We start from the raw sequence: 114,206 nt of genomic DNA on the forward strand, positions 1-114,206 counted from the left end.
CGCCGCCATCGACGGCCCGCAGGACGAGGTGGAGAAGATGATGCGCGCCTTCGACCGCCGCCGCAAACTCGTTGTCGACGGCCTGAACGAGATCGACGGCATTTCCTGTATCGTGCCGAAAGGCGCCTTCTACGCCTATCCGAACATCGGCGGGACCGGCTGGAAGGCGAAGAAGCTCGCCTCGGCATTGCTCGAGGAAGCCGGGGTCGCCCTCATCGGCGGGCCGGATTTCGGCACGCTCGGCGAAGGTTATATCCGCCTGTCCTATGCCAATTCCGAAGAGAACATTTTGCGCGCGCTGGAGCGGATCGGCGAGTTCCTCGCGACTTCCGCTCACAGCCCGTAATAGAGATAGATCGCGTAGCAGCTCGCCAGCCCCACGATGATGTTCATCGGCAGGCCGATCTTGACGAAATCGGAAAAGCGGTAATTGCCCGCACCATAGACGAGCGTATTCGTCTGGTATCCGATCGGCGTGGCAAAGCTGGCGCTGGCGCCGAACATGACCGCAACGATCAGCGCGCGCGGATCGACGCCCAATTGCTGCCCCAGCCCGATGACGATCGGCGTGACGATGACGGCCACCGCATTGTTCGTCACCGTTTCGGTCAGGACCGAGGCGAGCGCATAGATGATCAGCAGCATGACGAAGGGCGTGACCGACGTCATGAGAGGCGTGATCGTCTCGACGATCAGCGCCACCGCGCCGGTATTCTGCAATCCTTGTCCGACCATCAGCATGGCGAAGATCAGGATCAGTATGGAACCGTCGATCGATCCCCACGCCTCGTCCGCGTCGATGCAGCGCAGGATCAGGATCGCCGCCACGGCGATCATCGCCAGAAGGCCGATGTCCATGACGTTGAATGCCGCGAGCAGGACGACGAGCCCGAGCGCCAGAAGCGCCAGCGGCGCCTTGGTGCGGCGGAACGCCCGCGCCGTCGAGCGGGTGACCGAGACGAGGTCGCTCTGTTCCGAAAGTTCGTCGAGGCCCTCGGCCGTGCCCTGCAACAGCAACTTGTCGGCCGGGCGAAGAACGACCGCGCCCAGATCGGGGCCGGCAATATGATTGTGCCGGTGCGCGCCCAGGATGCGCACGCCGAAACGACGCCCCAGCGACAGGCTCGACAGTCGTGTTCCCTGGCTGAACCGTCCCGGCGCGACGACGGCCTCGACGGCGATCTGTTCGCCTTCGCGAACGACGCCGCGCCGCTGGCCGACCCGCAGCCCTTCCTTTTCCGCCAGCGTCAGAAGTTCGGACGACTTCGCAAGCACGATCAGCACATCGCCCTTCTTGAGCTGGACGTCGTCGAGGTCCTTGCGGACGACCTTGTTCTCGGACTTGATGCCGATGATCCGCAATCCCGGTTGATTGAATGTCGCGATGTCCTTGACCGGCTTTTCCGTAAAGGTCTCGTCCGTCAGGATGGCCACTTCGGACAGATATTCCGTTTCGTCCTCCGCGACCGAGTCGCCGCCCTCCTCGCGGCGATCCGGCAGAAGAAAGCGCCCCATCGCCAGCATGAGCAATATGCCCGTCGCCGCCGCCACAAGCCCGATCGGGGTGATCTCGAAGATCGAGAACGGTTCGATCCCCTGCTCGCGTGCCACGCCGTCGACAAGCAGGTTGGTCGAGGTCCCGATCAGCGTCAGCGTGCCGCCGAGAACGGCGGCATAGGAGAGCGGGATCAGTAGCTTGGTCGATGCGATGTTCAGCGCGGCCGCCAACCGGATCACGATGGGGATCAGCACCAGCACGACCGGCGTGTTGTTCATGAAGGCCGAGCCGATCAGCGCTGCAAACAGGAAGAAGCCGAGCGCCAGCATCGGATGCTTCTTGGCGCGGTCGAGAACCATGCCCGCGACGCTTTCGAGGACGCCGGTGCGCACGAGCGCGCCGGTCAGCACGAACATGGCACCGATCGTCAGCGGCGCGGAATTGGAGAACACGCCCATCGCCTGATCGGTCGGAACGAAGCCGAGCAGGACGAACAATGCGGCACCGGCGGCCGCCGTCACGTCGGCCGGGTATTTCTCCCAGACGAACATCGCAAACAGCAGAACCACCAGTCCCAGCGCAACCAGCGCCTCGTAGCCGGCGAAAAGACCCGCCATCATCCCCTCATGCACTCTGGCCTTGCCTGTAAACGCCGTTCCCGGCGCAATGGTCCGGCTGCCGCAAAATTATCCGCGTCCGACGAACGGCATCTTGGTCGCCATCACGTTCATGAACAGAACGTTCGCCTCCAGCGGCAGGCTCGCCATATGCAGGACGGCGTCGGCGACGTGGCCGACATCCATCACCGCCTCGGGCGCGATCTCGCCATTGGCCTGCGGCACGCCTTGCGCCATCGGTGCGGCCATCTCGGTGAACGCATTGCCGATGTCGATCTGCCCGCAGGCGATGTCGAAGGGCCGTCCGTCAAGCGCCAGCGTCTTCGTCAGCCCGGTGATCGCGTGCTTGGTCGCCGTGTAAGGCACCGAGCCCGGCCGCGGCGCATGGGCCGAGATCGACCCGTTATTGATGATCCGCCCGCCCATCGGGCTTTGCCGGCGCATCAGGCCGAAGGCCGAGCGCGCGCACAGGAACGAGCCGGTGAGATTGACGTCGACGACGTCGTGCCAGACCTCCACGGGAATCTCGTCGATCGGCGTCGACTTGTAGCCCATTCCGGCATTGTTGAAGAGAAGGTCGAGCCGCCCGAACTCCGCCTCGATGCGCTCGAACAGCTTTTCCACCTGCTCGGCCCGCGACACGTCGCAGGCGATGGCAAGCCCGCGCGCGGGCGCGTTCGCGATCGCGGCCACCGCATCGTCGAGCCTTTCCTGCCTGCGACCGGTGAAGACCGTGTGCCAGCCGGCATGGACGAGAGCGGTCGCGACCGCCTGCCCGATGCCCGAGCCCGCGCCTGTGACGAGTGCGAATTTGTCCTGCATGTCGTGTCCCCCCAAAAGCATTCGGCCGAGCAACGGACCCCGGTTTGCGGGCAACCCGATGCTCAAGAGAGACGGTTCGCAGATGGATGGCGGGGGCGCAAGGGGAAGACACAAAGGAAGGCGGCCATTCGCGGCCGCCTGAGTTTGGAATCGGTGCTTGGGAGGAGGAGGAACAACCCGATTCGTTCATTAAGAATACGATACGAAGCTTAACCAAAGCTTAACTCACGCATTGGCTCACCCGAGAAAGCCAAGAAAGGGCTGTCCCGAAAGAGCCTGCACGAAGGTGAATGCCACCAGCGCCACGAAAAGCAATGTGGCGATTCGAAACGGTCTTCTCTCGTCCCGGCCGAAGATCGCAAGCGAGGCGAGGCCCATGACTGGCAGGAAATGCATCGCATGGGTGGAAAAGAAATGGGCGACCCGCAAATCGCCGCCGTCGCGTGCCCATCCGAACAAGGCAAGTCCAGCCGCATCCGAGCGCACGCCGCCGACCCAGTGTCCATCGAAAGAACTCATCGTGCCGGCGGTGATCACTGTCAGCGGCAGGACGAGCGCCAAGCCGACGACGATGCTTTCCTTGACAACCGGCGGCAAGCCCGTCTGGCCGTTACGCGCGATCTGCCAGGCATAGACGGCGCTGGCCGACGTCAGCAGAACCGCAAGGCCGCCCATCGAAACGTAGATCGCCTCTCCGACAGGCGTCTTGTTGAAATGGGCCGGCACACCGTTCGCCGCCGCGCCCATCAGCCAGATCATTTCGAGCAGGATCGCACCGATGACGGCGCCGATATAGATTCGATACCAGCGTTTGTGTTGCGTGCCGGCCGGCAGCCAGCGTGCGAAAACGGCGAGTGTCAGGACATAGATGGCCAGCGCGACCTGGAACTTCACAGGTTTCGACCAGACCGTGACGTCGTTCGTCATCCGCCCGTCCACGAGCCCCGCGAAAATTGTGGGCGCAAGGAGGGTCAGCAGCAGGAGCCCGAGAAGGGTTAGGGCCGGTTCGGCACCGAGAAGCGATTTCAGCTTCAGCGGCCGCGCGTCGATATGGTCCAATGCAATCAGGGTCATGGTCAGCGTCCTTCGATGGCAGGCATGGCGCGGACCTGAAGACTGGCGGCGCGGATTGCGACGAAGGCCAGATAACCGGCAGGTCCGAACAGGAAGGTCAACGGCAGGCAGGACAGGACGAGCCAGAACGGCACGCCGTCCGTGCGTCCCGTGCGAACGATCCATGCGCCCACGAACAGATCGAAGGCGAGATAGTGCAGCCAGCCAGCCAGCAGCAGTTCGCGCGTCTGGAAAAGCTGTGCCACCTCGTCGAGCGAGGCAAACCCGCCCTCCGCCCGTGACCAGAAGGCGAGGATCAGTCCCGCATAGGCGACCGATATCAGCGCCGGCATCGCATAGGTCGCCGCAAGATTGCTGATGCGCGGCATCAGCGGGCTCACGATCAGCGTCGCCCAGCCGGCGACGGCAATCAGCGTGGCATACTGGAAAATCAGGTCGGCGCTCATCGGTGGCTTCCTTCAAACCTTTCTTGACATCGTCAAGATTGATGTTGCCAGATATCTTTCCATTGTCAACATTGAAATTCCGGTCCATGTAGGAGGGATAATGCTGGAGACCCGATTTGCCGACTGCCTTGCCGCACAAGCCCTACCATCACGGCGATTTACGTTTGACACTGATCGCCGCTGCCGAGGCGGAGTTGGTCGAAAAGGGGCTGGAAGGCTTTTCGCTACGCGGCTGCGCAAAGCGCGCCGGCGTCTCGCACGCAGCGCCCGCCCATCACTTCAAGGACGCCGACGCGCTTTTGTCCGCGCTCGCCGCCGAAGGTTTCGACCGCCTGAACGAGTCTATGGTCAAAGCGATGGACGCCGCCGATGGCGGCATGATTGAAAAATTCGTGGCCTCGGGCGTCGGCTACGTCATGTTCGCCTGCGCCAATCCGGCGCTCTTCCACCTGATGTTCGGGTCGAAACGCCCCGACCATGAAAGCCCCAGACTGTCGGAAGCCGGCGGTCGAGCCTTCGCAGTCCTTACCGGAAACGTCCTCGCCATGACCGGTCGCGATTACGCCAACGACCCCGCAGCCGGCGAGGATGTCATCGCCGCCTGGGCGATGGTCCACGGGCTCTCCGAACTCCTGATCGGCGACAAGCTGCATCTGCCCGAAGACATGCCTCCCGCCGCCCTCGAGACGATGATCGCCGCAATCATCCGCCGCTCAGCGCCGAAATCCTAACATCCCGGCCGCCCGGCCCGCTCCCGCACGAAATTGCTGATATCGGCCAGCGTCGACGCTTGGCCGCGCAACGGCGATGCGATGGCCCCGACGATGTTGATATGTCCGACACCGTCATAGATGCGCACTTCCGCCCGGTTTCCGGCCGCCCGCAGCGCCTGCGCCAGGATGCGGCTATCCTCGGCTTCGACCGTGCGGTCCGACGATCCATGCAGAAGAAGGGTCGCGGGCGCGCGTCCGCTTGCGAAATTGATCGGCTGGCTTTGATCGCGCGTCGCCTCGGGAAAGATGCGCCGGTAGCGCTCGCTCGTCAGCGGCAGGAAATCATAGGGGCCGGCGATGCCGATGAAGCCGGAGATCGTGTCGCAGGCCGCACCGCCCAGATAGCGCCTGTCGAACGCCAGCAACGCACCGATCTGCGCTCCGGCCGAATGGCCGACGAGAGCCACCGGGCGTCCGCCGGCGACATCGCGCCGGATCGCCGCAACGGCTTGCGCGGCATCCTCCACGAAATCGGGAAATCTGACCTCGGGATAGAGCCGGTAATCGGGAATGACGGCGACGAAGCCTTGTTCGGCAAGCGCGTTGCCGACGAAGCGATACATGCCGCGCTCGCCGCTCGACCACGCGCCGCCGTAAAGGAACACGACCACCGGCGCGTCCGTTCCCGCTCCGACCGGCCGGTAGACGTCGTAGCGCTGGCGCGGTCCCTGCCCGTAGGCCAGCCCGGTTTCCACCGCGACGGCGTCGGTGTTCGACATGGAATTGACGATCCCCACCGCGCCGCCGCAGCCGGGCAGCACGATCAGGACAGCGAGGAACAGGATCTTGATAAGGGACATGTGGCGCCGTGGCTGGGAAATCTCCTCCCAGCAACGAGGCGGGCGTCCTCGAAGTTTCGTCAGACTTTCACGCCGGCGACATTCGCCTCAATATGGTCGACCAGCGCGTCCGGCAGGTTGAGCCGGCCGGCCAACTGGTCGAGATAGCCGCGCTCGGCGCGTGAATCCGGATCGATGGCCAGCCGCGAGGCGGTATAGATCTCGATCCTCTGTTCCTCGCTCTGCGCCTCGCGCACGATGTCGTCGAGATTGACCGGCTTGGAAAGTTCGGTCAGCAGGAACTGCTCGGCTTCCGCATCGACGCCGGCATCGCCCAGCCGCCCGGCGATCTTGGCGCGCTCGGCCTCGTCGATATGTCCGTCGGCGCGCGCCGCTGCGATCATCGCCCGCACGATGGTCAGCGCGAAGGCATCCTCACCCTGAGGCGCGCGCGCGGGGTGGAACGGCGTGTCGGAGGGCGGCGGCAGAAGTTCCGGCTCGCGCCCGGCGGGCGCCGCCGTCTGCGGCTGCTGGCCCTTCTGGTAGTCGTTATAGGCCTTGTAGGCGAGGCCGGCGATCGCAGCCATGCCGCCGATCTTCAGCGCCGAGCCGCCAAGCTTGCGCCCCTTGCCCGAAAGAAGAAGCCCGGCCAGAGCCGCCGTCGCCATCGGATTGTCCTTGGCAAGCTGGCCGATCTTGCCCATGCCGCCGCCGCTTGCAAGCCCGCCCAGACCACCTGCAAGCCCGCCCGACCCGCCGCCGGCAAGGCCGCCCAGACCGCCCTTGGACAGGGAACCTGACGAGCCCAAAAGGCCGTCGATGAGCTTCTTGGGGTCGAACATGGGCTTCTCCTCATCTCTTTTTGCCAGTACCGGCAGTCGAGATTAGCTAGGGGTCGACCTCATGGATTGCAATGCGCGGGCAGCAAAAGTCGCCTATCCCCCGATATGCGGCGTGCCCCTCGCCTTCGCGCGCTCCACCTGGCGCTGCCGCTCGGCATAGCGCTCGCGATCCGCGTCGCTCCGTTCGTCGTGGCAGGCCGCGCAGGAAATCCCCTCGACGAAGAGCGGCGACAGCCGGTCCTGCGGCATCAGCGGCCGCCGGCAGGCGCGGCAAAGCTCTGCTGCGCTTTCGCGCAAGCCATGCCCCACCGCCACGCGTTCGTCGAAAACGAAGCATTCGCCCCGCCACAGGCTCTCGTCTTCCGGCACCTCTTCGAGATAGCGCAGGATGCCGCCCCTGAGGTGATAGACCTCGTCGAGCCCGGCCGATTTGGCATAGGCCGTCGCCTTTTCGCAGCGGATGCCGCCGGTGCAGAACATCGCCAGCTTACGGCCTTGAAGCGCAACGCGATTGGTCTCCAGCCAGTCGGGAAATTCGCGGAAGCTGTCCGTCTTCGGATCGATCGCGCGCTCGAACGTGCCGAGCCCGATTTCGTATCCGTTGCGCGTGTCGATCACCACCGTTTCAGGATCGGCGATCAGCGCGTTCCAGTCGTTTGGCTCGACATAGGTGCCTGCATCGCGTTCCGGGTCGATGCCGGCAACGCCCATCGTCACGATCTCAGCCTTGAGCCGCACCTTCATCCGATGGAACGGCATCTCGCGCGCGCCCGAATATTTGACGTCCAGCTTGCCAAGCGCCGGCACCGCTTCGAGATTGGCGACGAGCCCGTCGATGGCGTCCGGGGCGCCCGCCACCGTGCCGTTGATCCCCTCATGCGCCAGCAGCAGCGTGCCCTTGATGCCCCGCTTCGCGCAGAAATCGGCGAGCGGCGCGCGCATCTCGCGCCAGCCGGGCAGACGAGCGAAACGGTAGAGCGCGACGACCTTGATCGGCATGTCGGAAGACGTGTGCATGGCGCGCAGATAATCCGTCCGGCGAAGACGCGCAACCGGGACTTATCCCCGCCGCCGGAAAAGAGAGGAAAATATCCCCCACCCCAACGAGGATACCCCCATGCTCGATCCCGAAATCCGCACCGCCCTCATCTCTGTCGCCCGCGCCTTCGACCTCGACCCCGCGACGCTCGCCGCCGTCGCATCCGTCGAGAGCAATCTCGTTGCCCATGCCATGGTCGACGGCCGGCGCGAACCGTTGATCCGTTTCGAGGGCCACTATTTCGACCGCCGGCTGTCCGGGCAAGCGCAGGCCAGGGCACGCGCCGCCGGCCTCGCCTCGCCGACAGCCGGCGCCATCCGCAATCCCGCATCCCAGGCCGCGCGCTGGGCGATGCTCGAACGCGCCCGGTCCATCGACCCCGGGGCGGCGGATGAAGCCACTTCCTGGGGCATGGGCCAGGTCATGGGCGCACACTGGGCATGGCTCGGCTTCGCCTCGGTCGGGGCGCTGGTCGCCGAAGCGCGTTCGGGCGCCGAGGGACAGGTGCGCCTGATGGCACGCTACATCGAAAAGGCCGGGCTGGCCGGCGCGCTCGCCCGCCGCGACTGGCCAGCCTTCGCGCGCGGCTATAACGGCCCCGGCTTTGCCCGCAACGCCTATGACGTGAAACTCGCTTCCGGCCATGGGCGCTACGCCCGGCTCGACTGGACTGGCGCGCACACGGCGCTTCGGCGCGGCGACCGCGGCGAGAAGGTCTCCGAACTCCAGCGCCGTCTCGTCGCCCATGGCGCGACGCTTTCCGTCGACGGCGTGTTCGGTTCCCTCACCCAGCACGCAGTCCGCGCCTTTCAGCTTCGGCGTGGATTGACCGCCCATGGCATCGCCGACGCGCCGACGCTTGCAGCGCTCGCCGCGCCCCGTGGACCGCTGGGGCGGCTGCTCGAAACCCTGCTTTCCGTGTTCGCGCGAGGGTGACTTGTGGCCCGCAGCCATGCTAAATCGGTTGAAAAGGAGAATGCATCATGGCGAAATCACAGGCCGAGCGGCTGCGCGCCCTCATCGGAACCCAGCCCGTCATTCCCGTGATCCGAATCGACGAACTGGCACATGCGGTCCCGATGGCAAAGGCGCTGGTCGCCGGCGGTCTGCCGGCGATCGAGGTGACCTTGCGCACCCCGGTCGCGCTCGACGCGATCCGCCTGATCATCGACGAGTTGCCGGATGCGATCGTCGGCGCCGGCACCATCCTCGATGCCCGGCAGTTCGACGCAGCCGAAAAGGCCGGCGCGAAATTCATCGTCAGCCCCGGCACGACGCAGGAGTTGCTGGATGCCGCGCGCACCAGCGTCACCCCTCTTTTGCCCGGCGCGATCACGCCGAGCGAGATCATGGCGATGCGGGAGGAAGGCTATGGCTTCCTGAAATTCTTCCCCGCCGAACAGTCGGGCGGCGCGTCCTTCCTCAAGGCCATTTCCGCGCCGATCCCGGATGTGCTGTTCTGTCCGACCGGCGGCGTCTCGCCGGCCAATGTTGCGACCTGGCTCGGCCTGCCCAACGTCGCCTGCGTCGGCGGCTCCTGGGTCGTCCCCGACGCCGCCGTCAAGGCCGGCGACTGGCCCGAAGTCGAGCGCCTGTCCCGCGAGGCGGCCGCGCTGCGAGCGTAATCCAGGGGCTCTGCTTCAGCCTGCCCGACGCTATATCGTCGGTTTTTTCGAAGGGAACCCCCACCCCGTATCCCTCCCCACAAGGGGAAGGGAGGGCGTCTGCGTAGCGGCCGATCGTTCAAACCAGGTGATGCACCGAAGGTCGTGCGTGACGCCCGCGGCAGCCACCCGGCTGCCGTTCTCATTTCCAGTCTTTCGGCAGCAATCAGTTAAATCGCGCCACCGACATGAACTCCACCGCCTTGCCGGAGAATCGGCTTGCATCGGGTTGGACATCGCTGCGCTGGAACCCGGCGGTGTAGATCAGCGCCGGCGGCGTGCGCACGATGTTGTAGGCGAAGGACGGCGCAGTCGTGCCGGTCTGGACCTGTTCCACGCGTCCCGGCTCCAGCGCCCAGCGCGCCATCTCCGGCGTCGCCTCGACCGCGCGCGAGCGGCGTTGCTGGCGCGCGTCGGTCGCGGTCGGTTTGCCGAGCTTGGCGGTGGTGCGCACGCCCGATTCGATCGCGTGCATCGGCGAGGTGCCTTCGGTGCGGGCGATCAGCGCGGCGCGCGGCGAGGACTCGAGCGCGGCGACCTGCTGCTGCTTGATCGCCTGCGCGGCTTCTCTGGCATCGATGCCGTTGGCCGTGCGCGACGCGTCGAGATCGAACGGCTTTGCCGCAACGGTGTCGGGCAAGGCGGCGAGCGCGAAGATCTCGCCGGCCGTGCGTCCGTCGCCTGCCGCCGGTTCGGCGGAGACGACCTGCGTTCCGCCGCCGGCCGGCTTCGGCGCTTCCGTCAGAAGCTGGCTGATCGCATCGGAACCGCCGCGGCTCGGCCGTTCGGCCAGAAGCGCGGCGACCGGCACGCCCGTTTCGGGCGTCTTGATCGTCGCGACCAGGGCGTCGGCCGCTTCTTCCGGTGCGGGCGTGTAGTCGGGGCGGCGCGTGGGCAGCGGAATGTTGAGCGCAACTTCCGTGGCCGTCGCAGCCTCATGAGACGGAGCTTCGGATTGGGCGTCGAAGTTTTCGGCCATCGCGGCGGCCGCGACCGTCGGCACGGCGGGCGGCACGGCCGCGACTTCGGCCTGCGGACGGGGAGCGGCGAGCGGAACCGGAATGGCGCGTGCCGGCAGGGCCGCAATGATCGTCTCGGGCGCTTGCGCCACCGGCGCGGCAGGAACGGGAGCCTGGCGCTGCGGCGCTGCCTGGGCGGGCGCCGCGGCGACAGCGACGTCCTCCTCGTCATCCGCGCCGCCGCCGCCGCCGAACAGCGTGGCGAGCAGGCCCCTGCCGGAGCCTCCGCCGCTGCCGCCTGCGCTGGCCACGGCGAAGCCGCCGGAGCGCTTGCGCGATTCATAGGCGGCCATGGCCTGCTTGAAGCCGGGAAGCGGCTTGCCGTCGCTCGGCGTGTGGATGGTCTTGCCGTCGGGGAACACGGCCATCAGGTCGTTGCGGCGCATCCGCGGCCAGTGGCGCACATTGCCGACGTCGAGATGGACGAAGGGCGCGCCCGATGTCGGGTAGTAGCCCACGCCGCCGCCTTCCATCCTGAGGCCCGCCGCGCGCAGCGTCGAGAGTTTCACGCCCGGAATGTAGAAGTCGATCGCCTTGCCGAGCGTGTGCTGGCTCTTCTCGGCGACGCCGGAAGAGCGCGAGCGCAGCATGTTGTTGGTCCTGGGCGAACGATAGGCCGACACGACGTGGATCGGCTCGCGCCCGCCGACCTGCTGGTAGACCTCCCACAACAGGTCGATCACCTGCGGGTCCATCTTGGTCGGTTCGTTCTGCCGCCAGTCCCGCAGGAAGTGGTTCACCTGGTTCAGCCCGTTCTGGTCGAAACGGTTGCCGCGCTTGAACGTGATGTCCGCGCGTTCCTTGGTGTGAATGTTGTAGAGCTTCAGCGTGCGCGTCTGCGCGTCGGCATTTGCCATGGCGCAGAACGAAAAGGCGAAGGCGATCATCAGGGCCGTCGCGGCCCGGCGGGCGAAGCCGCCGCTCATGATCCGCCGAGTGTTGGGCATTCCAGCGATACTGATCAAAACATCTCGCCTTGTCGGCTGTTGAGTGTCCCCGGACCGATTCCGGACGGCAATAGTCGTCCAAATATCAGCGCTAATGGTTAATCAGCACTTAGTGCGGCCGTTCACGTTCGGCGGACGTCGCGAATGGAGGCGACGCGGATGGCGAAACTGTGGTCGACTGCCTGTCAAAATGGCTATCGCTAACCCTGGGGCACCGTCAAGACGCGAGCCGGCCGAGGCGGCCTTCATCGGCATCGATCCCCATCTCTTTGAGCTTTCGGTAGAGCGTCGAGCGCCCGATGCCGAGCCGGCGCGCGACTTCGGAAAGCCGACCGTCATAATGATCGATGGCGGCCTGGATCGTCTGACGCTCCAGTTCCGCGAGCGAACGCATCTCGCCGCGGGAATCCAGCAGCGCAAGCGTCATTTCATGAGTGTTTTCAATATTTTGAATTTCATGGAGCGGTTCCGCCGCGATTGGTGCCGCCGCAAGCGGCTCGCGCGGGCGCAAGGTGCCGATTTCGGCACCGATCTGCCTGAAATCATGGGCTTCGAGCCGTTCGCCCTCGGCCAGCACGGCGGCGCGAAAGATCACATTTTGCAACTGTCTGATATTTCCGGGCCAGTCATAGGCTGCAAGCAGTTTTGCGGCATCGTCCGACAGTCCTGAAACGCTGATCGGCGCGGCTGATCTTGCCTGGTCGAGGAAGAGTTCTGCCAACGGCCTGATTTCACTGACGCGCTCGCGCAACGGCGGAACAGGAATGGCCAGCACGTTCAGCCGGTAGTAGAGATCTTCACGGAAGAGCCCGTCCGCCATGCGTTTGGCGAGGTCGCGATTGGTTGCCGAGATCAGCCGCACGTCGACCCTGATCGTGTGGCGCGCGCCGACGGGATCGACTTCGCCCTCCTGGATTGCGCGCAGGAGCTTGACCTGCGCCTCGGATGGCAGTTCGCCGACCTCGTCGAGGAAGAGCGTGCCGCCATCGGCCTCGAGGAACTTGCCGAGATGCTTTTCGGTCGCGCCGGTGAACGCGCCCTTCTCGTGGCCGAAGAGGATGCTCTCGACGAGGTTTTCGGGGATAGCGCCGCAATTGACGGTGACGAACGGCTTGCCCGCCCGCGATCCCGCCGCCCGGATGGCTCGCGCGACGATTTCCTTGCCGACGCCGGTCTCGCCCTCGATCAGGATCGGCATGTCCGTCGCCGCCGCCTTGCGGGCGAGCGCTGCGGTGCGCGCCATCGCCGGCGAGGCGCCGAGGTCGTCGAGCCCGATCCGCGCCTCCGCGCCGCGCGCCGCGCGCCGTGCCTTCGCCCTGCCGGCTAGCGCACCGAATTTCAGCGCCGCTTCGAGCGCCGCCTTCAGGCGATCGGGCGCGACCGGCTTGACCACGAAATCGAACGCGCCGAGCCGCATGGCCGAGACGGCGGTGTCGATCGTGCCCTGCGCGGTCTGCACGATGACCGGCGTCGGGATTCCGGCCCGCCCCATTGCCTCCAGCATCTCGATGCCGGTCATTTCGGGCATGGCGAGATCGAGCACGACCGCTTCGATCTCTCCCGTTCGCGCGGCGAGCAACCTGTCCAGCCCGATCCGCCCGTTCTCCGCCGTCAGCGCCCTGTGGCCAAAGCGCGTGACGACCGCTTCGACCAGCCGGCGCTGAACCGGATCGTCGTCGATGATGAGAATGCTGCCTGCCATGCCGCCCACGCGATTTTTGCGTTGCCTATCGAGCTTTACATGCTCCACACTGGCACAACTCCATGAACAGGCGCTCAAGAAGACCGGTGAACGAACTCTTACCGGCCGCGCCGAAAACCGGCTTGCTCCACGAGGAATTTCAATGACATTTTCGACATCGCCGCTCGCGCCCGTCCGCGCCCCGGCCTCCGCCGCCCGCGCGCGGACCGAGTTCGGCAACCTGCCCGAGTGGAACCTCGCCGACCTCTACGCCTCGATGGATGGACCCGAACTCAAGGCCGACATCGCCCGCGCCCGCACCGATGCCGAAGCCTTCGAGGCCGAATGGAAAGGCAAGCTGAAGGACGAAGCCGAGAAGGGCGCGGCCGGCGGCCTCGGCCGCGCGATGGCCGAATACGAGGCGCTGGAGGAACTGATCGGCAAGGTCGCCTCCTACGCCGCTCTCCTCTACACCGGCGACACGCAAGACCCGAAGCGCGCCAAACTTTACGGCGACGTGCAGGAAAAGCTCACCGACGCCTCCTCGCATCTTCTTTTCTTCACGCTCGAACTCAATCGGCTCGAAGATGCGCTGATCGACGCCGCGCTCGACGCCGACCCCGCCTTCGGCCGCTATCGCCCGTGGATCGTCGACCTGCGCCTCGACAAGCCCTATCAGCTCGAAGACCGGATCGAGCAGCTCTTCCACGAAAAATCAGTCACCGGCCGCGGTGCCTGGAACCGGCTCTTCGACGAGACGATGACGTCGCTGCGCTTCGAGGTCGGCGGCGAGACGCTGCCGCTGGAGCCCACGCTGAACAAGCTTCAGGACGCCGACCCGGCCGTCCGCGAGGAAGCGGCCCATGCGCTGGCGAAAGTCTTCAAGGACAATCTGCGCACCTTCACGCTGATCACCAACACGCTCGCCAAGGACAAGGAAATCTCGGACCGCTGGCGCGGTTTCGAAGACATCGCCGACTCGCGCCATCTGGCGAACCGCGTCGAGCGCGAGGTCGTCGACGCGCTTGCCTCGGCCGTTCGCGAAGCCTATCCGCGCCTCTCGCACCGCTACTATGCGATGAAGGCCAGGTGGCTCGGCATGGACCAGATGAACCACTGGGACCGCAACGCGCCCCTGCCCGAGACGCCGAAGGCGGTCATTTCATGGGAGGACGCGCGCCGTACGATCCTTTCGGCCTATGAGGGCTTCGATCCGCAGATGGCCGAGATCGCCGGCCGCTTCTTCGATCGCAACTGGATCGACGCGGCGGTGCGCCCCGGCAAGTCCCCCGGCGCCTTCGCGCATCCGACCGTGCCGTCGGTGCATCCCTATGTGATGATGAACTACATGGGCAAGCCGCGCGACGTGATGACGCTCGCGCACGAGCTCGGCCACGGCGTCCACCAGGTGCTCGCCGCCGACCAGGGCGCCCTGATGGCCTCGACCCCGCTGACGCTGGCCGAGACGGCTTCCGTCTTCGGCGAGATGCTGACCTTCCGCTCCCTCCTCGACCGCACCACTGACAAGGCCGAGCGCAAGGCGATGCTGGCGCAGAAGGTCGAGGACATGATCAATACGGTCGTGCGCCAGATCGCCTTCTACGAATTCGAGCGCAAGGTTCATACGGAGCGCAGGAACGGCGAACTGACGCCCGACCAGCTCGGCCGGTTCTGGCTCGAAGTCCAGGCCGAAAGCCTCGGGCCGGCCATCCGTGTCCGCGAGGGCTACGAGACCTTCTGGGCCTACGTCCCCCACTTCATCCACTCGCCCTTCTACGTCTACGCCTATGCGTTCGGCGACTGCCTGGTGAACTCGCTCTACGGCGTCTACCAGTCGGCCGCGCCCGGCTTCCAGGAAAAATACTTCGCGCTTTTGAAGGCCGGCGGCACCAAGCACCACGCCGAACTCCTCGCCCCCTTCGGCCTCGACGCGACCGACCCGGATTTCTGGAAGAAGGGTCTCGCCGTCATCGAAGGTCTGATCGACGAACTGGAAGCGCTGGACCGGGGCTGAAGCCGGATTCCCTGAAGAAGACCCCCACCCTTCATCCCTCCCCACAAGGGGGAGGGAGGGCATCACCGTCCCGCGCAATCTTTCAAACCGGGTGCCGCATTGATCGTCGGGCAGAACGCTGACGGCATCCCTCCCCCTTGTGGGGAGGGATGAAGGGTGGGGGTCAATTCAGAAAAAAGCGGCCGTCCCGCTCCCGCTACCTTTGCGCCCGAACCCCCACGAACACGCTTGCCGTATCGCTCTCGCGCCCGGCATCGCTGCTCGTCACCGTCTCGTAGCGCGCCCGGCCGGTCAGCCCCAGATAGCGGTTGAGCCACCAGGTCAGCGCCACCTGCCCGCTCCAGGTCATGTCGTAGGCCGACGAATTGGCATAGTCGCGATAGTCGAGGCCGATCCCGGCCGTGCCGGTCAGGTTCGCACGCAATTCGCGCGTCAGCGAAAGATTGCCGGCATAAAGCAGCGACCCGCTCGCGCCGGGCACCGTGGTTCCCTCAACGCTCGTCAGCGCGTTCAGGTCCACGGTCGTGCCGCGCAGCGGCGACCAGGCGAGATTGCCGCCGATCTCCAGCCCGGAAACGGCGTCGAGCGCATCGTCGTCGGGATTTTCGGACAGCCAGCCCGCATAGACTTCCCCCCGCCATTTTTCGGCGATGTCGATGCCGATGCCGCCGCGCAGCGCCAGCCGGTCAGCCGAGCGCGCAAAGCCCGCCGCATCGATCTCGTTGTCGTAGACGCGCCGGCCGATCTCGACTTCCACGAACGGGATCAGCGCCGGTGAAACCTCGTAGCCGCTGCGCAATCGGAGGCTCGCCAGCGTCGAATTGCGATCTTCCTGACTGAAGGTCGTGCCGTCCGACAATCGCGCGTCGGAAAACATGTCGCGGGTGACGTTTGCCGCCAGGCCGAGCCTCAGCCGCGCCACCTCGCGCCCGATGCCGAGTTCGCCGGCGAGCGTCTGGCGGTCCGGCCGAGATGCGGCGCTGGCGAGCGAAACCGGCGAGGACGCGGATTCGGGCCGGTGCAGATAGCTCAGCGCCGCACGCCCCTCATAGCCGCCCGCAAAGTCGAGCCGCAATTCGCCGTCGAGGCCGGCTTCCGTATCGCGGATTTCCGCGCCTGAAAGATCGCGCCGCACGATGCCGAAGCCGTTCAGCCGCGCCTCGTGCCGCGACCAGTCGGAGCGCAGGTCGAACCGCGCGATGGTCTCGGAAAAGACGGCGCTTTCGCCATCCGCACCGCCATTCGCATTCGACGTTGCGCCGATGCCCTGCTCGATCGATGGAAAAAGCTCGAAGGTGCCGACACGAAGGCCGATGGACGCATAGGGGTTGTCGTCGGGCAGGCGGCGCGCGGTCTCGATGGAATTGATCCGCGAGGCGTCGCTGCCCACGCGCAGATTGCGTTCGAGGTCGAGCGCATCGACGGCGGCAAGCGGGACTGTTGCCGTGACCGTGTCGTCGAGCGCTCCTTCGGCATCCACACGCAACGCAGTGCCATCCGGCTCGTTCTCCCGCCCGGCCGGTCCTGCGCGCCGTTGCCGCTCGGATATCTCGATCGGCGGCGTGCCGGCGAACGGGTCCGGCGTGGCTTCTGCGACGGGTCTGTCGGTGCGGCGGCGTTGGCCTGCCAGCGGCTCGCCTTCGCTGAGCGCGCCGTCGCTGAATGGGCGATACGCCTCCTGCGCGCGCGCCGATTCGTCGTCGAGCACGCTGCGCTCAGCAAGCGGCCGTCCTAAAAGAAGGTCGCGCGCGGGGTCCTCGCGCAGGTCGCCGCGCAACGGCAATTGCGACTGCTGGGCAAGCACCTGATGGCTGGCAAAAAGCGCACCGGCGGCGCCGGCGAGCGCGAACGCGGCGGCAAGCCTGCGAAGCCGGAAACTCGTGTCTGCCATCGGGCCGCGCCGCTTTCAGGTGAGGAAAATCATGCTTACGAAACCGTAAAGCGGCTTGGTTAACCAAGTGTTGAAATCGCCCGCGCCCGCCGCGGCGAATGGACATGGGACCAAAGGAGCGCTAATCGCATCTTCATGCTGCGCCAGAAAACGAACTCCGCTCCCGATCGCGACCAGATCGTCCAGTCGGCCACCCGCACGCTGGCGACCGAGGCCGCCGGCCTTGCAAGTCTGACCGAATCCTTCGCGAACGGTCTTGCCGACCCCTTCGCCGCGGCCGTCGGAACGCTGGCCGGGATTACCGGAAGGGTCATCGTGACGGGCGTCGGCAAGAGCGGCCATATCGGCTCCAAGATCGCCGCCACCCTCGCCTCGACCGGGACGCCCGCCTTCTTCGTCCATCCGGCCGAGGCCAATCACGGCGATCTCGGCATGATTGCCGAGGACGACGCGATCCTCGCCATTTCCTGGTCGGGCGAAACGGCTGAGCTTGGCGGCATCATCGCCTATGCGCGCCGCTTCTCGATCCCGCTGATCGCCATCACCTCCGGCACCCAATCGGCCCTCGCCCGCGAAGCGACCGTCGTGCTGGCCTTGCCGAAGGTCGCCGAAGCCTGCCCGCACGGCCTTGCGCCGACGACATCGACCTTGATGCAGCTCGTCATGGGCGACGCGCTCGCCGTGGCGCTGCTCGAGGCGCGCGGCTTCACGCCGGATCATTTCAAGACATTCCATCCGGGCGGCAAGCTCGGTGCCAGCCTGACCCATGTGCGCGATCTGATGCATTCGGGCGACGAGGTGCCGACGGTTCCGCTCGGCACGGCCATGACCGATGCGGTCCATGTCCTGTCGAAGAAGCGTTTCGGCTGCGTCTGCGTGGTCGACGGTGGGGGCAGGCTCGCCGGCATCGTCACCGACGGCGATCTCGCCCGCAACCTTCACCGCAACCTCGCCGCCCTTTCCGTCGATGACGTCATGACCCGCACCCCGAAGTCGGTTCCGCCGGACATGCTGGCCGCAACCGCGACCGGCATCATCAACGAAAAGGGGATTTCCGCCCTGGTCGTGTGCGAGAACGACCGTCCGGTCGGCATCGTCCACTTCCACGACCTGTTGCGCGTCGGCGCGGCGTAGCTACCGCCGTAACGCCCCGGTGATCCCGGCATCGAACGGCTCGGGCGCGGCGCGCTCGCGCATGAAATTGTCGGCCCGTCCGGGCGGCACGCCGCCCTCGTCCTCTTCCGCCTCCACCCTAGGGACAGGCGTCATCGCACGCACCGGACGCACGATGTTGCGGCCGAGCAACTCACCCCCGCCGCTCGGCGCGCCGAACAGCGCGACGGGCTGCGTCCGGTCGATCCGCGGCGCCTCGCGCGGCGCGTCGAGGAAGCCCGCCGGCAGGTCGGGGCCGTAGAAGACGAGTTCCGGCGCGGGTATGGAGCCCAGCGCCTGTTGCAGCGGCTTTTCGACGAAAAACGCGATCTTGCGCTTGCCGGCCCGCGTGACGTTGATGCCGTCATCGGCGCGAAGCTGGGTCGGCTGGCCGTTCATGTCGGGACCGCTGGCGACGAAGGCGCCGTTCTCGTCGACGAAGCCGTCCCACACATCGACGAACTGCCCCCCGGCAGCCTCCGCGACCTTGCGATAGATGTCGTTGAAAGCCAGCATGTCGGCCGACATGGTGGACGGACGGAACGGGATCATGCCGACCCAGACCAGCGGAATGTCCTTCGCCGTGACGACTTCGGCAATCAGCGCCGCCCGGCGCTCATATTCCTTCAGCCAGGCATCGCTGCGCGCCGCTTCGGATTTTCCCGCGACCGACATTGCCTGCCGGTCGTTCGAGCCGAGCATCACGATGACGATGGCAGGCTCGATTTCTTCCAGCATCGCGGCGAGCGAGCCGGGCCAGTCGTAATAATCGTCGCGCACGAGGCCGGACGACCCGTTCGGGCGGGCGACGATCTCCACCGAGGCGTCCGCCTCGAAGGCCGCCTCAAGGCCCTCGGCCAGTCCGCCGGCGACGAAATCTCCGACCACCAGCACCTTGCGCGCGTCGTCCGCCTTGGCGACGGCGGCTGCGGTCGCCGTCGCCTCGCGCGGGCCTGCCGCACGCTGCCTTCGCTGCGCCTGGCCGCCCCCTTGCTGCTGGCGGCGCGGTTGGGCGCGCTCGCCTCGCGGCTGGCGCTGCGGCGCCTCATGGACCTGTGGCGGCGGCTGGTTGCGCTGGAAGAGGAAACGCAGGAGCCCCCCGCCCTGTTGCTGCTGCTGAGCGGCGGCAGGCGAAACGGCGAAAGGCGCGCCTTGCGGCACGCCTCCGAAAGCCAGGATCATCGCCAGACAGAAAAACGTCGCGTTGCGCAGACCTCGCGATGCCAAATCGTGCTCCGTTCCTACTGCCCCCGAATGCGGGACAGGACTTCCTTCGAGGGGTGACCGTCGGCGCTCATTCCCATGCGCGACTGGAAGGCCTTGATCGCCTCGCGCGATGCGGGACCAATCCTGCCGTCAATATTGCCGTCATAATAGCCGCGGGTCAAAAGGTGCCGCTGCAATTCCTGCGTCTCGTCAAAGGAAAGCCGCGTGAACGGCCGGTTCCAGTCGCGCGCGAGTTGCGGCTGTCCGGCGATCTGGTCGGCAAGAAGACCCACCGCAAGCGCATATCGATCGGAATTGTTGTAGCGCTTGAGCATGTTGAAATTATGCAGCACGAGAAAGGCTGGTCCGTCGCGCCCTTCCAGAACCTTCAGTTCGGCGGTGTCGCCGGGGCGCGGATAGGCTTGGCCGTTGGCACGCACGACCCCGATCGACTGCCATTGCGACAGGCTCATCGTGCCGGCCGGGAACTTGCGGCCCTCGGGCAGACGCACCTCGTAGCCCCAGGCGTGACCTGGACTCCAACCATTGCGGCGCAGGAGATTGGCGGCCGATCCGAGCGCATCGGGGATCGAGTTCCATATGTCGCGCCGGCCGTTGCCGTCCATGTCGACCGCCCATTCCTGATAGCTGGTCGGGATGAATTGGGTATGCCCCATAGCACCCGCCCAGGAGCCGGTAAGGTTGGCGACGTCGATGTCGCCGTTCTGGACGATCTTGAGGGCGGCGATCAATTGCTGGCTGCCGAAACGCTGGCGGCGCTGGTCGGCATAGGCGAGCGTCGACAGCGAGCGCACGATGTTGCGCACGATGGACGGGTTGTTCAAAGCTTCGCCATAGCGCGATTCGATCGACCAGATGGCCAGCACGATATGGCGGTCGACGCCGAACCGCTGCTCGATCTGGTCGAGAAGGCGGCTATGACGCGACGCCATTTGACGGCCAACGGCGATCGACTGGTCGTTGATCTGGTTGTCGAAATACTGCCAGACGGGGGCATTGAATTCGGGTTGGTTGCTGGCGAGCCGCAACACGTCGGGATCGGGCGCGGTCACGCCCTGGAACGCACGGTCGAATGTCGCGTTGGATATGCCGTTCTGCTGGGCGACCGAACGGAACTGCGCCACCCACCGCTGGAACCCCGCATCGGCCTGCGCCGGCTGGGGGATGACGGAAAGGCCGATCGTCATGCCCGTCACGGCCAGAACCGCACCCAACGATTTCGCACCGGCGGCAAGCGATCCCACGAATGTCTTCAAGCTCATAATGCCTCCTTGATTCAGGATTTGAAGCGATTCTGCACCGATCCGGTTAGGAAAGCGTTTACCATGCACTCCGACCCGAGCCCCGATTCAACCTTTCCGTGCGGCAAATCGACCGCCTTCGTTCAAGACAGACCAACATTGACATGAAAATGTCCGCGACGGAACGTACGCCGCCGCGCCGATCACGAAATCGCGATCACCTGAGAAACCTCGAGACCATGGACCGCCAGATGAAGAAAGTCAGAAAGGCCGTATTCCCCGTTGCAGGGCTTGGAACCCGCTTCCTGCCCGCCACGAAGACGGTGCCCAAGGAAATGCTGACCGTCGTCGACCGCCCGGTGATCCAGTATGTCGTCGACGAGGCGCGCGAGGCGGGGATCGAGCACTTCATCTTCGTGACGGGCCGCAACAAGGGCAATATCGAGGATTATTTCGACCTCCAGTTCGAACTGAACGAGACGCTCGCGCAGCGCGGCAAGACAGCGCAGATCGAGCTGTTGCAGTCGATGCAGCCGGCCGCCGGCACCACCAGCTTCACCCGCCAGCAGGAGCCGCTCGGCCTCGGCCACGCGGTCTGGTGCGCGCGCGATCTCGTCGGCGACGAGCCTTTCGCGCTGCTGTTGCCGGACATGATCATGCGCTCCAACATAAGCTGTATGCGCGGCATGGTCGAACTCTACGAGGAAACCGGCTCGAACGTCATCGCGGTCGCCGAATGCGATCCGGCCGAAACGCACAAATACGGGATCGTCGGCGCGGGCGAAAAGGCCGGCGCCGGCTTCGAGATCACCGGCATGGTCGAAAAACCCAAGCCGGCGGACGCGCCGTCCAACCTCTACATCAACGGCCGCTACATCCTTCAGCCGGAAATCTTTGGCCTTCTCGCCACGCAGGCGCGCGGCGCCGGCAATGAGATTCAGTTGACCGACGCCATGCTGCGGCTCGGCGACACCCAGAGGCTCTTCGGCTACCACTATCGCGGCGAAACCTATGATTGCGGCTCGCCGGAAGGCTTCGTCGAGGCGAACCTCGCCTTCGCGCTCGGCCGCGCCGATCTGCGCCCGCAGATCGAGACGATCGTCAGGCGCCTCGCAGGCTAGGAACCAAGGCGATGCAGCCCCGTTGAGAAGCGCAAAATCAACGGGGCGACAGGTTCCATGCGCAAGCTCGATCTTCGGACCGGCAGGCCGGTCTGGATGGCCTACCGCGCGCCATCCGTGCCCGCCGGCCGGCTTTCCCGCGACATCACCACGCAAATCCTCATCGTCGGCATGGGCATTTCCGGGGCGATGATGGCCGAGGAGTTGACCGGCGAAGGGCACGACGTCGTCATGATCGACCGACGCGGTCCCCTGCTCGGCTCGACCCCCGCCACCACCGCCCTCGTCCAGTACGAGATCGACACGCCGCTCTCCCGGCTCAAGCTCAAGATCGGCCGCACCGACGCCGAACGCGCCTGGCGCCGCTCGCGCCTCGCGGTCATGAACTTGAAGGCTCATATCGAGGCGCTGAACATCGCCTGCGACCTCGTCCCGCGCCCCACCCTCTATCTCGCCGGCAACGAGTTGTCCGGCCGCGCGCTTCAGGCCGAGGCCGAGGCGCGCCGCGAGGCCGGCCTCCTGTCGCGATACCTGACCGCAAAGCCGCTGCGCGAAGAATTCGGCATCGACCGCGACGGCGCGATCCTGTCGCACGACAATCTGGCGCTCGATCCGCGCAAGCTGACGGCCGGCCTTCTCGGCATCGCCCGCAGCCGCGGCGCGCGCCTCTACAAAAGCGTCGAGGCGACGACCTTCGAGCATTCAGGCAACGGCGTTCAGGTCGCCACCGCCGAAGGCCCCGTCATCTCCGCTTCCCATGTCGTGCTGTGCACCGGCTACGAACTCCTGCCCTTCGTGCCGGCCGACAATCATCAGGTGATTTCCACTTGGGCCATCGCCACCGGCCCGCAAAAGCGGAACTTGTGGCCGCAGCAAGCCTTCATCTGGGAAGCCTCCGACCCCTATCTCTACATGCGCGCGACGAAGGACGGGCGCGTCGTGTGCGGCGGCGAGGACGAGGATTTCCAGGACGAAGCGCGGCGCGACGCGCTGATTCCCGAAAAGACGGCCGCCATCCGCTCCAAACTGAAGAAGCTGATGCCCGGCCTCGACACCACGCCGCAATTCGCCTGGGCCGGCGCGTTCGGCTCCACCTCGACCGGCCTGCCGGTCATCGGCGCCGTGCCGGGAAAGCCGCGCATCCATGCCGTCATGGGCTATGGCGGCAACGGCATCACCTATTCGCGTATTGCCAGCGAAATCGTGTCGGCTGCGATTGTCGGCCGCAGCGACGGCGATGCGGATCTGTTCGATTTTCCCCGCCCCTGATTTGCTTCGCGACCCCACGCCCCCTAAGTTCTCTCCATAGGCAACGAGTTCGAGGAGCAGTCATGTTTTTGTCCGGTTTCGAGATTGCGATCATCGTTTTCGCAATCCTTGTGCTCCTCGTCATCTTCGCCGGCGTCAAGACGGTGCCGCAGGGCAGCAACTACACGGTCGAGCGTTTCGGGCGCTACACCCGCTCGCTCTCGCCGGGCCTGAACCTCATCATTCCCTTCATCGAGCGCATCGGCGCGCGCATGAACATGATGGAACAGGTGCTCGACGTTCCCACGCAGGAGGTGATCACCCGCGACAATGCTATCGTCGCCGTCGATGGCGTCGCCTTCTATCAGGTGCTGAACGCGGCGCAGGCCGCCTATCAGGTGACGGGACTGGAAAACGCGATCCTCAACCTGACGATGACCAACATCCGCTCCGTCATGGGGTCGATGGACCTCGACGAGCTTCTGTCCAATCGCGACCAGATCAACGACCGGCTGCTCCACATCGTCGACAACGCCACCAGTCCCTGGGGCATCAAGATGACGCGCGTCGAGATCAAGGACATCAACCCGCCGGCGAACATGGTCGATTCCATGGCCCGTCAGATGATGGCCGAGCGCAACAAGCGCGCCCAGATCCTGGAAGCGGAAGGCTTGAAGCAGGCGCAGGTGCTAGAGGCGGAAGGCCGCAAGGAAGCCGCCTTCCGCGACGCCGAGGCGCGCGAGCGGTCGGCCGAAGCCGAGGCCCGCGCGACGCAGGTCGTCTCGGAAGCCATCGCCGCCGGCGACATCCAGGCCGTGAACTATTTCGTCGCGCAGAAATACACCGAGGCGATGGCCAGGATCGGCTCTGCGCCGAATTCCAAGGTCGTCCTGATGCCGATGGAGGCGTCGGCGCTCGTCGGCTCGCTCGGCGGCATCGGCCAGATCGCCAAGGAAGTCTTCAGGGATGAAAGCCAGCAGCAACAGCCGCCGCGTCGCGGCCCGCGCCTGCCCTCGGTGCCGGCGCATAGCGTCGCCACCACCAGCACCGATGCAGACACGCAGGACGAGCGATGATCGAATTCCTCTCCGGTCTCGGCGCATGGAACTGGATCGTGCTCGGCGCGGTCCTGCTCGGCCTGGAAGTCCTGGTGCCGGGCGTCTATCTGCTGTGGATCGGCATTGCGGCCTTGTTGACCGGCGCACTGTCCTTCCAGATCGGCGAAGCGGCCTGGTGGGGCTGGCCGGCGCAGGTCATCGTCTTTCTGGTGCTGAGCCTCGCCAGCGTCATCGTCGGCCGCTACGCCTTCGGCTCGGACAAGGGCGAAAGCGACCAGCCGCTCCTGAACCAGCGCGAGCGCCAGTTGATGGGTCAGGTCTCGACGCTGGAGGAACCGATCCGCGACGGCCACGGCCGCATCCGCCTCGGCGACACGCTCTGGCTCGCCACCGGCCCAGACCTCGCCGCCGGCACCCGCGTCCGCGTCACCGGCGCGGACGGCACCACGCTCCGGGTGGAGGCAGTGTAGCGGTCGGGTTTGCAGGGTTGGTGCGAAGGACCCGCTGCGACTGTTTTCCAGCATTGAACCTGGATCGACCGAAGGGCGAGACGCTCACGTTTCCCTCCCCCCTTGAGAGGACGGATAAAGGGTGGGGGTTCCCTTCGCCCGAATCCTGAAGCGTCCGCGTCGGCACGACACGGACGCCTCAAACCCAGCCCTGCATTTCCCGCCGCACGATCGTCTCGATCACCGCCATGCCTTCCTCGGAATCGTTCAGGCAGGGAATGTGGGCGAACTTTTCCCCGCCGGCATGTTCGAAGATCTCGCGCACCTCGCCGTCGATTTCCTCCAGCGTCTCGATGCAGTCGGCCGAAAAGCCCGGATTGACGATGGCGATCCGCTTCACGCCGTCCCTGGCCAGCTTTTCCACCGTCTTGTCGGTATAGGGCTGGAGCCATTCCTGCGCGCCGAAGCGCGACTGGAAGGTCGTCATCAGCCGGGCTTTGTCCCAACCGAGACGCTCGCGCAGAAGCCGCGTCGTCTTCTGGCAATGGCAGTGATAGGGATCGCCGCGCTCGAAATACGCTTTCGGGATGCCATGATAGGATGCAAGCACGATTTCCGGCTCGAAATCGAGCGCGGCCAGATGTTTTTCGAGCGAGCGCGCCAGCGCCTCGATATAGACCGGCTCGTCATGATAGGGCGGCACCGAGCGCACCGTCGGCATGTGGCGGATCTTCATCAGCGCGCGATAGAGCTGGTCGTTCGCGGTGGCCGTCGTCGTCGCGGAGAATTGCGGATAGAGCGGGAACATGACGATGCGATCGCAGCCCGCCTTCATCAGATTGTCGACCGCGCTGGCGATCGAGGGCCGTCCGTAGCGCATCCCCCAGTCGACGACGATGCGATCGTCGCCCGACAGCGATGAGGCAAGCTTCTCGGCCTGTGCGCGGGTGATGGTGCGCAGCGGCGATTCGTCCCTTTCGGTGTTCCAGATCTTCTTGTAGTTGGCGCCCGATTTCGACGGCCGCGTCGTCAGGACCGCGCCATAGAGGATCGGATACCAGATCGCCTTGTTGAGCTCGATCACGCGCGGATCGGAGAGAAACTCCTTCAGATAGCGCCGCATCGACGAATAGTCGGTGCCGTCGGGCGTTCCCAGATTGGCGAGCAGAACCCCGATTTTCTTGGCCTTCACCACCGGATGCCCGTCCGGCAGAGGTCCGATCGCCCGCGCAGCCTCACCGTCGATCTTCGTTTGCAGCGTCATCGCCGTCTCCTTCGCCAGACCCGCTCGCGCGCCGCCTGCCCCGATTGTTCGGATTTCGTGGCCGGAAACTAGGCGTTCGCGCGCATCGATCAATATGGCGCGTGGCCGCAGACACGCCGTCGTCGCCCCTGAAACGAAACGGGCCGCCAAAAGGCGGCCCGCTGGTCTCCTGTGCAACCGATCAGTTGGCCGGGATGACGAGTTCCATGCCGACATGCAGGCGGTTGGGATTGCGCAGTCCTGGATTTGCCGCGGCGATTTCCATGAAGCGCTCGCCATTGCCGAGATACCGCTCGGCGAGATGCCAAAGCGTATCGTGGGCGACGACCGTGTGAGTGCGCGCGCCGCCATCCATTGCCGGCGCGGCCTCGATCGGATCGGCTTCGTCCTCGATCGGAGCAGCTTCATCGGCCGGCGCCGCTTCGATCGGGGCGGCTTCGTCCTCCATCGGGGCGGCCTCGTCGGTCATCGGCGCCGCCTCTTCCTCGATCGGCGCGGCTTCCTCCGTCATCGGTGCGGCTTCCTCGACCGGCGCGACCTCGATCGGATCGGCCTCGTCCTCCATCGGAGCGGCCTCGTCGGCCATGGGCGCCGCCTCTTCCTCGATCGGCGCGGCTTCTTCGGCTGGCGCCTCGGGTTGCGGCGTCGTCAGTTCCTCGGCCGATGGCGCGGGTTCCTCCGAAGCATCGCTCGGCGCCGCCTCATCCACGACAGGATCGGTCGGCGCGGCCTGGGCGACATTGGTGATGCGGCCGTCGAGCATCGGCTCGTAGGGGCCGTTCTCGCGCAGATAATCGGCGAGCACCAATTCGAGGCCGGGGCCGAAATCATAGGCGTTCTGGCCGTTGGAGGCGAACAGCGCATAGCCGTCGCCGCCGCGGCGCATGAAATCGTTGGTGGCCACGGCATAGGTCGCCGCCTCGTCGAGCGCGACCCACTCGCCGTTCTCTTCGATCTCGACCGACTGGATACGGCCCTCATTGGCCGGCTGACCCGGATCGAAGGAATAGCGGATGCCCGCCACCTGCGGGAAGCGCCCGGCCCCTTCCTCGATGCCCGAGACGCCATGTTCCAGCGAGGCGATGATGTCCGCGCCCGTCAGTTCGAACGTCGCCAGCGTATTCTGGAAGGGCAGCACGGCGAGCACTTCGCCCATCGTGATCTCGCCCGCATCGATCGAGGACCGCAGGCCGCCGCCATTCTGGATGACGACCCGCACGCCCTGCTCCGCAGTCCGGTCGAGCATCGCGTCGGCAACGAGATTGCCCATGGTGCATTCCTGGGCCCGGCAGGTCTCGCGGCTGCCATCGATGGATGCCGTGGTCTCCGAGACCGGCTGCATCATCAGTTCCTCGATCGGCGCGGCGAGTTCTTCCACCCGCCCGGCGATTTCGGGGTCCGGCTCCACCGATGCGTCGAGCAGGATCGTGTCGCCCGTCGCCGCCGTGACGTTGCCTTCGTCGTCGAAGGTGATTTCCAGTTCGCCGACATATTTGGAATTGGCGTAGGCATGGACGATCGGCACGTCGCGGCCCGACGGATTGGCGACCATGGTCGGGTAGGCTTCCGCGCCCTCTTCCGTGTTGGAAAAACGCGTGTGGCTGTGGCCGCCCACGATCACATCGATGCCGTCGACGGCGGCCGCGATCTCCCTGTCGCGCGCCAGGCCGACATGCGACAGGAGCACGATCTTGTTGATGCCTTCGCCTTCCATGCGCGAGACGGCCTCGGTGAGATATTCGATCTCGTCGGTGAAGGTGACGTTCGGCCCGCCGGCGGAGGTGACGTCGGTGTCGGTCGCCACCACGGAGAGGATGCCGATGCGCTCGCCGCCCCTTTCGACGATCGTCCATTCCTCGATCTTGCCGGCAAGGCTCGTCTCGGCCTCGGCGACGACGGTGTTGCCGGAAATGACCGGGAACTCGGCCGCGTCGATGAAGTCGGCCAGCAGGGCCGGCCCGTCGTCGAACTCATGATTGCCGACGGCCATCGCATCGAAGCCGATCATGTTCATGAACTCGACGGAATCCTCGCCCTTGTAGGTCGTGTAGAACAGCGAACCCTGGAACTGGTCGCCCGCGTCGAGCACGATCACGTTGCGGTCCTCGCCGGTCAGCGCGTCGCGCCGCTCATTGATCTTCGTCGCCACGCGCGCGATCCCGCCGAAGCACTCGCCCGCCGCCTCGTCCTCGTCCGAACACGTCGCATCGAAGGCATTGATCGACTGGATGCGCGAATGCAGATCGTTGATATGGAGGATGGACAATGTATAGTCGGCAAATGAGTGACCGGCCGAAAGGGCCAGCGTCGACACCGACATGGCTGCGACGAGGGTGAGTTTCTTCATCTTTCTGACGCTCCCGGAGTGAACCCATCGACACCTGCCACGCTCATGTGACGGACGTGTTGCGGTGCCGTTGGTAAACATGTTCACACGCGGGCGCCGCCCGGCGCAAGCGCTTTTGTCCCTGACGGCGCGTGCGCCCGGCAGCGATCCGCCGATAGTGGTTAACGGCACGAAAAAGAGCCGCCGGCAGCGCCCGCGGCTCCTTTTCCGTCATGTCGTGCGCAAGATGCTTCTAGGAAACGCCCTGGCTGCGGATCAGCGAGAACTGGTTGCCGGCCTCGCCGGTGCAGTTGAGCTGGCCCGCGCCGGCCATCTGGCAGTTGACGCGCGACGTCGTCTGGCGAATCAGCGAGGTCAGCATGATCTCGACCGAGCCCTGGCCGCGATCCGTATAGGTGCCCTCGGCGAGCCGGTTTCCGGTGTCGGTCGCGACCGTTTCGAAACGGCCGTTGGAAAAGCGCGAGATCGCCACCCCGTCCGTGCTCGCCCATTCGCCGTCGACCTGAGACGTGCTCATCTGCGGCGCCGGGGTCATCGGCCGCGAGGCCATCTGACCAGGTCCCGGCCCCATGCCCTGGCAGCCCGCCAGAACGAGCGTGAGAGCGACCGTTCCGGCCGGACCCCAAATTCGTGTCTTCGTCATATTGAGAATTCTCCTCGTCCCCATGCCTAAGGTCACCGCTTTCGGCGGCAAAATCAAGGCGTCGCATGGCTTGCGCCATGCCGCCCCCGTCCCCTTAATGCTCAGCGGACCAAAATGTTGCGAAACTGCCAGGGATCGTTTTCGTCGATGTCTTCGGGGAAGAGCCCCGGCCGGCCGTCGAGCGGCGTCCAGTCGGTATAGTAGCCCTTCACCGGGCCGAGATAGGGCATCTGGATTTCAAGGCAGCGGCGATAGTCCATCTCGTCCGTCTCGACGATGCCGGCCTCGGGATTTTCCAGCGCCCACACCATGCCCGCGAGCACCGCCGAGGTGACCTGAAGGCCGGTCGCGTTCTGGTAAGGCGCAAGCTCGCGCGTCTCGTCGAGCGAGAGCTGCGAGCCGTACCAGTAGGCGTTCTTCGCATGGCCGTAGAGCAGGACGCCGAGTTCGTCGACGCCATCGGTCAGTTCGTCCTCGTCCAGAACGTGCTGTGTGGGCTGCGCCTTGCCGGCCGCGCCGAACATCTCGTGCAGGGAAAGCACCGCGTCGTTGCAGGGGTGATAGGCATAGTGGCAGGTGGGACGGTATTCGGCCGCCCCATTCGCGCCCTTCACCGTGAAGAAATCGGCGATCGAGATCGCCTCGTTATGCGTGACGAGAAAGCCGTATTGCGCGCCGGGCGTGGGGCACCAGGTGCGAACGCGCGTGTTCGCGCCGGGCTGTTCGAGATAGATCGCCGCCTTGCAGCCCTCCTCGTGCTCGCGGGCGTTGTCCGGTTTCCAGGTTTCGTGCGTGCCCCAGCCGAGTTCGGAAGGTTGCAAACCTTCGGAGATGAAACCCTCGACCGACCATGTGTTCCAGAACACCTCCATCGGCTTCGGCTTCTTGGTGCGCTGCGTGTCGCGCTCGGCGATGTGGATGCCCTTGACGCCGACGCGCTGCATCAGCTTCGCCCAGCCCTCGCGATCCGCCACCGAAGGCTCGGTGAAGTCGAGCTTCGTTTCGGCGGCAAGGTCGACCAGCGCCTTCTTGACGAACCAGGACACCATGCCGGGATTGGCCCCGCAGCAGGAGATGGCCGTCGTCCCGCCGGGATTTGCCGCCTTTTCGCGCCGCACGGTCTCGCGCAGCGCATAATTGGTGCGCGAGGCATTGGTGGCGTTCTTGTCGAAATAGAAGCCGAGCCAGGGCTCGACCACCGTGTCGATGTAGAGAACGCCAAGTTCGCGGCAGAACCTGATCAGGTCGAGCGAGCCGGTGTCGACCGACAGATTGACGCAGAAGCCCTGCCCTTCGCCCCTGGTCAGATGCGGCGTCAGGAGATCGCGATAATTGTCGCGCGTCACATGCTCCTGGATGAAGGGAATGCCGCGCTCGTCGAGCAGCGCCTTGTCGTCGTCGCGCGGGTCGATGACCACGAAGCGCGACTTGTCGTATTTTAAGTGACGTTCGATGAGCGGCAGCACGCCGCGTCCGATAGAGCCGAACCCGATCAGCACGATCGGGCCTGAGATTTCACCATGGACGGGCCAGTTGCGTTCTGCCATTTCGAGGCGTCTCCTTGGATTGTTGGATGAGCTAGGGCTAAAGCACAGAATGACGGTTGCCGATAGCCATCAATGCGGCAGCGTCGTGTCAGTTGCGTGAAATGGCGTGAAGCGCGCAAACCAGCCGGTCGCGATCCTGCAACAGGCCCTTATAGGCAAGCTGATCGCTATCCATCGCGCCAAGCTGTTCGACGAACCCTTGAGCCACGCGCACATGGTCCTCATGCGCCGCGATCCGCGCCAGCGGATTCAGATAGATGCGGATGGTGAAGAGGATGTCGCCGGTTTGCGGCAGCTTGCGCAGCGTCTGCCGCTCGACGCGAATGAACGCACGCGCGGCCACCTCCTGCGCGGAGAGTTCGCGGATGCCCTCCCCCGCGCGGTCGATGCGGCTCGCATGGGACAGCGGATGGTAGAGGTCGGAATTGCCCTGGATCGACCAGTTCATCCGCTCCACCGGATTGCCTGGCTGCAACTTGTCGAACATGCGCGCGATGAGTTCGGCCATGCGCGTCCCACGCCCGAATTGCGGCACCGGCTGGTGGATGTCCTCCAGCGCCCGGTCGTATTTCTCGGTCAGCGACCAGGACGAGGGAAAGCACAGCGACGCTGCGACCAGCCGCCAGCCATCGACATCCTTGCGCATCAGCACGAGGTCTTCCTGCACCAGATGGGAAGCGATCCTGAGCGGCGACGCTCCATCTGCAAGCGCAATTCTGCGCTCCCCGACCCGAACCTCCCCGCCGTCCACGACATGCGTCGCGCCATGCCGCTCGGCAAGGTTCTCGACGATCAGGTCGAGCACTTCCTGCTGGGCGTCGCGCGTGTCGCCGCGCTCCACGAACACCTTTTCCGGCAGTTCGCCATAGAGCCGATCCTTCTCGGCCAGATACGGCTCCAGCGCCTCGTCGACCTCCAGCCATGTCGCGAGATCCATAGGCTTCAGGCCGATGGTAAAGGGCTTCGACGACCCGTCGAACGGCGTATACCGCATTCACTCACTCTCCAGTCGCGCCGCGATCAGCCCGCGCAGCGAATTGCCGACGAAGACCGCCCGCGCCCGCCCAATGTCGCTTGGCAAAAGCCGCGCTTCAACCGCCTTGCCTTGGTCCAGAAGTTCCGCCCGCAGAACGCCCGGCAGCGCGCCGGCTTCCACCGGCGGCGTCGCCAGCACCCCGTCGCCGAAATCGACGAACAGATTGGTGATCGTCCCCTCGGCAAGCTCGCCGTCGCCGTTGAGCAGCACCACCTCGTCGATCGCGTCGGCCGGGAACTCACCCCGCGCCTCTGCATACACCGCGCGGCTGTCGGTCTTGTGGCGGCGCAGCGGATCGGCGGCATCGAGCCGCGTCCGCCCAATGGCAAGCCGCCAGATCGTGCCTTGAGGCAACCCCGCAAAAGGCGCCGTCGTCAGCCCGATCCGGCCATTCGTCGAAAGGTCAAGCCGCACCCGCAGCGTCTCGTTGCCGCCGATGCCGCCGAGCACTTTTTCCGCGCCCTGCCGGTCGAACGGAAAGCCCAGCGCGACGGCCGAATGCGCCATCCGATCCAGATGCCGCGCGCGGCGCGGGATCGTGCGGTCCGCCTCGCGGCGCATGGTCTCGATCAGGGTGTAGCCGGCTGGCTGCCCGTCGCGAAGCGCGCTTTCAGGAGGCATTCGGCATATTCCCCTTCCGCCGTCGAATCGAAGACGACACCGCCGCCGACATTGTAGACGGCCTCGCCCGACGGATAGAGCGACAGGGTGCGGATCGCAACGTTGAACCGCATCCGGTGGCCGGGCGCGATCCAGCCGATCGCGCCGCAATAGACGTCGCGCGGGCCGTCCTCCAGCTCGCGCAGGATTTCCATCGCGCGGATTTTCGGCGCGCCGGTGACCGAGCCGCAGGGAAAGAGCGCGGCGAAGATGTCGGCAACAGTGAGCCCCGACCGCAGCTTCGCCCGCACCCGGCTCACCATCTGATGCACCGTCGCATAGGTCTCGACCTTGAACAGGTTCGGCACGTCGAGCGTCCCGACTTCGCTGATCAGCGAAATGTCGTTGCGAAGAAGATCGACGATCATCCGGTTCTCGGCCTGGTTCTTCGGATCGCCCGCGAGGAAGTCGCGCTGGCGAACATCCTCCTGCGGTGTCGCCCCGCGCGGCGCGGTGCCCTTCATCGGCAGCGTCTCGATCCAGCCGTCGCGGGAGACGTCGAAGAAGAGTTCGGGCGAACGCGAGACGACGACCGGCCCGTCGAGTTCGACCAGCGCCGAGTGGCGCACCGGCTGTCGTTCGGCAAGCTGGCGGAAGATCGCCAGCGGATCGCCCTCCCAGCGCGCATGGACCGGAAAGGTCAAATTCGCCTGGTAGCAATCGCCGGCCCGCAAATGATCGTGCAGCGTGCGAAAGCGCTTTTCGTAGATGGACGCGGGCCACGTCGCCCGTGCATCGAAAACTGCTGGTTCGGCATTGGAATGCGGCCGGAAGAGCTGGCCGGCATCGCCCTCGAACGGCCCGTCGAAGATGCCGAAGCACAGGAGCGGCGCGCGGCGGTTTTCGGGCAGCAGGCGGCGCAGCTTCGGCTCGAGCAGATAGCCGGCTTCATAGGAGACATAGCCCGCAAGCCACTTGCCCGAAGCCCGCGCCGCTTGCGCGTCCTCCAATGCCGGAAAGAAGTCCTTTTCGTCCCATGCGACAATCAGCCGTTCCGGCTCGGCGAACAGAAGTTCCCGTCCTGAAAAATCGTCGCGAAAGAGCGCAAAGCCGCGAGAACTCACCGGCGCGTGCTGCCGAAACCCCGCGCATCGATGGCATCGGCGATATCCTCGCCCATCCTCAGCGTGCGGACCAGAAGCGGCACGGCAAGCGCGACGAGACTCCCGTCGAGCCCGCGCGCCCGCTGCGCCTCGCGCACCTCGGCGCCGACCGACGCGATCAAGGGAATGAAACGGAGCGCCAATGACAAAGCGAGGCTGATCTTCTCGACATCGACGCCGAACCGGGAAAGCGGCTGCAAGCCGGTCTCGATCGCCGCCATGATCGCAGACGATGGCGTCGTCAGCGTCACCAGACCGGCGAGAAGCACGAGCGCGCCAAGCCGCATCCCCATCGCGAACGCCGCCGCCCAGCCGTTCAGCCAGGCATGGGCCAAGACGAGGAGGACCATGACGATCAGGAGCGGACGCAGCACGGACCAGACGTCGCGGAGCGTGAGACCGGCCGCAAAATAGAGCGTGATCGCGGCCGCCAGCGCCAGCGCCGTTCCGGCCAGTCCGGTAACGAAGAAAAGCCCGGTTCCGGCAATGGCGAGCGCGGCCATCTTCGGTCCCGCCGCAAGGCGATGGATCGGGCTCGTACCGGGCCGGTAGGCGGAGATCATCCCATCAGGCTTTCATAGTGGCGGGTCGCATCATGGGGCTTGCCGTCGAAGACGAGTCCGCCTTCGTCGAACACCAGCGCGCGGTCGAAATCGGCGATGAGGTCGAGGTCGTGCGTCACCACGATCGCCATCTCGTCCAGCCCCGAAATGACCCGCGCGACGCGCCTCTTGTTGCGCAGGTCGAGCAGCGTCGTCGGCTCGTCGAAGATAATGATCTGCGGTTCCAGAATTGTCACGCCGGCAATCGCCAGCATCTGTTTCTCGCCGCCCGAAAGCCGGTGCGTCTGCTCCTTGGCGAGGTGGCTCAACCCGAACCGCGCAAGTCCGGCTTCGACCTTCCGCGCGATTTCGTCCTTCGGCAGTTTCCGGTTCTTCAGGCCGAAGGCCAGGTCTTCCTCGACGACCGGATAGACGATCTGGTTGTCCGGGTTCTGGAAGACGAAGCCGACCTTGCCGCGCACCTCCTTGCCGTCGCCTTTCGTGTTGAGCCCGTCGACCGAAACGCTTCCCGTCGTCGGCACCAGCAGGCCGTTGACCAGGCGCACGAAGGTGCTCTTGCCCGACCCGTTGGCGCCGATCACGGCAATGCGCCGCTCGGCGAGTTCGAGGCTGAAGGGCTTCAGGACCTCGCGCTCGCCGAAGCGGTGGCTGACGCCGGAAAAGCGGATCATGCGCGGCGGGGCGCCTCGATCAGCGGGTAGGATTTGCGCACCGTTACCGCCACCGTCGCGGCGATCGCGGCCTTGATCAGGTCGCCCGGAATGAAGCCCAGCGACCCGGCCGCCGCCTCGAAATAGGAGAGCCCGGTGGTCAGGCTGATCCAGGCGACGCCGATCGGATAGAGCACCAGGATTCCGCCGAGGATGTTGATCCCGAGCGCCTGGAAGAAGCCGAGATTGCGCCAGAAGCGCTCGCACAGAAACCCGACCACGAAGGCGACCAGGATCCAGGAAACGAGGAAGCCGCCGCCGGGTCCGGCAAAGACCGCGAAGCCGCCGCGTCCGCCGGCCAGAAGCGGCAGGCCCGCCGCGACGAGGACCAGGAAGAGCGCGATCGCCAGCGATCCCCGCTTGGCGCCGAGCACCGAACCCGCGAGCATCGCGCCCATCGACTGCGCCGTGATCGGCACGCCGACGACGGGCAGCGTGAACGGGGGGAAAACTCCGAGCGCCGCCGTGAGAGCGGCGAAAAGCGCGATGAAGACGATGTCTTTTGTGTTCATGGTGGCCCCGTTTGAAAGAATTCCGGCGCGTTGCGGCCGGTTTTGAGCTCGTTCGTTACGCCTTTGCGGCAAAATCTTCAACGCGCGGATAAGTCCGGCGGCAACCTGTCCACATCCCGCGAGTTCATCATGGCGAAGGAAACATCGCCATGACCAAGCATTTCGAAACTCCCGTCCGCCTCACCGACGGCCGCAGCCTCGCCTCGCTCGACGACGCCATTACCGCCCTTTCCGACACCGGCTGGCCGCAGCGCGGGCCGCGCCATGACGAGGCGCTGGACATCTGCCTCAAGGTGCGCGACGGCCACCGATCGATTTCCGAAGGCCGCATGGCGCTGGAACTCGCCGCGCAGGAAGCGGGTAATCTCCAGCCTTGATTTCCTAGATGTGCAGCGCGTGGCCGAGCGTGCGCAAAGCCGCTTCCTGCAAGGCTTCGCCCTGGGTCGGATGGGCGTGGATCGTGCCGGCGATGTCCTCCAGCCGCGCGCCCATTTCGAGCGCGAGGCCGAACGCCGCCGACAGTTCGGAAACGCCCCGCCCGACCGCCTGAATGCCGAGCACCAGATGGTTGTCCGCCCGCGCCACGACCCGCACGAATCCCGCCTCTCCGGCCATCGACATGGCGCGGCCATTGGCGGTGAAGGGGAACTGCGCTGATCTGATCTCGCGCCCAGCCGCCTTCGCCTGTTCCGGCGACAGGCCCACGGAGACGATCTCGGGATCGGTGAAGCAGACGGCGGGTATCGCCACCTTGTCCCAGTTCCTTTTGTGGCCCGCGACGATCTCCGCGACCATCTCGCCCTGCGCCATCGCGCGGTGCGCCAGCATCGGCTCGCCGGTCACGTCGCCGATGGCGAAGACGCCGCGCATGGAGGTGCGGCACTGGTCGTCGATGCGCACGAAGCGGCCGTCCATGTCGAGCACCAGTTCCTCGCGGCCCCAGTTCTCGGTCGCCGGCTTGCGCCCGACCGTGACGAGGATCGCGTCGGCCTCGATCTTCTGCTCCGCGCCTGCGGTCTCGACCAGCAGTGCGCCGGTCCCCGAAAGGCCCTTGGCCTTGGCCGACAGCAGAAGCTCGATGCCGAGTTCGCCCAGCCGCTTTTCGACCGGACGCACAAGTTCCTTGTCATAGAGCGGCAGGATGCGGTCCAGCGCCTCGACGACCGTCACCCTGGCGCCGAGCTTGGCGAAGGCGGTGCCGAGTTCGAGGCCGATATAGCCGGCGCCGATGACGGCGATCTTTTCGGGAAGCTTCGTCAGCGCCAGCGCCTCGGTCGACGACATCACCTTGCCCCCGAAGGGCAGGTTCGGCAGTTCGACCGACTGCGAGCCGGTCGCGATGACGATGTTCTCGGCGCGGATGATTTGCGTGCCGGTCGACGTCTCGACCTCGACCGTCTTGCCATCCCGAAACCGCGCCCGGCCCTCGACGCTCTTGACCTTCGCCTTCTTCAACAGCCCGGCAACGCCGGTCGTCAGGCGGCCGACGATGTTGTCCTTCCAGGCAATGGTCTTCTTCAGGTCGATCGCGGGCGAGGAAAGCGAGATGCCGACCGGCGAAGCGCCCCTGGAAGCTTCGGTCGCGATGTTGAACTCGTCCGCGGCGTGGATGATCGCCTTGGAAGGAATGCAGCCGACATTGAGGCAGGTGCCGCCGGGGCGCTTTTCCTCGACGATGACGGTGTCGATGCCGAGCTGCCCGGCGCGGATCGCACAGACATAGCCGCCCGGCCCGGCGCCGATGACGAGGAGCTTGCAGGAGATGTCTTTCATGGTGCGCTCCTCAATCGACGAATATCAGCGCCGGCGTTTCCAGAAGCGCCTTCACCCGCTGGATGAACCGCGCCGCGTCCCAGCCGTCGATCACCCGATGATCGAACGAGGACGACAAATTCATCATCTTCTTCGGAATGAACTGCGAGCCGTCCCAGACCGGGCGGACCATCATCTTGTTGACGCCGACGATGGCGACTTCGGGGTGGTTGATGACGGGGGTGGTGACGATGCCGCCCATCGCGCCGAGCGAGGTGATGGTGATGGTGGAGCCGGAAAGCTCGTCGCGGCTGGCGGTGCCGGACTTGGCCGCTTCGGCCAGACGGCCGACCTCGGCGCCGCAATCCCAGATGTCGCGCGCCTCGACATGGCGGGCGACGGGCACGACGAGTCCGGTTGGCGTCTGCGCCGCGATGCCGATATGGATACCGCCATGCTGGCGGATGATGCCGGCCTCGTCGTCGAAGATCGCGTTGATGTCGGGCTGCTCGGCGATCGCCCTGGCCATGGCGCGCATCAGGAAGGGCAGAATAGTGAGCTTGGGCTGGTCGGGCTTCTTCGAGGCGTTCATCGCGGCGCGAAGCTCTTCGAGGGCGGTGACGTCGATCTCCTCGACATAGGTGATGTGCGGGATGGAGCGCTTGGCGAGCGCCATCTTCTCCGCGATCTTTCGGCGCAGGCCGACGACCTTGATTTCGGTGATCTCGGTGTTGCGGGCAAGGCCGCGGACGGTGGTGGAGCGCCCGGCCGAAAGGAACGCGTCGAGGTCTTCGTGGCTGATGCGGCCGGCGGGGCCGGAGCCGGCGACCTGGCGCAGGTCGATGCCGGCATCCCTGGCGCGCAGTCGCACGGCCGGCGAGGCGAGCGGCTTTTCGCCTTCGGCGCGGGGGGCGCCGGTGGAGATGGCGTTACCCCCACCCTTTATCCCTCCCCTCAAGGGGGAGGGAGGCGCCGGCGATTGCGCGCTTTCCTGCGACGCTTTTTCTATTGCAGAAGGTGGCGCTGCGGTTACCGGTCCCCCTCCCCCTTGCGGGGGTCCGGAGGACGGGCGAGACCCGTGGCTCGTCCCGGCAGGGGTGGGGGTCACTGTTTCGGAAGACTCTTCATCTACCGCGCCGCCCGCGATCTTGATCCGGATCAGCGGCGCGCCGACCGCCACGACGTCGCCGATCTCGGCTCCGAGCCACGAAATCTCGCCCTCGACGGGCGACGGGATTTCGACCGTCGCCTTGTCGGTCATGACGGCGGCGAGCACCATGTCCTCGCGGACCGGATCGCCGATCTTGACGTGCCATTCGACCAACTCGGCCTCGGCCACGCCTTCGCCGACATCGGGCATCTTGATCGTGTGTTCAGCCATGATCAGAGCCCTTTCTTCATCATCGAGCCAGGCATACCCCCATCCCTCACCCCTCCCCACAAGGGGGAGGGAGACGTGAGCGTGGCGGATATCACATCGGCGTTGAGCCTGGTGGAAGGGGCGCGGCGTCGATGCCCTCCCTCCCCCTTGTGGGGAGGGATAAAGGGTGAGGGTGCGGCGACGAAAATCGGGCTCATCTCACGCCTCCATCACGGCGCGGAGCGCTTCACCGACGCGGGCGGGGCCGGGGAAGTAGTCCCATTCCTGCGCGTGGGGATAGGGCGTGTCCCAGCCGGTGACGCGGGCGACGGGGGCTTCGAGGTGGTAGAAGCAGTGTTCCTGCACCAGCGTGACCAGTTCGGCGCCGAAGCCGGAGGTCATGGTCGCCTCGTGGACGACGACGCAGCGGCCGGTCTTTTTCACCGAGGCGGTGATCGCGTCGAGGTCGAGCGGCAGGAGCGTGCGCAGGTCGATCACCTCGGCGTCGATGCCGGCATCCTCGGCCGCCGCGAGCGCGACATGGACCATGGTGCCGTAGGCGAGGATCGTGACGGCGGAGCCCTCGCGGCGCGTGACGGCCTTGCCGAGCGGGACGGTTACGTGGTCGGCGGCGACGTCGCCGAGATCATGCTTCGACCAGGGCGTGACGGGCCGGTCGTGATGGCCGTCGAAGGGGCCGTTATAGAGGCGCTTGGGTTCAAGGAAGATCACCGGGTCCGGGTCCTCGATGGCCGAGATCAGGAGGCCCTTGGCGTCCTGCGGATTGGACGGGACGACGACCTTGAGGCCCGAGACGTGGGTGAAGAGCGCTTCCGGGCTCTGGCTGTGGGTCTGGCCGCCGAAGATACCGCCGCCGGTGGGCATCCGGATGACGATCGGGCAGGTGAACTGGCCGGCGGAGCGGTAGCGGATGCGGGCGGCTTCCGAGACGATCTGGTCGTAGGCCGGATAGACATAGTCGGCGAACTGGATTTCGACGCAGGGGCGCAGGCCGTATGCGGCCATGCCGACCGCGACGCCGACGATGCCGAGTTCGGAGATCGGCGTGTCGAAGCAGCGCGAGGAGCCGTATTTCTGCTGGAGCCCGGCGGTGCAGCGGAAGACGCCGCCGAAATAGCCGACATCCTCGCCGAAGACGACGACATTTTCGTCGCGGCCCATGGAGACGTCCATGGCGTCGCGGATCGCGTCGATCATGGTCATGCGGGGCATCGGGCGGACTCCAAAATGCGTGCCGAGGGGGCTCTTGAAACGCGCAAACGGCCCATCCCTCAAACCCCCGCCTGCTGGCGCTGACGGCGCAGGTGCGGCGGCATTTCGGCGTAGACGCCTTCGAACATGTCGCGCGCGGACGGTCTTCCTCCCGCGTGAAGCGTGCCGTTCTTTTCGGCTTCCTTCTGTGCCGAAATGACGCCGTCGAGCACTTCGGCCTCGGCTTGGCGGTGGCGGTCGTCGGTCCAGACTCCGCGCAGGATCAGGTGGTTCTTGAGGCGGATGACCGGATCGCCGAGCGGCCAGGCGTCGGACTCCGTCTTGGGGCGGTAGGCGGAGGGATCGTCGGAAGTGGAGTGTGCGCCGACGCGGTAGGTGACATATTCGATCAACGTCGCGCCGAGGCCCATGCGCGCGCGCTCGACGGCCCATTTGGCGACGGCATGGACGGCGAGATAGTCGTTGCCGTCGACGCGCAGGGCGGGCAGCCCGAAGCCGAGGCCGCGCGCGGCGAAGGTGCCGGCGCCGCCGCGTGCGATGCCCTGGAAGGTCGAGATCGCCCACTGGTTGTTGACGATGTTGAGGACGACCGGCGCGCGATAGGTGGAGGCGAAGACGAGCGCGGCGTGGAAGTCGCTTTCCGCCGTCGAGCCGTCGCCGATCCAGCCGGCGGCGATGCGGTCGTCACGCTTGATGGCCGACGCCATCGCCCAACCGACGGCCTGGATGAACTGGGTGCCCAGATTGCCGGAGATCGAGAAGAAGCCATGGTCCCTGGCCGAATACATGATCGGCAATTGCCGGCCCTTCAGCGGGTCGGCCTCGTTGGAATAGATCTGATTCATCATGTCGACCATCGGATAGTCGCCGGCGATGAGGAGGCCGGCCTGCCGATAGGTCGGGAAATTCATGTCGCCGGGTTCCATCGCCCGGCGGAAGGCGCAGGAGACGGCTTCCTCGCCCATATGCTGCATGTAGAAGGAAGTCTTGCCCTGGCGCTGGGCCATCTGCATCCGCGCATCGAAGGCGCGCAGCGTCATCATGTGCTTGAGGCCCTCGAGCAGTTCCTCGTCGGTGAGCGTGCCGGCCCAGGGGCCGACCGCCTCGCCGTCGCGGTTGAGGACGCGGATGATCGAAAAGGCCATGTCGCGGATGTCGCGCGGATCGACATCGACCGGCGGGCGCTCGACCGAACCGGCGCGCGGGATCTTGACCTGCGAGAAATCCGGCTGGCCGCCCGGGCGCACTTCCGGCTCCGGCACGAACAGTCCGCCTTTGCGAATCTCGGCCATTCAATTCCTCCCTTTGGGGCAATTTAGGACAGGATTACTGACCTAGTCACCCCTCATCGCACGCGAATTTCCTCACATCGACTTTTCGAGAAGCGCCAGCGCGGCCTCCTTGGTCAGTTCGACCGGGTTGCCGCCGGCCGTCGGATCGACGATCGCCATCTCGGCGATGAGGTCGCGGCGCGCCTCGTCCATGTCGAGGCCCGGAATGAGGTCGCGCAGGGTCGAGGGTACCGACAGTTCGGTGCGAAGGTCCATGATCTTCCGGCGGAAACCGTCGAAACCGCCCGAAATGCCGCAATAGGCGGCGAGGCGCTCGAGGCGCTCCTCGATGGCGGGGCGGTTGAAATCGAGCACATGGGGCATGAAGAGCGCGTTCGTCATGCCGTGATGGGTGTCGTAGAGCGCGCCGATCGGGTGCGACAGCGAATGGATCGCGCCGAGGCCCTTCTGGAACGCGGTTGCGCCCATGGCGGCGGCCGACATCATGTGCGCCCTCGCCTCGATGTCGGTGCCGTCGGCATAGGCGCGCGGCAGGTTTTCGAGGACCAGCCGAATGCCTTCGAGCGCGATGCCGTCGGCCATCGGGTGGTAGCCGGGGGCGCAGTAGGCTTCGAGGCAGTGCGCGAGCGCGTCCATGCCGGTGCCGGCGGTGATCGCCTTGGGCATTCCCACCGTGAGTTCGGGATCGGCGATGACCGTGACGGGCAGCATTTTCGGGTGGAAGATGACCTTCTTCGTATGCGTCGCCTCGTTGGTGAGGACGCCGGCGCGGCCGACCTCGGAGCCGGTTCCCGCAGTGGTCGGCACGGCGATGACGGGCGCGATGGCGGCTGAATCGGCGCGGGTCCACCAGTCGCCGACATCCTCGAAATCCCAGATCGGGCGCGACTGCCCGGCCTGGAAGGCGACGAGCTTGCCGAGATCGAGCGCCGAACCGCCGCCGAAGGCGATGACGCCGTCATGGCTGCCGGATTTGAAGGCGGCGATGCCCGCAGCAAGGTTGGACTCGACGGGGTTCGGCTTGACGTCGGAAAAGACGGCGTAGTCGACGCCGGCCTTGTCGAGGATCGCGAACGTATCTGCGACGACGGGGAGCTTGGCGAGGCCCGGATCGGTCACGAAAAGCGGACGCGCGATGCCGGCGGATTTCAGCACGGCCGGGAGTTCGGAGATGCGGCCAGGGCCGAACAGGATTGTGGTGGGAAAATTCCACTTGGAAATGAGGGTCATGTCGGTGATCAAACTTCGCGCAAATGATAGCCCTTGGGCCGGGTGAGGTTGTCGTAGCCGGTGCGGCCCATGGCGCCGCCCTTGCCGGTGTCCTTGACGCCCGTCCACACGAGGCCGGGATCGACATAGTCGCAGCGGTTCATGAAGACGGTGCCGGTCTCGATCCGGTCGCCGAGGGTTGCGGCGCGGTCCGCGTCGGTGGTCCAGAGCGAGGCGGTGAGGCCGTAGGGGCTGTCGTTCATCAATTGTATGGCTTCGTGGTCGTCGCGCACCTTCATGATGCCGACGATGGGACCGAAACTCTCCTCGCGCATGACGCTCATCTGGTGGTTGACGTTGGTCAGGACTTCGGGCGCGAGATAGGGCGAGCCGTCACGGTCGTTCTCGACCTTCATGCCGACATGGGCGACGGCGCCCTTGCGCAGCGCCTCGGCCTTCTGCTCGCGCACGAAATCGGCAAAGCGCGGTTGCGCCATCGGACCCATGGTGGTCGCCTCGTCGAGCGGGTTGCCGACGACGTAGGTCTTCGTCCCGGCGATGAAGCCTTCGACGAAATCGTCATAGACTTTCTCGTGGACATAAACGCGCTCGATGCCGCAGCAGCACTGGCCCGAATTGTAGAACGCGCCGTCGACGAGGTTGGCGACGGCGTGGTCGAGCCTGACGTCGGGCAGGACATAGGCCGGGTCCTTGCCGCCAAGTTCGAGGCCGAGCGTCATGAAGGTGCCGGCGGCGGCTTTCTCGATCGCGCGTCCGCCGGCCACCGAGCCGGTGAAATTGCAATGGTCGATCCGGCCCGAGCCGAGCAGCTTTTCGGTCTGGGCGTGATTGAGGACGACGTTCTGGAAGACGCCCTTCGGCAGGCCGGCTGCGTCGAAGGCTTTGGCGAAGCGCTCGCCGACGAGGAGCGTCTGCGCGGCGTGCTTGAGGATGACGGCGTTGCCGGCCATCAGCGCCGGGACGATGGTGTTGATGGCGGTGAGATACGGATAGTTCCACGGCGCGATGACGAGGACGATGCCGAGCGGCACGCGGCGCAGATAGCGGTGGAAGCCAGGCTTCGCGTCGTGCGGGATGACGTCGGCGAGCGCGGCGGCCGCAAGGTCGACCATGTAGCGCGTGCGTTCCTCGACCCCGCCCTTCTCCCCGCCATAGCGGACGGGCCGTCCCATCTGCCATGCGAGTTCCGGCACGATTTCCTCGTTCATGGCGAGAAGCGCTTCGAGGAAAGCGAGGAGATACCGGCCGCGCTCGGCGAGCGGCGTCTCGGCCCAGGCGATCTGCGCGGTTTTCGCGCGCTCGGTGATCGCATTGATTTCGGCATCGCTCGCAACCGGGCGCTCGGCATGGACCGAGCCGTCAATGGGCGAGATGAGCTTGATCGTGTCCATTTCAGTCTCCGGTTTTCAATACCGCTCGAAGCCGCGATGGAGTTCCCAGTCGGTGACGCGGCGGTCGTATTCCATCTGCTCCCATCGCGCGGTGTGAAGATAGTGCTCGACGACGTCGTGGCCGAGCGCGTTGCGCAGCATGTCGGAACGCTCCAGCGTGGCGATGGCGGCGCGCAGGGTCTTGGGGATTTCGGGCAGGTCGGCGCCCTGATAGGCGTCGCCCTCGAAAGGTGCGGGAAGATCGAGCTTCTCGTCGATGCCGGCAAGGCCGGCGGCGATCAGCGCGGCGAAGGCGAGATAGGGGTTCAAGTCCGCGCCGCCGATGCGGCATTCGGTGCGGATGCCCTTGGTCCCCTCCCCGCAAAGCCGGAAGCCGGCGGTGCGGTTGTCACGGCTCCAGATCATCTTGGTCGGCGCGAAGGTGCCGGCCTGGAAGCGCTTGTAGGAATTGACGTAAGGCGCGAGGAACCAGGTGTAGTCGGCGGCATATTTGAGCTGGCCGGCGACCCATGAGCGCATCAGCGGGGTCATCGAGTATTCGCTTTTCTTGTCGAAGAAGAGCGGCGTCTTGCCGTTGGCAGACCAGATCGAATTGTGGATATGGCTCGAATTTCCGGCGAGCGCATAGTCGTATTTGGCCATGAAGGTGACGGCTTTGCCTTGCAGATGCGCGATTTCCTTGGCGGCGTTCTTCAAAAAGACGTGCCGGTCGGCCATTTCGAGCGCGTCGGAATAATAGACGTTGATCTCCTCCTGCCCCGGACCCCACTCGCCTTTCGAGTTTTCGACCGGGATGCCGGCTTCCTCGAGGCCGTTGCGCAGCGCCCGCATGTAGTCCTCTTCCTTCGACGTGATCTGGATGAGGTAGTCGCCGATATGCGGCGAGGCGGTACGCAGGTCCTTCCAGCCCTGCCCGCGGGCGCTCTCGTAGCTTTCCTCGAAAAGGTAGAATTCGAGCTCGGAAGCGAAATAGGCGAGATAGCCGCGCTCCTTGAGGCGCTCGACCTGGCGCTTGAGGATCGCGCGCGGCGAATGGGCGAGGTCTTCGTGGCTGTGGTGGTCGAGAAGGTCGGAGAGGACCAGCGCGGTCTTTTCCAGCCACGGCGTCAGGCGGATGGTGGACAGGTCCGGCTTGATGACGAAATCGCCATAACCCTTCTGCCAGCTTGCCGCCTTGTAGCCGGGCACCGGCTCCATATCGATGTCGTTGGCGAGCAGGTAGTTGCATCCATGCGTCTCGTCATGGGCGGTCTGGACGAAATGGCGGCCCGTAAAGCGCTTGCCGATGAGACGGCCCTGCATGTCGGCGGCGGCGACGAGGACGGTATCGATCGACCCGTCGGCAACGAGCTTCTTCAATGCGTCGAAGGATAGCGATCCGGTCATTCATGGCCCTCTGTTCGGCGCCGCAGCGCTTTTTCCTGTCTCCCTGCAAATCGGCCGGGCACGACGATGACAGTTACATCACGCTATCGTGCAACCCGCCAGCGGGAAAGGATGTGCCGGATCGGCGTTTCCTTACCGATATTTAACAACAAAACTGGTGCATGGCCGGGCACCTGCTGGCATAAATCGTAAGACGGCGCGCATCGTTCGCCGCAATCCGCCTGCGGTCGCATTTACATCAACATCCTTATTTCGCCCGCCGCAGCCGGGACATGAACCGGAGTAACCCATGCCGATCTGGAAACAGCTCATCGTCTGCGTCGCCTTGCTTGCCATCGGCATCGCGGCCTGGGTTTTCTTCGTACCCGGATCACGCGAGACATTGGCCAGCTATGGCATCGGGACGGCGCCGGCCGCAACACAGGCGTCCGCCCCTGCTGCGCGAGGTGGACAGGGCCGAGGCGGCGCTGGCGGCGGCGGCGTGACCGGGGGCGGCGTGATAACGGCTCCGATCGCCACCGCCACGATCAACGATCGCTTGCAGGCGATCGGCACCGGCCGCGCCGTCGAATCGGTGACCGTGACGCCCTTCGTCTCCGGACGGCTGACGGAAATTCTCGTGCGCTCGGGTTCGACGGTCGAGGCGGGCGAAACGATCGCGCGGCTGGACGCCGAAGCCGAGACGATCGCGGTCGACCGCGCTCGCTTCCAGCTCGAAGACGCGCAGGCACGGCTCGATCGCGTCAACCAGCTCCGTTCCTCCAACACGGCCTCGCAGGTGCAGGTGACCGAAGCGCAGCTTGAAGTGGAAAACGCACGGCTCGCCTTGCGAGATGCCGAACTGTCACTGGCACGGCGCGACGTCGAGGCGCCGATTTCGGGCGTCGTCGGCATTCTCCCGGTGTCGGTCGGCAACTACGTGACCAATCAAACGGAGGTCGCCGCCATCGACGACCGTTCCTCCATCCTGGTCGATTTCTGGGTTCCGGAGCGTTTTTCGGGCATGATCGCCGTCGGCGACTTTGTGGAGGCAGCCCTCGTGTCGCGCCCCGCCGAAGTGTTTCGCGGACAGGTGAGCGCCATCGACAACCGCATCGACGCGCAAAGCCGCACGTTGCGCGTGGAAGCTCGCATCGACAACCCGTCCGACCGGCTGCGGGCCGGCATGTCGTTCCAGGTCGCGATGCGCTTTCCCGGCGACACCTATCCCTCCGTCGACCCGCTGGCGGTCCAGTGGGGCACGGACGGCGCGTTCATCTGGACCATCGAAGGCGGCGTCGCCCGCCGCACGCCCGTCCGCATTGTCCAGCGCAACTCCGATTCGATCCTGATCGCAGCCGAAGTCGAGCCGGGCATCCAGGTCGTGACCGAAGGCATCCATCTGGTGCGCGACGGCGGCGACGTGCGCATCGCGCAGCGCCGCGGCGAACCGGCCGTAACCCCCGAAACCGCCGCGCGCGGCTCATGAGTCCCATGACGCAAGACCGCAAGAAAAGCCGAACCGGCGCAAAGGTGAAGTCGTGAGCGGATCGTCGACCGACAGCCAGTACGGCATCACCGCGCTCTTCGTGCGCCGTCCCGTGCTCGCCTTCGTCATCAGCACCCTGATCGCGGTGGCCGGACTTGCCGCCTGGTTCGGCGTCGAAATCCGGGAACTGCCCGATGTCGATCGCCCGGTGATCACGGTGCGCACGGACTATACGGGCGCCGCCGCCGAGAGCATCGACCGCGAACTGACCTCCGTTCTGGAAGGCGCGATATCACGCGTTCCGGGCGTCTCGTCGATCTCCTCCTCCTCCTCCTTCGGCCGATCGCGCGTCACTGTCGAATTCAACGACAATATTGATCTCGACACGGCCGCTTCCGACATGCGCGATGCGGTGAGCCGCATCCAGAACCGCCTGCCCGACAATGCCGACGCGCCGCTGATCATCAAGGCGGACGACAACGCCCAGGCGATCATGCGCCTTTCGGTCACGTCCGAATCGATGACGATCCAGGACATGACCGTCTTCGTCGAGGACGAGGTCGTCGACGCCTTCGCCTCGGTTCCGGGCGTGGCCGACGTGCAGGTCTATGGCGGCCGCGACAAGATATTCCGCATCGACATCGACCAGAACCGGCTGGCAAGCCTCGGCCTGACCGTCGCCGACATTCAGACGGCGCTCAACACGATCTCGCTCGACACGCCGGCGGGCAGCCTGACCTCCAACACCCAGAACCTGGTGGTTCGCGCCACCGCACCGGTGACGACGCCGGAGGACTTCGAGAATCTGGTGGTCGACGGCACGACGCGCCTGCGCGACATCGCCAATGTCACGCTCGGACCCGACATCGGCGAGTCCCAGCTTCGCTCGGACGGGCGACCCGGCATCGGCCTCGGCATCATCCGCGCCGCGCAGTCCAACACGCTCGACATTTCGCAAGGCGTGCGCGAGGCGGTCGAGCGCATCCGTCCGAACCTGCCGGAGGACATGCGCATCTGGGTGACGAGCGACGACGCAACCTTCATCCAGGGCGCGATCACCGAGGTCCAACTCGCGCTCGGCATGGCGGTGACCATCGTTCTGGTCATCATCTTCGTCTTCCTGCGCGACGCGCGCGCCACGATCATTCCCGCCGTGACGATGCCGGTCGCGCTGATCGGCACGATCGCGGCGATCTACCTGACCGGATTCTCGCTCAACATCCTGACCCTGCTCGCCATGGTCCTGGCAACCGGGCTCGTGGTCGACGACGCCATCGTGGTTCTGGAGAACATCGTGCGCCGGCGCAACGAAGGCATGGGCCCCCGCGCCGCAGCCGTTCTCGGCACGCGCGAGGTGTTCTTCGCGATTTTGGCCACCACGGCAACGCTCGTCGCGGTCTTCGTGCCGCTCTCCTTCCTGCCCGGCCAGGCGGGCGGCCTCTTCCGCGAGTTCGGCTTCGTGATGGCCTTTTCGGTTTTCCTGTCGTCGATCGTCGCGCTGTCGCTGTGCCCCATGCTGGCCTCGCGCATCCTGCGCTCGGCCGAAGACGACAGGGATCGCAAGCCGAGTGTCCTCGACCGTGTCGGCGCGGTGATGGCCGAGCTTTACCGGCGCTCGCTGCGCGCCTGCCTCAACGCGCCGATCGTCGTCGTGATGGTCGCGGCGATCTTCGCAGGCACAGCCGCCGCGCTCTTCGGCACCATCAATTCCGAACTGACGCCGCCCGAGGATCGCTCCTCCGTCTTCCTGCGCATCTCGGCGCCGCAGGGCGTGTCTATCGACTATCTCGCCCAGCAGATGGCGCAGATCGAGGCGCTGATCCAGCCGCTGCGCGCCTCGGGCGAAGTGGTCTCGACCTTCTCGCTCGCCGGTCAGGGCGGTCAGAACAACAACGGCTTCATGGTCATGACCCTGGCCCCCTGGAGCGAGCGCGAGCGCAGCCAGCAGGCCATCCTCGACGAGGTCAACGGGCTGGTCACGGCGGTGCCGGGGGTGCGCGCCTTCGGCTTCCAGCCCAACAGCCTGGGCATCCGCGGTGCCGGTTCGGGCCTGCAATTCGCGCTTTTGGGCAACAGCTACGAGCGGCTCGGCGAAGCCGCGCAGGCGATCCTCGCGGATATGGAGCGTGATCCGCGCTTCCGCCAGCCGCGGCTCTCGACCGAGACGACGCAGCCGCAGCTATCCGTCGCCATCGACCGCGAGCGCGCATCCGACCTCGGCATCGAGATCTCCGGCCTGTCGCAAGCATTGCAGGCGCTGCTCGACGGTCGGGAAATCGGCGAGGTTTTCATCGAGGACCGCTCATATGCAGTCAAGCTCGTCTCCACGACCCATCCGATAAACGATCCGACTGACCTCGAAAACATCTATCTGAAGACCCGCGACGACCGCTTCGTGCCGGTCTCGACCATTGCCTCGATGCAGGAGATCGCGGTGCCGCCCGCACTCGACCGCGAGGAGCAACTGCGATCCGTCGCGATCACCTCGGCGCTCGGCGACGACTTTCCGCTCGGCGAGGCACTGGCGGCTGTACAGGCGATGGCGGCCGAGCATCTGCCGGCCGGAAGCCGGCTCCAGCCGCTGGCCGAGGCCGCCACGCTGGGCGAGACCTCGAACGCGATGTTCACCATCATGGCCTTCGCGCTGGTCATCGTCTTCCTCGTCCTGTCGGCTCAGTTCGAAAGCCCGATGAGTGCGGTCATCATCATGGCGACGGTGCCGCTCGGGCTTGCCTGCGCGGTCTTCGCCCTGCTTTTGACCGGCACCAGTCTCAACGTCTATTCGCAGATCGGGCTCGTCCTGCTGGTCGGCATCATGGCCAAGAACGGCATCCTGATCGTCGAATTCGCCAATCAGCTCCGCGACCGCGGGCTGGGTGTGCGCGATGCGATCGAACAGGCTTCCAACATCCGCCTGCGGCCCGTGATGATGACTATGCTATGCACAATCGTCGGCGGCCTGCCGCTGGTGCTCGCGTCGGGCGCGGGCGCCGAGGCGCGCATCGCGCTCGGCTGGGTCATTGTCGGCGGGCTGGGTCTGTCGACCGTCGCCACGATCTATCTCACGCCCATCGCCTATCTTCTCTTCGGCCGCTTCATCACGCCGAAGGTGGAGGAGGAAAAGCGGCTCGACCGCGAACTGACCCGCGCCGCGGCGGCCGAAGCCAGGCTTGCGCCCGGCGAGTAACCACGCCAGCGGACCGTCACGAAAAACGCCGCCCGAAATGCGGGCGGCGTCGTTTTGAGGATGCGAGGATCAGTCGGCGACTTGCCTCTATTCCGCGGTCGGGTCGATGCGGCCGACCTCGCGCCACATGCCGCCCTCGATCTTGGAGATCACGATCGTCGCGCCGCCCTGGTGATCGTCCGGGCCGTAGCTGACCGGGATGTCGCCGGAGATCACGTCGGTATATTCGAGGCTTTCCATGGCGTCCTTGAAGCTTTCGGCCGTCAGATCCGGACCGGCGGCTTCGAGCGCGCGAACGAGGGTCGTGGCGGCGCCATGGCCGAGGATCGCGGCGGTGCCGGCAGGCTCGCCGTTCTTCTGCTGATAGGCTTCGGCCCAAGCCCTGACTTCCGGATTGTCCATCCGCTCTTCATGGTCGGCCCAGCCGGCGGCGGCGTAATAGCCTTCCGTCACGCCGCCCTCGACCTTGGCGATCGCGGTGTTGAAGCCGGCCGACGAGCCGATGAACTTGACGTCGTTCCAGCCGAGACGCTTGGCGGTGCCGAGCGCGATGATCGTCTGGCGCACGCCGACGCCGGTGGCGATGATGTCGCAATCGAGCTCGCGCAGGCGCGTGACGGCGCCGACGAAATCCTGCTCGTCGGGACGGTGCGTCGTCTCGCCGGCGAAGTTGAGGCCGAGTTCGGCGGCCTCGTCGACGGCGGCTTCATGAACTTCGAGGCCGAAATCGGACGGCAGATACATCGAGCAGATGTTCGCCACCTCGTCGCCACCCTCCTCGGCCAGCATCTTGATGCCGGCGCGCAGGCCGTCATAATAGGCCGCGAAGCCCGAATATTTGTAGGTGATGTCGCCTTCGAGCATCTGCCGCGCCGAAGTGAGCGGGCCGATATTGGCCACCTGCTTGGGCTCCATGATCTGGAAGCCGGCGATGTTGTGCGGCGTGCCGAGATTCAGGATCATCGCGAAGACCTGGTCGGAATTGACCAGCTTGTTGAAGTTCTGGACGGCGCGCGGCACCTGGTAGCCGTGATCCTCGACGACGAAGCGGATCTGCCGGCCGTGGATGCCGCCTTCCGCGTTGATCTCGTCGAACATGTTCTGCGCCGCCTTGATGGCGCCGACATTGAAAGCGGCGAAGATGCCGGACAGGTCGCCGTTCGAGCCAATCACGACTTCCGTGTCGGTGACGCCCTGCGTGGCGAAGGCCGCCGTGGACATGCCGGCGGCAAGCCCGAGCGCGAGAATGGATTTTCCGAACAACAGTCTCATTTCAAACTCCTCCTGGGGTTGTTCCGCATTGTTTTCGTACGGTTCTCCTCACCCGTACATCTCGTCGATCAGAGGCTTGTGCTTCTGCTCGACGAAACTTCTCTTCAGCTTCATCGTCGCCGTCAGTTCCTCGTCCTCGGCGGTCAAGAGGACGTCGATGAGCCTGAAATCCTTGATCTGCTCCACGCGGGCGAATTCGCGGTTGGTCTCCTCCACGACGGAACCGATCAGGTCGCGCACCTCCTGCGCCGCGCATAGTGACTTGAAATTGTTGAACGGCACCTTGCGATCCTGCGCGAACTTTTCGACGTTTTCCTGATCGATCATGATCAGGCAGGACAGGAACTTGCGCTTGTCGCCGATGACCACCGCATCCGAGATGTAAGGGCTGAATTTCAGCCGGTTCTCGATCTCGGCCGGGGTGATGTTCTTGCCGCCGGCGGTGATGATGATGTCCTTGACGCGGCCGGTGACGAACAGGAAGCCCTCATTGTCGATGCGGCCCACGTCGCCGGTTCGCAGCCAGCCGTCCTCGCTGATCGTCTCGGCGGTCTTGTCGGGCTTGTTCCAATAGCCCTTGAAGACATTGGCGCCCTTATACTGGATCTCGCCTTCCGGCGAGATGCGGATCTGCGATCCCGGAACGACCTTGCCGACGCTGCCGTTCTTCGCATCGTCCAGAAGGTTGATCGAGATGACGCCCGAGCTTTCGGTCATGCCGTAGCCTTCCAGAACGGTGATGCCGACGGCCTTGTACCATTTCAGAAGGTCGGGCGAGATCGGCGCTGCGCCGGTCGTCCCGCGCCGCAGCCGGTCGAAGCCGAGCATCCGGCGCAGATTGCCGAGCACCATGAAGTCCCAGAACGCATAGGCGAGCCTGGTTCCGGTCGGAACCGGATCGCCCGCCTCCAGCGCCGCCGCCCGCTTCATCCCGGTCTTCACCGCTTGGGCGTAGGCCCAGCGGCCGATCGGCGTGGCATCGTTGGCCATGATGGAGATGCGGCTGTAGACCTTTTCCCACACGCGCGGAACGCCGGTGAAGACGTGCGGCGAGACTTCGCGGACATTGTCGAAGACCGTTTCCGGGCTTTCGGCGAAGTTGACCGTCGATTTCAGCCCGATCGGCGTGAAGACGGTGATGAGGCGCTCCAGGATGTGACAGAGCGGCAGGAAGCAGACCTGCTCGTCCTCGGGCGTGACGGGCAGAGTCAGCGCCGATCCCATGATCGACACGATGATGTTCTGGTGGCTGATCATCGCACCCTTGGGCGGGCCGGTCGTGCCGGAGGTGTAGACGAGGATCGCCGTATCCTGCGGCTGCGACTTGGCGATCTCCTCGTCGAAGCGGTTGGGATTTTCCTTCAGGAACTCGCGGCCGATCCGGTAGAGGTCGTCGAGGAAGACGACCTGCTCGTCGGCGAATTCGTGCAGCCCGTCACGGTCGAAGACGATGACCTTCGACAGTCCCGGCATCTGGTCCCGCACGGACAGAAACTTGTCGAGTTGCTCGTCATTCTCGACGAACAGGAAGCGACTGTCGGAATCGTTGACGAGATATTGGAGTTGCTTGGCCGAATCGGTCGTGTAAACGCCCGACGCGATGCCGCCCACGGACTGGATGCCGAGATCGGCGTAGATCCACTCCTTGTTGTCTTCCGACAGGATGGAGACCACCTCGCCCCGCTTCAGGCCGAGCGCCAACAGACCGAGACCGATCAGTCGGGCATGGTCGTAGAAATCGGTCCAGCTATAGGACAGCCAGATGCCGAAATCCTTCTCGCGATGCGCGATCTTCGGCCCGAGTTCCTGGCAGCGCTGGCGAAAGAGCTTCACCAGCGTGTCGCAGCCGTCGAAATAGAACGGCGCGCGCTGAAGATCCTGATTGAAGGAATGGCCGCGCACGGTCTGCATGGGCGGCAGTTTCTCCGCGATCGTCATGTCGGTCTCCTCCCGAATCCGCTCATCGCCACGTCTTCTTCTGCTTCCAGCGCTTCTGGCCGCGCTGGGTTTCCTCGACCACGCCGAGATAGAATTCCTGGACGTCCTTTGAGGCCAGGAGCCGGTCCGCCGTATCGGCCATGACGATGCGGCCGAGTTCCATGACATAGCCATAGTCGGCGACTTCGAGCGCCACCTTGGCGTTCTGCTCGACCAGCATGATGGTGACGCCCTGTTCCTTGTTGAGCCGGCGCACGATCTGGAAGATTTCCTTGACGAGGATCGGCGACAGGCCGAGCGAGGGCTCGTCGAGAAGCATGATCTTCGGCTTGGCCATCAGGCCGCGTCCGATAGCGAGCATCTGCTGCTGGCCGCCCGACAAGGTGCCGGCAGCCTGCTTGCGCCGTTCGGCGAGGATCGGGAAATAGCCATAGACCATCTCCTCGTCTCGGGCGACGCCGTCGGCATCCGAGCGCGTGAAGGCGCCCATCTTGAGATTTTCCTCTACGGTCAGGAGGGGAAAGACTTCGCGGCCTTCCGGCACATGCACCATGCCGAGCCGCACCACCTTGTCGGGATTGGCGCCGGCAATGTTCTGCCCGGCATAGAAGATCTGGCCCTTTTCAGGGTCCATGACGCCGGAAATGGTCTTGAGCAGCGTCGTCTTGCCAGCGCCGTTGGCGCCGAGGACCGTGACGATCTGGCCTTCGCGCACGTCTAGGCTTGCGCCGCGGATCGCCATGATCGGCCCGTAATAGCTTTCGAGGTTCTTGATCGAAAGGATGGTCTTGGCTTCGACGGCCGCCTGCGGCGTCGGCTGCGCGGTCATGGTCATGCCAGCACCTTTTCGTGTTCGTCGGCGACGCCGATATAGGCCTCCACCACTTTGGGATGGTTCTGCACCTCATGCGGCGTTCCCATGGCGAGCATCTTGCCGTCGGCGAGTGCCAGAACGCGATCCGACACCGAGGCGACGAGATGCATATCGTGCTCGACCATCAGCACGGTGACGCCCATCTGCTTCTTGATGTCCTCGACCCAGAAGGCGACGTCCTGCGTTTCCTCGACCGAAAGGCCCGAGGCCGGCTCGTCGAGCAGGAGAAGGCGCGGTTCGATGGCGAGCGCGCGGCCCATCTCGACCACCTTGCGCACCCCATAGGGAAGGCCCGCGATGTACTTGTCGCGATAAGCCTGGAGATCGAGGAAGTCGATCACCTTCTCGATCGCCTCGCGGTGGCGGCGCTCTTCCGAGCGCACGAAGGGCGTGAATAAAAGCTCGGACCACATGCGGCTGTGGCGATGGCGATGACGGCCGACGAGCAGGTTCTGCATCACCGTCGCATGATCGAAGAGTTCGATGTTCTGGAAGGTGCGGGCGATGCCGAGCCGCGCGATCTCGTGCGGCTTCCTGTCGAGGATCGACTTGCCGTCGAAGCGGATGTCGCCTTCCGCCGGATCGTAGATGCGGCTGATCAGGTTGAAGATGGTCGACTTGCCGGCGCCGTTGGGGCCGACCAGCGCGAAGACCTCGCCTTCCTCGACGGAGAAGGAAACCTCGCTGACGGCGGTGAGGCCGCCGAAGCGCAGCGTGACATTGTCGAGTTCGAGCAAGCTCATCGCATCCGCTCCGTCTTGAGATAGGCTTTCTGGCGGCGGAACATGTCCTTCCGATAGAAGGGGAAGAGCTCGAAATAGGTTCGGATCTTCACCCAGCGGCCATAGATGCCCATCGGCTCGAACAGGATGAACAGGATCAGGATCAGGCCGAAGATCGCCGTCTCCATGCCAGGGATCGCGATCGAGCCGCCGCCGATCATGCGGGTCAGGAAGTCGCGCGCGACCGCGATCGACTGCGGCAGCATCGCGACGACAGCCGCGCCGAAGAAGGCGCCGTGGATCGAGCCCAGCCCGCCGATGACGATGGCGAGCAGAAGCTGGATCGAGATGATGAGATTGAAGGTCTCGTTGTTGAAGATGCCCGCATAGTGGCCCATCAGCGCGCCGGCGAGGCCGGTGATGCCGGTGGAGATGCCGAAGGCGACCGTCTTGGTGCGCGCCACGTTGACGCCCATCGCCTGCGCCGAAATCTCCGAATCGCGGATCGCGGCGAAGGAGCGGCCGAGCGGCGAGCGCAAAAGGTTGCGGTAGAACAGCACGACCAGAAGCGTGATTCCGAGCGTCAGGTAGTAGAGCAGGTTCGGTGTCGAGTAGCGGTCGATCACCAGGCCGAAAATCTGGATCGGCGGGGCGATGAGGCCGATGACGCCATTGGTCAGCGGCGTCGCGATGACGATGAAATCCTCCACCAGGATGACGACGGCGATGGTACCGATGGCCAGATAGATGCCGTGCAGCTTGGTCATCGGCATGGCGATCAGGGCGCCGGCGATGCCCGCGATCAGCCCCGCGAGCGGGAACGAGATCAGGAAGGGCAGGCCGAGCCGCGTCTGAAGCAGGATGTTGGCATAGCAGCCGATGGCCAGGAACGCGGCATGGCCGAGGCTCGCCTGTCCCGACTGGCCGACGAGGATCATCAGCCCCATGCAGGCGATGGCCCAGATGAGGACGTTCGTCGCCTCGCCGAGCGCGAAGGTGGATAGCATGAAGGGCAGCGCCAGCGCCAGCGCGAACAGCGCCAGATACCAGCCCATCTGCTGGGGGTGGCGAAAGAGGTTGATGTCGGCGTCGTAGGACGTCTTGAAAACGGTTCTCATGCCCTCACACCTTCTTCGCGTGGACCTGGGCGAGGATGCCGTGCGGTCGGAAAATCAGGATGAGGAAGAGCAGGAGATACGGCATGATCTGCGAATAGCCGGAAGGCATGTAGCGGCCCGAGAAGGGCTCGATCAGGCCGACGATGATGCCGCCCAGAAGCGCACCCGGCAGCGAGCCGAAGCCGCCGATGACCGCCGCCGCGAACGCCTTGATGCCCAGAAGCCCGATCGACGGGTCGATGGAGCCCTTGGAGGCGAAGAGGATGCCCGCGACTGCCGCCGTCATGCCCGACAGCGCCCAGATCAGCGAATGGATGCGCTTGACCGGGATGCCCATGTAATAGGCGGCGAGCTGGTTCTGCGACGACGCCTGCATAGCGACGCCGAGCTTGGTGCGGTTGAAATAGAGGTAGAGCAGCAGCGTCAGAACGGCGGTGACGATGATCACCATCACCTCGTCGAGCCCGAGCACCACGCCGGCAAAGCGCACGTCGCGGCCGGCGATGGGCGAGGCGAGCGAGATCGGCTCGTGCCCCCAGATGACGCCGGCGGCAAAGCGCAGCACGAAGCCGAGGGCGATGGTGAGGATGACGATGGCGATCTGCGACTGGCCGAACATGCGCCGCAGCACCACCAGATCCAGCGCATAGCCGAAGGCGCCCATGATCGCGATGGCGATCGGCACCGATACCCAGAAAGGCAGGCCCATGAATTGCGGATTGGTGAGGCCGAGGCAGATGAAGGCGCCGAGCATCATGAAATCGCCCTGGGCGAAATTCACCGCTTCGGTCGCCTTGTAGATCAGCACGAACCCCATGGCGATGAGGCCGTAGACGCAGCCATTCGCAAGGCCGCTGACGATGAGCTGCAACACGTCCAAGGACGTTCTCCTCCACTTTATGACACGCGATCTGACGCCGCGATGTCCTTCAACCTTAAGCTGCCAGAACGGGTGCGCAAGCTCCTCCCGCGCACCTTTTCGTCATGGCCTGATGAATACCTTCCCGTTCGGCCGGGCAAGCTCCCCGGCCACCCGATCGACCGCTTCGGCAAGCGGCACGATCGCGGTCACGTCCGTCTTCCAGCGCCCGTCGGCAAAGCGCTTCTGCGCCTCGACGACGGCGGCCATGCGCTTGTCGTTGCCGGCCGAGCGCATCCACTCGGTGAGCCAGAAACCCTCGATCTTCTTGTGCATGAAGATCATCTGGCCGGGCTCGACGATGGGCGTCGTTTCCGGATCGAGCCGGCCATAGACGATCCAGCGCGCGCGCTTGCCCATCGTATGGAACACCTTGGCGGCGAGCGGCCCGGTGACGGCGTCGAGGAAGATGCGCGGCTTTTCGGAGCCCAGCACCTCGGCGAGCTGGCGGTCGAAATCAGCGCTTTCCGCATTCAGCACATGCGCCGCGCCGATGGCCTTCAAGGGCTCGATCTGGTCGTCGCGGCGCACGATGGCGATGGGGCGGTAGCCCTCGTCCTTCGCCACCGCGATCATCAATTTGCACAACTGGCTCGCGCCGGCGGTGACGACGAAAGCCTTCTCGCCCTCGTCCCTGACGATGCCGAACATGGCGAGCGCGGTGAGCGGGTTGACGATCATCGCGGCCGCATCCTCGTCGCGCACGCCGTCCATGATCGGGATCGACGCGGCGGCTTCGGCGATAGCGTAGTCGGCCCAGCTTCCCCAGTTGGAAAGGCCGGTGGCGAAGGCGACGCGCTTGCCGACGAGGCCTTGCGCCTCGGCGCCGGCCGCGACCACTTCGCCAACGCCCTCGAAACCGGCGGGCTGGCCCTTTTTCCGGGGCTGGCCGTAAAGCCCTTTCAGGAACATGACGTCGGACGGGTTGATCGAGGCGAGCGCGACCTTGACCAGAACCTGGCTCGGGCCGGGCTCCGGCACCTCGATGGTCGCCTGTTCGACATAGGGCTCCATGGCTTCGAGCGCCGTGCCGGAATGCGCGCGCGCATAGCCGTCATTCTTGAGGAGCAAAGCGTTCATCGTCTTGGGAAGAGTCATGATGTCTCCTTCACGGCTTCAGGACGATCTTGCCGGTCGCGCCGCGATTGAGGACGCGTTCGAGGATGGAAGACGCGTCCGAGAGCGGATAGACGCCCTCGATGACCGGCTTGATCTGGCCGGCCAGATGCCAGCCGATCAGTTCCTTCATGTTGTCCGCATTGACCTTGGGCTCCTTGGCGGTGAAGGCGCCCCAGAAGACGCCGACGACGCTGTAGCCCTTGACCAGCGTGAGGTTGACGGGAAGCTTCGGGATCGTGCCGGAGGCAAAGCCGATGACGAGCAGGCGCCCGCCCCAGCCCATCGAGCGGGAGAGAACGTCGAAGCCCTCGCCGCCGACCGGGTCGAAAGCGACATCAACGCCCTTGCCGCCGGTCGCCTGCTTGAGCGCGTCCTTGAGATTGTCGTAGCCGAGCACGATGTCGGCGCCGGCCTGTTTCGCCACGTTCTGCTTATCAGGGGTCGAGGCGACCGCGATCACCTTCGCGCCCATCGCCTTGCCGATCTGGACCGCCGCGACGCCTGTCGCGCCCGATGCGCCGAGGACGCACAGCGTCTCGCCGGGCTGCAACTGGCCGCGCTGCTTGAGCGCATGGTGCGCGGTGCCGAACCCGCACATCAGCGCGCAGGCGTCTTCATCGGTGAGGCCGTCCGGCAAAGGCATGACGGCACTCTCGTCGGCCGCCACCTTCTCGGCATAGGCGCCAAGCGCGGAAACCGAGCCGACCCGATCGCCGATCTTGAAGCGCGTCACGCCTTCGCCGATGGCCGAGACGCGGCCCGCCACCTCCATGCCAGGCACGAAGGGCGTCTCGGGTTTCATCTGGTAAAGGCCCTGCACCAGAAGGCCGTCGGGATAATTGACACCGATCATCGCGGCATCGATGACGACGGTCTTCGGGCCGACTTCCGGCTCCGGCCAATCCGCGTAGGTGAGCGTGTCGAGCGGCCCGTAGTCGTGGGCGACGATGGCTTTCATTGTCACACCTTCTCCTGCGTGTACTTCTTCAGTTCCTCGCGGGCGACCTGGCGGCGGTGGACGGCGTCGGGGCCGTCGGCGAGGCGCAGGGTGCGCAGGTGGGTCCAGGAGCGGGCGAGCGGGGTGTCCTGGCTGATGCCCTGCCCGCCATACATCTGCACGGCCTCATCGGTGACCTTGAGCGCGACGCGCGGCGCGACGACCTTGATCTGGCTGATCCACGGCGCTGCCGCCTTCTTGTCGCCCTGGTCGATCATCCAGGCCGCCTTGAGGCACAGAAGCCGCGCCATCTCGATCTCCATGCGGCACTCCGCGATGATGTCGAAATTGGCGCCGAGCTGCGCGAGTTTCTTGCCGAACGCCTCGCGGCGAAGCGAACGCTTGCACATCAGTTCGAGCGCCATTTCCGCCTGGCCGATGGCGCGCATACAATGATGGATGCGGCCCGGTCCGAGGCGCCCCTGCGCGATCTCGAAGCCTCTGCCCTCGCCGAGGATCAGGTTCGACGCCGGCACGCGGACATCCTCGAATTTCAGATGCAGATGGCCATGCGGCGCGTCGTCGTCGCCATAGACCTGCATGGCCCGCAGCTTGGTGATGCCCTTCGCATCGGCCGGGACCAGGATCATCGAATGCTGCTGATGCTTCGGCCGGTCCGCCGAAGGCGAGGCGACCATGGTGATGTAGATCTTGCAGCGCGGATCGCCGGCGCCGGACGACCACCATTTCTCGCCGTTGAGCACGTAATCGTCGCCGTCGCGCTCGCAGCGCATGGCGATGTTGGTGGCGTCGGACGAGGCCACGTCCGGCTCGGTCATCAGATAGGCGGAGCGGATTTCGCCGTTCAAAAGCGGTTTCAGCCAGCGTTCCTTGTGCTCGGGCGCGCCATAGCGTTCCAGCACTTCCATGTTGCCGGTGTCGGGCGCCGAGCAATTGAAGGTCTCCGCGCCCAGATGCGCCTTGCCCATTTCCTCAGCCAGATAGGCGTATTCGACCGTCGTCAGGCCGTAGCCCCGGTCGGAATGGGTGAGCCAGAAGTTCCACAGCCCGCGCTCGCGCGCCTTGGCCTTCAGCCCCTCCATGATCTCGGTCTGGCGCTTCGTATAGGCCCAGCGGTCGCCATCCTTGCCGATCTCGGACAGAAATTCCTCGTCGAGCGGCATGATCTCCTCGCGCACCATGCGCGCGACCTTCTCGTGCAGCGGCCGGACCTTCTCGCTCATGGCGAGGTTCATCTCGGGATTGACGCTCATTTACCGGCTCCTTCCGTGCCGCCCAGCCCGCGCCAGGCGCAGGTGACGACTTGTGCGATGAGATCCTCGATATCGGCGCGGGTTTCCCCGGTGCGCGGCGAGTACCAGAAGATCGGCGAATTGAGCGTCATGAACATCAACTGGTTCGCGACGCTGAGATTGGCGAACTGGAAATGGCCGTTTTCGCGGCCCTCCGCGATGAGGGTGCGGAAAATGTCGCCGTAACGCGAGCGGGTTTCGAACAATTCCTCGAACAGCGCCCGCTGATGCGGCGTCGGCGCGCCGGTCAGATACATCTCGACGCCCATCCACACGACGCGCTGGAACGCGCGGGTGGTGATCATCTGGTCGACATGGACCCAGGCGAAGCGCCGCCAGCGCTGATGCGCCTCGCCCTTCATGTTGCGCAGCGGTTCGAGCGCAACATAGTTCATGTCCATCCCGGCACGGAAAACCTCGGCGAAGAGGTCGGCCTTGGATTCGAAATGATGGTAGATGCGGCCCTTGGTCGACTGCAACGCGCGGGCCACGTCGTCGATCGACGTCGCCGCATATCCGCGCTCGTGGAAGCAGCGCGCCGCCGCCTCCAGGATGGCGGTGCGCGAACTGTCGAGCGTGCGTTCCCGTATGCCGAGGCCCATGCGAAGCGATTTCCTCCCGCCCTTCCGCCTGCCCTCCACCGGTCTCCTGCCGGTTTTCACGAAGGGCCTTTACGGATGTCGAATGATGAACATACTATCGGGTATGTTGTCAACGCGGCTTCGAAACGCCGCAGCAAAACTTCTCCGGGAGGAACGATGAGCTTTGTCGAGGACCTTTTTTCCGTGCGCGGCAAGACCGCGCTCGTCACCGGCGCGGCGACCGGCATCGGCCGCATGGCGGCGACCGCGCTGATGCAGGGCGGCGCCCGCGTTCTGATCGCCTCGCGCAAGGGCCATGACTGCGCCCGCGCCGCCGAGGAACTGAACGCGATGGGAATGCCCGGCACGGCCGAGGGCTTCGGCGGCGACGTGTCCTCCGAGGAAGGCGTCGCGGCCCTCGTCGCCGAGGTCAGGAACCGCACCGACAAGCTCGACATCCTGTTCAACAATGCGGGCATTTCCTGGGGAGCGGAACTCTCCGAGTTTCCCTATTCGGCATGGGCGAAGGTGATGAACGTCAACGTCACCGGGCTCTTCCACCTGACGCGCGAACTCCTGCCCGAACTCGAACGCGCGGCCAGTCACGAGGACCCGGCGCGGATCGTCAATCTGGGTTCGGTGATGGGCACGCAGCCGATCGCCGACGGCGCCTATTCCTACACCGCCTCGAAGGCGGCGGTGCATCACATGACGCGGACGCTGGCGATCGAGCTTGCGGGACGGCGCATCACCGTCAACGCCTTCGCGCCCGGCCCCTTCCAGAGCCGCATGACGGCGTTTGCCACGGCGACCGAGGAACAGGCCGACCATGTCGGCTCGCGCGTTCCGCTCGGCCGGATCGGCGCGCCGCATGACATTGCGGGAGCGACGCTGTATCTGTGCTCGAAAGCCGGAAGCTACGTGACGGGCGCGATTCTGCCGATCGACGGCGGGCAGTCCGTCCAGCACGGCATGTCGTTGTTCAAGGAATAAGGGTTTCAGCCATGGAAGGTCCCCGTCTGGAGCCGGTCGACATCGACCGGCTGGTGGCAAATGTCGGCAACGAGATCGGGGTGTCGCCGTGGCGCACGGTCACCCAAAGCATGATCGACATGTTCGCCGACGCGATCGACGACCACCAGTTCATCCATGTCGACCCCGTGCGCGCCGCCGAGACACCCTTCGGCGGCACGATCGCGCATGGCTTCCTGACGCTGTCGCTGCTCTCGGTGTTTTCCTATGAATCGATCCCGCCGCTGGCCAATGCCGAAATGGGCGTCAATTACGGGTTCGAGAAGGTTCGCTTCGTGACCCCGGTGAAGACCGGCGCGCGCGTGCGCGGCCGGTTCGTCCTCGCCGACGTCAATGTGCGGCCCTCCGGCTGGATACAGGTGGCGACCGACGTGACGGTGGAGATCGAGGGCGTCAAGAAGCCCGCCTTGACGGCGCGCTGGCTGACGCTTGCCGTCCTGCAACGCGAGGAAGCCCAGGCATGAGCGATCCCAACATTCTCGATGCCGAGACGCTCGCGCCCTATCTCGAAGCCGCGATACCCGGCTTTTCCGGTCTTGCCGACATCAAGAAGTTCAATGCCGGCCAGTCGAACCCGACCTATCTCCTGACAGCGGCAAGCGGGCGCTACGTGCTGCGCGCCAAGCCGCCGGGCGAACTGTTGAAATCGGCCCATCAGGTCGACCGCGAATTCCGCGTCATGAAGGCGCTCGCGTCGACCGGCGTGCCGGTGCCCAACATGGTCCATCTGGCGCCGGAGGATTCGCCGATCGGGCGCATGTTCTACGTGATGGACTTCGTCGACGGGCGCATCTTCTGGGACCCCGCCCTGCCCGACGCCAGGGACAATGCCGAGCGCAAGGCGATCTATGACGACATGAACCGGGTGTTGGCGGCGCTGCATTCGGTCGATGTCGAGGCCGCCGGCCTTGCCGATTTCGGCCGGCCGGGCAGCTATTTCGACCGCCAGTTCGCGCGCTGGTCGAGCCAGTATCGCGCCTCGGAAACGGGCCGCATCGAGGACATGGAGACGCTGCTCGCCTGGCTGGAGCATCACGCGGTTCCCGACGACGGCGTGGTCTCGCTCGTCCATGGCGATTACAGGCTCGACAACATGATCTTTTCCGCCGACGCGCCGCAGGTGGTCGCGGTTCTCGACTGGGAACTGTCGACGCTCGGCCACCCCTATGCGGACCTTTCCTACCAGTGTATGCAGTGGCGCCTGCCGCACTCATCCGCCTTCAAGGGGCTGGGCGGCATCGACCGCAAGGCGCTCGGCCTGCCGACCGAAGCCGAGTATGTCGAAGCCTATTGCGAGCGCCGCGGCATCGCGGGCATCGACAACTGGACCTATTACGTCGCCTTTTCCTTCTTCCGCCTCGCGGCCATCTGCCAGGGCGTCTACAAGCGCGCCCTCGACGGCAACGCGTCCAATCCTGAAAAGGCGAAGACCTATGGCAAGGCGGTGACGCTTCTGGCCGAACTCGCCGTCGAAACCATCAAGACCGGCAAGTGAGCCGGCTAGCGGGGAACATGACATGAAGCGTTACGAGGGGCTGACGGCGATCGTCACCGGCGCGGGCGGCGGCTTCGGCAAGCGGCTCGCCGAACGTCTGGCCGAAGAAGGCGCCAATCTCGTCCTTTCGGACATTCGCGAGGCGGAGTTGGGTGTGGTCGCGGCCCCGTTCGGCGACAAGGCCACGACGCTTGCGGGCGACGTTTCGCAGGAAGAACATTCGCGCGATCTCGTCGACCTGACCGTCGCGCGCTTCGGCCGACTCGACGTCGCCTTCAACAATGCCGGCATCGCGCACGCCTTCTCCAAGCTGCCGCTGATGGATTCAGGTGAGGCGCGCCGCGTCATCGACATCGACCTGATGGGCGTCTTCTACGCCATGAAATACCAGTTGCCGGTGCTCGAACGGCAATATCGCCGCGACGGCACGCGGGGCGCGATCGTCAACGTCGCATCCGTCGCCGGCATCGCCGGCGCGCCGCGGCTCAGCGTCTATTCAGCGGCCAAGCACGGCGTCGTCGGCCTGACGCGCTCGGCGGCGGCCGAATATGCCTCCAAGGGCATCCGCATCAATGCCGTCTGCCCCTCCTATGCCCGCACCCCGATGGCCACCGACGCGCTCGGCGCGCTGGGAGAGGACGCCGCATCGGGCGAGAAGGAACTGGTGCGCGGCGTGCCGATGCGCCGGCTGGCGGAGGTCGACGAGGTGATCGAGGTGATGCTGTTCGCCGGCTGTCCGCAGAATTCCTTCATGACCGGCCAGACCCTGGCTGCCGATGGCGGCATAACGGCCGTTTAACCCTGTTTGGGAAAGGGACCGGCGCGCTGCGGTTTATCCCGTTTCGCAGCCATCATCCTGAATCGCCTCAATTCTAATTTAAGGTCTCGCCTCCCATTCTGGTCCAATCATGCTTGGGGCAGCGTCGGGGCAGGCGAATGGGTGGGGTTTTCGACCAGAAGGGCAATCGCAAGGGGTTGCGGCGGATTCGCGCCAGCCATCTGCACCTGCTGCTCGCCACCATGGTCGTTGTCGCCGCCGCGATCTTTGCGCTTAACCAGAACCAGAACGTCTTCGACCAGAAGCTGCGCTCGGACGTGCTCTCCAAGTCAAGCCTCGTGCGTGCCAAGCTGGAAGGCTCGATCAACGCGAACATCCAGCTCGTTCGCGGCCTGGTCGCCTCGATCGAAACCAACCCGGACATCGGGCAGGCCGAGTTCTCCGAACTGGTCGGCAGTCTCCTGACGCAGGAATTGCAGATCCGCCACATCGCTGCCGCGCCCGATCTCGTGGTCAAGCTGATCCATCCGATCGAGGGCAATGAACGCGCCATCGGGCTCGACTACAGGACCAGCGAAACGCAACGCGATGCGGTGTTCAAGGCGCGCAATTCCGGCGAGCTGGTGCTCGCCGGCCCGGTCGATCTCGTCCAGGGCGGCCAGGGCTTCATCGGCCGTTTCCCCGTTTTCTCGCGCAATGCGATGGGCGTGCGCGAATTCTGGGGCATCGTCTCGGCCATCGTCGACGTCGAGCAGCTCTACCGCCAGAGCGGGCTCCTCGATGCCGACCTCGCCATCGAGGTCGCCATCGTCGGCCGCGACGCGGCCGGCGGGCGCGGCGAACGCTTCTTCGGCCCCGCCTCGATCCTCGCCGACGATCCGGTGACGGTGGATGTCCTGCTTCCGTCGGGGACATGGCAGATCGCGGCCCGACCCAAAGGCGGATGGGACCAGCCGATACCCGGCCGCGGCCAGCTTTATGCCTGGCTGATCGCCGCCGCCCTGCTCGTTCTGGGACCGACCTTCATCATGGGCCGCCTGATGGACGAGCGTCAGCGCAACATCGCCGACATGCGCGAGCGCAAGCTGGAACTGGAGCAGATTTCGCGACGGCTGCGCCTGGCCGTGCAAGCCTCGCGCATCGGCATCTGGGAGATGGACGTCCAGAACGGCGAACTCATCTGGGACGACCGGATGAACGAACTCTACGACTATCCGCAGGATGCCGGTATCCGCAACTACCCCTTCTGGGCCAGACGACTTCATCCCGACGACAAGGTGCGCGCGGAAGCCGACTTCTCCGTGGCGATGCGCGAGACCGGCCGCTATCATTCCGATTATCGCCTGGTGCTCGAGGATGGTTCGATCCGCCATATCCGCGCCATCGGCTCGGTATTCCAGGACGAGACGGCGCCGCCGCGCATCGTCGGCGTCAACTGGGACGTGAGCGAGGACGTCGAGCGCGCCCAAGCCTTGAACATGGCCATTCTCCTGTCCGAGGCGCGCAACGCGGAACTGGAATCGATTCGCGAGCGGATCGAGTTCAACGCCTTGCACGATTCGCTCACCGGACTTCCCAATCGCCGCTTCCTCGACGAGACCATCGCCGAACATGCGAAAGCCTTCGCCGACGGAAGTGAAGTGGCCGCGATCCTTCAGATCGACCTCGACCGCTTCAAGGAGATCAACGACACGCTCGGCCATGCTGCCGGAGACGCGATGCTCGTCCATGCCGCGAACGTGCTGCGCCAGTCGGTCTGGCCGAGCGACTTCGTGGCGCGGGTCGGCGGCGACGAGTTCGTCGTCGTGCGCCGCGCGCGCAATGCCGCGCTGCTGTCGGCCGAAAGCCTTGCCGATCTGGCCGCCACAATCATCGTCAAGCTTCAGGAACCGACGCTCTATGAAGAGCACGAATGCCGCATCGGCGGGTCTGTCGGCATCGCCACGGATGCCGATTCGCTATCCGACCCGACACGGCTTCTGGTCAATGCCGACATCGCGCTCTACCGGGCCAAGCGAAACGGGCGGAACTGCTTCCAGTTCTTTTCGGAGGCATTGCAGGCGGAGATCATCACCACCAAGCAGATCGCCGACGACATTCGCCAGGCGCTCGATCGCGGCGAGTTCGTGCCATACTATCAGCCGCAATTCGACGCGCAGACCTTCGAGATCATCGGCGTCGAGGCGCTGGCACGCTGGGAGCATCCGCAAAAGGGCCTGCTCGGACCATCCTACTTCATGAAGGTCGCCGAAGAACTCGACGTCGTCCACGAGATCGACCGGCGCATGTTGGAAGCGACCGTGGCGCAGCTCGGCATTTGGGAATTGCAGGGACTGCGCGTGCCGCAGGCTTCGGTCAACGTGTCGGCGCGCAGGCTGCACAATGACGAACTACTCACCAGCTTGCGCAAGCTCGACATCGAGCCCGGCCGCATCTCATTCGAACTCGTCGAATCGATCTTCCTCGACGAGCATGACGATCGGCTGATGCATCATGTCGACGAACTGAAATCGATCGGCATCGACGTCGAGATCGACGATTTCGGGACAGGCTATGCGTCCATCGTCTCGCTCCTGAAACTGAAGCCGCAGCGGCTGAAGATCGACCGCCAGCTCGTCCAGCCCATCGTCGGCTCGCTTGCCCAGCGCCAGTTGCTCGGCTCGATCATCGAGATGGGTCACTCGCTCGGCATTCAGGTGCTCGCCGAGGGCGTCGAGACGATGGAGCACGCCCAGGTACTCAGGAACCTGGGCTGCGACGCGCTGCAAGGCTTCGCGCTCGCCAAGCCACTGCCGGCAAGCCAAATCGTCGCCTTCGCGCAGGGCAGTCGCCTGCGCCGAGCCTCGTGATCAACAATCCCCGGCGGCTTCGCTGAGAAAAGAGAAGCCGTAGTCGGCGAAGGACCGCCAGCACTCGACCCGGAATTGATCCTCGCCGGTGCGCAACAGCACGATCTCGATCTTGTGCAGGATGGTGCGCGAGGCCGCGCCGACCGGAAAGGCCGCGAGCGACAGATCCTGCGGGCAGCCGGCATTTATCGTGGTCGCGGCGCCCTTGCCCGAAACGACGAAGGCGGCATTGCGGTGCGAGACGTCGACGGCCGAATGGAAGGCGGCGACAGGTTTGACGAGCGCGGCGAGGTCCGCGCCGGTTTCGTCGATGACGAGCCATTCGTCCGGGCCGAGCCAGAGCGCGTGGCGGCTCTTGGCGGAGGCCGAAGTCTTGGGTTTGGTCGGGAGGGTGAGGCCGAGGGCCGACGACAGGGACGCGACGCTTTCTGAAGGAGCGCGCAGCGACAGGCGCGACGCCGGCGACGCGACGGTGACCGCGGCGTTGGGCGCGGTCGTCTGGCGGCCGGCGAGGATGGGGCGGCGGGTGGCGGGTTCGGCGTCTATGGTCGGCATCTTGCTCATCTCACCCATTCAACCGCTCCCCGCTCTCATCGAAGAACACGGTTCCCGTCACTTCAACCTCGATCACCTTCCCCGGCATCGGCACGAACAGGCGCTGGCCGGTCTTCTCGCGCCCATCCACCACCAGCGCCAGCGCGATCGAGCGGCCGCAATTGGAGGACCAGTAGCTCGACGTGACGTGGCCGATCATCTTCATCGGGATCGGCTGGTCGGGATCGGCGACGATCTGCGCGCCCTCTTCCAAGACGACGTTGGGGTCGACGGTCTTCAGGCCGACGAGCTGCTTGCGGCCGGCGCCGACGAGGTCGGGGCGTTTCAGACCGCGTATGCCGACGAAATCGGTCTTCTTCTTGCCGATCGCCCAATCCAGTCCGGCGTCCTGCGGGGTGACGGTGCCGTCGGTTTCCTGGCCGACGATGATGTAGCCCTTTTCGGCGCGCAGGACGTGCATCGTCTCCGTGCCGTAGAGGCAGGCACCATGCTTCTGTGCCTCCGCCCAGACGGCTTCCAGAACGCTTTCGCCGAAATCGGCCGGCACGTTGATCTCGAAGCCGCGCTCGCCGGTGAACGACATGCGGAAGAGCCGGGTCGGCACGCCGCAGATCGTGCCTTCGCGCACCGACATGTGCGGCATGGCGGCGTCCGACATGTCGATGCCCTCGACCAGCGGCGCGATGATGTCGCGGCTCTTCGGGCCCTGGACGGCGATGACCGCCCACTGCTCGGATGTCGAGGTGAGATAGACCTTCAGATGCGGGAACTCGGTCTGGAGGTAGTCCTCCATGTGGTTCATCACGCGCGCAGCGCCGCCGGTCGTGGTGGTAACGTGGAAGCGATCCTCGGCGAGGCGGCCGACCACGCCGTCATCATAGATGAAGCCGTCCTCGCGAAGCATGATGCCATAGCGGCAGCGGCCAGGTTCCAGCTTCGCCCATGGATTGGTGTAGAGGAGTTCCATGAACTGGGCCGCGTCGGGCCCAACGACTTCGATCTTGCCGAGGGTCGACGCATCGAAAATGCCGGCCGACTGGCGCACGGTCCTCGATTCGCGGGCGACGGCCTGGTGCATGTCCTCGCCCGATTGCGGGAAATACCAGGCGCGCTTCCACTGTCCGACATCCTCGAACACCGCGCCGCGGCTTTCGGCGAAGCCGTGCATGGGGGTGCGGCGCGTCGGGTCGAACAGCGCGCCCCGCGAATGGCCGACGATGGCGCCGAAGGTGACGGGCGTATAGGGCGCGCGGAAGGTGGTGAGTCCGACCTGCGGGATCGGCTTGCCGAGCGTCTCGGCGGCGATGGCAAGGCCGTGCATGTTGGACGTCTTGCCTTGGTCGGTCGCCATGCCGTTGGTGGTGAAGCGCTTGACGTGCTCGATGGAGCGCATCCCCTCGCGCACGGCAAGGCGGATATCCTTGGCGGTCACGTCGTTCTGGAAATCGACGAAGGCCTTGACGGTGGTGTCGGCCTCCGCGCCGGGCCCCGTGCCGAGGAAGTTGCCGGTCCAGTTTTCTGAGGTCGAGGCGGCGGGGCGATTGCCCTTCGCACCCGCCGTCGCCTTCTCGCCAGCCGCATAGGCTTCGTCGATGACGGCCTGGAGCGTGTCGGTGCCGTTGCAGGCGCCGACCGAGATGCAGTCCTGTGCATACTGGCCGGGCAGGAAGCGCTGGGTGGCGTCGTCGAAGGCGACCTTGCCGCGCGACTGCGAGAAGAGATGGACGGACGGCGTCCAGCCGGACGACATCAGGAGCGCGTCGACCGGGATGACTCGCGTGGTGCCGCCCGATTTCGGCGCGACCGCCATTGAGGAAACGCGCAGCTTGCCGCCGGTCTTCGTGACCGCATGGCCGGTGAGGACTTCGATGCCGAGCGCGCGGGCCTCGTCTATGGCGGCGCCCTTCGGCTCGTCGCGAATGTCGACGATGGCGGCAATCGAAACGCCGGCGCGTTTGAGGTCGATGGCGGCGGCGTAGGCGGAATCTGTCGCCGTGTAGACGCCGACATTGCGGCCGACCGCAACGCCGTAATGGTTGAGGAAGATGCGGGCCGCCGATGCCAGCATGATGCCCGGCCGGTCGTTGTCCGCGAAGACCATGTGCCGCTCGATCGCGCCGGTGGCGATGATGACTTTCGCCGCCCTCACCTGCCAAAGGCGCTCGCGGGGCAGATCCTTGCCGGGATTGGCGAGATGGTCGGTGACGCGCTCGACGAGGCCGACGAGGTTCTGCGCGTAATAGCCGAAGGCGGTCGTGCGCGGCAGGATGCGGACATTGTTCATCGCCTTCAGCGTGGAAAGGCGGGCTTGCGCCCAATCCCAGCCGCCCATGCCGTCGATCTGCGCGCCCGTCTCGAAGCGCAACGCGCCGCCGAACTCGGCCTGCTCGTCGGCGAGGATGACGCGCGCGCCGCTGGAAGCCGCCGCGAGCGCCGACGCGATGCCGGCCGCGCCGCCGCCCAGCACCAGCACGTCGCAATGCGCGTAGAGCGAGGAATAGTGATCCGGGTCGGGCTGGTCGGGCGCGACGCCAAGGCCCGCCGCGCGGCGGATGAAGGGCTCGTAGACCTTGTCCCACGCCGCCTTCGGCCACATGAAGGTCTTGTAGTAGAAACCGGCCGAGAACATCGGCGAGCCCAGATCGTTGGCCTCGCCGATGTCGAAGGCGAGCGAGGGCCAGCGGTTTTGCGAGACGGCGGTGAGGCCGTCATAAAGCTCCTGCACCGTGGCGCGGACATTCGGCGTCTTGCGGGCGGCATCGCGGTGGATGCCGACGAGCGCGTTCGGCTCCTCGGCGCCGGCGGAGAGGAAACCGCGCGGGCGGTGGTATTTGAAGGAACGGCCGACGAGGTGGACGCCATTGGCAAGGAGGGCGGAGGCCAGCGTGTCGCCCTCGACGCCCTGATAGGACTTGCCGTCGAAGGTGAAGCGGGCGGTGTGCGCGGGGGTGAGGCGTCCGGCGGCGGGGATGCGGAAGGTTTCGCTCATTTTACGCCCGTGTCATTGGCAGGCATGTCCACATTGAGTTCCGCCGGCTCGCGATTGGCCCAGGCGGCGGGAGCGGAGGGCGCCATCAGCGTGATGTCCGGCTTCGGCTCGCCGGCCTTGTAGGTCAGGTGGAACTTGTCGGTCACCGTGTCGCGGGCGGCGTTGAAAAAGCGGCCGCAGCCGTGAATGTGGCGCCAGCGCTCGAAGATCAAGCCCTTCGGGTTCTGGCGGATGAAGAAGAATTTTTCGAACTCGTCGTCCGAGAGGTCCGCGATTTCGGTGGGGCGCGCGATATGTGCCTCGCCGGCATGGCGGAATTCGAGCTCGGGGTGCTCTTCCTCGCAATAGGGGCAGCGGATGAGAAGCATGGGGTATTCCTAGTGCGCGACCGCGGCGGCGGCCGCTTCGTCGATGAGGCGCCCGGTGCGGAAGCGTTCGAGGTTGAACGGCGCGTTGATCGGGTGCGGGTTGTCGTTGGCGATGGTGTGCGCGAAGACGTGGCCCGAGCCCGGCGTCGCCTTGAACCCGCCCGTGCCCCAGCCGCAATTCACATAGAGGCCGGGAACCGGCGTCTTGGCGAGGATCGGCGAGCGGTCCGGCGTGACATCGACGATGCCGCCCCATGAGCGCAGCATCTTCATGCGCGTGAACATCGGGAACATCTCGCAGATCGCGTCGAGCGTATGGTTCAGGATGTGGAAGCCGCCGGTCTGCGAATAGGACGTATACTGGTCCGTGCCGGCGCCGATGACGAGCTCGCCCTTGTCGGACTGCGAGATATAGGCGTGGACCGTGTTCGACATGACGACGCAGGGAAAGACCGGTTTGACCGGCTCCGAGACCAGCGCCTGCAACGGATAGGATTCGAGCGGCATCCTGACGTCGGCCATCTGCATGAGGACCGAGGAATGGCCGGCCGCGACCACGCCGACCTTCTTCGCGCCGATGAAGCCGCGATTGGTGTCGACGCCGGTGACGTGGCCGTTGGCCGAGCGGCGGATGCCGGTGACCTCGCAGTTCTGGATGATGTGGACGCCGCGATCGGCGGCCGCGCGGGCATAGCCCCAGGCGACCGCATCGTGCCGCGCCGTGCCGCCGCGCCGCTGAAGCGCGGCGCCCATGACCGGATAGCGGGCCGATTTCGAGATGTTGAGCGGCGGGCAGAAAGCCTGCGCTTCCTCCGGCGTCAGCCATTCATTGTCGACGCCGTTGAGGCGGTTGGCGTGAATATGCCGTTTGAAGACCTGAACGTCGTGGACGTTGTGCGCCAGCATCATGACGCCGCGCGCCGAATACATGACGTTGTAGTTCAAATCCTGCGAAAGCCCGTCCCACAGCTTCACCGCATGGTCGTAGATGCCGGCGCTTTCGTCGTAGAGATAGTTGGAGCGGATGATGGTGGTGTTGCGGCCGGTATTGCCGCCGCCGAGCCAGCCCTTTTCGAGCACCGCGACATTGGTGAGGCCGTGCTCCTTGGCGAGGTAATAGGCCGTCGCCAGCCCGTGCCCGCCGGCGCCGACGATGATGGCGTCGTATTCGGAGCGCGGCTCGGGCGAGGACCATTGCTCCTCCCAGCCCCTGTGGCCGCGAAGCGCCTCGCGGGCGATGGCGAAGACCGAATATTTGCGCATGGGGCTGCTGCCTCGCGACTGTTGGAAAACGGCATCCGGGCAAACCGGAATGGCGAAGCTATGACTAGCGAAAAGCACTGTCTCGCCTTGCGCTGATTGCGACTTCGATTGTTCGTTTGCGCCGCGCATATTTCGCTGCGACGAATTGGCCGGCGGACACGCCGCGCGCCGGCTGGAGAATTCCGCTCGACAAGGGGTGCCGGCGGTGATATGAGCCGCACCGATCCGTGGTGCGCGCGCCACGGGCGCAATTCATTGCGCTTATGAGATTTTGGTTAGGCCCACGGTAACGAACAGGAACGCTCGTGCAGGTACTCGTCCGCGACAACAATGTTGATCAGGCGCTTCGCGCGCTCAAGAAGAAGATGCAGCGCGAAGGTATCTTCCGCGAGATGAAGATGCGCGGCCACTACGAGAAGCCGTCCGAAAAGCGCGCGCGCGAGAAGGCCGAAGCCGTTCGCCGCGCCCGCAAGCTGGCCCGCAAGCGCGCCCAGCGCGAGGGTCTGGTCGGCGGCGGTCGCGCCCCGGCCGTTGCGGCGCGTTGATCCGCCGCTTTTTGGTCCTTTTTGCCGATTTATAAGAGGTGGCGCGAGCAATCGCTGCCACCTTTTTGCATTGTCCGCGTTTGACCCAACGCAGCCTGCTTGCCAAATCCGAACCGGGGGAACCAGCCGATGATTTCGACCGCGCGCCACGCCAAGCGTACCGCAACCGCATTCGCTCTCATCTCCGTGCTGGCGCTTGCCGCCTGCCAGACGGCGCCCGAAACGATGTCGACGGTATCGCCGATGGACGCGGCCCAGGCATCGACGGAGAACATCTCTTCGCTGACCGCCGTTATCGAGCGCTCCCCGCAGGACCCGCAAGCCTATAATGTGCGCGGATCGGCCTATGGCCGCGGCGGGCGCAACGCCGAGGCGCTGGCCGATTTCGACCGCGCGATCCAGCTCAATCCAGGATTCTTCCAAGCCTACAACAATCGCGCGCTGATCCATCGCAACATGGGCAACAGCCAGGCCGCCCTTGCCGACTACAACCAGGCGCTCCAGCTCAACCCGAACTACGATGCCGCCTATATCGGCCGCGGAAATCTCTACCGCCTCGCCGGCAACGACAGCAACGCGTTCCAGGATTTCGAGCGCGCCATCCAGCTCGATACGACCGACCCGCGCGCCTATTACAATCGCGGCCTGCTCTACCAGACCCGCAACCAGCACGATTTCGCGATTTCCGATTTCGCCCAGTCGATCTCGCTGGCCCCGAGCGCGGCCGAACCCTATACGGCGCGTGGCCTGTCCTATCTCGCGATCAACAACGAGGACAATGCGCTGGCCGACTTCAACACGGCGCTCAACCTCGACAAGTCGAATGCGGAAGCCTGGGCCTATCAGGCGGTGATCCTCGAACGCCGCGGCGAAGGCCAGCGCGCCTCGCGCTCCTATGCCGAGGCCGTCCGGCTCGACCCGAGCCTGACTGTCGCCGCCGAGGGCCTGCGCCGCACGCGGCCTTCGTGATCCAGAGCCGAAACAGGCGATTGCCACGGACGCCGCAGGATCGAGCGGCGTCTGCATGTTCGAAAGCCCAAGCCATCGCTTGATCGCGGCAAATCCGGGCCGCTATCTGATCAGCTTCACTGACCGTTCGCCGGCGGTTTCCACCGAAGGGCAACTGATGACGATTCGAATATCGTCATAGTCGCGATCCGTCCATCCCCTGCCGGGAGGTCGGTCTTCAAATCCGTAATACATGTATTTGCCTGGCTGGCAGACGCCCGTAGCGCGCTGTGGCGTGCGCTCTCGTCCTTCCGGAATGATGCCGCCCTGGCTTACGGGCCGGCACTGGGCGCGCGTATTGCAAAGCACCGTTTCGACGATGTCCCAGCCTTGAAAATCATACTCCTCGACACCGGCCGCGACCACCGTGTCGCTGAAGTAATCGTAACGCTCGGCGCGCGGATTGTCCCATTGACCGCGTCGGGTCCTTGAATCGCGCACATTCATGAGACGAAAGCTCATCGCCTGTCCGCCATCGCAGCGCGGCATTTCGTATTCATATGTCGTGCCGGCATTGTCTGCGATCGCCGTCATATGGTGACGCTCGTTGCGAACGGGATCGTAGCAATAAACGTAGATACGGTTGTAATCGGCGGCTTCCGGGTCGAGTTCGGCGACTTCAGGTGCCTTATAGATCATTCGCGGCTCCGCCGCGCGCGCGACTGCCCGGACGTCGAGATCAATCCCTCCCGGAAAGCCCGGCACCGCGGAAAGCAGCGTGACCGGCACGGTGCCTTGGCTGACGACGCGAAAATCGGTAGGCGTTTCCCAACTTCCCGTGACCGTCAAACCGGCAATCCAGTCACCTGATCCATACCGGCCAATCGTGGCGGTGCGTACATAGTCACTGAGGAAGTCCGTGTCGGCGCTCATGCCCATCCGCGCTCCGGCAAGCGCCGCCTGGTCGGTTTCGGCCTGGATGAACGATTTGACGTTGAGGGCACGCGAATAATCGATCGCTATGCCCGCCGCGCCGATCACCGGCACGGCCAATATTGCGAACATCGAAGCGAAATTCCCGCTTCGCTCCTTCCAAAATGTCTTCATTGTGCTGCTCCCGCTTGGCCAATATTGGCAAGCGGGAGCAAATAAAGAGTTCACGCGAACATCGCGATTCTATCTTAACTTGCCGAATGTCTAGAAATTCACGCGCATGAGCGAATGAATTCGGTCTGACGCGTTCCGCCGGGGAGTAACGCGTGAACGGACGTCATCCCGCAAGTCAGAGCAACGCGGAGACTATGCGGGATCTATATCCGTGACCGTCGCATCTTGGTGGAGACGTAACGGAATGGGTTCCGACTCTCATGACGGCTCGCTACCATCGCCGACATAGACCGTGCCGTCCTTCCTGGAGGCCAGCATGTAGTCATGGCCGGCCATCCAGTAATCAATGCGCCATCGCCTTGACGATTTCCTCGGTCATCTTCTTGGCGTCGCCGAGCAGCATCATCGTGCCGTCCTTGTAGAACAGCGTGTTGTCGATGCCGGCATAGCCGGAGCCGAGCGAGCGCTTGACGAAGAGGCATGTGCGGGCCTTGTCGACGTCGAGGATCGGCATTCCGTAGATCGGCGAGGACTTGTCGTCGCGCGCGGACGGGTTTGTGACGTCGTTGGCGCCGATGACATAGGCGACGTCGGCCTGCGCGAATTCCGAGTTGATGTCCTCCAGTTCGAAGACCTCGTCGTAAGGCACGTTCGCTTCGGCCAGAAGCACGTTCATGTGGCCGGGCATACGGCCGGCGACAGGGTGGATCGCGTATCTGACCTCGACGCCGTTCGCCTTGAGCGTGTCGGCCATCTCGCGCAGCGCGTGCTGCGCCTGTGCGACCGCCATGCCGTAGCCGGGCACGATGATGACCTTCTGCGCGTTCATCATCAGATAGGCGGCATCGTCCGCCGAGCCCTGCTTGACCGTGCGCTCGATCCCGTCATCGGCGCCGGCGGCAGCAGTCTCGCCACCGAAGCCGCCGAGAATGACGGAGATGAAGGAGCGGTTCATGCCCTTGCACATGATGTAGGACAGGATCGCGCCCGACGAGCCGACCAGCGCGCCGGTGATGATGAGCGCGAGATTGCCGAGCGTGAAGCCGATGCCCGCCGCGGCCCAGCCCGAATAGGAGTTGAGCATCGAGACGACCACCGGCATGTCCGCGCCGCCGATCGGGATGATGATCAGCACGCCGAGCGCCAGTGCCAGAATGACGATCAGCCAGAAGGCGAGCGTCGACTGCGTCATGACGAGGACGATGACGAGCAGGACGAGCGCGGTTGCGATGCCCGCGTTGATCATGTGGCGCGCGGGCAGCATGATCGGCTTGCCGGACATGCGCCCGTCGAGCTTCAGGAAGGCGATGATCGAGCCGGTGAAGGTGATCGCGCCGATGGCGACGCCGAGCGACATCTCGATCAGCGCCTGGGTGTGGATGTGGCCGACGGTGCCGACGCCGAAGCTCTCCGGCGAATAGATCGCGGCGGCCGCGACGAGCACGGCGGCAAGGCCGACGAGGCTGTGGAAGCCTGCGACGAGCTGCGGCATCGAGGTCATCGGGATGCGCCTGGCGATGACCGCACCGATGCTGCCGCCGATGGCGATGCCGACGACGATCATCAGGAAGCCGCCAAAGGTCGGGCGCGCCAGGAGCAGCGTGGTGACGATGGCGATGCCCATGCCGACCATGCCGTAGAGATTGCCCTGGCGGCTGGTGGTGGGGTGCGACAGGCCGCGCAGCGCCATGATGAACAGGACGCCGGAGACGAGGTAGAGGAAGGAAGCGAAGTTCTCGCTCATCGAATGCGCCTCACTTCTCTTTTTTCTTGTACATGGCGAGCATCCGGTGCGTGACGAGGAAGCCGCCGAAGATGTTCACCGATGCGAGGATGAGGGCGATGAAGCCGAAGCCGGTCGCAAGTCCCGATGCCGAGATGCCGACCGCCAGGAGGGCGCCGACGACGATGACCGACGAGATGGCGTTGGTGACGGCCATCAGCGGCGTATGCAGCGCCGGCGTCACCGACCAGACGACGTAGTAGCCGACGAAGATCGCCAGCACGAAGATGGCGAAGCGGAAGATGAAGGGGTCGATCGCGCCGCCCGTCGCGGCGGCCGCGGCGTGGCCGGCGGCTTCGGCGGTCTCAAGATCGGAGAAGGCGAGCCGCAGCGCGGCAGTCGCCTGTTCGAGCTGCTCGATGGCGCGTTCCATTGCGGTCATTTCCATCACGCATCCCCCTTCTTCGAAGCGGATTTCGGCTTGGGCTCAGGCGCGGGCGCTTCGGCTGGCGCGCTGTCCGCCTTGGCGAAATTCGCGTGGACGATCCTGCCCTCGTGGGTGAGAAGCGTCGCCTTGACCAGTTCCTCGTCCGGCTTGATCGAAAGCGACTTCGTATCCTTGTCGATCAGCGTCTCGAGGAAGGCGAAGAGGTTCTTGGCGTAGAGCAGCGAGGCGGAGGCGGCGACGCGGCCCGCCATGTTGAGGTGGCCGACGATCTTGACGCCGTTGGGGCTGGTGACGACCTCGCCCGCCTTCGCGCCCTCGACATTGCCGCCGCGCTCGACCGCGAGGTCGACGATGACGGAGCCGGGCTTCATCGACGCGACCATTTCTGCCGAGACGAGGCGCGGCGCCGGCCGACCGGGGATCAGCGCGGTGGTGATGACGATGTCCTGCTTGGCGATGTGCTCGGCCGTCAGCGCGGCCTGCTTGGCCTGATATTCCTTCGACATTTCCTTGGCGTAGCCGCCGGCGGTCTCGGCCGCCCTGAACTCCTCGTCCTCGACGGCAAGGAACTTGGCGCCGAGGGAGGCGACCTGTTCCTTGGCGGCGGGGCGCACGTCGGTCGCGGTGACGACGGCGCCCATGCGGCGCGCGGTGGCGATCGCCTGGAGGCCGGCGACGCCGACGCCCATGATGAAGATTTTGGCGGCGGGCACGGTGCCGGCCGCCGTCATCATCATCGGCAATGCCCGGTCATACTCGGCGGCCGCGTCGACGACGGCCTGGTAGCCGGCGAGATTGGCCTGGCTGGACAGGATGTCCATCGACTGCGCGCGCGTGATGCGCGGCATGAATTCCATCGCGAAGGCGGAAATGCCGGCCTTGGCCATGGCGGCGACTGCGGCGTCGTTGCCGTATGGGTCCATCGCGGCGATGACCGCGGCGCCTTTTTTGTAGGATTTGAGCTCGGAATCGTTCGGGCGGCGGACCTTGAGCACGATATCGGCGGCCTGGCCATCACTGGCCGAGCCGATGCGCGCGCCGGCCTTCTCGAACTCGGCGTCGGGGATCCGCGAGGCCGTCCCGGCACCGGTTTCGACGACGACATCAAGGCCCAGCCCCTTCAGCCGCTTGACGGTATCGGGCGAGGCCGCGACGCGCGGCTCCTGCCCTTCGACTTCTCTCGGTACGAAAACGATCTGCGACATTGGCCCCTCCCTGACTGCCGATCCCCAACTCCCGGCGGAACCCTCCGCCGCAGCGACAGTCAGCGCAGAAGAAACGCGCCGAGACCGCAGATGAGCAGGAACAGGATCGTCGAGGAAATGAAGCCGGCTGCTGTGAAGAAGCCGAAGGCCATCGCGATCAGGAGCGCCACGACGGCCAGCGTGCCGTATTTCGTGAATTCGAGAAAGAGCGAATATGTCTTCTCGTGCTCATGATAATCCATCTCCGCGCCCATTTCGAGCGGACCGGAATGATGTTCTTCTGCCATGGAAGGCTCCCTCGCAAATCTGTCGTTCGCTGATAACGAAAAGCGTGATCGAGGGCAATGGCAGGATTGTCGCGGAACCTACCTGACGAGATCGGGGAAAAGACCGATCAGGCCGATGACGATGAGGTAGAGCGCGACGATGTAATTGAGCAGACGCGGCATGATGAGGATGACGACGCCGGCAATGAGCGAGATCAGCGGAGTGAGTGCGAGATCGGGCATGGATGCGGTTCCTGGATGAAAGTCCCTCTGGGCGACGAACTTAGGCGAGAAAGTCTGAACGGCAACCATATGTGGCGTCGGCCCTCACGCCGCGACGCGATATTTGGCCGTCGGCAGGACGGTGAGCGGCGCCAGTTCGTCGGCATCCGGCCGCTGGAACAGGAGGCGACGCTCGGCGAAGGTGGAACGGAAGAACGGATAGCGCGCCACCGTCTTCGCCATGTTCTCCTCGCAGTTCGACTCGTAGAGCATGACCGGCACGGTGAAGGGCGGATAGGGCCGCGCCAGCCCGACCTGCGCGGAGCCGAAAATGCGCTTGTAGAAGGCGACATGCTCGTCGCGGATCAGGCACACGCAGCTCGTCGAATCGAAATAGGTGTTGGCGATGACCGCAAGCCGCAGCGTGAGATAGGGCAACAGCCGGAAGGAGCCGGAGACCGAAGGATCGGCCGTGAACTGACCCGGATTGACGAAGGTCTCGCCAGCGGCGATCCGCGGCTCCAGCATGTCGGAGTAGACCCGCATGACCGGCCCCCAGGGCTCGGCGGCGGTGATGTGGTGAAGGCGGACCGTCGAGACGAGTTCGCCGTCGATGAAGACGCCGAAGCGGTAGCTGTTCGGCGTATCGTCCATCGCATCGCAGATGCGCTCGTTCTCCGCCTCGCCGACGAGGCCATAAGCCTTGTACGCCTTGTAGCGCAGGCGATAGATCGCCTCGAGATCCTCGCCGCTTTCGCAGCGCCTGTATTCCGTCCGTTCCAAAAGCGCCGACACGCTGCGCGCGAACGCCGAACCCTGTCCCTCGCCCGAAACGGACCCGTTATCCGTACCGGCGCGCAGCGCCGCTGCCTGTCCTGTCATGCCGCATTTCCCCGTACCGCCATTAACCGGATGCTAACCCTGTATTGACTGTTCCAGAACCCTGAAACTGCGAACTGGTTCTTTTACCTATGGTTAAGGTTAACGGATTGACTGCCTTGCCGAGTTGAAAATGCCCCGCAGCATGCTTCGCCTCTCGACAAATTCTCACATGCCCCCTAGAGCGATGCTCACGTTTTCTGGGGGATGTGTGAATGAAAGCTACGACGATCGACGCGGTTCTGGAGCGGGGCGGCACCGGGCCGTTCCAGAGGAGGCTTCTGGGCGTCTTCGGACTGGTGTGGACGGCGGACGCGATGCAGGTGCTGGCGGTGGGCTTCACTGCGGCCTCAATCGCGGCGACGTTCGGGCTCACCATCCCGCAGGCGCTCCAGACCGGAACGCTGTTCTTTCTTGGAATGCTGATCGGTGCGGCCGTGTTCGGCCGGCTCGCCGACCGCTTCGGACGCCGACGCATCCTGATCGGAACAGTGGCGATGGACGCGGTGTTCGGCATCGCGTCGGCCTTCGCGCCGGATTTCCAGACCTTGTTGCTCCTGCGCTTCCTGACCGGCCTTGCGGTCGGCGGAACGCTGCCTGTCGACTATGCGATGATGGCCGAGTTCCTGCCGCCCTCGCGGCGCGGGCGCTGGCTGGTGATGCTGGAAGGGTTCTGGGCCGTCGGCACGGTCGCCGTCGCGCTGACCGCATGGGCGGCTGCGTCCGCCGGCGTCGCGGATGCCTGGCGGGTGATCTTCTTCGTCACCGCATTGCCGGCCATCGCCGGCATCTTCCTGCGCTTCTGGATACCCGAATCGCCGATGCACCTGATGCGCCAGGGCAAGGAGCCCGAGGCGCGCGCCGTGATGGACAAGGTGCTCGTCGCCAACGGGAAGGCGCCTCTCGGCGCAACGCCGCTGACGGCGACACCGACCGCGACGAATGTGGGGCTGCTGTCACCCGAGTTGCGCCGGCGCACGATCCTGATGCTGGCCTGCTGGTTCCTCGTCTCGATCTCTTATTACGGCATCTTCGTGTGGATGCCGGCGCGGCTGGCGACGGAGGGCTTCGGCTTCGTGCGCGGCTACGGCTTCCTCGTTCTCGTCGCGCTGGCGCAGATTCCCGGCTACGCGCTCGCCGCCTACGGCGTGGAGAAGTGGGGACGACGCGCGACGCTGACGCGTTTCCTGGTGCTGAGCGCGGCGGGCTGTGCGCTCTTCGTCATCGCCACCACCCCGGCAATGATCGCAGCGGCGCTCCTGATCATGAGCTTCGCTCTGCTCGGCACCTGGGGGGCGCTCTACGCCTTCACGCCGGAACTCTACCCGACCGCCTCGCGGGCGACGGGAATGGGCGCTGCCGGGGCGATGGCACGGCTCGGCGGGCTCCTGGCGCCGTCGGTCGTGGTCTATCTGTTCATCGAGAGCACGGCAGCGGCCATCGGCCTCTTCGCCGGGCTGCTCCTGATCGCGGCGATCGCCGCGCGGTCGATCGACGTCGAGACCCGGAAGGCGGCGCTCGCATGACTGTGGATGAGCGCAACACCAGATGTTGACGCGAACCGCGAAGCACCGTCTATATGCGGTGGTCATGGGTCTTCCGGGCGGGCAATCGCCCGGAAGCTAAGAGGGAAGCCGGTGCGCGAAAATGCAATGCCGGCGCTGCCCCCGCAACTGTAAGCAGCGAGCTTGCGTCGATTGATGCCACTGGCGCCGCCGGCACCGGGAAGGCCGACGAGAGCTGTGACCTGCGAGCCAGGAGACCTGCCCTGACGGCTTGAACGAACCTCGGGCGGGGTGTCCCGGTGGTGCGTGTGCCGCGGGCGTTCGACCTCACCCCGCTATCGCATACGTGCACCCTCCCCCGTCCGCCAGCGCAACGGGGAATTTGATGCACGGTACTTCCACACGACCGTCCGGTGAAGCCGTTCCGGCTTCGCATTTCATCGCGGGGACCGACGAGATCGGCCATCGCGTCATCCGGCGAAATGGCGCGCTGACGCCGTTCGACCCGAAAAAGATCGCGGTCGCGCTGACCAAGGCGTTTCTCGCCGTCGAGGGAGCGAGCGCGGCCGGTTCGCGCCGAGTCCACGATGCGGTCGAGGATTTGACCGCCCAGGTGACGTCGGCGCTCGCGCGGCGGGGCGGCGAATCCAGCATCGTCCATATCGAGGACATCCAGGACCAGGTCGAACTGGCGCTGATGCGCGGCGAGCATCACAGAATCGCACGCGCCTATGTGCTTTATCGCGAGGAACGGACGCGCGAGCGGCTGGCAGCCGAGCCGAAGACGCAAAGCGTCCCGACGCTGCGCGTCACCGGAGCGGACGGCGTGCTCGCACCACTCGACGAGGCGCGGCTGACCGCGCTCGTCCATGAGGCGTGCGCAGGGCTGGACGCGGTTTCGCCCGAGCCGATCCAGACCGAGACGCGGCGCAATCTCTACGACGGCATCACCCTAGACGAACTCTCGCTGGCGCCGATCCTCGCCGCGCGGGCCCTGGTCGAGACCGACCCGAACTATAGCTTTGTCTCCGCGCGGCTGCTGCTCGACCGGCTGCGGCGCGAGGCGCTGAGCTTCGTTGCCGGACGGCCAGATGCGGCGACGCAGGCGGAGATGGGGGAACGCTATGCGGAGTATTTTCCGAACTTCATCGGGGCGGGCATCGATGCGGGGCTGATCGATCCCGAGCTTGCCCGCTTCGACCTTGCACGGCTGGGCGCCGCGCTTAAGCCGGAGCGAGATCTGAGCTTCCAGTATCTCGGCCTACAGACGCTCTACGACCGCTACTTCCTGCATACCAAGGGCAAGCGGTTCGAGTTGCCGCAGGCGTTTTTCATGCGCGTGGCGATGGGGCTGGCTCTCCGCGAGATCGACCGCGAGGCGCGGGCGATCGAATTCTACGACCTCCTGTCGTCGTTCGACTTCATGGCCTCGACGCCGACCTTGTTCAATGCGGGCACGACGCGGCCGCAATTGTCCTCCTGCTTCCTGACGACCATCGGCGACGATCTCGATGCGATCTTCAAAGGCGTGAAGGACAATGCGCTGCTGGCCAAATATTCGGGCGGGCTCGGCAACGACTGGACGCCCGTGCGCGGCCTCGGCGCACACATCAAGGGCACGAATGGCGAGAGCCAGGGCGTGGTGCCGTTCCTGAAGGTTGCGAACGACACGGCGATCGCCGTCAACCAGGGCGGCAAGCGCAAGGGCGCAGTCTGCGCCTATCTGGAAACCTGGCATGTCGACATCGAGGAGTTTCTCGACCTGCGCAAGAACACCGGCGACGACCGGCGTCGCGCGCATGACATGAACACGGCCAACTGGGTGCCAGACCTGTTCATGCAGCGCGTGGAGGCGGATGGCGAATGGACGCTGTTCTCGCCCGACGAGGTGCCGGATCTGCACGACCTTTACGGCGCGCCGTTCAAGGCGGCCTACGAGGCGCATGAAGCGCGGGCGGCGGCGGGCGAGATCGCGGTGTTCCGCAAGGTGCGCGCGGTCGATCTCTGGCGGCGGATGCTGACCATGCTGTTCGAGACCGGCCATCCGTGGATCACCTTCAAGGACCCCTGCAACATCCGCTCGCCGCAGGGTCATGCCGGCGTCGTGCATTCGTCGAATCTATGCACCGAAATCACGCTCAACACGTCGAAGGACGAGGTCGCGGTCTGCAATCTGGGTTCGGTAAATCTTGCCAATCACGTGAGCGAGGGGGGCCTCGAAATGGCACGGCTGGCGCGCACGGTGAAGACAGCGATGCGGATGCTCGACAATGTCGTCGACATCAATTTCTATACGATCCCCGAGGCGCGTAAGTCGAACCTTCGCCATCGCCCGGTCGGACTCGGGCTGATGGGATTCCAGGATGCGTTGCAGGCCCTGCGCATTCCCTATGCCTCGGCGGAAGCGGCGGATTTCGCAGACCGGTCGATGGAGGCGATCAGCTACCACGCGATTTCGGCGTCGGCCGATCTGGCGGCCGAACGGGGGCGCTATCCGAGCTTCGATGGCTCGCTCTGGTCGAAGGGGATTTTGCCGATCGATTCGATCCGTCTGCTGGAAGACGCGCGACCGGGCGTGGAGATGGACAGCGGCAAAACGCTCGACTGGAACGCGCTGCGCGAACGCGTGACGACCGTCGGGATGCGCAATTCCAACACGATGGCGATCGCGCCGACGGCGACGATCTCCAACATCTGCGGCGTGTCGCAATCGATCGAGCCGGCCTACCAGAACCTGTTCGTCAAATCGAACATGTCGGGCGATTTCACCGTCGTGAACGCGGCGCTGGTGCGCGATCTGAAGGCGCGCGGGCTGTGGGACGAGGTGATGATCTCGGACCTGAAATATTTCGATGGTTCGGTCGGGCAGATCGACCGCATTCCCGATGATCTGAAGGCGCTTTACGCGACTGCTTTCGAGATCGATTCCGGCTGGCTGATCGAGGCAGCGTCGCGGCGGCAGAAATGGATCGACCAGGCGCAGTCGCTCAATCTCTACATGGCCAACCCGTCCGGCAAGGCGCTCGACGCGCTCTACCGGCTGGCGTGGCGGAAGGGCTTGAAGACGACCTACTATCTGCGCGCGCGCTCCGCGACCCACGTCGAAAAATCGACGCTGAAGGGCACGGACGGGAAGCTCAATGCCGTATCGGCGGCGCCGATCGTGATCGATCCGGGCGCGGCGTGGGGCAAGGCTTGCACGGTGGACGATCCCGAGTGTGAGGCGTGTCAGTAGCGCCTCCGCTCGACGTTCCCTCAGCAAACAGATCTCAGGATTTCCCAATGCTCAACCTATCCACCCCCCTCCCCGCCTCCGACGCGACCGGCCTCGGCGCCATCGAGCGCGGTGGCGCGCGGGTCGCCATCGACGACAAGCGCATGATCAACGCCCGCGCCGACGTGAACCAGCTTCTGCCGCTCAAATATCGCTGGGCGTGGGAGAAATATCTTGCCGGCTGCAACAATCACTGGATGCCGACCGAGGTGTCGATGCAGGCCGACATCGCGCTGTGGAAATCGAAGGACGGTCTGACCGAGGACGAGCGGCGCATGATCAAGCGCAATCTCGGCTTCTTCGCCGCCTCGGAATCGCTTGTCGCGAACAACATCGTGCTCGCCATCTACCGGCATCTGACGAACCCGGAATGCCGGCAATATCTCCTGCGTCAGGCCTTCGAGGAGGCGATCCACACGCATACGTTCCAGTACATCGTGGAGAGCCTGTCGCTCGACGAGGGCGAACTCTTCAACATGTATCGCGAGGTGCCGTCGATCACCGACAAGGCGGCGTGGGCGCTCAAGCATACGCAGAATCTCGACAATCCCGACTTCAAGACCGGCACGCCGGAGACGGACACGGATTTCCTGCGCGACCTGGTGGCGTTCTACGTCATCTTCGAAGGCATGTGGTTCTATACCGGCTTCGCGCAGATTCTGTCGCTCGGGCGGCGCAACAAGATGGTCGGCATCGCCGAGCAGTATCAGTACATCCTGCGCGACGAGAGCATCCACCTGAATTTCGGCATCGACGTCATAAACCAGATCCGGCACGAGAACCCGCATCTGTGGACGGCGGCGTTCCAGGAGGAAATCCGCGGCATGATTGCCGATGCGGCCGGACTCGAGGCCGCCTATGGCCGCGATACGATGCCGCGCGGGTTTCTCGGGCTGAATGCGGCACTGTGCGAGCAATATATGCGCTTCATCACCAACCGGCGCTGCGCGCAGCTCGGGCTTGCGCCCGTCTTCGCCGAAACGGAAAATCCGTTTCCCTGGATGTCGGAAGCGATGGATCTGAAGAAGGAGAAGAACTTCTTCGAGACGCGCGTCATCGAATACCAGAGCGGCGGGGCGCTTGCCTGGGACTGAGCGTCAGTCCGCGCGAAGGCTCTTGCGGTACTCGCCCGGCGCCAGGCCGAACCGGCTCTTGAACAGGCGGGTGAAATGGGCGAGGTCGCCGAAGCCGCGCGCAAAGCAGATTTCGCCGATCGAGGCGTGCGGGCCGGCCGATTGAAGGTCCTCGCGCACCGCTTCGAGCCGCATGTCGCGCACCCACTGGCCGAGCGTCTGGTTGGTGTCGCGGAAGATTTCGTGGAGATAGCGCACGGAAATGCCGCAGCGCCGCGCGATCAGCTCGGGATCGAGGTCGCGGCGATGGAGATTGGCGCGCACGAAGGTTTCGACGCGCGACAGATGCGCGGCGCGCACGCTCGACTGGCCGGAGGTCAGCGTGCGCTCGTCGGCGCGGATCGACAGCGCGAGGAGGTCGACGAGCTGCTGGCCGACCGCATCGCGCGCCTCCACGCTCATCGAGCCGATCTGCGCCGGGATCTGGTGCAGCATGGCAACGAAGAGGCCGGAGACGCCCTCCGAGCCGTTGAACTGCATCCCGTAGAAGCGCTCGGGCGCGCGGATGCGGCCGCGCAGCGCGGCGGCGTCGACCTTCATCACCCAGAGGTCCGAGCGCTCGCCATAGCTGAACTCGTATGGCTCGTGGCCGCATTCGATGATGTAGCCGCCCGGCGCGCAGGTGACGTCGCGCCCGGCTTGCGAAAAATGAACCGGCGCGCGGACGGGGATGGTGATCAGGAGCTGTTCGTCGCTTTCGCCGCGCAGATGGCGCGGAAGCCGGTGATAGGCGAGCGCCTCTGAGCGCAGGCGCGACAGCGACACGCCGCCCAGCGTCCATTTCGCCAGATGGCCGGTGAACCGCTCGGGATCGCGGAATTTCAGGTCGAGCGGGAAATAGGCATTGGCGATCGCCTGATGCCAGTGGGCGCTGCGGCTGGCGGGATCGACCCCGCGTGTCGTGATGACGTCCATCTGCGTTCTCTCCCGACCTGACCTTATGGCAGGCCGCGCCGCCTGACAAACGCTCACGCGCCGGGTTGCGCTGACGGTCAAGAAATCGCGCACTCCGCGTCAAAGACGGCGGCGCTCAGGCAGGCATAGGCTTTCCGAAAACGAGGGAACATCGGCGCGGCGCATGACCGGGCCGGAAAGCGAGGACCAATGGACCGGACAGAAGCGACGCGCACCGTCGACCCGATCACCCTGTCGGTGGTGCGGGGAATTCTCGAAACGACGCAACGCGAAATGACGCTGTCGCTGGAAAAGACCGCGCGCTCAAGCGTCTTCAACCTGGCGCACGACTATTCGACCGCGCTCTTCAACGCCGAGCCGGAAATGATCCTGCAAGGCCAGGACATCCCGATCCATCTCGGTTCGCTGATCCCGGCGATGAAGGTGGTCGCAGGCTATTTCGAGGGCGACATCAACGAGGGCGACCTGATCCTTCACAACGACCCGGCCTATGGCGGCAGCCACGCCATCGACGTGTGCATTTACAAGCCCGTCTTCTACCATGGCGAACTGGTCTACTGGACGGTCTGCAAGGGCCATCTGACCGATATCGGCGGGCCGGTGCCGGCCGGCTACAACCCCGACGCCAAGGAAATCTACGCCGAGTGCCTGCGGATTCCGCCGGTCAAGATCTGGGACCGGGGCAAGCCGCGCAGGGATGTGCTCAACATGATCCTGACCAACATGCGCGCAAGACGCGACCAAGAGGGCGACTTCAACGCGCTGATCGGTGCCTGCCAGGTCGGCGAGCGGGCGCTGATCCGGATGCTCGACAAATATGCAAAGGAAGAGGTGGACGCCTGCATCGGCGAACTCCTGAACATGGCCGAGCGCCAGATGCGCAGCCTGATCGCCGAAGTGCCGGACGGCACCTATGAGGGCGTCGCGGTGCTGGAGGATGCGGGCCACGGCTTCGGCGATTTCGACATCAAGGCCACCGTGACGATCGAGGGCGACGATTGCCGGATCGCGATCTCCAGCCCGCCGCAGGTGCCCTATTTCATCAATTCCTACGAGGGCAATTCCTATTCGGGCGTCTATCTCGGCCTGATGATGTTCGCGCAGCTTCCCCCGCCCTACAATGAAGGGCTCTATCGCTGCGTGTCGGTCGACATGGGACCCAAGGGGACACTGTGCAACGCCAGGGAACCGGCGCCGCACATGAACTGCACGACGACACCGATGGAGACGTTGACGGACGCGGTGCGCCTCGCCTTCGAAAAGGCGATGCCCTCCAAGGTCGCTGCGTCCTGGGGTCACGCCAACGGGCTCAACATCGCCGGCTGGGACAAGCGCCACGACGAAGAATATGTGACGATGGTGCTCGCCACCATCATTTCCGGCGCGGGCGCGACGCCGCAGCAGGACGGCTGGCACGCCTGCGGGCCCGAATGCTGCTTCGGCGCGCTGACCTCGGGCGACATCGAGCTTCTGGAGCATTCCTACCCGATCATCATCCACAAATATTCGCTGATGACGGATTCGGGCGGCGCGGGGCTGCATCGCGGCGGCTCGGGCACGGCCTGGGAGGTGGAGCCGCTGGACGGCGACATGACCTTCATCATGTTCGGCGAAGGCCGGCGCATTCCCGCGCTCGGCGCGGCGGGCGCGACATCGACCATGATCGACACCAAGGTCGGCCGGCTGGAACTGAAGCGCGACGGAAACACCGAGACGATCCGCAACAACACGATCGGCGTCATCAAGCCCGGCGAGACGGTGACCAACATGAACCCCGGCGGCGGCGGCTATGGCGACCCGAAGAAACGGCCAGTCGACAAGGTGGTGCAGGACGTGAAGCTCGGCCTCGTGTCGATAAAGGGCGCGCGTGAGGATTACGGCGTCGTCATCGCGGATGCGGAAACGCTGAAGGTCGACCTCGACGCCACCCGCAAATTGCGCGCCGCCTGAAGTGGGAGAAAAGATCATGCGCAGCAAATATCGTCTCGGCATCGATGCCGGCGGCACCTTCACCGATTTCGTCCTGGCCGAGCAGGCCGGCGGCAACCGGCTCTACAAGGCGCTCTCGACGCCGGCCGATCCGACCATCGCCATCAGGAACGGCCTGTCGCTGATCGCCGAGGACCTGGACGTCCCACTGGACGAGATCATCCCCAATTGCGATTTGTGCATCAACGGCACGACGGTCGGCCTCAATGCGCTGATCCAGCACAAGGGTGCGCGCACGGGGCTGATCTGCACGGCGGGCCACGAGGATTCCATCGAAATCCGCAACGGCCACAAGGAGGACGGCTATCGCTACGACGCCGACTATCCGCCGGCCGTGATGCTGGTGCCGCGCAATTTGCGAAAGGGTGTGCGCGAGCGGGTATTGTCGAACGGTGAGGTGCGAACGCCGCTGACCGAGGACGACGTGCGCGCGGCCTGCGAACACTTCCTCAAGGAGGGTGTCGAATCGGTCGCGATCTCGTTCGTCTGGTCGGTTCTCCATCCCGAGCATGAGCGGCGGGCGGGCGAGATCGTGCGCGAGATGATGCCGGACGCCATTTTGACGCTCGGCTCGACGCTCTATCCGCAGGTGCGCGAATATACGCGGACCTCGACGGCGGTGACCAACGCCTATCTGGCCCCGACGCTGAAGAAGTATGTCGGTGCGGTGGACGCCTATTTCCGCTCGCTGGGAGCGAAGCACCCGGTGCGCTATTTCCAGTCGAACGGGGGCCTCGCCATCGGCGAGGCGATGACGGACCGCTCGGTCTACGCGATCAACTCCGGCCCGGCCTCGGCCCCGCTCGCCGGCCTCCACGTCTCCGCGCCGTTCGACGAGACCAACGTCATCACCATCGACATGGGCGGCACGTCGTTCGACATCACGCTGACGCATGAAGGCGTGACCAACCTCAACAAGAACATCGACTTCCTGCGCTACCGGATCGGCGTGCCGATGATCCAGGTCGAGACGCTGGGCGCGGGCGGCGGCTCGATCGGCTGGATCGACGAGATGGGGCTGTTGCAGGTCGGCCCGCAAAGCGCCGGCTCCGACCCCGGCCCCGCCTGCTACGGCCAGGGCGGCACGGAGCCGACGACGACCGACGTCAACCTGGTGCTCGGCTATCTGAACCCCGACGGCCTCGTCGGCGGCCGCCTGCCGCTCGACCCGGAAAAGGCCGAAACGGCGATCCGCACCAAGGTCGCCGAGCCGCTGGGCATTTCGCTGGAAAAGGCCGCCTACGGCATGTTTACCATCGTCAACGCCAACATGGTCAACGGCATCAGGCGCGTCTCGATCGAGCGCGGCTACGACCCGCGCGATTTCGTGCTGGTCTGCGCCGGCGGCGCGACGGGCGCGCACATCACGGCGCTAGCGCGCGAGATGGGCATCACGCGGATCATCGTGCCGAAGCTGGCCTCGGGCCTCTGCGCCTTCGGCCAGATCATTTCGGACGTGAAATACAACTATATGGCAACTTGCCCCGTGCGCCTCGACAATGAGGACGCCTATCGCCGTGTCAACACGCTGTTCCGCGATCTGGAAGCGGAAGGACAGGCGCATCTGAAGGCCGACGGCTTCGGCGACGACCAGATCCGCATCAAGCGCAGCCTCGACATGCGCTATGTCGGGCAGGTGCATGAATGCACGGTGGAGGTCGACAATTTCGAGATCGGCGCGGAAACGGTCGAACGGCTGAAGGACGCGTTCCACCGTCGGCACGAGCAGCTTTATACCTATGCCGAGCCGAACAACACGGTCGAGATCGTCAACATCGAGAGCACGCTCTACGGACTGGTCGCCAAGCCCGGCGACAAGGCGCTGGCGAAGGGCGGTAATGTCGATACGTCACTGAAGGGAACGCGCCAGGCGATCTTCTCGGCCGACGGGAAACGACGGCGCGTGCCCGTGCATGACGGGGCAAGGCTTGGCGCGGGCGACGTGGTGACGGGGCCGGCGATCATCGAGGAGACGACGACGACCATCGTCATCGAGCCGGGCTGGCGGGCGGAACTGCACGAGAGCGAGTCGTATGTGGTGACGCGGGGTTGACTAAAGCGCGATGTCGTAGGTCAGCCACTCGGTCCGCTTGGCCAGCCGGTCATAGGCGGCGCGGGCGCGGTAGTTGTCGTCCTTGGTGATCCAGCGGATGACGGTCCAGCCGCGGCTGCGGCCTTCGTCGGAAATGGCGGCGATCAGTGCCTGGGCGGCGCCCGAGCCGCGGACGTCCGGATCGACGAAGAGATCGTCGAGGAAGCCGCCGCGTGTGGCCGAGAGCGGGCGGGTGAACTGGCGGAAATGGGCGAGGCCGACGATGCGGCCTGTGTCGTCGGCGGCGAGGAAGCCCTGCTCCTCCTCGTCGGGCGACTGGAGCCAGCCCCAGACCCGGTCCCGCATCTCGCCCGTCTGCTCGACCTTGTAAAAACGGGCGTAGGCGGCATAGAGCCGGTCCCACTCGGCGCGGTGCTTCGGTGCGGGCCGGATGATGGTGACTGCCAAGGCGAAATCCTTCTTGAAGAATCAGGAGGCGCGCTTCAGGCCGCCGGCCGGGTCGCGCACGAGTTCGGCCCAGCGTCGCACGAGGTAGTTGTGCTCGTCCATGGTCGTGTTCCACAGCGCGATATGCGAGGCGCGGCTCCAGTAGGATCCGCCGGAGCGGACCGCGCCGAGTTGGATCGCGGGCTTGCCCTCGGGGTCGTTGAGGACGCGGCGCGCGGACTTGCCCTCGTACCAGTAGTCCCACTCTTCGGGCTCGAGGTGGTCGCGGACGGGTTCGGTGACCGACATGTAGTAGCCCTGTCGCGCGACGACGGCGCCCGGCCAGCCGGACAGCGACCAGTTGAGATAGGCGTAAGCCTGATCGAGGCGGTGACCGGTCAGATGCCGCGCGAGGCAGAGCCCGCCATGCCAGGCGCGATAGCCCTCGACGGGAACGGCCTGGCGGATGCGCAAATGCCGGCTCTTCAGCGCCACCGCGCTCGGGCTCCACATCGAGCCGGCCCACACGTCGCCGCTTTCCATCAAGGCGGTGGCCTCGGGCGCGGTGCGCCAGAAGGTGTGGAAATGGCCCTTGCGTTTCAAGGCAAGCGCGAAATCGAGCAACTGGTCGATCTCGTCGACCGTCATGTTGCCGAGCTGCTTGAACGCCATCTTGCGCGCGGCACGGAAGGCGAGCGCGAGGTCGAATATGCCGATCGCCGGCTCGTCGACGATGGAGACGTGGCCGCGCCAGCGCGGGTTCAGGAGTTCGGCCCAGGAATGGACGTCGCGGTCGGTGTCGATGCCGGTCGCCGTCTCGTTGATGCCGAAGGAATCGAAATTGTGGACCGTCGGCAGCATGGACAGATAGGGCGTCGGCACGGAGGACAGCGTGTTGTCCTGCTGCACGTAGAGCCGCGTGACCGGCGCATCGCCGAAGCCGAGCGGCGCGGCGGCGTTAATGCAGCCCTTCTTGGTCAGGTCGTTGACGCGAGGCCACAATTCGATGCGCTCGATCTCGATCGGCTTGATGGCGCGCCAGTGCCAGACGATATCGAGATTGTGGAAGCACTGGTCGTAGATGTCGTAGCGGTCGGGCTCGGTCGCGGCGAGGCGTTGCGCGGTGACGAAATCATGCTGCTCGAAGGCGAGCTCGAAGCCGAGATCGCGCTGGGCGCGGGCCTGCAACTGGCGGAACGGCGTGATTTCGGTGCACAGCACGCGCAGGGTCTGCGGCCGGGGTATGTGAACGGCGGGCGCCGCGATGGCTTCATTGTCCTCAAGGGTCATCCGGTCTCCTATCGCGGGGCTGCGCTTTCGAGGCAACCGCTTGCGCGATGCGACAGCACTTTTTCCGACAGCCTGTTGAACACATGGAACGAGGCTTCGATCCGTGCCGGGTCGAGATCGTCGACGATGAAGACGATGCGCGAGAGACGATCCGCATCGGGCCAGCCGCTCATGTGAACCGGCGCATGAACGAGGCGCTGGACGCCGTGAATGGCGACCGGACGGTCTTCGCCGGCGACGTTGAGGATGCCCTTGACGCGGAAGATGCGATCGCCATGCCGGTTCAGGAGCATGGTTAGCCAGACGCCGAACGCGGTCCAGTCGACCGGGCCGTCGACGGTGATGGCGAAGGAGCGGATTTTCGCATCGGCCGCGTCGTCGGCGTGATGGTGGCGGTGGTGATGATCGTGGTCGTGTGCGGCGTGGCGCGCGGCCGCGTCCCAACCTTCGGTGCGGAGCGCGGCGCTCGACGCGATGAAATCCATTGAGGCCGCGTCTGCGGCGACGACCTGACGCGCCGTCGGATTGAGGCGCGTGAGCGCGGCGCGAAGGTCGGAGGTGCGGGTCTCGTCGGCGAGGTCGGTCTTGGTGATGACGACGACATCGGCCGCGCCGACCTGGCGGATGGCTTCGAGACGGTCGGAAAGTTGCTTCGCGCCATTTACGGCGTCCACCGTGGTCACGACATTGGCGATGGAAAAATGGCTGCGCAGGACGGGGTGCGACTGGATGGTCGAAAGCGCGGGGACCGGATCGGCGAGGCCCGTCGTCTCGATGACGACGCGGTCGAACCAGGGGATGTCGCCCCGCGCGCGCTGCGAATGAAGGCCGAGCAGCGCGTCCGCGATCTCGCCGCGCACGGTGCAGCAGATACAGCCGGACTTCATCAGGACGACATTGTCGTCGATCCGGTCGAGAAGGTGATGGTCGAGCCCGACTTCGCCGAACTCGTTGATGAGGACGGCGGCGCTGGCCATGGCCGGGTCGGTCAGGAGCCGCTGCAAGAGCGTCGTCTTGCCCGAACCGAGAAAGCCGGTGAGGAGGTTGATCGGCGTGGCACCAATGGGCTGCTCGCTCATGACAGCGCCTTCAACTGCTCCAGATAGATGGGATCAAGCGGGTCGAATTCGCGGCCGGCCATCGCTTCGGCTTCAGGCCACAGATGGGCGAGGCTGTCGAAGATCTGCGTGCGACCGGTCGGGCTCGACAGAACATATGACGTGCCCTGCCACTCGGAGACGCTGATGCGGCGCGGCGACAGGACGGCATTGGCGAATTTCATCCGGTCCGCCGCCTCGCGACGGCGCGAGAGCCGGTCGATGTTGCGCGTGTAGACGCCCGGACGGGCGATGGCGCTCGTCCAGTGATCGTCGCACCCCAATATGCCGCACAGCGAACACATGACCGGATTCTCCTTTTCGCGCCTATTTCTTGCGCGGATGGCGCCTGGCGAAATCGTCGGCCATCTCGTTCATGGTCACGAAGCGCACGCCGTCGTGGCCCTTGATGTATTCATAAAGCCGCTCGAGCATCAAAAGCACCTGCGGGCGACCCGACACGTCCGGGTGGATGGTGATCGGGAAGACGGCGTAGTCCATCTCGCGATAGACCCAGTCGAACTGATCGCGCCACATCTCCTCGATATGGCGCGGGTTGACGAAGCCGTGGCTGTTGGGCGCCTTCTTGATGAACATCATCGGCGGAAGGTCGTCGAGATACCAGTTGGCGGGGATCTCGATCAGGTCGGTTTCCTCGCCGCGCGTCAGCGGCTTCATCCAGTCGGACGGCCTGGCCGAATAGTCGATCTTGGTCCATTTGTCGCCGACGCGCACATAATAGGGCGTGAAGTCGTTGTGCATCAGCGAGTGGTCGTACTTGATGCCCTTCTTCAGAAGCAGTTCGTTGGTGACGTTGGAGAATTCCCACCACGGCGCGACATAGCCGGTCGGCCGCTGGCCGGAAAGCTTTGTGATCAGCTCGATGCACTTGTCGAGAACCTGCTCCTCCTGCTCGGGCGTCATCGCGATCGGATTTTCATGGCTGTAGCCGTGGATGCCGATCTCGTGGCCGGCATCGGCGACCGCCTTCATCTCGTCCCAGAAGGTCTCGGCCGAATGGCCCGGGATGAACCAAGTCGTCTTGATGCCCCAGCGCTCGAACATCTTCAAAAGACGGGGCGACCCGACCTCGCCGGCAAACATGCCGCGCGAGATGTCGTCGGGTGAGTCCTCGCCGCCATAAGAGCCGAGCCACCCCGCCACGGCATCGACGTCGATGCCGAAGCCGACCAGAATTTCCTTAGCCATTGCCGATCTCCCTTGGATTGATTGAGCTTCTCGCGTTCATCCCCTGGCGACCAGGGTGACGTTTTCGGACGGGCAGTCGACCGTGACGGCATCGCCGACGGCGAGTTGCATCAGGTCGTGATTGTCGGTGCCGGTCTCGACGTCGACGCGCTGGCGCCCGTCGAGATCGATCTGGAAATGCTGGACGCTGCCGACCGCATGGCGCATCGCGATCGTGCCGTTGAGACGGTTTTCGGCCGGACGCGCATCAGCAGCGCCGCGCCTTGAAATCCGCATCGCCTCGGCGGGAATGGCAACCAGTACGCCCGCGCCCGCCCGGACGGTTTCGGCGGGGCGTCCGCGCATCCTGCCGAACGCGGTGTCGACCGCGCCCATGCCGTCCTCAATGGCCAGATTGCTGCCTTCGATGATCGCATTGGAGCCGATGAAGCGTGCGACGAATTCGGTCTTCGGATTGGCGTAGACGTCGTGCGGCGTGCCGATCTGCTCGACACGGCCACGGTTCATCACCACGATGCGGTCGGACAGGCCAAGCGCTTCCGACTGGGCGTGGGTAACGAAGACGAAGGTGATGCCGAGTTCCTTTTGCAGGAGCTTCAGTTCGTTCTGGATGACGCGGCGCAGATTGGCGTCGAGCGCGCCGAGCGGTTCGTCCAGAAGGAGAATGTCGGGCTCGACGACGAGACCGCGGGCGAGCGCGATGCGCTGGCGCTGGCCGCCGGAAAGCTTGTCCGCCTTGCGGTCTGCGAATTGCGTCAGGCCGAACATGTCCATGATGCGGTCGACCTTTGCGGTCTTCTCCGCCGCCGACAGCGCCTTCACGTCAAGGCCGAAGCCGATGTTCTGGCGCACGGTCATGTGCGGGAAGAGCGCGTAGTTCTGGAAGATCATCGAGGTCGGGCGTCGTTCCGGCGGGATCGACGAGACGTTCTTGCCCTTGATCAGGATGTCGCCGTTCGTGATGTTCTCGAAGCCTGCGATCATGCGCAGCGTCGTCGACTTGCCGCAGCCGGACGGTCCCAGAAAGGCGACAAATTCGCCCTTTGCGACGTGCAGATCGAAATCGGAGACTGCGACCGTGCCGTCCGAATAGGTCTTGCCGACGCCAATGAGTTCGAGATCGTACATGCCGAATTTCCGATGCGACATTGAATGACAAATGCCCCGCGCGCCGGGCGGCCCGGCGCACGGGAAAGCTTGGGTCAGGCGTTGAGGAATTCGTCCCAGCGCTGGATCAGATAGTCGTATTCGTCCGGCCACTGGTGCCAGTAGGCGACGTTGGCCGAACGCTCCTCGAGCGAGCCGCCGTCGCGCAGGTCACCCTCATTGATGCCGCGTTCGGATTCGCCGACCCAGGGCTGGCCCTCATACCAGAAGGCGTATTTGTCCGGGTCCATCGCGTTTTTGATGTTGGTCGAGGGCGAGTAGTAGCCCTGTTCCGTGACGGCGATGGCGGGCGGGCCGGAGAGCCAGTAATTGGCATAGGCGATGACGGCCTCGCGATTGGGCGAGCCGGCGATCAGCGAGGGGCCGATGGTCCAGCCGCGCGTGCCTTCCTTGGGGGTGGCGTATTTCGCCGGGCGTCCCTGCGCCTTCACCGCCATGACGGCCGGCTGCCAGGCGTCGGAGACCACCATCTCGCCGGATGCCATCAGATTGACGAGTTCGCCAAAATCGCCCCAGAGCGCGCGGAACTGGCCATCCCTCTTCTTGGATATGAGGAAGGCCGTCGCCTCGTCGATTTCCGCGACGGTCGGGTTGCCGGGATTCTGCGATTCCAGTTCGCCGAGCGTGTTGAGCGCGATGATGGCCTGGCCGAAGGCGATCAGCGGATCGACGTTGAGGCCGGACCTGCCCTTCCACTTCTCATCGAAAAGCGCGGTCCAGCTATTGGCTTCCTCCTCGCTGACGACTTCGGGATTGTAGCCGATCGAATCGAAATTATAGACGGCGGGGACCATGTAGAGTTCGGTCTGGCCTTCGTCGGCCCAGATCTGGCCGACGATCTGCGCCTTGCGCTCCCACTTGTCGTTCTCGGTGGTGAAGGTGTCGCGGATCGAGTTCCAGTTGGGGATTTCGGAGACCGGGATCGGCTCGACATTGTTGGTGGCGATGACGGCGGGCAGGCGTTCGGCGATCACTTCCCAGCAATCATAGTCGCCCGCGCCCGACAGGATGCGCGTCTGCGCGTCGGGGAAGGTCGAGGCGGTGCCTGTCGCCGAGCCGATGCCGCTTTCCTGCTTGAAGGAATCGAGGATGCGGTCCTGCACGGTGACCGAAAGGCCGATGGTGCGAAGCTGCTGGTCGGCGAGCGACTGCGCATAAGCCTTCTGGCGGGCGAACGGGGCGAACCCGCCCATCGCGAGCGCCATGGCTCCCGCGCCCCCCTTGAGCATCGTGCGTCTGTTCAACATTGGATGCTTTCTCATCTGACTGTTCCCTTTGTTCTGATTGCCCATTTTTCAGTAGCGCCCCACCAGGAGGCCTCCATCAACCGCGATCACCTGACCTGTCAGGTAGCGTGCCGCGGAGGAAGCGAGGAAATGGATGACGTCGGCGATGTCGTCCGGCTCGCCGAGCCGGCCCATCGGGATGAAGGCGGCGGCCTTTTCGGCGCCCTCCGACCCAAGCGAGTGCTTTTCCGACAGAAGCTGCGCGGTGCGGATATAGCCGGGCGCAACGCCGTTGACGCGGATGCCCTCCCCCGCAAGCTCGACGGCGAGGCCGCGCACCAGCCCGACGACGCCGGCCTTGGCAGCGGAGTAGTGAACGTGCTCGTCCCAGCCATAGGCGACGCCCATGATCGAGGACAGGCAGACGATCGCACCGGCCTTTTTGGCCCGCATCGACGGCAGCGCCGGCCGGATGACGCGGATCATGCCCTTGAGGTCGATGTCGAAGGTTTCGTCCCACTTCGCGTCGGAAAGCTCGGCGAGCGGCACGCGGTGCGCGATGCCGGCATTGGCGACGATGACGTCGAGCCCGCCGCGCTCGGCATCGATGCGGGCGACGAGCGCGTCGGCTTCGTCGGTCGAGCGCACATCGAGCCGGGCGAACTCGGCCGAGCCGCCGGACGCCTTGATCTCGTCGGCCACCGCCTGGCCTTCCTTTTCGAGCACATCCGTCACCACGACATGATCGCCCGAGCGCGCGAAGGCGAGCGCGGCGGCGCGGCCGATGCCGATGCCGCCTCCGGTGACGAGGATGGTGCGTGGAGTGGCGGCTTTGTTCATCGGGCTATCTTTCCTGTCAAAGCATCACGTCGCCGGAATTCGGCCCGAGCGTCTGGCCGACGAAGAGCGCCCCATCGGGCGAGGCGAGGAAGGCGACGGCTCCGGCCACCTCATGAGTCTCGCCGAACCGGCCGAGCGGGAGTTCGGCGGCCTTGGCCTTTTTCCAGTTGGCCGACAGCGCCTCGACCAGCGGCGTGTTGATGGGACCGGGCGCGATCGCGTTGACGCGCACGCCCTTCTTCGCGACCTCGCGGGCGAGCGACTTGGTCATTGCGATGATCGCGCCCTTGGCGCCGGCATAGTGGACGAGTTCGACGCCGCCGACCTGGCCAAGCTGGGAGGCGACATTGACGATGACGCCCTCGCCGGCCGCGAGCATCGACGGCAGCACCGCCTGGCACATCAGGAACGTGCCGCGCACATGGACGGCGAACATGCGCTCGAACTCGGCGAGTGAGATGTCCAGGAACGCGGCCTGGTGGCCATGGCCGGCATTGTTGACGAGAAGCGCGACGGGGCCGAGCTTGCCCGCGACGTCGGCGACGAGCCTCGTCACGGCGGCCGGATCGGAGATGTCGGCGGGAAATGCTTCGGCCGTGCCCCCGGCCTTCGCGATCGCATCGACGGTTCGCGCGCAAGCCTCGGGCTTCAGGTCGTTGACGGCGACCCGATAGCCCTCGGCGGCGAGCCGCGTTGCGATTCCCGCGCCGATGCCCGATCCGGCGCCGCTGACGAGTGCGGTCTTCGCGCTCATGCCTCGGCCTCCTGGCCCTTGAAGGCCTGGCCCTTGCGCACGGCGCGCAGCATCAGGAGCGCGTAGATGGCCAGCAGCGTGAAGGAGAACAGCGTGGTCAGGACGCCGAAGGCGAAGATGTTCGGATAGATCTCGACCGAGAACGTGCCGTAGATCGTCAGCGGCAGCGTCAGGTCGCGGCCCGAGGTGAAGAGCGTGCGCGAGAACTCGTCATAGGAGAGCGTGAACGAGAACAGCATGGCGGACAGGACGCCGGGAAAGATCATCGGGAAGGTCACGCGCCGGAAGGTCTGCGCCGGCGAGACGCCGAGCGAGAGCGAGGCTTCCTCGACGCTGCGGTCGAAGCGGTTGAAGATCGCCAGCATGATCAGAAAGGCGAAGGGGAAGGTGTAGACGACATGGAGGACGAAGGCCGTACCCCACCAGGCGCGCGCCACGCCGGCCATGTTGGAGAACAGCGCCATGCCGAGGCCGACGAGCACGCCCGGCACGATCATGCCGAGAATGACGAGGTAGAAGACGACGCCCGAGCCCTTGAAACGGGTGCGGAAGCCCTGCGCGGTCATGACCCCCAGCACCGTCGAGACCACCGTCGTCATGAAGGCGAGCGTGAGCGAGCGCAGGAGGCTGTCGCCGATGGGGAGCTGCGTGATGCGGCCGGGCGGCGTCAGGCCGAGAAGATGCTGATACCAGTAGGTCGACCATTCGATGATCGGGAACTGCGGCCCGCCGCCGGCCCCCTGGAAGGACAGGATCGCGAGCACGATCATCGGGCCGTAGAGGAACAGGATGAAGGCAGCGCAATAGACGGCGAGGACGGGCTTGAGGACGCGCGATTCCATCGGCCTACATCTCCTTCCTGAGATTGACCACGCGCAGCATCACCGTGATGACGATGGCGATGATGATGGTCAGGATGACGCCGGCGACCGAGGCGAAGGCCCATTTGAGCGAACCGACCTGACTGACGATGATGTTGCCGAGAAGATTGACCTTGCGGCCCGACAGCGAGGCGGCGGTGGCGAACTCGCCCAGCACCATGACCGAGACGAAGATCGCGCCGACGACGACGCCTGGAAGCGACAGTGGCAGGATGATCTTGAAGAAGATGCGCCAGAAGCCGGCGCCGAGGTCGCGCGCCGCCTCGATGATGGACGGATCGATGCGCGACAGCATGAAGGTGATCGGCCCGACCATGAAGACGCAGTAGATCTGCGTCATGCCGACGAGCACGGCGAATTCGGAAAAGAGCAGCGTCGTCAGCGGCGTGTCGATGATGCCGAGATTGATCAGGATCATGTTGATCGCGCCCTCGGTGCCCAGCATCGGCCGCCAGGCGATGACGCGGATCAGGAACGAGGTCCAGAACGGGATGACGCAGATGACGAGGAGCGCCGTCTGCAACGTCTGGTTGCGCACGAAAAGGCCGATGAAGAGCGCGACGGGATAGCCGATCAGCAGCGTCGAGACGAGCACGATCGCCCAGATGCGCACCGTGGTCCAGGTGGCGGAAATATAGGTGGAGCTCGACAGGAATCGCTGCCAGCTTTCGATGGTGAGCGTCGGCTCGACGGTGAAGGTGGTCTGCGTCCAGAACGAGACATAGACGACCATCAGGAGCGGCAGCACCATGAACAGCGTCATCCAAGCGATGCCCGGCGTGACGAGGAAGAGCGCGCGGCGGCGCTCCTCGCGCTCGCGTTTTTCAGCAGGCGAGGAACTGCCCTGGCTCCGGGCAAGGCCGGACGCGGCGCGCCTGTTGTCGGCGATTTCCATCAGGCGGCCCTTTCGAAGAACGGAACGATCTCGGCCGGATCGAAGACGAGGCTGTAGACCTCGTCCGCGGCATAGGTTTCGGGCACCGGCCCGGACAGATGAGAGACGACCTGCATGAGTTGGCCGTCTTCCGTGCGGAAGAAGGACAGGACGCTCGACCCGGTGAACTCGCTGGTGATGAACCGCGCGCGAAGCGCGGCGTTCCCGGCCGAATTGGCGGGGCGCACGCTGATGCGGTCGAAGCGCAGCGCGACCTCGACCGGTGTGCCGTCGCGCGCCGAAGAGGGCGCGGGCAGCGGAAAGGCGGCGATGGGAGAGCGGAACCGGCCACCCTCCATCTTGCCGGAGAGGATGTTGTAGGCGTTGAGATGGCGCGCGACATCGGCACTGCGCGGCTCGGAAAAGAGCGTCGCGGCCGGGGCGAACTGGGCGATCGTGCCGCGCGACAGGACGGCGACGATGTCGCCCATCAAAAGCGCCTCCGTCTCGCTGCCGGTGACATGCAGGAACGTCACCTTCAGGCGCTGGCGGATGTGGCGCAGTTCGTCGCACATGCGCTCGCGCAGATTGGCGTCGAGCGCGCCGAGCGGTTCGTCGAGAAGGACGATGCGGGGCTCGGTGACGAGCGTGCGGGCCAGCGCCACGCGCTGGCGCTGGCCGCCGGAAATGGCGGAGACCTTGCGGGAGGCAAGCCCCTCGAGACCGACGAGACGGATGATGTCGTTGACCCGGTGCGCGACCTCGGCGGCGTCGGTGACGGGCGCGGCCTCCCGGTAGCGCAGGCCGTAGGCGATGTTGTCGCCGACGCTCAAATGCGGGAAGAGCGCGAAGTTCTGGAAGACGAAGCCGATGTCGCGGCGATGCGGCGGCACGCCGTCGAGGCGCTTGTCATCGAGCGTGACAGTGCCGGCATCCGGCTCCTCGAAGCCGGCGATGATGCGCAGGAGCGTGGTCTTGCCGCTGCCGCTCGCGCCGAGGACGGAGACGTAGCTGTCGGCCGGCACGGCGACGTTCAGCCGGTCGAGCGCGACCGTCTCGCCATATCGCCGCGATACCGAATTCAGTGCCAGCATCGGCCAACTCCCGAGCGTTCCCACGCTTTCTAAATTGATTATGTATACAAACACATCTACATTAACCCTCGCAAGTACCAAACGTGGGTTTTTTTGGTGCCTGGAAACCACCTTGGTCAAATATCCGAGAGGTCATGTTTTCTCGGATATGCAAGCGATTTCATTTCAGGCTGCATCGGCAGAATGCAGCCTGCTCACTGGTTAGGCGTCACGGGCGACGGTCGCCTATAAAATGATCTTTGTATACGTTATAATATTACATTTGCCAATTTCCCGATTGAACCAGGCCGCAACTGTCTCCAAAAGCGAGGCGTATCGAAATGAGCCGGAGCGAAATGATTCCCACCAAAGCGCCAGTCCGCGCGCCGCTATTCCTGACGGCGGCCGACACCATCCGGGTGAACATCGCTTCCGGGCGGCTCGACCGTGGCCAGGTGCTGCTCGAAGGCCCGCTCGCCGAGCTGCTGAAGATCTCGCGCAGCTCGGTCAAACGCGCGCTCGGCCTGCTCGAGGAGGAAGGCGCGATCCGCCGGTTCGACGGACGCGGCTATGTCGTCGGCCCGCCCGACGACGACACTGCCCCGATCCGCAACGATCTCAAATCCATCCATCTTGTCGTCGACGAGGCGCATGACGAAACCCTCAACCGGCCGAACTGGAGGCGGATTCACGACCAGGTCGAGGCGGACGTGTCTGCCTGCCTCGTCTTCGGCCAGTTCCGCATCGTGGAAAGCGATCTGGCAGCCCATTTCGACGTCAGCCGCACGGTCATCCGCGACGTGCTCGGGCGATTGCAGGAGCGCGGCCTCGTCACCAAGAGCTCGACCTCGCGCTGGCTCGTGGCGCCGCTGACCGCGCAATCGATCAAGAACAAGTTCGAACTGCGCATCATTCTCGAAGTGGCGGCGCTGCGTTCGGCGGCGCCCTTCATCGACAGGATCGCGCTGGAACGCATCTGCCGGTCGATGGCGGAAGCGGAAGCAAAGGGCCGGCTGGTGCAGCCCGACACCTGGTTCAGCCTCGTCAATGAATTCGTCGATCTGGCCATCCTGTCCACTCCCAACGAGGATCTGCGCCAACTCATCTCGGCCAACATGAAGACGCTGCAAGCCTCGCAAAACGCGCTTTTCGGTCTCGGCCTTTTCGGCGATGCGCTTGCGATCCGCGAAATCCGCATGATCGGCGAACTCATCATCGTCGGCTCGACCGCCTCGGCGGCCGAAATGCTCGAAAGCCATCTGTCGAAGTCGCGCGACCGCACGATCGCGCAACTCAAGCTCGTCGCCGTGCTGCCGCAGCCCGGCCATATCGCGCCCTATCTGATCCCGATCTAGCCGAGATGCGCGCGCAACTTCTCCAGCCTCGCGGCCTCCTCGTGGCGGGCCTGCATCGCCTCGTCCATCGTCACCCGTCGGAAGCGTGACGGCGTGTTGGGCTGCAACTGGCCGATCAGATCCATGTCGGCCGAGATGACCGTTCCGATCATGAAATAGCCGCCGCCCGACACGGCGTCGCGGTGAAGGATGATCGGCTCGGTGCCTCCCGGAACCTGCACGGACCCGTAGGGATAGCAACTGTCGACGATGTTGGACGGGTCGGAGCCGGCGCCGAAGGGCTGCTCGCGCTCGACGAATTCGAGTGGCGTGCCGCCCTTGAAGCGGTAACCCATGCGGTCGGCCTCCGGCGCGACCTTCCACTCTTCGTCGAAGAAGCGGTCGAGCGAACCTTTCGTGACGCGGTGGTCGTAGAGGCCGGGCACGATGCGCAGTTCGACCGGCATCGGAGATTTGCGGCGAAGATTTTCCGGCACGCTTGCGCCGTTCACAGCCCTGCTGGCCTTGCCGACCGGCAGTTCGTCGCCGGCCGCGATCGCCCTGCCCTTGAAGCCGCCGAGCGCGCCGATCGGATAGGTCGAGCGGCTGCCGAGCGCGACAGGGACGTCGATGCCGCCGGCAATCGCGATATAGATGCGCGCGCCGGATTTGAGATAGTCGAAGGAGAGCGTCTGCCCGGCCTTGACCGCAATGGCGCTCCAGCCCGGATGCTCCTGCCCGTCGACGCGCACCGGCATTTCCGCCCCGGTGACCGCGACGACGCTGTCCTGCGTGAATTCGAGCTTCGGCCCGACGAAGACCGCCTCAAGCCCGGCTGCGCCTTCCTCGTTGCCGACGAGAAGGTTCGCCGCGCGCATCGCATAGGTATCCATCGCCCCCGACGTGGGAATGCCGAGGTGGAAATAGCCCGGTCGGCCAAGGTCCTGAACGCTGGTCAGGAGGCCCGGATTGATGACCTTAACCGCCATTGATCATGCCCTCCAGCTTGGCGTTGTAGCCGCGAATGTCGGCGTTGAAGGCGCGCAGGTCGAAACTGACGTCCCTGATCTTCGGCCGGAACTTGTTGTGGGCCACGTCCTCGACCGTGCGGTCGTATTCGGTGCGGTCGATCGGTCTGAACTTCACGATGTCGCCCGGCCGGAAGAAGACCATGAAGTCGGAGAGGTAGCTCGTCTTCTGGTCCGGATCGAAAATCGGCATCGGCGTGATGCCGAACATCTGGTAGCCGCCGGCGCCGCGCACCGAATAGATGCAGGAAAAGCAGCCGCCATAGCCGACGGTGAGCTTGGGCGTGTCGGTGCGCGGACGCAGATATTTCGGCACCTGAATCTGCCGCTCGCGCTCGACCATCTGGAACATGAAGGGCAGGCCGGCGACGAAGCCGACCATCGACACGAACCAGGGCGAGCCCGAATGCGCGCCGATGAAGGCCTCGACGCTGTCATAGCCGTTGATGCGCGCGGCATATTCGAGGTCGCTCGACTTCGGGTCCTGATGGCGCTCGCGAAAGCGCATCAGCGTCTCGTGCGTCCACGGGTCCTGGTAGAAGACGGGGATCTCGATGATGCGCGTCTCGATCACCGGATCGGAATGCTCGGCAAGGCTCTCGATCGACCTGACCTCGTCGAGCAGCGCCTTGGGCGAGACGATGTCGGGATCGAACTTGACCTGGAAGGACGCATTGGCCGGGCAGATTTCGGTGACGCCGGCGATCTTGCGCTCGGCGATGATGCGCGTCATCGACAGGCTTTTGAAGAAGGCGTCGAGGGACATCTCCTCGTCGACCTCGACGAACAGATGCTCGTCGCCGCCGAATGTGTAGCGTGTCTTCATTGGGCGTGCTCCGTTTTGGTCGTTTCGGGTCGCAAGGGATTGCCGGCGAGCCAGGGCTCCAGCCATTTGGTGTCGAACCGGCCGGCGCGCACGTCGGCGTTTTGCGCAAGCGCGGCGTGGAGCGGCACGGTCGTCCTGATGCCGCCGATCTCGAGCTTCGAGAGCGCCTCGCCCATCCGCGCGATGGCCGACGCACGGTCGGGCGCGTGGACGATCATCTTGCCGAGCAGGGAATCGTAGAAGGGTGGGACGGCGTATCCCTCATAGAGCATCGTATCGAACCGGATGCCCTCGCCTTCAGGCACGGAAAGCCGGTCGACCGCGCCCGGATTGGGCATGAAGTTCGCCGCCGGATCTTCCGCATTGATCCGGCATTCGATGGCATGGCCGTCGATCGCGACGTCCTGCTGCCGGATCGAGAGCGGAGCGCCGCCGGCAATCTGGATCATCTCGGCGACGAGATCGATGTCGGTGATCATCTCGGTGACGGGATGCTCGACCTGGATGCGGGTGTTGACCTCGATGAAATAGAAGTCGTGCGTGTCGCCATCGTAGAGATACTCGACGGTGCCCGCGCCCTTGTAGCCGACCTGTTTTCCAAGCGCGACGGCGCTGGCCGTCAGTTTCTCGCGGATGTCGGGCGACAGGCCGAAGGCGGGTGCTTCTTCCCAGACCTTCTGGCGGCGGCGCTGGAGCGAGCATTCGCGCTCGAAGCAATGGATGACGTCCTCGCCGTCGCCCAAAATCTGCACCTCGATGTGGCGCGCCCTGGTGATGACCTTCTCGATATAGAGCCCGCCATCGCCGAAGGCGGCGGAGGCTTCGGAGGCAGCCTGCGGGAACTGCTTTTCGAACTCGGCGAAGCTGTCGACGATGCGGATGCCGCGCCCGCCGCCGCCGGCCGCGGCCTTGATCATGACCGGAAAGCCGATCCCCTCGACCAGCACCCGCGCCTCCTCCATGTCCGCGATGCGGCCGTCGCTGCCCGGCACGGTCGGCACGCCCGCTTCCTTCGCCACCTTGCGCGCGGCGACCTTGTCGCCGAGGAGGCGGATTGCCGCGGCATCGGGGCCGACGAAGATCATGCCGGCATCGACCACGGCCTGCGCGAAATCGGCGTTCTCGGCGAGGAAACCGTAGCCCGGATGGATGGCGTCGACGCCCTTTTCCTTCGCCGCCGCGATGATCGCCTCGATGTTGAGATAGGATTTCGCCGCCGGTGGCGGGCCGATCAGCACGCTGTCGTCGGCCATCCGCACGGCGAGCGAGTCCGCATCCGCCGCACTGTGCGCCTGCACCGCGCGGATGCCGAGCGACTGCGCGGCGCGCACGATGCGAACGGCGATCTCGCCGCGATTGGCAATCAGGAGGGAGCGGATCGCCATGCCGGTCAGCCGTCGATCTCGGCGATGGTCTGCCCGGCCATGATCGCATCGGAATCCTCGAGCAGGAAGCGGATCGACGTGCCGGCGGCCTCGGCCTTCACTTCGTGGAAGCTCTTCATCACCTCGATCAGCCCGACGACGTCGCCGGCGGCGACATCCTCGCCATCCGCCTTGAAGGGCGCGCTGTCGGGCGACGGCTTCCGGTAGAACGTGCCAGGCATCGGCGCCTTGATCTCCAGCTTGCTCATGAAATGTCCTTGCTATCGGTTGAGGAGTTGGGAAAGCGGCACGATCTTGATGCCGGCCTCGGTGAGCCGCGAACGCAGCGTGCGGGCGATGTCGGCGGAACCGGGCGTGTCGGAATGGAAGCAGACAGTCTCGAAGGCGATGTCGACCTCGTTGCCGGTGACGGTCGTCACCTTGCCGGTCCGGCACGCCTTCACCACCTTCGCCGCGATCGCCTCGGGATCGAGCCGGCCGACGCGGCGAGTGAAGACGATCGCGCCGTCATCGCCATAGTCGCGGTCGGCGAAGAATTCGCGCGCGACGGGATGCCCCGCTTGGCGGGCAAGCTCATAGGTGCGCGACATGCCCATGCAGAAGATCGGCGTGTCGGGCTCGACCTTGCGCATATAGGCGATGAAGGCGTCCGAGAGTTCGTCGTTGCCGGCAAGTTCCATGTAGAGCGCGCCATGCGGCTTGACGTGCTGGAGCCGGACGCCGTGGCGCTTGGCGAATTCCTTAAGCGCGCCGACCTGGTAGATGATGTCGTTGACGAGTTCGGCCGCGCTGCCGTCGATGCGCCGGCGGCCGAAGCCCTGAAGGTCGCGATAGCCCGGATGCGCGCCGACGCCGACGCCGTGCTCGGCGGCGAGCCGCACGGTGCGGTCGATGAGATTGGGGTCGCCCGCATGGAAGCCGGCGGCGATGTTGGCAGAGCTGATGAGGCCCATCAGGACGTCGTCGGACGTGTCGCCGAGCTGCCAGGTCCCGTAGCCCTCGCCCATGTCGCAATTGATGTCGACCGCCGACAGCGCCATTCCGGCTCTCCCTGGATCGCAGCGCCCCGTTCCGGGTCCTGCCGCGACTGTTCCACGCCGAAACGCTAACGCCTGATGCCGAGGTTGGGAATTTCTATTTTCCGAAGCGTCATCTTCAATTATTCAGATACCTCCCGCTCACGAACGGATGCAGCATGTCGTTCAGTCTTCGCCAGATCCGCTATTTCGTCGCCACCGCCGAGCTCGGCCAGATTTCGCAGGCGGCCATCGCGCTGTCGATTTCCCAATCGGCGGTGACGACCGCGATCCGCGATCTCGAGCGCCATGTCGGGCTCGACCTCTTCAACCGCACGCCGCTCGGCATGGACCTGACGGCGGCGGGGCGGGAATTCCTGTTTCATGCCTATGAAATCCTGCGGAAAGTGCAGGACGCCAGCAACCTCAACCTGCCCTCGAACGCAGTGGAAGGGAAGCTGACGGTCGCCGCGACCTATACGGTGATGGGCTATTTCCTGCCGCACCACATCCAGCGGCTCAAGCGCTCCTATCCGGGGCTCGACATCCATCTCTTCGAACTGAACCGCGAGGCGATCGAGGAGGGACTGACCGACCGGCGCTACGACATCGCCCTGGCGCTGACGTCGAACATCACCAACCCGTCGATCGCGACCGAGACGATGATGAGTTCGCCGCGCCGGCTGTGGCTGTCCTCGCGCCACCGCTTCCTGTCGCGGGCGCATGTCGGGCTGAAGGAGGTAGCGGAGGAGCCCTACATCATGCTGACCGTCGACGAGGCGGCGCAGACGGCGATGAAATACTGGAGCCAGTCGCTCTACCGCCCGCGCGTGACGCTGCGAACCTCATCGGTCGAGGCGGTGCGTTCCATGGTGGCGGGCGGCGAAGGTGTCGCGATCCTGTCCGACATGGTCTACCGGCCCTGGTCGCTGGAGGGCGACAGGCTGGAAACCATGGTGCTCGCCGACCCGATGCCGCCGATGAATGTCGGCCTTGCCTGGCATCGCGACGCGACATTCTCCGAGCCCATGCGCGCGCTGCGCACCTATTTCCAGCAGGCGTTCAACCGGCCGATCACGCCGGCGCGGTAGGCGTCAGGTGGCGAACGAAAGCTGGACCTTCGTGAACCGCGTACGGTCTGCGGCCATCTCGAAGGCCGCCGCCGCCTCTTCGAGATCGAGCGTGGCGGAAATGATCGGCCGCACGTCGATGCGGCGGGTATCGATCAGCCGAACGGCCTCGGCATATTCGCCGACGAAGCGATGGGTGCCGACGAAGGCGATTTCCTTTCCGACCAGAAGATTGAGCGGCACGGCGACATCACCGGCGACACCGACTTCGACCAGCGTTCCCTGCGGGCGGATGGCGGCGATGGCAGCGCGGATGGCCGGCCCGGCAGCGGAACACTCGAACACGATGTCGAACGTGCCCTTGCCCGCGCCATAGGCATCGAGAGGGTCGCTATCGGTCCCGACATTGATCGTCTCGTCCGCGCCCATGCGGCTTGCGGTTTCAAGCGCTCCGTCTTGCAGATCGGTGACGACGATCGGCCCCGCACCCGCCTGGCGCAGCGCCGCGACGACAAGGGCGCCGATCGGCCCCGCACCGGTGACGAGCGCCGACTTGCCGGCAAGGTTTCCCGCCGCTGCGCCGGCACGGTTCAGCGCATGGAGGCAGACCGCGAGCGGTTCGGCGCAGGCCGCCTCCCCCAGCGAGATTTCGGGATTGCCGATCCTCACGCACTGGAAGGCATCGACCACCATCAGGTCGCGGAAGCCGCCCTGCTCGTGCGGAGAGCGCAGGGCCGAGCCGAAAAAGCGCATGGTCAGGCAATGCTGCTGCAAGCCTTCGCGGCAATAGCGGCATTGCTGGCAGGGCCGGCTGGGATTGATCGCGACCCGGTCGCCCACCGCAAGACCTTGCACATCCGGTCCGAGCGAAGACACCGTCCCGGCCACCTCATGGCCAAGGATGATCGGCTCGCGGACCCGGATCGGGCCGAAGCCGCCATCCAGATAGTAGTGCAGGTCCGACCCGCAGATGCCGCCCGCGCCCATGGCGATCAGAACTTCGCCGGGGCCGGGCTCGCCGACCTCGATTTCCTCGATACGAAGATCGCCCTTGGCATGAAGGCGGCAGATGCGTGTCTTCATCGGTGCGATCCTGAAATCAGCGCGCCATCAGCGTCGTCGGCAGCCAGGTCGCCAAAGGCGGAATGAATGCGACGAGCAGGAGGACGATGATGTTGGCGAGAAGGAAGGGCATGATCGCCTTGACCACAGGCAGCAGCGGCAGGCGCGCGATGTTGGCACAGACGAACAGGCACACGCCGACCGGCGGCGTGGTCAGCCCGAGCATCAGGTTCAGCACCGCGAAGGTGGCGAAATGCAGCGGGTCGATGCCGACCGCCGTCGCCAGCGTCAAGAGCGGCACGAACAGAATGATCAGCGCCGCGATCGTCTCCATGAACATGCCCACGAAGAGCAGCAGGAGATTGATCAGGATGATGATCAGATATTTGTTGTCGGTGACCGACAGGACGGCGGTGACGATCATCTGCGGAATGCGCTCGGCCGACAGGATCGAGCCGAAGACATTGGCAAAGCCGACGAGCGCGAGAATGCCGGCCGACGAAACGGCGCTGTCGATCAGGATCTTCGGAACGCGCCTGATCGGCAGTTCCCGGTAGACGAACGCGCCAACGACGAAGGCGTAGATCGCGGCCACGATGGCCGTCTCGGTCGGGGTCGCGATGCCCGTCATCAGGCCGCCGACGATCAGAGCCGTCATGGCGAGCGCCCAGAACGCGCCGAAGAAGGAAAGTCCGAGTTCGCGCAGCCCCTTCCATTCCTGGCGCGGGAAGTTGCGGCGCACGGAGATGATGTAGCAGGTGACCATCATGCCGACACCGAGCAGGATGCCCGGAACGGCGCCCGCGAGGAACATCTGGCCGACCGAGATGCCCGACAGGGCGCCGACGATGATCATCGGCACGCTGGGCGGGATCATCGGACCGACCGTCGAGGAGGCGGCGGTGATCGCGGCGGAAAAGTCGGCCGGGTAGCCGGATTTCTTCATGCCGGGAATGAGAACCGAGCCGAGCGAGGCCGCATCGGCAACGGCCGTTCCCGAAATGCCGCCGAAGAGCATCGAGCCGGCGACGTTGGTCATGCCGAGCCCGCCGCGCATCCAGCCCACCATGGCATTGGCGAAGCGGATGATGCGCTCGGTGATGCCGCCGCCATTCATCAGGTTTCCGGCAAGGATGAAGCCGGGAATGCACAGCAGCACGAAGACGTCTATGCCGGCATACATGCGCTGCGGAATGACCACGAGCGGCAGGCCGGCGGCGACGATATAGGCCAGCGACGACAGTCCCAGGCATACGGCCACCGGCACGCCGAGCGCCAGAGTGATGAGAAAGGTCCCGAAAAGCCAGAAGAGATCCACGCTAGCCCTCCTCGGCAAACTGGGTGCGCCCGTCGTCGATGCCGGCAACCATGCCGATGACGCGCAAAAGCGCGAAGGCGAACAGGGTGATCGCAAGAACGAGAACGCTGGCGTGAACCAGGTCCATGGACCAGCGCAGGCTCGGCGACGTCTGCATGGCGCCGATCGTCGTGAATCGCCAGGCAGGCGCGATCATGAGCAAGGCGAGACCGGCCGTCGCGATGGCCGAAACGAAGCGCATCCACCAGGCTTTGCGCTCCGAGACCGCCTCCTGGAGAATGTCCACGTTCACGAGGTCGCCGCTGCGATAGGACAGGCCGACGCCGAAGGCTGCCATGTAGAGAAGCGCGAAGCGCGACAGTTCCTCCGTCCAGATCGGCGAACTGGCCGAAAAGGTGCGTGTGAAGACCTGGATCGCGACGGTCGCGATGAGGATGGCGAAGACCGTCCCGAGCGCGATGCGGCAGGCCAGGCTCAGACCGACGATGATGGTGCTGACGGCTCTCATGGGGCGATCGCCTCGATTCGAATTGGAAATGGCGCGGGCCTTGCAGCCCGCGCCTCGTTGCGACCGTCCTAGCGGGCGAAGAGATCCTCGACGATCGGCCGGATGCTCTCGTCGACCGAGTTGATCACCGCGTCCTGCGCCGCCGCGGCGAAGGCGGCCGTGTCCGCCTCGACGAAATTCATGCCCTTGGCCTCGAGATCGTCGCGGATCGCCTGCTCGTCGGCGAGGAACTGCTCACGCTCGAATTCCTGAGCGGCGGCCGCTGCCGTCATGACATGGCCCTGATCTTCTTCCGAAAGCTGGCTCCAGACCTGTTCGGAAATCGTCAGATAGATCCATGAGCGGACATGCTCGGTCAGGTTGACATGGCTCTGGACTTCATTGAACGAAGCCGACTGGATCAGCGCCAGCGGATTTTCCTGACCTTCGATCGTGCCGTTCTGGAGCGAGGTGAAGACTTCGGAGAAGGCCATCGGCGTCGGCGCCGCGCCGAGGGCCGACCAGGTGTCGACGAAAAGCGGCACGTTGGGCACGCGCATCCGGAAGCCGTTCAGTTCGGACGGCGATGTGATCGCGCGGTTCGAGGTCAGATTGCGCGGACCGCGTGCGAAATAGGCAATGGGGCGCACCTGCGCGCGCTCGATGACCTGCGCCTCGATCTGGTCGCCGATCTCGCCGCTGGCGACCTCGTCCATTTGCTCCAGCGAGGTGTAGGCGTAGGGAACGGCCAGAAGCGCGGCCATCGGCGCCCAGTTCTGGAGGCTCTCGCCGGTGATGGTCATCTCGACGGTGCCGAGCTGCATTCCGTTGATCAGATCCATCTCGCGGCCGAGCGAATCGTTCGGGAACACCTCGACGGCGATGCGGCCATCGGTCAGCGCCGACAACTCCTCGCCGAACTTGACCGAAGCCTTGTGCCAGGAGTTCTGCTCGTTGGCGAGGTGGCCGAGCTTGAGGGTCAGTTCCTGAGCCAGCGCGCCGGATGTGGCGAGTGCGGCGAGCGCCAGGCCCGCTGCAAGCGATTTCATGGTCGTCTTCAAGGTCATGTCGATCCTCCCTTTTGGATTTTCCGGTTTCAGTCTGTCGGTCATCGAACGGCGCCGAAGAGGTCGGGCCGTGCCCGCGCCACTTCGGGCAGCGATTTCAGGATTTCGCGCAGATGCGTGCGCATGGCCGCGTCCGCTGCGGCGACGTCGCGGGCGATGACGGCCTCGACGATCGCCTCGTGCTGCCCGATCAGAAGTCGGACATGCAGCTTTTCGACGCTGAGATAGCGCACGCGATCCATCTGCGCCTTGACCTCCTCCACGACCCGCCAGGCATAGGATTTGCCGGCCATGTCGGCGAGGGTCCGGTGGAAATGCTCGTCGTGCTTCACGAAGGCGTCGGAATCGTCTTCGTCGACGTTTTTCTGGGCCGCGATCTGGCGCTTCAGTTCTGCTTCGATCGCAGCGTCGCAACGTTCGGCGACGAGCTTGACGACGTCCGCCTCGATCGCCTCCCGCACGAAGCGGGCGTCCATCACGGCCTCGGCCGAGATGCGCGTGACCATCGTCCCGCGCTGCGGACGGATCTGAACCAGCCCCGCTTCGGCAAGCTTGATGAAGGCCTCGCGCACCGGCTGGCGCGAAACGTCGTAGGCGCGCGCGATCTCGGTTTCGGAAATGAATTCGCCCGGCAGGAGCTCGGTGCGCACGATGCGCTCGCGCAGGCGCCGGTAGAGCTGCGGCGCGATGGCGGCCCCTCCGTCGATATCGGATGCGCGTTGCGGCAATGCGTCGGTCACATTCAAATCCTCCCTGTCAAAAGTATCCTCCATACTTCCATACTAGTCAACTCTTGTGTTAATGATCTGGCAATCAGGCGCGATTGCCGCGAAATTCGGCCGGAAGCGAGGACAGACGATGAGACAGACATGGCGGTGGTTCGGGCCTCGGGACCTCACCTCGATCGACGACATGCGACAGGCGGGCGTCGAGGCTGTGGTCAGCGCGCTTCATCACGTCCCGACCGGCGCCGTCTGGACCTCGGATGAAATCGAAAGGCGCCAGGATGAAATCGGCCGGAGGAAGGATGGCTCGCCGTCCGGCCTTGCCTGGGAGGTCGTCGAGAGCCTACCCGTCTCCGAAGACATCAAGAAGCAGAAGGGCGACTGGCGCGGCCATGTCGCCAACTACAAGCAGAGCCTTGAAAACCTCGCCGTGCGCGGACTTCACACGATCTGCTACAACTTCATGCCGGTGCTCGACTGGACCCGCACGGACCTCGTCTACCGGGTCGATCATGGCGGCACCTGTATGCGATTCGACCTGATCGACTTCGCAGCCTTCGACATCCACATTCTGGGGCGCAAGGGCGCCGCCGAAAGCTTCGGCCGCGAGGTCGCGGAAGCTGCCGACGCGCGTTTTGCGGCAATGAGCGAGGCGCGCAAGGCGGAACTCGCCTCCAATGTGACGGCGGGCCTGCCGGGGTCGACCGAAAGCATGTCGACGCACGACGTGCTGCACCATATCGGCGAATATGACGCCATTGACGCCGATCGCCTGCGGGGCAATTTCGTCGCGTTCCTCGAAGAGGTCACGCCGGTCGCGGAGAAGCTGGGGATGCGGCTGTGCTGCCACCCGGACGACCCGCCCTTCCCGCTTCTCGGCCTGCCGCGCATCATGTCCACCGCCGACGACTACCGGCACGTTCTGGAAGCCGTCGATTCGCCCGCCAGCGGCATGACCTTGTGTTCCGGCTCGCTCGGCGCACGCGCCGACAACGACCTGCCGGCGATCATGCGCGAATTCGCTTCGCGCGTGCATTTCCTGCATCTGCGCAATGTCACGATCGAGACACCGGGCACGCCGGCCTCCTTCCACGAGGCTGAGCATCTGGGCGGCAATACGGACATGGTCGCGCTGATCGCCGAGATCGTGAAGGAAGAAGCGCGCCGCAAAACCGAAGGCCGCGCCGACCATCAGATCCCGATGCGTCCCGACCACGGGCAGGACATCATCGACGACCTGACCCGAAAGGGGCAGCCGGGCTATCCCACGATCGGGCGCCTGAAGGGCCTTGCCGAACTGCGCGGGATCATGACCGCGCTGACCCACCCGCTCGTCCGGTTGCAGCCATGAGCGCGCGGCTCGACGCATCCGCACGACTTGCCGCCGATGTGGCACTTCCTGCCTATGTGCCCGAAGACCATGGCTGCGGGATCGTCCATATCGGCATCCGTGCGTTCCACAAGGCACACCAGGCCATCTATACCGATACCGCGCTCGGCCTTGACGGCGGCGACTGGCGCATCCTGGGCGTCAGCCTGCGCAGCCGGGAGGCGGCAACGGGGCTCAATCCGCAGGACGGCCGCTTCCTGCTCTTAACGCGCGGCGCGGATGGCGACCATGCCCGCCTGATCGGCAGCATCGCGCATGTGCTGGTCGCCCCCGACGCACCGGACGCGGTGATCGCGGCCATCGCCGATCCGGCGACCCGGATCGTGACCGTCACGGTCACGGAAAAAGCCTACGGCATCGACCGGTCGACGGGTGGACTGGATCTGACGCACGAAGCCATCGCCCATGATCTCGACGCGCCCGATGCGCCACGTGGCGTGATCGGCTTTCTCGTCGCCGGTCTCGCGCGCCGCCGCGCGACGAATGCCGGCCCGCTGACGATCCTGTGTTGCGACAACCTGCCGGAGAACGGCCACATGCTGTCGCGCCTCGTCGACGCGTTCGCACGGCGCGTCGACCCGGCGCTCCCCGCCTGGATCGATGCCAATATCCGTTTCCCCTCCTCCATGGTCGACAGGATCACCCCGGCCCCGACCGACCGCACCCTTGCCGACGCCGACCGCATGTCCGGCCTGCGCGACGACGCGGCCGTCGAGACCGAGCCGTTCTCGCAATGGATCATCGAGGATGACTTCGCCGCCGGACGGCCGGCATGGGAAAAGGCCGGCGCACTCTTCGTCGCGTCGGTCTCCCCTTACGAGAAGATGAAGTTGCGGATGCTGAACGGCGCACATTCGCTGATCGCCTATGCCGGTTTCCTGGCCGGTCATGAAACCGTTGCCGATGCGATGCAGGACAGGGGGCTCACGCGCATCGTCGGGCGCCAGATGGAGGCCGCGGCCGCCACCCTGCCGCCCGTTCCAGGCATCGATCTTCGCGCCTATCGCGACGAACTTCTGGCCCGTTTTTCCAATCCGGCCA

General features: G+C 65.1%; 102 protein-coding genes and 1 riboswitch (2 of these 103 cut by a window edge). Of the genes, 29 read left to right on the plus strand and 73 right to left on the minus strand.

The window, feature by feature from the left end:
- Positions 1–346, plus strand: partial view of a pyridoxal phosphate-dependent aminotransferase gene (locus PZ895_RS18225; protein WP_275840406.1) — the 3' portion only. 839 nt of this gene lie to the left of the window's left edge; the window shows 346 of its 1,185 coding nt (coding positions 840–1,185); the start codon falls outside the window, past its left edge; its stop codon occupies positions 344–346.
- Here the strand turns inward: PZ895_RS18225 and PZ895_RS18230 are convergent.
- The 4 genes from PZ895_RS18230 to PZ895_RS18245 all read right to left on the minus strand — a co-directional run bounded on the left by PZ895_RS18230 (position 334) and on the right by PZ895_RS18245 (position 4,457).
- Entirely contained in the window at positions 334–2,118 is a 1,785-nt protein-coding gene (locus PZ895_RS18230; protein WP_345803538.1) for an SLC13 family permease, read from the minus strand. The two genes, PZ895_RS18225 and PZ895_RS18230, sit on opposite strands and share 13 nt — an antisense overlap.
- A gap of 66 nt (positions 2,119–2,184) precedes the next feature.
- Positions 2,185–2,937, minus strand: coding sequence for an SDR family oxidoreductase (locus PZ895_RS18235; RefSeq protein ID WP_275840407.1), 753 nt, complete (start codon positions 2,935–2,937; stop codon positions 2,185–2,187).
- 237 nt (positions 2,938–3,174) lie between these two features.
- A complete protein-coding gene (locus PZ895_RS18240; RefSeq protein WP_275840408.1) occupies positions 3,175–4,011 on the minus strand; it encodes a hypothetical protein in 837 nt (278 codons plus the stop codon).
- A gap of 2 nt (positions 4,012–4,013) precedes the next feature.
- Positions 4,014–4,457, minus strand: coding sequence for an ABA4-like family protein (locus PZ895_RS18245; protein ID WP_275840409.1), 444 nt, complete (start codon positions 4,455–4,457; stop codon positions 4,014–4,016).
- A 116-nt stretch (positions 4,458–4,573) separates the two neighbouring features.
- Between PZ895_RS18245 and PZ895_RS18250 the strand changes: the two genes are divergently transcribed.
- Positions 4,574–5,188, plus strand: a complete 615-nt coding sequence (locus tag PZ895_RS18250; protein WP_275840410.1) for a TetR/AcrR family transcriptional regulator — start codon at positions 4,574–4,576, stop codon at positions 5,186–5,188.
- Here PZ895_RS18250 and PZ895_RS18255 read toward each other — a convergent pair.
- From PZ895_RS18255 to PZ895_RS18265, 3 genes are all read right to left on the minus strand, one after another.
- A complete protein-coding gene (locus PZ895_RS18255) occupies positions 5,185–6,030 on the minus strand; it encodes an alpha/beta hydrolase (RefSeq protein WP_275840411.1) in 846 nt (281 codons plus the stop codon). The two genes, PZ895_RS18250 and PZ895_RS18255, sit on opposite strands and share 4 nt — an antisense overlap.
- A gap of 59 nt (positions 6,031–6,089) precedes the next feature.
- Complete coding sequence (locus PZ895_RS18260; RefSeq protein ID WP_275840412.1) at positions 6,090–6,851, minus strand: tellurite resistance TerB family protein; 762 nt, start codon at positions 6,849–6,851, stop codon at positions 6,090–6,092.
- A 93-nt stretch (positions 6,852–6,944) separates the two neighbouring features.
- Entirely contained in the window at positions 6,945–7,868 is a 924-nt protein-coding gene (locus tag PZ895_RS18265; RefSeq protein WP_275840413.1) for a rhodanese-related sulfurtransferase, read from the minus strand.
- Between the two features lie 100 nt (positions 7,869–7,968).
- Here PZ895_RS18265 and PZ895_RS18270 point away from each other — a divergent pair, with 100 nt between their 5' ends.
- Complete coding sequence (locus tag PZ895_RS18270; protein ID WP_275840414.1) at positions 7,969–8,826, plus strand: N-acetylmuramidase domain-containing protein; 858 nt, start codon at positions 7,969–7,971, stop codon at positions 8,824–8,826.
- 47 nt (positions 8,827–8,873) lie between these two features.
- On the plus strand, positions 8,874–9,515 hold the full coding sequence (locus tag PZ895_RS18275) for a 2-dehydro-3-deoxy-phosphogluconate aldolase (protein WP_275840415.1): 642 nt from the start codon (positions 8,874–8,876) through the stop codon (positions 9,513–9,515).
- Positions 9,516–9,720: 205 nt separating this feature from the next.
- On the opposite strand, the gene PZ895_RS18280 is transcribed toward PZ895_RS18275, so the two are convergent.
- Both PZ895_RS18280 and PZ895_RS18285 read right to left on the minus strand, forming a co-directional pair.
- Entirely contained in the window at positions 9,721–11,538 is a 1,818-nt protein-coding gene (locus tag PZ895_RS18280) for a DUF882 domain-containing protein (RefSeq protein ID WP_345803539.1), read from the minus strand.
- A gap of 199 nt (positions 11,539–11,737) precedes the next feature.
- Complete coding sequence (locus PZ895_RS18285; RefSeq protein ID WP_275840416.1) at positions 11,738–13,222, minus strand: sigma-54 dependent transcriptional regulator; 1,485 nt, start codon at positions 13,220–13,222, stop codon at positions 11,738–11,740.
- 142 nt (positions 13,223–13,364) lie between these two features.
- Here PZ895_RS18285 and PZ895_RS18290 point away from each other — a divergent pair, with 142 nt between their 5' ends.
- Complete coding sequence (locus PZ895_RS18290; protein WP_275840417.1) at positions 13,365–15,215, plus strand: M3 family oligoendopeptidase; 1,851 nt, start codon at positions 13,365–13,367, stop codon at positions 15,213–15,215.
- Between the two features lie 196 nt (positions 15,216–15,411).
- On the opposite strand, the gene PZ895_RS18295 is transcribed toward PZ895_RS18290, so the two are convergent.
- The gene (locus PZ895_RS18295; protein WP_275840418.1) at positions 15,412–17,106 is read right to left on the minus strand and encodes an outer membrane beta-barrel protein; all 1,695 of its coding nucleotides are present in this window, start codon (positions 17,104–17,106) and stop codon (positions 15,412–15,414) included.
- Between the two features lie 135 nt (positions 17,107–17,241).
- On the opposite strand from PZ895_RS18295, the gene PZ895_RS18300 reads away from it, so the two are divergent.
- On the plus strand, positions 17,242–18,240 hold the full coding sequence (locus tag PZ895_RS18300; RefSeq protein WP_275840419.1) for a KpsF/GutQ family sugar-phosphate isomerase: 999 nt from the start codon (positions 17,242–17,244) through the stop codon (positions 18,238–18,240).
- Here PZ895_RS18300 and PZ895_RS18305 read toward each other — a convergent pair whose 3' ends face one another.
- Both PZ895_RS18305 and PZ895_RS18310 read right to left on the minus strand, forming a co-directional pair.
- Complete coding sequence (locus PZ895_RS18305; protein ID WP_275840420.1) at positions 18,241–19,485, minus strand: DUF459 domain-containing protein; 1,245 nt, start codon at positions 19,483–19,485, stop codon at positions 18,241–18,243.
- 14 nt (positions 19,486–19,499) lie between these two features.
- Positions 19,500–20,672 (minus strand): lytic murein transglycosylase, encoded by a 1,173-nt coding sequence (locus PZ895_RS18310; RefSeq protein WP_275840599.1) that lies wholly within the window; start codon positions 20,670–20,672, stop codon positions 19,500–19,502.
- Positions 20,673–20,977: 305 nt separating this feature from the next.
- Here PZ895_RS18310 and galU point away from each other — a divergent pair, with 305 nt between their 5' ends.
- The 4 genes from galU to PZ895_RS18330 all read left to right on the plus strand — a co-directional run bounded on the left by galU (position 20,978) and on the right by PZ895_RS18330 (position 24,623).
- On the plus strand, positions 20,978–21,847 hold the full coding sequence (gene galU, locus PZ895_RS18315; RefSeq protein ID WP_275840421.1) for a UTP--glucose-1-phosphate uridylyltransferase GalU: 870 nt from the start codon (positions 20,978–20,980) through the stop codon (positions 21,845–21,847).
- 57 nt (positions 21,848–21,904) lie between these two features.
- A complete protein-coding gene (locus tag PZ895_RS18320) occupies positions 21,905–23,116 on the plus strand; it encodes an FAD-dependent oxidoreductase (protein ID WP_275840422.1) in 1,212 nt (403 codons plus the stop codon).
- Between the two features lie 62 nt (positions 23,117–23,178).
- Entirely contained in the window at positions 23,179–24,171 is a 993-nt protein-coding gene (locus tag PZ895_RS18325) for an SPFH domain-containing protein (RefSeq protein WP_275840423.1), read from the plus strand.
- A complete protein-coding gene (locus tag PZ895_RS18330) occupies positions 24,168–24,623 on the plus strand; it encodes an NfeD family protein (RefSeq protein WP_275840424.1) in 456 nt (151 codons plus the stop codon). The genes PZ895_RS18325 and PZ895_RS18330 overlap by 4 nt, the downstream gene beginning before the upstream one ends.
- A gap of 178 nt (positions 24,624–24,801) precedes the next feature.
- Here PZ895_RS18330 and hemH read toward each other — a convergent pair whose 3' ends face one another.
- From hemH to PZ895_RS18380, 10 genes are all read right to left on the minus strand, one after another.
- Entirely contained in the window at positions 24,802–25,866 is a 1,065-nt protein-coding gene (hemH, locus tag PZ895_RS18335) for a ferrochelatase (protein WP_275840425.1), read from the minus strand.
- 181 nt (positions 25,867–26,047) lie between these two features.
- Positions 26,048–28,213: a 5'-nucleotidase C-terminal domain-containing protein gene (locus tag PZ895_RS18340; RefSeq protein WP_275840426.1), complete on the minus strand. Its 2,166-nt coding sequence runs from the start codon at positions 28,211–28,213 to the stop codon at positions 26,048–26,050.
- 232 nt (positions 28,214–28,445) lie between these two features.
- Entirely contained in the window at positions 28,446–28,856 is a 411-nt protein-coding gene (locus PZ895_RS18345) for a hypothetical protein (RefSeq protein ID WP_275840427.1), read from the minus strand.
- A gap of 101 nt (positions 28,857–28,957) precedes the next feature.
- Entirely contained in the window at positions 28,958–30,403 is a 1,446-nt protein-coding gene (locus PZ895_RS18350; protein WP_275840428.1) for a homospermidine synthase, read from the minus strand.
- 88 nt (positions 30,404–30,491) lie between these two features.
- Positions 30,492–31,397 (minus strand): DUF3445 domain-containing protein, encoded by a 906-nt coding sequence (locus PZ895_RS18355; RefSeq protein WP_275840429.1) that lies wholly within the window; start codon positions 31,395–31,397, stop codon positions 30,492–30,494.
- Positions 31,398–32,060: an aminotransferase class IV family protein gene (locus PZ895_RS18360; RefSeq protein ID WP_275840430.1), complete on the minus strand. Its 663-nt coding sequence runs from the start codon at positions 32,058–32,060 to the stop codon at positions 31,398–31,400.
- The gene (locus PZ895_RS18365) at positions 32,009–33,163 is read right to left on the minus strand and encodes an aminodeoxychorismate synthase component I (protein ID WP_275840431.1); all 1,155 of its coding nucleotides are present in this window, start codon (positions 33,161–33,163) and stop codon (positions 32,009–32,011) included. The genes PZ895_RS18360 and PZ895_RS18365 overlap by 52 nt, the downstream gene beginning before the upstream one ends.
- On the minus strand, positions 33,160–33,765 hold the full coding sequence (locus tag PZ895_RS18370) for an energy-coupling factor transporter transmembrane protein EcfT (protein ID WP_275840432.1): 606 nt from the start codon (positions 33,763–33,765) through the stop codon (positions 33,160–33,162). The genes PZ895_RS18365 and PZ895_RS18370 overlap by 4 nt, the downstream gene beginning before the upstream one ends.
- Entirely contained in the window at positions 33,762–34,436 is a 675-nt protein-coding gene (locus tag PZ895_RS18375) for an ABC transporter ATP-binding protein (RefSeq protein WP_275840433.1), read from the minus strand. The genes PZ895_RS18370 and PZ895_RS18375 overlap by 4 nt, the downstream gene beginning before the upstream one ends.
- Positions 34,433–34,987, minus strand: coding sequence for a biotin transporter BioY (locus PZ895_RS18380; RefSeq protein WP_275840434.1), 555 nt, complete (start codon positions 34,985–34,987; stop codon positions 34,433–34,435). The genes PZ895_RS18375 and PZ895_RS18380 overlap by 4 nt, the downstream gene beginning before the upstream one ends.
- A gap of 149 nt (positions 34,988–35,136) precedes the next feature.
- Between PZ895_RS18380 and PZ895_RS18385 the strand changes: the two genes are divergently transcribed.
- On the plus strand, positions 35,137–35,364 hold the full coding sequence (locus tag PZ895_RS18385; RefSeq protein WP_275840435.1) for a DUF982 domain-containing protein: 228 nt from the start codon (positions 35,137–35,139) through the stop codon (positions 35,362–35,364).
- Positions 35,365–35,368: 4 nt separating this feature from the next.
- Here the strand turns inward: PZ895_RS18385 and lpdA are convergent, their stop codons facing one another.
- The 7 genes from lpdA to PZ895_RS18420 all read right to left on the minus strand — a co-directional run bounded on the left by lpdA (position 35,369) and on the right by PZ895_RS18420 (position 44,631).
- The gene (lpdA, locus tag PZ895_RS18390; RefSeq protein ID WP_275840436.1) at positions 35,369–36,760 is read right to left on the minus strand and encodes a dihydrolipoyl dehydrogenase; all 1,392 of its coding nucleotides are present in this window, start codon (positions 36,758–36,760) and stop codon (positions 35,369–35,371) included.
- Positions 36,761–36,770: 10 nt separating this feature from the next.
- On the minus strand, positions 36,771–38,120 hold the full coding sequence (locus tag PZ895_RS18395; RefSeq protein ID WP_275840437.1) for a dihydrolipoamide acetyltransferase family protein: 1,350 nt from the start codon (positions 38,118–38,120) through the stop codon (positions 36,771–36,773).
- Between the two features lie 198 nt (positions 38,121–38,318).
- A complete protein-coding gene (locus tag PZ895_RS18400; RefSeq protein WP_275840438.1) occupies positions 38,319–39,332 on the minus strand; it encodes an alpha-ketoacid dehydrogenase subunit beta in 1,014 nt (337 codons plus the stop codon).
- A 59-nt stretch (positions 39,333–39,391) separates the two neighbouring features.
- Positions 39,392–40,624, minus strand: a complete 1,233-nt coding sequence (locus PZ895_RS18405; RefSeq protein WP_275840439.1) for a thiamine pyrophosphate-dependent enzyme — start codon at positions 40,622–40,624, stop codon at positions 39,392–39,394.
- Positions 40,625–40,696: 72 nt separating this feature from the next.
- Entirely contained in the window at positions 40,697–41,854 is a 1,158-nt protein-coding gene (locus tag PZ895_RS18410; protein WP_275840440.1) for an iron-containing alcohol dehydrogenase, read from the minus strand.
- Positions 41,855–41,862: 8 nt separating this feature from the next.
- On the minus strand, positions 41,863–43,245 hold the full coding sequence (locus PZ895_RS18415; protein ID WP_275840441.1) for an aldehyde dehydrogenase family protein: 1,383 nt from the start codon (positions 43,243–43,245) through the stop codon (positions 41,863–41,865).
- 15 nt (positions 43,246–43,260) lie between these two features.
- Positions 43,261–44,631 (minus strand): glutamine synthetase family protein, encoded by a 1,371-nt coding sequence (locus PZ895_RS18420; protein ID WP_275840442.1) that lies wholly within the window; start codon positions 44,629–44,631, stop codon positions 43,261–43,263.
- Between the two features lie 289 nt (positions 44,632–44,920).
- Here PZ895_RS18420 and PZ895_RS18425 point away from each other — a divergent pair, with 289 nt between their 5' ends.
- Positions 44,921–46,099, plus strand: coding sequence for an efflux RND transporter periplasmic adaptor subunit (locus tag PZ895_RS18425; protein ID WP_275840443.1), 1,179 nt, complete (start codon positions 44,921–44,923; stop codon positions 46,097–46,099).
- 52 nt (positions 46,100–46,151) lie between these two features.
- Positions 46,152–49,286 (plus strand): efflux RND transporter permease subunit, encoded by a 3,135-nt coding sequence (locus PZ895_RS18430; protein WP_275840444.1) that lies wholly within the window; start codon positions 46,152–46,154, stop codon positions 49,284–49,286.
- An 87-nt stretch (positions 49,287–49,373) separates the two neighbouring features.
- Here PZ895_RS18430 and PZ895_RS18435 read toward each other — a convergent pair whose 3' ends face one another.
- The 10 genes from PZ895_RS18435 to PZ895_RS18480 form a co-directional block, all read right to left on the minus strand.
- Positions 49,374–50,558, minus strand: a complete 1,185-nt coding sequence (locus PZ895_RS18435) for an ABC transporter substrate-binding protein (protein WP_275840445.1) — start codon at positions 50,556–50,558, stop codon at positions 49,374–49,376.
- A 48-nt stretch (positions 50,559–50,606) separates the two neighbouring features.
- Positions 50,607–52,496, minus strand: a complete 1,890-nt coding sequence (locus PZ895_RS18440) for a long-chain fatty acid--CoA ligase (protein WP_275840446.1) — start codon at positions 52,494–52,496, stop codon at positions 50,607–50,609.
- Positions 52,497–52,518: 22 nt separating this feature from the next.
- Positions 52,519–53,331: an ABC transporter ATP-binding protein gene (locus PZ895_RS18445; RefSeq protein WP_275840447.1), complete on the minus strand. Its 813-nt coding sequence runs from the start codon at positions 53,329–53,331 to the stop codon at positions 52,519–52,521.
- Positions 53,328–54,113, minus strand: coding sequence for an ABC transporter ATP-binding protein (locus PZ895_RS18450; protein WP_275840448.1), 786 nt, complete (start codon positions 54,111–54,113; stop codon positions 53,328–53,330). Before PZ895_RS18450 ends, PZ895_RS18445 begins: the two co-directional genes overlap by 4 nt.
- The gene (locus tag PZ895_RS18455; protein WP_275840449.1) at positions 54,110–55,210 is read right to left on the minus strand and encodes a branched-chain amino acid ABC transporter permease; all 1,101 of its coding nucleotides are present in this window, start codon (positions 55,208–55,210) and stop codon (positions 54,110–54,112) included. Before PZ895_RS18455 ends, PZ895_RS18450 begins: the two co-directional genes overlap by 4 nt.
- 4 nt (positions 55,211–55,214) lie before the next feature.
- Positions 55,215–56,084 (minus strand): branched-chain amino acid ABC transporter permease, encoded by an 870-nt coding sequence (locus tag PZ895_RS18460; protein WP_275840600.1) that lies wholly within the window; start codon positions 56,082–56,084, stop codon positions 55,215–55,217.
- A gap of 108 nt (positions 56,085–56,192) precedes the next feature.
- The gene (locus PZ895_RS18465; protein WP_275840450.1) at positions 56,193–57,227 is read right to left on the minus strand and encodes a zinc-binding dehydrogenase; all 1,035 of its coding nucleotides are present in this window, start codon (positions 57,225–57,227) and stop codon (positions 56,193–56,195) included.
- Between the two features lie 10 nt (positions 57,228–57,237).
- Positions 57,238–58,206 (minus strand): NADPH:quinone oxidoreductase family protein, encoded by a 969-nt coding sequence (locus tag PZ895_RS18470; RefSeq protein WP_275840451.1) that lies wholly within the window; start codon positions 58,204–58,206, stop codon positions 57,238–57,240.
- A 2-nt stretch (positions 58,207–58,208) separates the two neighbouring features.
- Entirely contained in the window at positions 58,209–59,441 is a 1,233-nt protein-coding gene (locus tag PZ895_RS18475; RefSeq protein ID WP_275840601.1) for an acyl-CoA dehydrogenase family protein, read from the minus strand.
- Positions 59,442–59,455: 14 nt separating this feature from the next.
- Positions 59,456–60,100, minus strand: a complete 645-nt coding sequence (locus PZ895_RS18480; RefSeq protein WP_275840452.1) for a TetR/AcrR family transcriptional regulator — start codon at positions 60,098–60,100, stop codon at positions 59,456–59,458.
- A 156-nt stretch (positions 60,101–60,256) separates the two neighbouring features.
- Here PZ895_RS18480 and PZ895_RS18485 point away from each other — a divergent pair, with 156 nt between their 5' ends.
- From PZ895_RS18485 to PZ895_RS18505, 5 genes are all read left to right on the plus strand, one after another.
- A complete protein-coding gene (locus PZ895_RS18485; protein WP_275840453.1) occupies positions 60,257–61,072 on the plus strand; it encodes an SDR family oxidoreductase in 816 nt (271 codons plus the stop codon).
- 11 nt (positions 61,073–61,083) lie between these two features.
- Complete coding sequence (locus tag PZ895_RS18490; protein ID WP_275840454.1) at positions 61,084–61,575, plus strand: MaoC family dehydratase; 492 nt, start codon at positions 61,084–61,086, stop codon at positions 61,573–61,575.
- On the plus strand, positions 61,572–62,606 hold the full coding sequence (locus PZ895_RS18495) for a phosphotransferase family protein (RefSeq protein ID WP_275840455.1): 1,035 nt from the start codon (positions 61,572–61,574) through the stop codon (positions 62,604–62,606). The genes PZ895_RS18490 and PZ895_RS18495 overlap by 4 nt, the downstream gene beginning before the upstream one ends.
- 22 nt (positions 62,607–62,628) lie before the next feature.
- Positions 62,629–63,405 carry an SDR family oxidoreductase gene (locus PZ895_RS18500; protein ID WP_275840456.1) on the plus strand — a complete coding sequence of 259 codons (777 nt, stop codon included), beginning with the start codon at positions 62,629–62,631 and terminating at the stop codon, positions 63,403–63,405.
- A 137-nt stretch (positions 63,406–63,542) separates the two neighbouring features.
- Positions 63,543–66,233, plus strand: coding sequence for an EAL domain-containing protein (locus PZ895_RS18505; protein ID WP_275840457.1), 2,691 nt, complete (start codon positions 63,543–63,545; stop codon positions 66,231–66,233).
- On the opposite strand, the gene PZ895_RS18510 is transcribed toward PZ895_RS18505, so the two are convergent.
- Genes PZ895_RS18510 through PZ895_RS18525 form a run of 4 tightly spaced genes read right to left on the minus strand, consistent with a single transcriptional unit; the run spans position 66,234 to position 71,408 of the window.
- Positions 66,234–66,806: a sarcosine oxidase subunit gamma gene (locus tag PZ895_RS18510; RefSeq protein WP_275840458.1), complete on the minus strand. Its 573-nt coding sequence runs from the start codon at positions 66,804–66,806 to the stop codon at positions 66,234–66,236.
- On the minus strand, positions 66,799–69,777 hold the full coding sequence (locus PZ895_RS18515) for a sarcosine oxidase subunit alpha (protein WP_275840459.1): 2,979 nt from the start codon (positions 69,775–69,777) through the stop codon (positions 66,799–66,801). Before PZ895_RS18515 ends, PZ895_RS18510 begins: the two co-directional genes overlap by 8 nt.
- Complete coding sequence (locus PZ895_RS18520; RefSeq protein WP_275840460.1) at positions 69,774–70,145, minus strand: sarcosine oxidase subunit delta; 372 nt, start codon at positions 70,143–70,145, stop codon at positions 69,774–69,776. Before PZ895_RS18520 ends, PZ895_RS18515 begins: the two co-directional genes overlap by 4 nt.
- A 9-nt stretch (positions 70,146–70,154) precedes the next feature.
- Entirely contained in the window at positions 70,155–71,408 is a 1,254-nt protein-coding gene (locus tag PZ895_RS18525; RefSeq protein ID WP_275840461.1) for a sarcosine oxidase subunit beta, read from the minus strand.
- 305 nt (positions 71,409–71,713) lie between these two features.
- Here PZ895_RS18525 and rpsU point away from each other — a divergent pair, with 305 nt between their 5' ends.
- On the plus strand, positions 71,714–71,953 hold the full coding sequence (gene rpsU, locus PZ895_RS18530) for a 30S ribosomal protein S21 (protein WP_024587796.1): 240 nt from the start codon (positions 71,714–71,716) through the stop codon (positions 71,951–71,953).
- Between the two features lie 129 nt (positions 71,954–72,082).
- Positions 72,083–72,922, plus strand: a complete 840-nt coding sequence (locus PZ895_RS18535) for a tetratricopeptide repeat protein (RefSeq protein ID WP_275840462.1) — start codon at positions 72,083–72,085, stop codon at positions 72,920–72,922.
- Between the two features lie 102 nt (positions 72,923–73,024).
- Here the strand turns inward: PZ895_RS18535 and PZ895_RS18540 are convergent, their stop codons facing one another.
- From PZ895_RS18540 to PZ895_RS18570, 7 genes are all read right to left on the minus strand, one after another.
- A complete protein-coding gene (locus tag PZ895_RS18540; protein WP_275840602.1) occupies positions 73,025–74,008 on the minus strand; it encodes a TadE/TadG family type IV pilus assembly protein in 984 nt (327 codons plus the stop codon).
- Positions 74,009–74,351: 343 nt separating this feature from the next.
- Positions 74,352–75,752, minus strand: a complete 1,401-nt coding sequence (locus PZ895_RS18545; RefSeq protein ID WP_275840463.1) for an NAD(P)(+) transhydrogenase (Re/Si-specific) subunit beta — start codon at positions 75,750–75,752, stop codon at positions 74,352–74,354.
- 10 nt (positions 75,753–75,762) lie between these two features.
- Positions 75,763–76,179 (minus strand): proton-translocating transhydrogenase family protein, encoded by a 417-nt coding sequence (locus tag PZ895_RS18550; protein ID WP_275840464.1) that lies wholly within the window; start codon positions 76,177–76,179, stop codon positions 75,763–75,765.
- Positions 76,179–77,384, minus strand: coding sequence for a Re/Si-specific NAD(P)(+) transhydrogenase subunit alpha (locus PZ895_RS18555; protein WP_275840465.1), 1,206 nt, complete (start codon positions 77,382–77,384; stop codon positions 76,179–76,181). Before PZ895_RS18555 ends, PZ895_RS18550 begins: the two co-directional genes overlap by 1 nt.
- Positions 77,385–77,443: 59 nt before the next feature.
- Entirely contained in the window at positions 77,444–77,671 is a 228-nt protein-coding gene (locus PZ895_RS18560) for an aa3-type cytochrome c oxidase subunit IV (RefSeq protein ID WP_275840466.1), read from the minus strand.
- 78 nt (positions 77,672–77,749) lie between these two features.
- Entirely contained in the window at positions 77,750–77,893 is a 144-nt protein-coding gene (locus tag PZ895_RS18565) for a DUF3096 domain-containing protein (protein ID WP_275840467.1), read from the minus strand.
- A gap of 84 nt (positions 77,894–77,977) precedes the next feature.
- Entirely contained in the window at positions 77,978–78,754 is a 777-nt protein-coding gene (locus tag PZ895_RS18570) for a hypothetical protein (RefSeq protein ID WP_275840468.1), read from the minus strand.
- 212 nt (positions 78,755–78,966) lie between these two features.
- On the opposite strand from PZ895_RS18570, the gene PZ895_RS18575 reads away from it, so the two are divergent.
- The 3 genes from PZ895_RS18575 to PZ895_RS18585 all read left to right on the plus strand — a co-directional run bounded on the left by PZ895_RS18575 (position 78,967) and on the right by PZ895_RS18585 (position 84,624).
- Positions 78,967–80,277, plus strand: coding sequence for an MFS transporter (locus tag PZ895_RS18575; protein WP_275840469.1), 1,311 nt, complete (start codon positions 78,967–78,969; stop codon positions 80,275–80,277).
- Positions 80,278–80,326: 49 nt separating this feature from the next.
- Positions 80,327–80,537: riboswitch (cobalamin riboswitch) on the plus strand.
- Between the two features lie 104 nt (positions 80,538–80,641).
- Positions 80,642–83,491: a ribonucleoside-diphosphate reductase subunit alpha gene (locus PZ895_RS18580; protein WP_275840470.1), complete on the plus strand. Its 2,850-nt coding sequence runs from the start codon at positions 80,642–80,644 to the stop codon at positions 83,489–83,491.
- 47 nt (positions 83,492–83,538) lie between these two features.
- Entirely contained in the window at positions 83,539–84,624 is a 1,086-nt protein-coding gene (locus PZ895_RS18585) for a ribonucleotide-diphosphate reductase subunit beta (protein ID WP_275840471.1), read from the plus strand.
- Positions 84,625–84,627: 3 nt separating this feature from the next.
- Here the strand turns inward: PZ895_RS18585 and PZ895_RS18590 are convergent, their stop codons facing one another.
- The gene (locus PZ895_RS18590; protein ID WP_275840472.1) at positions 84,628–85,578 is read right to left on the minus strand and encodes a helix-turn-helix domain-containing protein; all 951 of its coding nucleotides are present in this window, start codon (positions 85,576–85,578) and stop codon (positions 84,628–84,630) included.
- Positions 85,579–85,767: 189 nt separating this feature from the next.
- Here PZ895_RS18590 and PZ895_RS18595 point away from each other — a divergent pair, with 189 nt between their 5' ends.
- Together PZ895_RS18595 and PZ895_RS18600 are read left to right on the plus strand one after the other, a co-directional pair.
- The gene (locus PZ895_RS18595; RefSeq protein ID WP_275840473.1) at positions 85,768–87,528 is read left to right on the plus strand and encodes a hydantoinase B/oxoprolinase family protein; all 1,761 of its coding nucleotides are present in this window, start codon (positions 85,768–85,770) and stop codon (positions 87,526–87,528) included.
- 16 nt (positions 87,529–87,544) lie between these two features.
- Positions 87,545–89,620, plus strand: a complete 2,076-nt coding sequence (locus PZ895_RS18600; RefSeq protein WP_275840474.1) for a hydantoinase/oxoprolinase family protein — start codon at positions 87,545–87,547, stop codon at positions 89,618–89,620.
- On the opposite strand, the gene PZ895_RS18605 is transcribed toward PZ895_RS18600, so the two are convergent.
- From PZ895_RS18605 to PZ895_RS18660, 12 genes are all read right to left on the minus strand, one after another.
- Positions 89,621–90,067, minus strand: coding sequence for a GNAT family N-acetyltransferase (locus PZ895_RS18605; RefSeq protein ID WP_275840475.1), 447 nt, complete (start codon positions 90,065–90,067; stop codon positions 89,621–89,623).
- A gap of 21 nt (positions 90,068–90,088) precedes the next feature.
- On the minus strand, positions 90,089–91,336 hold the full coding sequence (locus PZ895_RS18610; RefSeq protein ID WP_275840476.1) for an extracellular solute-binding protein: 1,248 nt from the start codon (positions 91,334–91,336) through the stop codon (positions 90,089–90,091).
- An 8-nt stretch (positions 91,337–91,344) separates the two neighbouring features.
- Positions 91,345–92,415: a GTP-binding protein gene (locus PZ895_RS18615; RefSeq protein WP_275840477.1), complete on the minus strand. Its 1,071-nt coding sequence runs from the start codon at positions 92,413–92,415 to the stop codon at positions 91,345–91,347.
- Complete coding sequence (locus PZ895_RS18620) at positions 92,412–92,738, minus strand: hypothetical protein (protein WP_275840478.1); 327 nt, start codon at positions 92,736–92,738, stop codon at positions 92,412–92,414. The genes PZ895_RS18615 and PZ895_RS18620 overlap by 4 nt, the downstream gene beginning before the upstream one ends.
- Positions 92,739–92,760: 22 nt before the next feature.
- Positions 92,761–93,642, minus strand: coding sequence for a polysaccharide deacetylase (locus PZ895_RS18625; protein ID WP_275840479.1), 882 nt, complete (start codon positions 93,640–93,642; stop codon positions 92,761–92,763).
- Positions 93,643–93,678: 36 nt separating this feature from the next.
- Entirely contained in the window at positions 93,679–94,770 is a 1,092-nt protein-coding gene (locus PZ895_RS18630) for an ABC transporter ATP-binding protein (RefSeq protein ID WP_275840480.1), read from the minus strand.
- A 74-nt stretch (positions 94,771–94,844) separates the two neighbouring features.
- Positions 94,845–96,071 carry an extracellular solute-binding protein gene (locus PZ895_RS18635; RefSeq protein ID WP_275840481.1) on the minus strand — a complete coding sequence of 409 codons (1,227 nt, stop codon included), beginning with the start codon at positions 96,069–96,071 and terminating at the stop codon, positions 94,845–94,847.
- 33 nt (positions 96,072–96,104) lie between these two features.
- On the minus strand, positions 96,105–96,875 hold the full coding sequence (locus tag PZ895_RS18640) for an SDR family NAD(P)-dependent oxidoreductase (RefSeq protein ID WP_275840482.1): 771 nt from the start codon (positions 96,873–96,875) through the stop codon (positions 96,105–96,107).
- Between the two features lie 16 nt (positions 96,876–96,891).
- Positions 96,892–97,629: an SDR family oxidoreductase gene (locus PZ895_RS18645; protein WP_275840483.1), complete on the minus strand. Its 738-nt coding sequence runs from the start codon at positions 97,627–97,629 to the stop codon at positions 96,892–96,894.
- Positions 97,626–98,471: an ABC transporter permease gene (locus PZ895_RS18650; RefSeq protein WP_275840484.1), complete on the minus strand. Its 846-nt coding sequence runs from the start codon at positions 98,469–98,471 to the stop codon at positions 97,626–97,628. Before PZ895_RS18650 ends, PZ895_RS18645 begins: the two co-directional genes overlap by 4 nt.
- A 4-nt stretch (positions 98,472–98,475) precedes the next feature.
- Positions 98,476–99,405, minus strand: a complete 930-nt coding sequence (locus PZ895_RS18655) for an ABC transporter permease (RefSeq protein WP_275840485.1) — start codon at positions 99,403–99,405, stop codon at positions 98,476–98,478.
- Positions 99,405–100,478 carry an ABC transporter ATP-binding protein gene (locus PZ895_RS18660; protein ID WP_275840486.1) on the minus strand — a complete coding sequence of 358 codons (1,074 nt, stop codon included), beginning with the start codon at positions 100,476–100,478 and terminating at the stop codon, positions 99,405–99,407. The genes PZ895_RS18655 and PZ895_RS18660 overlap by 1 nt, the downstream gene beginning before the upstream one ends.
- A 335-nt stretch (positions 100,479–100,813) precedes the next feature.
- Here PZ895_RS18660 and PZ895_RS18665 point away from each other — a divergent pair, with 335 nt between their 5' ends.
- Complete coding sequence (locus PZ895_RS18665) at positions 100,814–101,812, plus strand: GntR family transcriptional regulator (RefSeq protein WP_275840487.1); 999 nt, start codon at positions 100,814–100,816, stop codon at positions 101,810–101,812.
- Here PZ895_RS18665 and PZ895_RS18670 read toward each other — a convergent pair.
- The 5 genes from PZ895_RS18670 to PZ895_RS18690 are packed head-to-tail and all read right to left on the minus strand — an operon-like array spanning position 101,809 to position 106,070.
- Positions 101,809–102,780 carry a biotin-dependent carboxyltransferase family protein gene (locus PZ895_RS18670; RefSeq protein WP_275840488.1) on the minus strand — a complete coding sequence of 324 codons (972 nt, stop codon included), beginning with the start codon at positions 102,778–102,780 and terminating at the stop codon, positions 101,809–101,811. The genes PZ895_RS18665 and PZ895_RS18670 overlap by 4 nt on opposite strands.
- On the minus strand, positions 102,770–103,645 hold the full coding sequence (locus tag PZ895_RS18675; protein ID WP_275840489.1) for an allophanate hydrolase subunit 1: 876 nt from the start codon (positions 103,643–103,645) through the stop codon (positions 102,770–102,772). The genes PZ895_RS18670 and PZ895_RS18675 overlap by 11 nt, the downstream gene beginning before the upstream one ends.
- Entirely contained in the window at positions 103,642–105,030 is a 1,389-nt protein-coding gene (locus PZ895_RS18680; RefSeq protein WP_275840490.1) for an acetyl-CoA carboxylase biotin carboxylase subunit, read from the minus strand. Before PZ895_RS18680 ends, PZ895_RS18675 begins: the two co-directional genes overlap by 4 nt.
- 5 nt (positions 105,031–105,035) lie before the next feature.
- The gene (locus PZ895_RS18685) at positions 105,036–105,278 is read right to left on the minus strand and encodes an acetyl-CoA carboxylase (protein ID WP_275840491.1); all 243 of its coding nucleotides are present in this window, start codon (positions 105,276–105,278) and stop codon (positions 105,036–105,038) included.
- 12 nt (positions 105,279–105,290) lie between these two features.
- Entirely contained in the window at positions 105,291–106,070 is a 780-nt protein-coding gene (locus PZ895_RS18690; RefSeq protein WP_275840492.1) for a 5-oxoprolinase subunit PxpA, read from the minus strand.
- Between the two features lie 155 nt (positions 106,071–106,225).
- Here PZ895_RS18690 and PZ895_RS18695 point away from each other — a divergent pair, with 155 nt between their 5' ends.
- The gene (locus PZ895_RS18695; RefSeq protein ID WP_275840493.1) at positions 106,226–107,137 is read left to right on the plus strand and encodes a LysR family transcriptional regulator; all 912 of its coding nucleotides are present in this window, start codon (positions 106,226–106,228) and stop codon (positions 107,135–107,137) included.
- 3 nt (positions 107,138–107,140) lie between these two features.
- Here PZ895_RS18695 and PZ895_RS18700 read toward each other — a convergent pair whose 3' ends face one another.
- From PZ895_RS18700 to PZ895_RS18720, 5 genes are all read right to left on the minus strand, one after another.
- On the minus strand, positions 107,141–108,199 hold the full coding sequence (locus tag PZ895_RS18700; protein WP_275840494.1) for an L-idonate 5-dehydrogenase: 1,059 nt from the start codon (positions 108,197–108,199) through the stop codon (positions 107,141–107,143).
- 16 nt (positions 108,200–108,215) lie between these two features.
- Positions 108,216–109,496 carry a TRAP transporter large permease gene (locus PZ895_RS18705; protein WP_275840495.1) on the minus strand — a complete coding sequence of 427 codons (1,281 nt, stop codon included), beginning with the start codon at positions 109,494–109,496 and terminating at the stop codon, positions 108,216–108,218.
- Between the two features lies 1 nt (position 109,497).
- The gene (locus PZ895_RS18710; protein WP_275840496.1) at positions 109,498–110,004 is read right to left on the minus strand and encodes a TRAP transporter small permease subunit; all 507 of its coding nucleotides are present in this window, start codon (positions 110,002–110,004) and stop codon (positions 109,498–109,500) included.
- Positions 110,005–110,072: 68 nt separating this feature from the next.
- A complete protein-coding gene (locus tag PZ895_RS18715) occupies positions 110,073–111,050 on the minus strand; it encodes a TRAP transporter substrate-binding protein (protein ID WP_275840497.1) in 978 nt (325 codons plus the stop codon).
- 41 nt (positions 111,051–111,091) lie between these two features.
- Positions 111,092–111,790, minus strand: coding sequence for a GntR family transcriptional regulator (locus PZ895_RS18720; RefSeq protein ID WP_275840498.1), 699 nt, complete (start codon positions 111,788–111,790; stop codon positions 111,092–111,094).
- Between the two features lie 118 nt (positions 111,791–111,908).
- On the opposite strand from PZ895_RS18720, the gene uxuA reads away from it, so the two are divergent.
- Together uxuA and PZ895_RS18730 are read left to right on the plus strand one after the other, a co-directional pair.
- The gene (uxuA, locus tag PZ895_RS18725; protein WP_275840499.1) at positions 111,909–113,126 is read left to right on the plus strand and encodes a mannonate dehydratase; all 1,218 of its coding nucleotides are present in this window, start codon (positions 111,909–111,911) and stop codon (positions 113,124–113,126) included.
- Positions 113,123–114,206: the 5' portion of a mannitol dehydrogenase family protein gene (locus PZ895_RS18730; protein ID WP_275840500.1), read on the plus strand. 392 nt of this gene lie beyond the right edge of the window; 1,084 of the gene's 1,476 nt are visible here — the first part of the coding sequence; it begins with the start codon at positions 113,123–113,125; its stop codon lies off the right edge, out of view. The genes uxuA and PZ895_RS18730 overlap by 4 nt, the downstream gene beginning before the upstream one ends.

This window comes from Mesorhizobium sp. YIM 152430 (assembly GCF_029210365.1).
Classification (GTDB): Bacteria; Pseudomonadota; Alphaproteobacteria; order Rhizobiales; family Rhizobiaceae; genus Aliihoeflea.

What these genes read in the sequence shown, in the direction of transcription:
- PZ895_RS18670 (WP_275840488.1), bottom strand. Translation starts at nt 102,780, where the DNA reads ATGGCGGTTAAGGTCATCAATCCGGGCCTCCTGACCAGCGTTCAGGAC.
- PZ895_RS18610 (WP_275840476.1), bottom strand. Translation starts at nt 91,336, where the DNA reads ATGACCCTTGAGGACAATGAAGCCATCGCGGCGCCCGCCGTTCACATA.
- lpdA (WP_275840436.1), bottom strand. Translation starts at nt 36,760, where the DNA reads ATGAAAGACATCTCCTGCAAGCTCCTCGTCATCGGCGCCGGGCCGGGC.
- PZ895_RS18450 (WP_275840448.1), bottom strand. Translation starts at nt 54,113, where the DNA reads ATGAGCTTGCTCGAACTCGACAATGTCACGCTGCGCTTCGGCGGCCTC.
- PZ895_RS18715 (WP_275840497.1), bottom strand. Translation starts at nt 111,050, where the DNA reads ATGACCTTGAAGACGACCATGAAATCGCTTGCAGCGGGCCTGGCGCTC.
- PZ895_RS18650 (WP_275840484.1), bottom strand. Translation starts at nt 98,471, where the DNA reads ATGGAATCGCGCGTCCTCAAGCCCGTCCTCGCCGTCTATTGCGCTGCC.
- PZ895_RS18240 (WP_275840408.1), bottom strand. Translation starts at nt 4,011, where the DNA reads ATGACCCTGATTGCATTGGACCATATCGACGCGCGGCCGCTGAAGCTG.
- PZ895_RS18710 (WP_275840496.1), bottom strand. Translation starts at nt 110,004, where the DNA reads ATGAGAGCCGTCAGCACCATCATCGTCGGTCTGAGCCTGGCCTGCCGC.
- PZ895_RS18700 (WP_275840494.1), bottom strand. Translation starts at nt 108,199, where the DNA reads ATGAAGACACGCATCTGCCGCCTTCATGCCAAGGGCGATCTTCGTATC.
- PZ895_RS18470 (WP_275840451.1), bottom strand. Translation starts at nt 58,206, where the DNA reads ATGAAAGCCATCGTCGCCCACGACTACGGGCCGCTCGACACGCTCACC.
- PZ895_RS18410 (WP_275840440.1), bottom strand. Translation starts at nt 41,854, where the DNA reads ATGACCCTCATTTCCAAGTGGAATTTTCCCACCACAATCCTGTTCGGC.
- PZ895_RS18630 (WP_275840480.1), bottom strand. Translation starts at nt 94,770, where the DNA reads ATGTACGATCTCGAACTCATTGGCGTCGGCAAGACCTATTCGGACGGC.
- PZ895_RS18385 (WP_275840435.1), top strand. Translation starts at nt 35,137, where the DNA reads ATGACCAAGCATTTCGAAACTCCCGTCCGCCTCACCGACGGCCGCAGC.
- PZ895_RS18245 (WP_275840409.1), bottom strand. Translation starts at nt 4,457, where the DNA reads ATGAGCGCCGACCTGATTTTCCAGTATGCCACGCTGATTGCCGTCGCC.
- PZ895_RS18415 (WP_275840441.1), bottom strand. Translation starts at nt 43,245, where the DNA reads ATGGACACGATCAAGCTCATCTCGCCCATTGACGGCTCGGTCCATGCC.
- PZ895_RS18230 (WP_345803538.1), bottom strand. Translation starts at nt 2,118, where the DNA reads ATGATGGCGGGTCTTTTCGCCGGCTACGAGGCGCTGGTTGCGCTGGGA.
- PZ895_RS18360 (WP_275840430.1), bottom strand. Translation starts at nt 32,060, where the DNA reads ATGCCTCCTGAAAGCGCGCTTCGCGACGGGCAGCCAGCCGGCTACACC.
- PZ895_RS18295 (WP_275840418.1), bottom strand. Translation starts at nt 17,106, where the DNA reads ATGGCAGACACGAGTTTCCGGCTTCGCAGGCTTGCCGCCGCGTTCGCG.
- PZ895_RS18445 (WP_275840447.1), bottom strand. Translation starts at nt 53,331, where the DNA reads ATGACCATGACCGCGCAGCCGACGCCGCAGGCGGCCGTCGAAGCCAAG.
- PZ895_RS18665 (WP_275840487.1), top strand. Translation starts at nt 100,814, where the DNA reads ATGATTCCCACCAAAGCGCCAGTCCGCGCGCCGCTATTCCTGACGGCG.
- PZ895_RS18455 (WP_275840449.1), bottom strand. Translation starts at nt 55,210, where the DNA reads ATGAGAACCGTTTTCAAGACGTCCTACGACGCCGACATCAACCTCTTT.
- PZ895_RS18615 (WP_275840477.1), bottom strand. Translation starts at nt 92,415, where the DNA reads ATGAGCGAGCAGCCCATTGGTGCCACGCCGATCAACCTCCTCACCGGC.
- PZ895_RS18695 (WP_275840493.1), top strand. Translation starts at nt 106,226, where the DNA reads ATGTCGTTCAGTCTTCGCCAGATCCGCTATTTCGTCGCCACCGCCGAG.
- PZ895_RS18420 (WP_275840442.1), bottom strand. Translation starts at nt 44,631, where the DNA reads ATGACCGGATCGCTATCCTTCGACGCATTGAAGAAGCTCGTTGCCGAC.
- PZ895_RS18480 (WP_275840452.1), bottom strand. Translation starts at nt 60,100, where the DNA reads ATGGGCCTCGGCATACGGGAACGCACGCTCGACAGTTCGCGCACCGCC.
- PZ895_RS18285 (WP_275840416.1), bottom strand. Translation starts at nt 13,222, where the DNA reads ATGGCAGGCAGCATTCTCATCATCGACGACGATCCGGTTCAGCGCCGG.
- PZ895_RS18505 (WP_275840457.1), top strand. Translation starts at nt 63,543, where the DNA reads ATGGGTGGGGTTTTCGACCAGAAGGGCAATCGCAAGGGGTTGCGGCGG.
- PZ895_RS18535 (WP_275840462.1), top strand. Translation starts at nt 72,083, where the DNA reads ATGATTTCGACCGCGCGCCACGCCAAGCGTACCGCAACCGCATTCGCT.
- PZ895_RS18475 (WP_275840601.1), bottom strand. Translation starts at nt 59,441, where the DNA reads ATGAACCTCGCCATGAGCGAGAAGGTCCGGCCGCTGCACGAGAAGGTC.
- PZ895_RS18555 (WP_275840465.1), bottom strand. Translation starts at nt 77,384, where the DNA reads ATGTCGCAGATCGTTTTCGTACCGAGAGAAGTCGAAGGGCAGGAGCCG.
- PZ895_RS18550 (WP_275840464.1), bottom strand. Translation starts at nt 76,179, where the DNA reads ATGGAAATGACCGCAATGGAACGCGCCATCGAGCAGCTCGAACAGGCG.
- PZ895_RS18400 (WP_275840438.1), bottom strand. Translation starts at nt 39,332, where the DNA reads ATGCCCCGCATGACCATGATCGACGCGATCCGCGACGCCATGGACGTC.
- PZ895_RS18500 (WP_275840456.1), top strand. Translation starts at nt 62,629, where the DNA reads ATGAAGCGTTACGAGGGGCTGACGGCGATCGTCACCGGCGCGGGCGGC.
- PZ895_RS18325 (WP_275840423.1), top strand. Translation starts at nt 23,179, where the DNA reads ATGTTTTTGTCCGGTTTCGAGATTGCGATCATCGTTTTCGCAATCCTT.
- PZ895_RS18395 (WP_275840437.1), bottom strand. Translation starts at nt 38,120, where the DNA reads ATGGCTGAACACACGATCAAGATGCCCGATGTCGGCGAAGGCGTGGCC.
- PZ895_RS18300 (WP_275840419.1), top strand. Translation starts at nt 17,242, where the DNA reads ATGCTGCGCCAGAAAACGAACTCCGCTCCCGATCGCGACCAGATCGTC.
- PZ895_RS18520 (WP_275840460.1), bottom strand. Translation starts at nt 70,145, where the DNA reads ATGCTTCTCATCCGCTGCCCCTATTGCGAGGAAGAGCACCCCGAGCTC.
- PZ895_RS18680 (WP_275840490.1), bottom strand. Translation starts at nt 105,030, where the DNA reads ATGGCGATCCGCTCCCTCCTGATTGCCAATCGCGGCGAGATCGCCGTT.
- PZ895_RS18575 (WP_275840469.1), top strand. Translation starts at nt 78,967, where the DNA reads ATGAAAGCTACGACGATCGACGCGGTTCTGGAGCGGGGCGGCACCGGG.
- PZ895_RS18310 (WP_275840599.1), bottom strand. Translation starts at nt 20,672, where the DNA reads ATGACGATCGGCCTTTCCGTCATCCCCCAGCCGGCGCAGGCCGATGCG.
- PZ895_RS18675 (WP_275840489.1), bottom strand. Translation starts at nt 103,645, where the DNA reads ATGAAGACACGCTACACATTCGGCGGCGACGAGCATCTGTTCGTCGAG.
- PZ895_RS18690 (WP_275840492.1), bottom strand. Translation starts at nt 106,070, where the DNA reads ATGGCGCTGTCGGCGGTCGACATCAATTGCGACATGGGCGAGGGCTAC.
- PZ895_RS18350 (WP_275840428.1), bottom strand. Translation starts at nt 30,403, where the DNA reads ATGGCAGAACGCAACTGGCCCGTCCATGGTGAAATCTCAGGCCCGATC.
- PZ895_RS18465 (WP_275840450.1), bottom strand. Translation starts at nt 57,227, where the DNA reads ATGACTCTTCCCAAGACGATGAACGCTTTGCTCCTCAAGAATGACGGC.
- PZ895_RS18595 (WP_275840473.1), top strand. Translation starts at nt 85,768, where the DNA reads ATGGACCGGACAGAAGCGACGCGCACCGTCGACCCGATCACCCTGTCG.
- PZ895_RS18355 (WP_275840429.1), bottom strand. Translation starts at nt 31,397, where the DNA reads ATGCGGTATACGCCGTTCGACGGGTCGTCGAAGCCCTTTACCATCGGC.
- PZ895_RS18265 (WP_275840413.1), bottom strand. Translation starts at nt 7,868, where the DNA reads ATGCACACGTCTTCCGACATGCCGATCAAGGTCGTCGCGCTCTACCGT.
- PZ895_RS18540 (WP_275840602.1), bottom strand. Translation starts at nt 74,008, where the DNA reads ATGAAGACATTTTGGAAGGAGCGAAGCGGGAATTTCGCTTCGATGTTC.
- PZ895_RS18635 (WP_275840481.1), bottom strand. Translation starts at nt 96,071, where the DNA reads ATGAGAAAGCATCCAATGTTGAACAGACGCACGATGCTCAAGGGGGGC.
- PZ895_RS18600 (WP_275840474.1), top strand. Translation starts at nt 87,545, where the DNA reads ATGCGCAGCAAATATCGTCTCGGCATCGATGCCGGCGGCACCTTCACC.
- PZ895_RS18440 (WP_275840446.1), bottom strand. Translation starts at nt 52,496, where the DNA reads ATGACGATCGCGGAGAAACTGCCGCCCATGCAGACCGTGCGCGGCCAT.
- PZ895_RS18405 (WP_275840439.1), bottom strand. Translation starts at nt 40,624, where the DNA reads ATGGCCGAGATTCGCAAAGGCGGACTGTTCGTGCCGGAGCCGGAAGTG.
- PZ895_RS18525 (WP_275840461.1), bottom strand. Translation starts at nt 71,408, where the DNA reads ATGCGCAAATATTCGGTCTTCGCCATCGCCCGCGAGGCGCTTCGCGGC.
- PZ895_RS18270 (WP_275840414.1), top strand. Translation starts at nt 7,969, where the DNA reads ATGCTCGATCCCGAAATCCGCACCGCCCTCATCTCTGTCGCCCGCGCC.
- hemH (WP_275840425.1), bottom strand. Translation starts at nt 25,866, where the DNA reads ATGACGCTGCAAACGAAGATCGACGGTGAGGCTGCGCGGGCGATCGGA.
- PZ895_RS18510 (WP_275840458.1), bottom strand. Translation starts at nt 66,806, where the DNA reads ATGGGTGAGATGAGCAAGATGCCGACCATAGACGCCGAACCCGCCACC.
- PZ895_RS18560 (WP_275840466.1), bottom strand. Translation starts at nt 77,671, where the DNA reads ATGGCAGAAGAACATCATTCCGGTCCGCTCGAAATGGGCGCGGAGATG.
- PZ895_RS18370 (WP_275840432.1), bottom strand. Translation starts at nt 33,765, where the DNA reads ATGATCTCCGCCTACCGGCCCGGTACGAGCCCGATCCATCGCCTTGCG.
- PZ895_RS18375 (WP_275840433.1), bottom strand. Translation starts at nt 34,436, where the DNA reads ATGATCCGCTTTTCCGGCGTCAGCCACCGCTTCGGCGAGCGCGAGGTC.
- PZ895_RS18570 (WP_275840468.1), bottom strand. Translation starts at nt 78,754, where the DNA reads ATGACAGGACAGGCAGCGGCGCTGCGCGCCGGTACGGATAACGGGTCC.
- PZ895_RS18380 (WP_275840434.1), bottom strand. Translation starts at nt 34,987, where the DNA reads ATGAACACAAAAGACATCGTCTTCATCGCGCTTTTCGCCGCTCTCACG.
- PZ895_RS18625 (WP_275840479.1), bottom strand. Translation starts at nt 93,642, where the DNA reads ATGGCTAAGGAAATTCTGGTCGGCTTCGGCATCGACGTCGATGCCGTG.
- PZ895_RS18330 (WP_275840424.1), top strand. Translation starts at nt 24,168, where the DNA reads ATGATCGAATTCCTCTCCGGTCTCGGCGCATGGAACTGGATCGTGCTC.
- PZ895_RS18655 (WP_275840485.1), bottom strand. Translation starts at nt 99,405, where the DNA reads ATGGAAATCGCCGACAACAGGCGCGCCGCGTCCGGCCTTGCCCGGAGC.
- PZ895_RS18340 (WP_275840426.1), bottom strand. Translation starts at nt 28,213, where the DNA reads ATGAAGAAACTCACCCTCGTCGCAGCCATGTCGGTGTCGACGCTGGCC.
- galU (WP_275840421.1), top strand. Translation starts at nt 20,978, where the DNA reads ATGAAGAAAGTCAGAAAGGCCGTATTCCCCGTTGCAGGGCTTGGAACC.
- PZ895_RS18585 (WP_275840471.1), top strand. Translation starts at nt 83,539, where the DNA reads ATGCTCAACCTATCCACCCCCCTCCCCGCCTCCGACGCGACCGGCCTC.
- PZ895_RS18425 (WP_275840443.1), top strand. Translation starts at nt 44,921, where the DNA reads ATGCCGATCTGGAAACAGCTCATCGTCTGCGTCGCCTTGCTTGCCATC.
- PZ895_RS18640 (WP_275840482.1), bottom strand. Translation starts at nt 96,875, where the DNA reads ATGAACAAAGCCGCCACTCCACGCACCATCCTCGTCACCGGAGGCGGC.
- PZ895_RS18260 (WP_275840412.1), bottom strand. Translation starts at nt 6,851, where the DNA reads ATGTTCGACCCCAAGAAGCTCATCGACGGCCTTTTGGGCTCGTCAGGT.
- uxuA (WP_275840499.1), top strand. Translation starts at nt 111,909, where the DNA reads ATGAGACAGACATGGCGGTGGTTCGGGCCTCGGGACCTCACCTCGATC.
- PZ895_RS18345 (WP_275840427.1), bottom strand. Translation starts at nt 28,856, where the DNA reads ATGACGAAGACACGAATTTGGGGTCCGGCCGGAACGGTCGCTCTCACG.
- PZ895_RS18545 (WP_275840463.1), bottom strand. Translation starts at nt 75,752, where the DNA reads ATGAGCGAGAACTTCGCTTCCTTCCTCTACCTCGTCTCCGGCGTCCTG.
- PZ895_RS18515 (WP_275840459.1), bottom strand. Translation starts at nt 69,777, where the DNA reads ATGAGCGAAACCTTCCGCATCCCCGCCGCCGGACGCCTCACCCCCGCG.
- PZ895_RS18485 (WP_275840453.1), top strand. Translation starts at nt 60,257, where the DNA reads ATGAGCTTTGTCGAGGACCTTTTTTCCGTGCGCGGCAAGACCGCGCTC.
- PZ895_RS18235 (WP_275840407.1), bottom strand. Translation starts at nt 2,937, where the DNA reads ATGCAGGACAAATTCGCACTCGTCACAGGCGCGGGCTCGGGCATCGGG.
- PZ895_RS18645 (WP_275840483.1), bottom strand. Translation starts at nt 97,629, where the DNA reads ATGAGCGCGAAGACCGCACTCGTCAGCGGCGCCGGATCGGGCATCGGC.
- PZ895_RS18495 (WP_275840455.1), top strand. Translation starts at nt 61,572, where the DNA reads ATGAGCGATCCCAACATTCTCGATGCCGAGACGCTCGCGCCCTATCTC.
- PZ895_RS18565 (WP_275840467.1), bottom strand. Translation starts at nt 77,893, where the DNA reads ATGCCCGATCTCGCACTCACTCCGCTGATCTCGCTCATTGCCGGCGTC.
- PZ895_RS18290 (WP_275840417.1), top strand. Translation starts at nt 13,365, where the DNA reads ATGACATTTTCGACATCGCCGCTCGCGCCCGTCCGCGCCCCGGCCTCC.
- PZ895_RS18255 (WP_275840411.1), bottom strand. Translation starts at nt 6,030, where the DNA reads ATGTCCCTTATCAAGATCCTGTTCCTCGCTGTCCTGATCGTGCTGCCC.
- PZ895_RS18590 (WP_275840472.1), bottom strand. Translation starts at nt 85,578, where the DNA reads ATGGACGTCATCACGACACGCGGGGTCGATCCCGCCAGCCGCAGCGCC.
- PZ895_RS18275 (WP_275840415.1), top strand. Translation starts at nt 8,874, where the DNA reads ATGGCGAAATCACAGGCCGAGCGGCTGCGCGCCCTCATCGGAACCCAG.
- PZ895_RS18320 (WP_275840422.1), top strand. Translation starts at nt 21,905, where the DNA reads ATGCGCAAGCTCGATCTTCGGACCGGCAGGCCGGTCTGGATGGCCTAC.
- PZ895_RS18660 (WP_275840486.1), bottom strand. Translation starts at nt 100,478, where the DNA reads ATGCTGGCACTGAATTCGGTATCGCGGCGATATGGCGAGACGGTCGCG.
- PZ895_RS18580 (WP_275840470.1), top strand. Translation starts at nt 80,642, where the DNA reads ATGCACGGTACTTCCACACGACCGTCCGGTGAAGCCGTTCCGGCTTCG.
- PZ895_RS18620 (WP_275840478.1), bottom strand. Translation starts at nt 92,738, where the DNA reads ATGTGTTCGCTGTGCGGCATATTGGGGTGCGACGATCACTGGACGAGC.
- PZ895_RS18685 (WP_275840491.1), bottom strand. Translation starts at nt 105,278, where the DNA reads ATGAGCAAGCTGGAGATCAAGGCGCCGATGCCTGGCACGTTCTACCGG.
- PZ895_RS18490 (WP_275840454.1), top strand. Translation starts at nt 61,084, where the DNA reads ATGGAAGGTCCCCGTCTGGAGCCGGTCGACATCGACCGGCTGGTGGCA.
- PZ895_RS18435 (WP_275840445.1), bottom strand. Translation starts at nt 50,558, where the DNA reads ATGAGACTGTTGTTCGGAAAATCCATTCTCGCGCTCGGGCTTGCCGCC.